This is a genomic window from Bradyrhizobium sp. 191 (genome assembly GCF_023100985.1).
GTDB classification, from domain to species: Bacteria; Pseudomonadota; Alphaproteobacteria; order Rhizobiales; family Xanthobacteraceae; genus Bradyrhizobium; species Bradyrhizobium diversitatis.
The window spans coordinates 5,849,513-5,964,855 of record NZ_CP064692.1 but is presented as its reverse complement, the minus strand read 5'-3'; the positions used below and the strand labels follow the sequence as shown (position 1 = coordinate 5,964,855).

At 60.2% G+C, this 115,343-nt stretch carries 99 protein-coding genes and 9 pseudogenes (1 of these 108 cut by a window edge); 51 read left to right on the top strand and 57 right to left on the bottom strand.

The window, feature by feature from the left end; translation table 11 throughout:
• The 7 genes from IVB23_RS27820 to IVB23_RS27790 form a co-directional block, all read right to left on the bottom strand.
• Nucleotides 1-638: the 5' portion of a LysR family transcriptional regulator gene (locus tag IVB23_RS27820; protein WP_247804977.1), read on the bottom strand. 256 nt of this gene lie to the left of the window's left edge; 638 of the gene's 894 nt are visible here — the first part of the coding sequence; it begins with the start codon at nt 636-638; its stop codon lies off the left edge, out of view.
• Between the two features lie 188 nt (nt 639-826).
• Nucleotides 827-1,627 (bottom strand): ABC transporter ATP-binding protein, encoded by an 801-nt coding sequence (locus IVB23_RS27815; protein WP_247800742.1) that lies wholly within the window; start codon nt 1,625-1,627, stop codon nt 827-829.
• A gap of 4 nt (nt 1,628-1,631) precedes the next feature.
• Nucleotides 1,632-2,480 carry an ABC transporter permease gene (locus IVB23_RS27810; protein WP_247800741.1) on the bottom strand — a complete coding sequence of 283 codons (849 nt, stop codon included), beginning with the start codon at nt 2,478-2,480 and terminating at the stop codon, nt 1,632-1,634.
• Complete coding sequence (locus tag IVB23_RS27805; protein ID WP_247800740.1) at nt 2,480-3,661, bottom strand: CmpA/NrtA family ABC transporter substrate-binding protein; 1,182 nt, start codon at nt 3,659-3,661, stop codon at nt 2,480-2,482. The genes IVB23_RS27810 and IVB23_RS27805 overlap by 1 nt, the downstream gene beginning before the upstream one ends.
• A gap of 270 nt (nt 3,662-3,931) precedes the next feature.
• Complete coding sequence (locus IVB23_RS27800) at nt 3,932-5,497, bottom strand: sodium/solute symporter (protein ID WP_247800739.1); 1,566 nt, start codon at nt 5,495-5,497, stop codon at nt 3,932-3,934.
• Between the two features lie 9 nt (nt 5,498-5,506).
• On the bottom strand, nt 5,507-5,800 hold the full coding sequence (locus IVB23_RS27795; RefSeq protein ID WP_247377020.1) for a DUF485 domain-containing protein: 294 nt from the start codon (nt 5,798-5,800) through the stop codon (nt 5,507-5,509).
• A gap of 530 nt (nt 5,801-6,330) precedes the next feature.
• Nucleotides 6,331-7,059, bottom strand: a complete 729-nt coding sequence (locus IVB23_RS27790) for a class I SAM-dependent methyltransferase (RefSeq protein WP_247800738.1) — start codon at nt 7,057-7,059, stop codon at nt 6,331-6,333.
• A 1,145-nt stretch (nt 7,060-8,204) separates the two neighbouring features.
• Between IVB23_RS27790 and IVB23_RS27785 the strand changes: the two genes are divergently transcribed.
• Genes IVB23_RS27785 through IVB23_RS27765 form a run of 5 tightly spaced genes read left to right on the top strand, consistent with a single transcriptional unit; the run spans nt 8,205 to nt 13,503 of the window.
• Nucleotides 8,205-9,641 carry a sugar ABC transporter substrate-binding protein gene (locus tag IVB23_RS27785; protein WP_247800737.1) on the top strand — a complete coding sequence of 479 codons (1,437 nt, stop codon included), beginning with the start codon at nt 8,205-8,207 and terminating at the stop codon, nt 9,639-9,641.
• Between the two features lie 59 nt (nt 9,642-9,700).
• Entirely contained in the window at nt 9,701-10,627 is a 927-nt protein-coding gene (locus IVB23_RS27780; RefSeq protein WP_247800736.1) for a sugar ABC transporter permease, read from the top strand.
• Nucleotides 10,624-11,463, top strand: coding sequence for a carbohydrate ABC transporter permease (locus tag IVB23_RS27775; protein WP_247800735.1), 840 nt, complete (start codon nt 10,624-10,626; stop codon nt 11,461-11,463). The genes IVB23_RS27780 and IVB23_RS27775 overlap by 4 nt, the downstream gene beginning before the upstream one ends.
• A 10-nt stretch (nt 11,464-11,473) precedes the next feature.
• Complete coding sequence (locus IVB23_RS27770) at nt 11,474-12,577, top strand: ABC transporter ATP-binding protein (RefSeq protein ID WP_247800734.1); 1,104 nt, start codon at nt 11,474-11,476, stop codon at nt 12,575-12,577.
• Nucleotides 12,578-12,591: 14 nt separating this feature from the next.
• Nucleotides 12,592-13,503: an SMP-30/gluconolactonase/LRE family protein gene (locus IVB23_RS27765; protein WP_346659117.1), complete on the top strand. Its 912-nt coding sequence runs from the start codon at nt 12,592-12,594 to the stop codon at nt 13,501-13,503.
• A 44-nt stretch (nt 13,504-13,547) separates the two neighbouring features.
• Here the strand turns inward: IVB23_RS27765 and IVB23_RS27760 are convergent, their stop codons facing one another.
• From IVB23_RS27760 to IVB23_RS27740, 5 genes are all read right to left on the bottom strand, one after another.
• Entirely contained in the window at nt 13,548-15,401 is a 1,854-nt protein-coding gene (locus IVB23_RS27760) for a TRAP transporter large permease subunit (RefSeq protein ID WP_247804976.1), read from the bottom strand.
• Between the two features lie 35 nt (nt 15,402-15,436).
• Nucleotides 15,437-16,462 carry a TRAP transporter substrate-binding protein gene (locus IVB23_RS27755; protein WP_247800732.1) on the bottom strand — a complete coding sequence of 342 codons (1,026 nt, stop codon included), beginning with the start codon at nt 16,460-16,462 and terminating at the stop codon, nt 15,437-15,439.
• Nucleotides 16,463-16,656: 194 nt separating this feature from the next.
• On the bottom strand, nt 16,657-17,667 hold the full coding sequence (locus tag IVB23_RS27750; RefSeq protein ID WP_247800731.1) for a transketolase family protein: 1,011 nt from the start codon (nt 17,665-17,667) through the stop codon (nt 16,657-16,659).
• Nucleotides 17,664-18,515 (bottom strand): transketolase, encoded by an 852-nt coding sequence (locus IVB23_RS27745; RefSeq protein WP_247800730.1) that lies wholly within the window; start codon nt 18,513-18,515, stop codon nt 17,664-17,666. Before IVB23_RS27745 ends, IVB23_RS27750 begins: the two co-directional genes overlap by 4 nt.
• A 23-nt stretch (nt 18,516-18,538) precedes the next feature.
• Nucleotides 18,539-19,288: a glucose 1-dehydrogenase gene (locus tag IVB23_RS27740; protein WP_247800729.1), complete on the bottom strand. Its 750-nt coding sequence runs from the start codon at nt 19,286-19,288 to the stop codon at nt 18,539-18,541.
• 111 nt (nt 19,289-19,399) lie between these two features.
• Between IVB23_RS27740 and IVB23_RS27735 the strand changes: the two genes are divergently transcribed.
• Entirely contained in the window at nt 19,400-20,296 is an 897-nt protein-coding gene (locus tag IVB23_RS27735; protein ID WP_247800728.1) for a LysR substrate-binding domain-containing protein, read from the top strand.
• Nucleotides 20,297-20,458: 162 nt separating this feature from the next.
• Here the strand turns inward: IVB23_RS27735 and IVB23_RS27730 are convergent, their stop codons facing one another.
• From IVB23_RS27730 to IVB23_RS27680, 11 genes are all read right to left on the bottom strand, one after another.
• Nucleotides 20,459-20,701, bottom strand: a complete 243-nt coding sequence (locus tag IVB23_RS27730) for a hypothetical protein (protein ID WP_247800727.1) — start codon at nt 20,699-20,701, stop codon at nt 20,459-20,461.
• 89 nt (nt 20,702-20,790) lie between these two features.
• Nucleotides 20,791-22,194 carry an aspartate aminotransferase family protein gene (locus IVB23_RS27725; RefSeq protein ID WP_247804975.1) on the bottom strand — a complete coding sequence of 468 codons (1,404 nt, stop codon included), beginning with the start codon at nt 22,192-22,194 and terminating at the stop codon, nt 20,791-20,793.
• A 10-nt stretch (nt 22,195-22,204) separates the two neighbouring features.
• Nucleotides 22,205-23,683 (bottom strand): NAD-dependent succinate-semialdehyde dehydrogenase, encoded by a 1,479-nt coding sequence (locus IVB23_RS27720; RefSeq protein WP_247800726.1) that lies wholly within the window; start codon nt 23,681-23,683, stop codon nt 22,205-22,207.
• A gap of 407 nt (nt 23,684-24,090) precedes the next feature.
• The gene (locus IVB23_RS27715) at nt 24,091-24,570 is read right to left on the bottom strand and encodes an Lrp/AsnC family transcriptional regulator (RefSeq protein WP_247800725.1); all 480 of its coding nucleotides are present in this window, start codon (nt 24,568-24,570) and stop codon (nt 24,091-24,093) included.
• Between the two features lie 207 nt (nt 24,571-24,777).
• Nucleotides 24,778-25,947, bottom strand: a complete 1,170-nt coding sequence (locus tag IVB23_RS27710) for a Xaa-Pro peptidase family protein (RefSeq protein WP_247800724.1) — start codon at nt 25,945-25,947, stop codon at nt 24,778-24,780.
• A 40-nt stretch (nt 25,948-25,987) separates the two neighbouring features.
• On the bottom strand, nt 25,988-27,178 hold the full coding sequence (locus IVB23_RS27705) for a M20 family metallopeptidase (RefSeq protein ID WP_247800723.1): 1,191 nt from the start codon (nt 27,176-27,178) through the stop codon (nt 25,988-25,990).
• A 255-nt stretch (nt 27,179-27,433) separates the two neighbouring features.
• On the bottom strand, nt 27,434-28,483 hold the full coding sequence (locus IVB23_RS27700) for an extracellular solute-binding protein (RefSeq protein WP_247800722.1): 1,050 nt from the start codon (nt 28,481-28,483) through the stop codon (nt 27,434-27,436).
• Nucleotides 28,484-28,544: 61 nt separating this feature from the next.
• Nucleotides 28,545-29,639, bottom strand: a complete 1,095-nt coding sequence (locus IVB23_RS27695) for an ABC transporter ATP-binding protein (protein ID WP_247800721.1) — start codon at nt 29,637-29,639, stop codon at nt 28,545-28,547.
• An 8-nt stretch (nt 29,640-29,647) separates the two neighbouring features.
• Nucleotides 29,648-30,448 carry an ABC transporter permease gene (locus tag IVB23_RS27690; RefSeq protein ID WP_247800720.1) on the bottom strand — a complete coding sequence of 267 codons (801 nt, stop codon included), beginning with the start codon at nt 30,446-30,448 and terminating at the stop codon, nt 29,648-29,650.
• A complete protein-coding gene (locus tag IVB23_RS27685; RefSeq protein WP_247800719.1) occupies nt 30,438-31,316 on the bottom strand; it encodes an ABC transporter permease in 879 nt (292 codons plus the stop codon). The genes IVB23_RS27690 and IVB23_RS27685 overlap by 11 nt, the downstream gene beginning before the upstream one ends.
• 452 nt (nt 31,317-31,768) lie before the next feature.
• Nucleotides 31,769-32,470 carry a hypothetical protein gene (locus IVB23_RS27680; RefSeq protein ID WP_247800718.1) on the bottom strand — a complete coding sequence of 234 codons (702 nt, stop codon included), beginning with the start codon at nt 32,468-32,470 and terminating at the stop codon, nt 31,769-31,771.
• Between the two features lie 362 nt (nt 32,471-32,832).
• Here IVB23_RS27680 and IVB23_RS27675 point away from each other — a divergent pair, with 362 nt between their 5' ends.
• From IVB23_RS27675 to IVB23_RS27665, 3 genes are all read left to right on the top strand, one after another.
• Complete coding sequence (locus IVB23_RS27675) at nt 32,833-34,518, top strand: MFS transporter (protein ID WP_247800717.1); 1,686 nt, start codon at nt 32,833-32,835, stop codon at nt 34,516-34,518.
• 416 nt (nt 34,519-34,934) lie between these two features.
• Nucleotides 34,935-36,209 (top strand): MFS transporter, encoded by a 1,275-nt coding sequence (locus IVB23_RS27670; protein ID WP_247800716.1) that lies wholly within the window; start codon nt 34,935-34,937, stop codon nt 36,207-36,209.
• Nucleotides 36,206-37,543: a PDDEXK nuclease domain-containing protein gene (locus IVB23_RS27665; RefSeq protein ID WP_247800715.1), complete on the top strand. Its 1,338-nt coding sequence runs from the start codon at nt 36,206-36,208 to the stop codon at nt 37,541-37,543. Before IVB23_RS27670 ends, IVB23_RS27665 begins: the two co-directional genes overlap by 4 nt.
• Nucleotides 37,544-37,605: 62 nt before the next feature.
• Here IVB23_RS27665 and IVB23_RS27660 read toward each other — a convergent pair whose 3' ends face one another.
• Genes IVB23_RS27660 through IVB23_RS27650 form a run of 3 tightly spaced genes read right to left on the bottom strand, consistent with a single transcriptional unit; the run spans nt 37,606 to nt 41,763 of the window.
• The gene (locus IVB23_RS27660; RefSeq protein ID WP_247800714.1) at nt 37,606-38,157 is read right to left on the bottom strand and encodes a hypothetical protein; all 552 of its coding nucleotides are present in this window, start codon (nt 38,155-38,157) and stop codon (nt 37,606-37,608) included.
• Between the two features lie 44 nt (nt 38,158-38,201).
• Complete coding sequence (locus IVB23_RS27655; protein ID WP_247800713.1) at nt 38,202-39,983, bottom strand: ATP-dependent helicase; 1,782 nt, start codon at nt 39,981-39,983, stop codon at nt 38,202-38,204.
• Entirely contained in the window at nt 39,976-41,763 is a 1,788-nt protein-coding gene (locus tag IVB23_RS27650) for an AAA family ATPase (protein ID WP_247800712.1), read from the bottom strand. The genes IVB23_RS27655 and IVB23_RS27650 overlap by 8 nt, the downstream gene beginning before the upstream one ends.
• Nucleotides 41,764-41,934: 171 nt before the next feature.
• On the opposite strand from IVB23_RS27650, the gene IVB23_RS27645 reads away from it, so the two are divergent.
• The 6 genes from IVB23_RS27645 to IVB23_RS27620 all read left to right on the top strand — a co-directional run bounded on the left by IVB23_RS27645 (nt 41,935) and on the right by IVB23_RS27620 (nt 49,988).
• Complete coding sequence (locus IVB23_RS27645) at nt 41,935-44,517, top strand: PD-(D/E)XK nuclease family protein (protein WP_247800711.1); 2,583 nt, start codon at nt 41,935-41,937, stop codon at nt 44,515-44,517.
• Nucleotides 44,514-45,926 carry a UvrD-helicase domain-containing protein gene (locus IVB23_RS27640; protein WP_247800710.1) on the top strand — a complete coding sequence of 471 codons (1,413 nt, stop codon included), beginning with the start codon at nt 44,514-44,516 and terminating at the stop codon, nt 45,924-45,926. Before IVB23_RS27645 ends, IVB23_RS27640 begins: the two co-directional genes overlap by 4 nt.
• Nucleotides 45,833-47,809 (top strand): 3'-5' exonuclease, encoded by a 1,977-nt coding sequence (locus IVB23_RS27635; protein WP_247800709.1) that lies wholly within the window; start codon nt 45,833-45,835, stop codon nt 47,807-47,809. The genes IVB23_RS27640 and IVB23_RS27635 overlap by 94 nt, the downstream gene beginning before the upstream one ends.
• A 426-nt stretch (nt 47,810-48,235) precedes the next feature.
• Nucleotides 48,236-48,604, top strand: coding sequence for a type II toxin-antitoxin system RelE/ParE family toxin (locus IVB23_RS27630; RefSeq protein WP_247800708.1), 369 nt, complete (start codon nt 48,236-48,238; stop codon nt 48,602-48,604).
• Nucleotide 48,605: 1 nt separating this feature from the next.
• Nucleotides 48,606-48,962, top strand: a complete 357-nt coding sequence (locus IVB23_RS27625; protein WP_247804974.1) for an XRE family transcriptional regulator — start codon at nt 48,606-48,608, stop codon at nt 48,960-48,962.
• 3 nt (nt 48,963-48,965) lie between these two features.
• Nucleotides 48,966-49,988 (top strand): hypothetical protein, encoded by a 1,023-nt coding sequence (locus IVB23_RS27620; RefSeq protein WP_247800707.1) that lies wholly within the window; start codon nt 48,966-48,968, stop codon nt 49,986-49,988.
• A 17-nt stretch (nt 49,989-50,005) separates the two neighbouring features.
• On the opposite strand, the gene IVB23_RS27615 is transcribed toward IVB23_RS27620, so the two are convergent.
• Entirely contained in the window at nt 50,006-50,446 is a 441-nt protein-coding gene (locus tag IVB23_RS27615; RefSeq protein ID WP_247800706.1) for a hypothetical protein, read from the bottom strand.
• A gap of 79 nt (nt 50,447-50,525) precedes the next feature.
• Here IVB23_RS27615 and IVB23_RS27610 point away from each other — a divergent pair, with 79 nt between their 5' ends.
• Nucleotides 50,526-50,852, top strand: coding sequence for a hypothetical protein (locus IVB23_RS27610; protein WP_247800705.1), 327 nt, complete (start codon nt 50,526-50,528; stop codon nt 50,850-50,852).
• Between the two features lie 111 nt (nt 50,853-50,963).
• A complete protein-coding gene (locus IVB23_RS27605; RefSeq protein ID WP_247800704.1) occupies nt 50,964-51,662 on the top strand; it encodes a hypothetical protein in 699 nt (232 codons plus the stop codon).
• A gap of 81 nt (nt 51,663-51,743) precedes the next feature.
• Here the strand turns inward: IVB23_RS27605 and IVB23_RS27600 are convergent.
• The 3 genes and pseudogenes from IVB23_RS27600 to IVB23_RS27590 form a co-directional block, all read right to left on the bottom strand.
• Nucleotides 51,744-51,860: pseudogene (locus IVB23_RS27600) on the bottom strand (SOS response-associated peptidase); the annotation flags it as partial.
• 28 nt (nt 51,861-51,888) lie between these two features.
• Nucleotides 51,889-53,042 (bottom strand): IS3 family transposase gene (locus IVB23_RS27595; RefSeq protein ID WP_247800703.1). Its coding sequence is split into 2 segments (ribosomal slippage): nt 51,889-52,793 and nt 52,793-53,042, totalling 1,155 coding nucleotides; the frame shifts between segments, so codons are not numbered across the junction.
• A 51-nt stretch (nt 53,043-53,093) separates the two neighbouring features.
• Nucleotides 53,094-53,279, bottom strand: a pseudogene (locus tag IVB23_RS27590) (SOS response-associated peptidase family protein); the annotation flags it as partial.
• A 517-nt stretch (nt 53,280-53,796) separates the two neighbouring features.
• Here IVB23_RS27590 and IVB23_RS27585 point away from each other — a divergent pair.
• Nucleotides 53,797-54,174 (top strand): hypothetical protein, encoded by a 378-nt coding sequence (locus tag IVB23_RS27585; RefSeq protein ID WP_247800702.1) that lies wholly within the window; start codon nt 53,797-53,799, stop codon nt 54,172-54,174.
• 593 nt (nt 54,175-54,767) lie between these two features.
• On the opposite strand, the gene folD is transcribed toward IVB23_RS27585, so the two are convergent.
• Genes folD through IVB23_RS27570 form a run of 3 tightly spaced genes read right to left on the bottom strand, consistent with a single transcriptional unit; the run spans nt 54,768 to nt 59,115 of the window.
• Nucleotides 54,768-55,658, bottom strand: coding sequence for a bifunctional methylenetetrahydrofolate dehydrogenase/methenyltetrahydrofolate cyclohydrolase FolD (gene folD / locus IVB23_RS27580; RefSeq protein ID WP_247800701.1), 891 nt, complete (start codon nt 55,656-55,658; stop codon nt 54,768-54,770).
• Nucleotides 55,659-55,683: 25 nt separating this feature from the next.
• Nucleotides 55,684-56,616, bottom strand: a complete 933-nt coding sequence (purU, locus tag IVB23_RS27575) for a formyltetrahydrofolate deformylase (protein WP_247800700.1) — start codon at nt 56,614-56,616, stop codon at nt 55,684-55,686.
• 12 nt (nt 56,617-56,628) lie between these two features.
• Nucleotides 56,629-59,115: an FAD-dependent oxidoreductase gene (locus IVB23_RS27570; protein WP_247800699.1), complete on the bottom strand. Its 2,487-nt coding sequence runs from the start codon at nt 59,113-59,115 to the stop codon at nt 56,629-56,631.
• A gap of 253 nt (nt 59,116-59,368) precedes the next feature.
• Between IVB23_RS27570 and IVB23_RS27565 the strand changes: the two genes are divergently transcribed.
• From IVB23_RS27565 to IVB23_RS27530, 8 genes and pseudogenes are all read left to right on the top strand, one after another.
• A complete protein-coding gene (locus IVB23_RS27565) occupies nt 59,369-59,989 on the top strand; it encodes an XRE family transcriptional regulator (protein ID WP_247800698.1) in 621 nt (206 codons plus the stop codon).
• 780 nt (nt 59,990-60,769) lie between these two features.
• Nucleotides 60,770-61,795, top strand: coding sequence for a CobW family GTP-binding protein (locus IVB23_RS27560; protein WP_247800697.1), 1,026 nt, complete (start codon nt 60,770-60,772; stop codon nt 61,793-61,795).
• Nucleotides 61,796-61,823: 28 nt separating this feature from the next.
• Nucleotides 61,824-63,479 carry an amidohydrolase gene (locus IVB23_RS27555; protein WP_247800696.1) on the top strand — a complete coding sequence of 552 codons (1,656 nt, stop codon included), beginning with the start codon at nt 61,824-61,826 and terminating at the stop codon, nt 63,477-63,479.
• A 1,079-nt stretch (nt 63,480-64,558) separates the two neighbouring features.
• A complete protein-coding gene (locus IVB23_RS27550; RefSeq protein ID WP_247800695.1) occupies nt 64,559-65,035 on the top strand; it encodes a GAF domain-containing protein in 477 nt (158 codons plus the stop codon).
• A pseudogene (locus IVB23_RS27545) lies at nt 65,032-66,024 on the top strand (bile acid:sodium symporter family protein). The gene IVB23_RS27550 and the pseudogene IVB23_RS27545 overlap by 4 nt, the downstream one beginning before the upstream one ends.
• Nucleotides 66,021-66,692 carry a gamma-glutamyltransferase gene (locus tag IVB23_RS27540; protein ID WP_247800694.1) on the top strand — a complete coding sequence of 224 codons (672 nt, stop codon included), beginning with the start codon at nt 66,021-66,023 and terminating at the stop codon, nt 66,690-66,692. Before IVB23_RS27545 ends, IVB23_RS27540 begins: the two are co-directional and overlap by 4 nt.
• The gene (locus tag IVB23_RS27535) at nt 66,602-66,871 is read left to right on the top strand and encodes a gamma-glutamyltransferase (protein WP_247800693.1); all 270 of its coding nucleotides are present in this window, start codon (nt 66,602-66,604) and stop codon (nt 66,869-66,871) included. Before IVB23_RS27540 ends, IVB23_RS27535 begins: the two co-directional genes overlap by 91 nt.
• An 18-nt stretch (nt 66,872-66,889) precedes the next feature.
• Nucleotides 66,890-67,765, top strand: a complete 876-nt coding sequence (locus IVB23_RS27530) for a gamma-glutamyltransferase (protein WP_247800692.1) — start codon at nt 66,890-66,892, stop codon at nt 67,763-67,765.
• A gap of 419 nt (nt 67,766-68,184) precedes the next feature.
• Here the strand turns inward: IVB23_RS27530 and pimD are convergent, their stop codons facing one another.
• From pimD to IVB23_RS27515, 3 genes and pseudogenes are all read right to left on the bottom strand, one after another.
• On the bottom strand, nt 68,185-69,327 hold the full coding sequence (gene pimD, locus IVB23_RS27525; RefSeq protein WP_247800691.1) for a pimeloyl-CoA dehydrogenase small subunit: 1,143 nt from the start codon (nt 69,325-69,327) through the stop codon (nt 68,185-68,187).
• A 190-nt stretch (nt 69,328-69,517) separates the two neighbouring features.
• The gene (pimC, locus tag IVB23_RS27520) at nt 69,518-70,708 is read right to left on the bottom strand and encodes a pimeloyl-CoA dehydrogenase large subunit (protein WP_247800690.1); all 1,191 of its coding nucleotides are present in this window, start codon (nt 70,706-70,708) and stop codon (nt 69,518-69,520) included.
• A gap of 164 nt (nt 70,709-70,872) precedes the next feature.
• Nucleotides 70,873-72,062 (bottom strand): annotated as a pseudogene (locus IVB23_RS27515) (acetyl-CoA C-acyltransferase).
• Nucleotides 72,063-72,094: 32 nt separating this feature from the next.
• Here IVB23_RS27515 and IVB23_RS27510 point away from each other — a divergent pair.
• Nucleotides 72,095-72,406, top strand: coding sequence for a hypothetical protein (locus IVB23_RS27510; RefSeq protein ID WP_247800689.1), 312 nt, complete (start codon nt 72,095-72,097; stop codon nt 72,404-72,406).
• A 20-nt stretch (nt 72,407-72,426) separates the two neighbouring features.
• On the opposite strand, the gene IVB23_RS27505 is transcribed toward IVB23_RS27510, so the two are convergent.
• The 9 genes and pseudogenes from IVB23_RS27505 to IVB23_RS27465 form a co-directional block, all read right to left on the bottom strand.
• Entirely contained in the window at nt 72,427-74,523 is a 2,097-nt protein-coding gene (locus IVB23_RS27505; protein WP_247800688.1) for a 3-hydroxyacyl-CoA dehydrogenase NAD-binding domain-containing protein, read from the bottom strand.
• 475 nt (nt 74,524-74,998) lie between these two features.
• Complete coding sequence (locus tag IVB23_RS27500; RefSeq protein ID WP_247800687.1) at nt 74,999-78,472, bottom strand: indolepyruvate ferredoxin oxidoreductase family protein; 3,474 nt, start codon at nt 78,470-78,472, stop codon at nt 74,999-75,001.
• A 74-nt stretch (nt 78,473-78,546) separates the two neighbouring features.
• A complete protein-coding gene (locus IVB23_RS27495) occupies nt 78,547-78,876 on the bottom strand; it encodes a winged helix-turn-helix transcriptional regulator (RefSeq protein WP_247804973.1) in 330 nt (109 codons plus the stop codon).
• 110 nt (nt 78,877-78,986) lie between these two features.
• A complete protein-coding gene (locus tag IVB23_RS27490) occupies nt 78,987-80,174 on the bottom strand; it encodes an aminotransferase class V-fold PLP-dependent enzyme (protein ID WP_247800686.1) in 1,188 nt (395 codons plus the stop codon).
• Nucleotides 80,175-80,191: 17 nt separating this feature from the next.
• Nucleotides 80,192-80,460 (bottom strand): annotated as a pseudogene (locus IVB23_RS27485) (3-methyl-2-oxobutanoate hydroxymethyltransferase); the annotation flags it as partial.
• 385 nt (nt 80,461-80,845) lie between these two features.
• Nucleotides 80,846-82,027 (bottom strand): PLP-dependent aspartate aminotransferase family protein, encoded by a 1,182-nt coding sequence (locus IVB23_RS27480; RefSeq protein WP_247800685.1) that lies wholly within the window; start codon nt 82,025-82,027, stop codon nt 80,846-80,848.
• Nucleotides 82,028-82,036: 9 nt separating this feature from the next.
• Nucleotides 82,037-82,760: pseudogene (locus IVB23_RS27475) on the bottom strand (amino acid ABC transporter ATP-binding protein).
• Nucleotides 82,757-83,404 carry an amino acid ABC transporter permease gene (locus IVB23_RS27470; protein ID WP_247800684.1) on the bottom strand — a complete coding sequence of 216 codons (648 nt, stop codon included), beginning with the start codon at nt 83,402-83,404 and terminating at the stop codon, nt 82,757-82,759. The pseudogene IVB23_RS27475 and the gene IVB23_RS27470 overlap by 4 nt, the downstream one beginning before the upstream one ends.
• Before the next feature lie 18 nt (nt 83,405-83,422).
• Complete coding sequence (locus IVB23_RS27465; RefSeq protein WP_247800683.1) at nt 83,423-84,175, bottom strand: transporter substrate-binding domain-containing protein; 753 nt, start codon at nt 84,173-84,175, stop codon at nt 83,423-83,425.
• A gap of 223 nt (nt 84,176-84,398) precedes the next feature.
• On the opposite strand from IVB23_RS27465, the gene IVB23_RS27460 reads away from it, so the two are divergent.
• From IVB23_RS27460 to IVB23_RS27450, 3 genes are all read left to right on the top strand, one after another.
• Entirely contained in the window at nt 84,399-85,541 is a 1,143-nt protein-coding gene (locus tag IVB23_RS27460) for a Xaa-Pro peptidase family protein (RefSeq protein ID WP_247800682.1), read from the top strand.
• A 3-nt stretch (nt 85,542-85,544) separates the two neighbouring features.
• Nucleotides 85,545-86,345, top strand: coding sequence for an IclR family transcriptional regulator (locus IVB23_RS27455; protein ID WP_247800681.1), 801 nt, complete (start codon nt 85,545-85,547; stop codon nt 86,343-86,345).
• Between the two features lie 256 nt (nt 86,346-86,601).
• Nucleotides 86,602-87,579 carry a LysR family transcriptional regulator gene (locus IVB23_RS27450; RefSeq protein WP_346659155.1) on the top strand — a complete coding sequence of 326 codons (978 nt, stop codon included), beginning with the start codon at nt 86,602-86,604 and terminating at the stop codon, nt 87,577-87,579.
• Here the strand turns inward: IVB23_RS27450 and IVB23_RS27445 are convergent.
• Nucleotides 87,543-87,797, bottom strand: coding sequence for a DUF2274 domain-containing protein (locus IVB23_RS27445; RefSeq protein ID WP_247800679.1), 255 nt, complete (start codon nt 87,795-87,797; stop codon nt 87,543-87,545). The two genes, IVB23_RS27450 and IVB23_RS27445, sit on opposite strands and share 37 nt — an antisense overlap.
• A pseudogene (locus tag IVB23_RS27440) lies at nt 87,794-88,843 on the bottom strand (TrbI/VirB10 family protein); the annotation flags it as partial. The gene IVB23_RS27445 and the pseudogene IVB23_RS27440, both read right to left, overlap by 4 nt.
• Before the next feature lie 289 nt (nt 88,844-89,132).
• Here IVB23_RS27440 and IVB23_RS27430 point away from each other — a divergent pair.
• Nucleotides 89,133-89,294: pseudogene (locus IVB23_RS27430) on the top strand (IS21 family transposase); the annotation flags it as partial.
• A gap of 4 nt (nt 89,295-89,298) precedes the next feature.
• On the opposite strand, the gene IVB23_RS27425 reads toward IVB23_RS27430, so the two are convergent.
• Complete coding sequence (locus IVB23_RS27425) at nt 89,299-89,640, bottom strand: hypothetical protein (RefSeq protein WP_247805034.1); 342 nt, start codon at nt 89,638-89,640, stop codon at nt 89,299-89,301.
• A gap of 655 nt (nt 89,641-90,295) precedes the next feature.
• Between IVB23_RS27425 and IVB23_RS27415 the strand changes: the two genes are divergently transcribed.
• The 9 genes from IVB23_RS27415 (at nt 90,296) to IVB23_RS27375 (ending at nt 100,885) form a co-directional block, all read left to right on the top strand.
• Nucleotides 90,296-90,961, top strand: a complete 666-nt coding sequence (locus IVB23_RS27415) for an outer membrane beta-barrel protein (protein WP_247800678.1) — start codon at nt 90,296-90,298, stop codon at nt 90,959-90,961.
• Nucleotides 90,962-91,011: 50 nt separating this feature from the next.
• A complete protein-coding gene (locus IVB23_RS27410; protein ID WP_247800677.1) occupies nt 91,012-91,911 on the top strand; it encodes a hypothetical protein in 900 nt (299 codons plus the stop codon).
• Nucleotides 91,912-92,721: 810 nt separating this feature from the next.
• Complete coding sequence (locus IVB23_RS27405) at nt 92,722-94,239, top strand: GMC family oxidoreductase (protein ID WP_247800676.1); 1,518 nt, start codon at nt 92,722-92,724, stop codon at nt 94,237-94,239.
• 645 nt (nt 94,240-94,884) lie between these two features.
• A complete protein-coding gene (locus IVB23_RS27400) occupies nt 94,885-95,568 on the top strand; it encodes an aminotransferase class III-fold pyridoxal phosphate-dependent enzyme (RefSeq protein WP_247800675.1) in 684 nt (227 codons plus the stop codon).
• A 29-nt stretch (nt 95,569-95,597) separates the two neighbouring features.
• Nucleotides 95,598-96,539, top strand: a complete 942-nt coding sequence (locus IVB23_RS27395; protein WP_247321901.1) for a sulfotransferase — start codon at nt 95,598-95,600, stop codon at nt 96,537-96,539.
• A 47-nt stretch (nt 96,540-96,586) separates the two neighbouring features.
• Nucleotides 96,587-97,783, top strand: coding sequence for an MFS transporter (locus IVB23_RS27390; RefSeq protein WP_247800674.1), 1,197 nt, complete (start codon nt 96,587-96,589; stop codon nt 97,781-97,783).
• Nucleotides 97,784-99,395: 1,612 nt separating this feature from the next.
• Entirely contained in the window at nt 99,396-99,563 is a 168-nt protein-coding gene (locus tag IVB23_RS27385) for a hypothetical protein (protein ID WP_247800673.1), read from the top strand.
• A 161-nt stretch (nt 99,564-99,724) separates the two neighbouring features.
• Nucleotides 99,725-99,907 (top strand): hypothetical protein, encoded by a 183-nt coding sequence (locus IVB23_RS27380; protein ID WP_247800672.1) that lies wholly within the window; start codon nt 99,725-99,727, stop codon nt 99,905-99,907.
• A 768-nt stretch (nt 99,908-100,675) separates the two neighbouring features.
• The gene (locus tag IVB23_RS27375) at nt 100,676-100,885 is read left to right on the top strand and encodes a hypothetical protein (protein WP_247321876.1); all 210 of its coding nucleotides are present in this window, start codon (nt 100,676-100,678) and stop codon (nt 100,883-100,885) included.
• Here IVB23_RS27375 and IVB23_RS27370 read toward each other — a convergent pair.
• The 3 genes from IVB23_RS27370 to IVB23_RS27360 form a co-directional block, all read right to left on the bottom strand.
• A complete protein-coding gene (locus IVB23_RS27370; protein WP_247800671.1) occupies nt 100,863-101,255 on the bottom strand; it encodes a hypothetical protein in 393 nt (130 codons plus the stop codon). The genes IVB23_RS27375 and IVB23_RS27370 overlap by 23 nt on opposite strands.
• A 380-nt stretch (nt 101,256-101,635) precedes the next feature.
• Entirely contained in the window at nt 101,636-101,851 is a 216-nt protein-coding gene (locus tag IVB23_RS27365; protein ID WP_247321875.1) for a hypothetical protein, read from the bottom strand.
• A gap of 299 nt (nt 101,852-102,150) precedes the next feature.
• The gene (locus IVB23_RS27360) at nt 102,151-102,543 is read right to left on the bottom strand and encodes a hypothetical protein (RefSeq protein ID WP_247800670.1); all 393 of its coding nucleotides are present in this window, start codon (nt 102,541-102,543) and stop codon (nt 102,151-102,153) included.
• On the opposite strand from IVB23_RS27360, the gene IVB23_RS27355 reads away from it, so the two are divergent.
• From IVB23_RS27355 to IVB23_RS27345, 3 genes are all read left to right on the top strand, one after another.
• Nucleotides 102,526-102,873 carry a sensor histidine kinase gene (locus IVB23_RS27355; RefSeq protein WP_247800669.1) on the top strand — a complete coding sequence of 116 codons (348 nt, stop codon included), beginning with the start codon at nt 102,526-102,528 and terminating at the stop codon, nt 102,871-102,873. The genes IVB23_RS27360 and IVB23_RS27355 overlap by 18 nt on opposite strands.
• Nucleotides 102,870-103,109, top strand: coding sequence for a hypothetical protein (locus tag IVB23_RS27350; protein ID WP_247321873.1), 240 nt, complete (start codon nt 102,870-102,872; stop codon nt 103,107-103,109). Before IVB23_RS27355 ends, IVB23_RS27350 begins: the two co-directional genes overlap by 4 nt.
• 316 nt (nt 103,110-103,425) lie before the next feature.
• A complete protein-coding gene (locus IVB23_RS27345) occupies nt 103,426-103,608 on the top strand; it encodes a hypothetical protein (RefSeq protein ID WP_247800668.1) in 183 nt (60 codons plus the stop codon).
• 261 nt (nt 103,609-103,869) lie between these two features.
• On the opposite strand, the pseudogene IVB23_RS27340 reads toward IVB23_RS27345, so the two are convergent.
• Nucleotides 103,870-104,277, bottom strand: a pseudogene (locus tag IVB23_RS27340) (hypothetical protein).
• A 378-nt stretch (nt 104,278-104,655) separates the two neighbouring features.
• On the opposite strand from IVB23_RS27340, the gene IVB23_RS27335 reads away from it, so the two are divergent.
• The 3 genes from IVB23_RS27335 (at nt 104,656) to IVB23_RS27325 (ending at nt 106,063) form a co-directional block, all read left to right on the top strand.
• A complete protein-coding gene (locus IVB23_RS27335) occupies nt 104,656-104,886 on the top strand; it encodes a hypothetical protein (RefSeq protein ID WP_247800667.1) in 231 nt (76 codons plus the stop codon).
• A gap of 83 nt (nt 104,887-104,969) precedes the next feature.
• Nucleotides 104,970-105,152, top strand: coding sequence for a hypothetical protein (locus IVB23_RS27330; RefSeq protein ID WP_247321871.1), 183 nt, complete (start codon nt 104,970-104,972; stop codon nt 105,150-105,152).
• A 398-nt stretch (nt 105,153-105,550) separates the two neighbouring features.
• Entirely contained in the window at nt 105,551-106,063 is a 513-nt protein-coding gene (locus IVB23_RS27325; RefSeq protein ID WP_247800666.1) for a septal ring lytic transglycosylase RlpA family protein, read from the top strand.
• Between the two features lie 341 nt (nt 106,064-106,404).
• Here the strand turns inward: IVB23_RS27325 and IVB23_RS27320 are convergent, their stop codons facing one another.
• Nucleotides 106,405-106,695, bottom strand: coding sequence for a hypothetical protein (locus tag IVB23_RS27320; RefSeq protein WP_247800665.1), 291 nt, complete (start codon nt 106,693-106,695; stop codon nt 106,405-106,407).
• Between the two features lie 1,698 nt (nt 106,696-108,393).
• On the opposite strand from IVB23_RS27320, the gene IVB23_RS27315 reads away from it, so the two are divergent.
• On the top strand, nt 108,394-108,699 hold the full coding sequence (locus tag IVB23_RS27315) for a hypothetical protein (protein WP_247321868.1): 306 nt from the start codon (nt 108,394-108,396) through the stop codon (nt 108,697-108,699).
• A 32-nt stretch (nt 108,700-108,731) separates the two neighbouring features.
• Here IVB23_RS27315 and IVB23_RS27310 read toward each other — a convergent pair whose 3' ends face one another.
• Complete coding sequence (locus IVB23_RS27310; RefSeq protein ID WP_060912597.1) at nt 108,732-108,938, bottom strand: cold-shock protein; 207 nt, start codon at nt 108,936-108,938, stop codon at nt 108,732-108,734.
• A gap of 253 nt (nt 108,939-109,191) precedes the next feature.
• Between IVB23_RS27310 and IVB23_RS27305 the strand changes: the two genes are divergently transcribed.
• Nucleotides 109,192-109,500, top strand: a complete 309-nt coding sequence (locus IVB23_RS27305; protein ID WP_247800664.1) for a hypothetical protein — start codon at nt 109,192-109,194, stop codon at nt 109,498-109,500.
• A gap of 99 nt (nt 109,501-109,599) precedes the next feature.
• Here IVB23_RS27305 and IVB23_RS27300 read toward each other — a convergent pair whose 3' ends face one another.
• The gene (locus tag IVB23_RS27300; RefSeq protein ID WP_247800663.1) at nt 109,600-110,262 is read right to left on the bottom strand and encodes a hypothetical protein; all 663 of its coding nucleotides are present in this window, start codon (nt 110,260-110,262) and stop codon (nt 109,600-109,602) included.
• A 1,012-nt stretch (nt 110,263-111,274) separates the two neighbouring features.
• Between IVB23_RS27300 and IVB23_RS27295 the strand changes: the two genes are divergently transcribed.
• The 3 genes from IVB23_RS27295 (at nt 111,275) to IVB23_RS27285 (ending at nt 113,118) form a co-directional block, all read left to right on the top strand.
• A complete protein-coding gene (locus tag IVB23_RS27295; RefSeq protein WP_247800662.1) occupies nt 111,275-112,471 on the top strand; it encodes a Fic/DOC family N-terminal domain-containing protein in 1,197 nt (398 codons plus the stop codon).
• 100 nt (nt 112,472-112,571) lie between these two features.
• Nucleotides 112,572-112,745, top strand: coding sequence for a hypothetical protein (locus IVB23_RS27290; RefSeq protein ID WP_247800661.1), 174 nt, complete (start codon nt 112,572-112,574; stop codon nt 112,743-112,745).
• 91 nt (nt 112,746-112,836) lie between these two features.
• Nucleotides 112,837-113,118, top strand: a complete 282-nt coding sequence (locus IVB23_RS27285; RefSeq protein WP_247800660.1) for a hypothetical protein — start codon at nt 112,837-112,839, stop codon at nt 113,116-113,118.
• A gap of 3 nt (nt 113,119-113,121) precedes the next feature.
• Here the strand turns inward: IVB23_RS27285 and IVB23_RS27280 are convergent, their stop codons facing one another.
• Both IVB23_RS27280 and ybgC read right to left on the bottom strand, forming a co-directional pair.
• Nucleotides 113,122-114,381 carry an IS256 family transposase gene (locus IVB23_RS27280; RefSeq protein WP_247800659.1) on the bottom strand — a complete coding sequence of 420 codons (1,260 nt, stop codon included), beginning with the start codon at nt 114,379-114,381 and terminating at the stop codon, nt 113,122-113,124.
• Between the two features lie 213 nt (nt 114,382-114,594).
• Entirely contained in the window at nt 114,595-115,038 is a 444-nt protein-coding gene (ybgC, locus tag IVB23_RS27275; protein ID WP_247800658.1) for a tol-pal system-associated acyl-CoA thioesterase, read from the bottom strand.
• Nucleotides 115,039-115,343 lie beyond the last annotated feature (305 nt).

Here is a 115,343-nt window from a genome sequence, read left to right as displayed (position 1 = left end):
CTCTCCGGCACCAGGACGTCATGCAGCCATTGCACCGGCTGGATAGCCACGAGATCGTCGACATAATCAATGAAATCGTGACGCTTCAATTCTTCCATGGTGTCCGGCGTCCCCCGTTCCACGATGTACCTGGACGATGCAAACAGCCCAAGCTTGAACTCGCCAGCTTTTTTGACCGAAAGTTTGGGGCCTACGAGGGGAACGAAGCTGATGCAGACATCCGCCTCGCGTTTGGTCAGATTGATCAGATGCCTTTCGGTGACAAGCTCCACGACAACGCCCGGGTGCTTCTCATTGAATTGGACCAACTTCTCTGCAAGGTAGAAGGCGGCAATACCCTCCATGCTCGTCAGCCGGACGCGACCAGTGGGCTCGGTTGGCGTGGCGCGGAAATCTTCCGATATCACCAGGGCAGCGCCCTCAATTTTCTCGGCCTCCTGGTAGAGCTTGTGCCCGTCCTCCGTCAGCACGAACCCGTTCGGCTTGCGGTCGAAAATCTTGATACCAAGATCCCGCTCAAGCTCTGAAATGCGCCGGCTGACCGTCGTGTGGTCGACCTTGAGGCGCCGCGCGGCCGGCATCAACCGCCCCTGCCGGGCGAGTTCAAGGAAGAATTTCAGGTCGTTCCAGTCGAACATTCGCTCCTGCGTGCCAATCCGGAAGAGGCCAACGACGAAAATCCGACGGTGGGTGACCGCCCCGCGCCCGATCAAACAATCTTCTACGGCGGCTTTCAAGACGCCTGAAACCGATTTCCATATTTTAGGGGTCCTGAGGCCGCGGGTCGCAACCTGCTTTTGCGGATCGAGGCGCAGGACCTCGGCCGCTACCGCTCTCCCATTCCCTGCGGCACGCAGTCTCGCGTGTAGAGATACTCGAGAATTTCCTTTCTGTACTGCAGGCTCCCGGCGTGGGTCGCCAGTTTGAGCCGGTCCCGCGGTCGCAAGGTGTCGATCTCCCAGATCCGGCCGATTCGCGCCGCCGGTCCGTTTGAGAGCGCGACAATGCGATCGCTCAGGAAGATCGCTTCGTCTATGTCGTGCGTGACCATTACAACGGTGGTCCGGGTCTTTTCCACGATGCGAACCAGTTCGTCCTGAAGGCTCGACTTGGTCAGCGCATCGAGCGCGCCGAACGGCTCGTCCAGCAGCAGCACCTTAGGCTCGACCGCAAAAGCGCGAGCGATGCCCACCCGCTGCTTCATTCCACCTGACACCTCGAATGGATATTTGTTGATGGCATGCTCCAGGTGAACAAGCTTCAGTGCCTGCTCCGAGCGATCCTTCAATTCGGATGCTGCGGCACCCTTGAAGGCCTGTTTGACCGCAAGGCGAACGTTTTCGAAGCAAGTCATCCAGGGCAATAGAGCATGGCTCTGAAAGACCATTGCGCGCTCCGGCCCCGGGCCCGCAATCGTCGTCCCGGCGCAGCGTATTGCACCCTTTGTAGGCGCCAGAAGGCCAGCAACAATGTTTAGCAACGTGCTTTTGCCGCAGCCTGAATGGCCGATCAAGCAGACAAACTCGCTGTTCTCGATAGCGAGCGAGATTCTATCCAGGGCCAGAAGCCCCTTGCCAGAACGGTCAACAAACGACATTGAGACATCGTTGATCTCAAGATCCGCCATCGTCCTATTCCCGGAAACTGAGGCTTTCGCCTATTCGCTTGAGCAAAATATCTAGCGCCAACCCAATGCCGCCGACCAGAACGATGGCGACGATCATGCTTGCGATCTGAAGGTTATTCCATTCGTTCCAGATGAAGTACCCGATGCCGCTCTGCGCGCCGACCATCTCGGCGGCCACAATGACGAACCAGGCAATACCGATCGAGATCCTCATTCCCGACAGGATCATGGGTACACTGGCGGGAAAGACGACGCGCGTGACATGCTCTAGTCGGGGTAGGCCGAATACGCGCGAGACGTTCAGCCATTCGGCCCGCACGGAAGCTGTCCCGGTTGCCGTGCTGATCAACATCGGCCAGACCGCACAGATGAAGATGATGAAGATCGTTGAGACGGTGCTGTCGCGGAACGTATAGAGCGCGAGCGGCATCCACGCGAGTGGCGATACCGGCCGCAGGATCTGAATGAAAGGATCCAACGCGCGATGGCAAGCAGGCCATAGACCGAGCACGAAGCCTAGGGGCACCGCGACGAGAAAGGCCAGCGTAAAGCCCAGTGCTACGCGGCCCATGGAATAGGCCAGATGCCATGCGATGCCGAGATTGTTGGGATTGTCGTGATCGAAGGCGTGTGTGATCAGATCCCGGCCGCGGAGCGCGACCGTCCACGGTGAGGGGATCGCACCCGCCTGCTGACCCGGCGCGCTCTGGCCGGCAAGGCGGGCATATTCGGCGTCGGTGGCGCTAACACCTCCCGATGAACCGGCGGTGAACCAGCCCCAGACGCTTACAAACACGATGAAGATCGCGACCGAGGATACCCAGGGCTGCTGCAGCCGGCGTGACACCTCCATCAGCCCCCCTTCCGGACCGAAGCCAGGTAGTCCTGCGGCTTATTGGAATCGAATTCGATCCCGAGAATCCTTTCGGTGCCGAAGCCGACCGCTGGCGGCGTCACGCCCTGCTCGCGCATGATCCGCGCGGCATCGGTCGCCAGCATCACCTTTTCGGCGAGCACCTTATAGTCGACGTCCTCCTTTAGCATGTTCCAGCGCCGGAGCTGGGTCATCAGCCAGACTGCCGCCGAATATTGCGGAAACGGCTGATAATCAACCCGCCGCGGATCTTTCCGGATGGTGCCAAGGCCGTCGGCATACGTGCCGCTCAAAACCTGTTCGAGGACAATTTCGGGAGCATTGAGATATTGCGGCTCCGACAACACCTTCGCCATGCCGACCCGGTTCTCCGGCTTCGAGACATGAAGACTGGACGCGATGATGGCGCGGTAGAACGCCATGAAGGTGTTGGGATTCTGCTGGATCCAGCTTTCAGCGGCGGTGACGGAGCAACAGGGATGTCCATCCCAGATATCCTTCGAGATCAGATGAATGAAGCCAGCGCCTTCGTAGACCGCGCGCTGACCGCCCGGCTCGCCGCCGAAAAAGCCATCGATGCTTCCGACGCGAAGGCTCGCCACGTATTCGGTCGGAGGTACGATGCGGTATTTGACATCTTGGTCCGGATCGAGCCCGGCGGCAGCCAAATAGTTGCGGAGCTGCAGGGTCTGGTGACTTTGCTCGAACGGGACCGCGAACGTGAAGCCCTTCCAGTTCTTGGGATCCCGATTGTCCTTGTGCTTGTTGGCCAGGACGAGAGAGTTGCCGTTCTGGTTCAAGATGGTCAGCACCTTGATCGACTGGACGTTACCGCCGAGGCCGGCCGTCATCGTCAGGGGGACCGGCATCACCTGCTGCGAGACGTCCAGCTCGCCGTTGAGCATCTTGTCGCGGATTAGCGCGATGCCAGCAATCTTCTGCAGGCTGACGTCCAGGCCTTCCTTGCTGTAGCTGCCGAGCTTTTCGCCGTAGATCAGCGGAACGGCGCAGGTGATCGGGAGGAAGCCAACAGCCAGTTTGGTTTTCTCGAGAGGCTTTCGCTCCTGAGCAATTGCCGTCAAGGTGTCGATTGGCAGGATGCTGGAGAGAGCGCCGATGATCGCCCCGGCGCCGACGGTGCGAAGCAGTTCCCGTCGCAAGATAGGCTGCGGGAAAAGGCCATGCAGAAGTGCCTGCTGGACGTTTTGGGACACGGCCTCTTCGACAGTCGGCTGCGCGGGAGCATGCGCTCCGCAACTGCATAGGTTGCCGATGAAGCGATGGTGATGTGAGGCGTCGCGCATGTCTGTCCCCCCTGGTCAAAATGTTCGGCTCAAAAATCGCAACATTGACGCTCGAATGGCCTACAGCGAAATTCTGCAGGAGCATCTGCAATCCCGCGCATGCCATTCGGAACTGCCAGCTCTGGCTCACTCCGCCGATTGCGGCATCGTCCTTGAGCGCCCGAACAGGATGCGATGCTGCATCTCGTCGAAGCGGCCATCGGCGTTCTTTTCCCGCGTCAGCAACGACACCGCGATCGCCACGGCGAACGACAGCGGCATGCTGATGATGGCCGGGTTACGCAGCGACACGAACCACCAGGCGCCGCTCACCTGCGCCAGCGGCTTGCCGAGCACGTCGACCTGGATCGTCGGAGACAGCGCAATGAGCACCAGCGAGCTCAGCGTGCCGATCATGATGCTAGCGACGGCCGCTGGCGTCGTGAAACGACGCCAGATGATGGCGAGGACCAGCGATGGAAAATTGGCGGCGCAGGCGATGGAGAAGGCGAGCCCGGCCATGAAGGCCACGTTCTGGCCTTCGAAGGTGATACCGAGCACGATCGCCAGCACCGAGATCGCAATCGTGGCGATCCGCGCCACTCTGAGCTGCTCAGCCTCCGACGCCGTACCGTGGCGAACGACGTTGGTCCAGATGTCATGGCACAACGTAGCCACGCCGGAGAGCGTCAGGCCTGCCACCACCGCCAGCATGGTGGCAAACGCAACCGCGCAGATGAAACCGAAGAAAGCGTCGCCGCCAACCGCGAGGGCGAGCAGAGGTGCAGCCATATTGCCCCCACCGCCGGCTTTCGTCACCGCCTCCGGGCCGACCAGCACCATGGCACCAAAGCCGATGATGAACACCATTAGGTGGAAGAAGCCGATCAGCCCGGTGGCATAAAGTATCGATAGTCGAGCGGCCTTGGAGTCCCGCACCGTGTATACCCGCATCAGTACGTGCGGCATCGCCGCGGTGCCGAACATCAGCCCGAGGCCGAGGGAGATCGCGTCCCATTGCCCCGAAACCACCCTCGAACCGGGCTGCAGCACTCTTGTGCCGTACTTATCTGCCGCTGCTGCGAACAGCTTGAGTGGGTTCATGTCGAAATGCATCAGGACCAGGACTGCCAGGATTACACCGCCGGCGAGCAGCAGCGCCGCCTTCACCACCTGCACCCAGGTGGTGGCGAGCATGCCGCCGAACAGCACATAGATGAGCATGGCAGCACCGACCAAAGCCACCGACCAAGTGTAGGGCAGGCCGAACAGCAACTTGATCAACGATCCGGTCGCGACCATCTGGGCGATGAGGTAGAACAGGATCACCGCCAGCGTACCGATCGCCGCGGCGAGCCGCACCGGCTTTTGGCTGAGCCGATAGGCGACCACGTCCGCGAACGTGAATTTGCCGACATTGCGCAGTGGCTCGACGATCAGAAAGAGGATGATCGGCCAACCCACCAGCCATCCAATCGAGTAGATCATGCCATCGAAGCCATTCGAGGTGACAATGCCGGCAATGCCGAGCAGCGCGGCCGCGCTGAGGAAGTCGCCGGCGAGCGCCCAGCCATTCTGCCAGGCAGTGATCTCGCCGCCCGCGGCAAAGAAGTGCTCCGTAGTACGGGTGCGCCGCGCCGCCCAGTAAGTGATCAGGAGCGTCAGGACCATAAATGCGAAGAAGAAGCCGATCGAGAGCGAGTTGTTGGCCATCGCGAGGTCCTAACGTTCGAGGTCACGAAGGCTGGGATCAAATACCCGGTTGGCCCACAGCACATAGATCAGGCAGAGCAGGAACGATGAAATGATGACGAGAGGGCCGAGCACGATGCAAAGCGAGAGTCCGGGCGCAAGCACAGTCCCCAAAAGCGGCTTGTCGAACGCGAACAATGCCATGAAGCCGAAATAGATCGTGATCATCGTCGCACAAAGCAGCAGCGCGATCCTGAGGCGCCTCCGCGCGAGCGTGACAGAACGAGGCGCGACGCCGGAATTGACGGAAGTCTGCGCGTCCATCCACCCCCCAGAAGGTCTTGATATCCACTACCAGGCAGCTTCCGCCGAGCCGTAAGCAAAGGGAACCACGAAATTTTGCAATGTGCCGTGCGGATTTGCAGCCTCCGGAGAGGATGCAGTCTCGCTGGCAGCGTAGTGCTTGGCCGACCATTCGACCGTTTCTAGGCGTGTCGCCGACGCCAGGGTACGGGCACCGCATTGGCGGCTCCCCGCCGCGGTCCAGGCCAATTATTGCAACTTCGGGTTCGAGAGGGGGCGAACGCCGGTCGCAGCTTGACAGTCGGAACTGAGCGAGACTCCATGCACGCAAGGTCCATGTTGTTCGGATGAGCGGCCTTGCTGGGAGCGGCTGACGGCGGAAAAGTGAACTGTCCACGTCAGACGGCCGCTACCAGCAAATGTCAGCGTCGGTGGTTGCGAGCCCCTGATCTACTGTGGCCCCCTTCGCATGTCCGCCCTGGCGCGCCATCTTATGATCGAGCGCTTGGTGCCGTCCGATGCGCCCGTACATCAGATAGAAAGCCGATATGCTACCGCTTTGCGGATATGAGAAGCATCATCGGCCTCTCGATTTCCTCCTCCAAAGCGGGGTTTTCTCTGATCTGATCCAGCGATGGCGCGAACTCTTCAACGGCTTTAATTTCAAACCCGGCTTGGATCAGTGCGTTCAGGGTCGTGCCAATGGTCCGATGATATTTGACCACTCCTTTTACAAACCAGTCGGTCTGGCGCTCGCCCTCAACAGAGTAACGGTTCACGGGCCAGGTCTTGCGACCGTCCTCATCTTCGGTCCATCGCGGATAGGTGGCCGCCATGAAAATCGGATGTTCGATGGTAAAGACGAAATCGGCTCCGGGGACGAGCGATCGATGAACCATGCGAGCGAGCCGTTCGAAGTCGCGAACGTAGTGGAATGTCAGGGCGCTATAAGCGAGATCGAACGTCGCTTCGGGCAACTCAAGTGTTTCGAGATCGGCCATTTGGTACGTGATCGCGTCCTCGCGCGTGAACTCTTGCGCACGGGAGATCATGTTCTCGGACAGGTCGATTCCGAGGACTGACGCGGCACCCTGTTCGCGCATCCAGCGGGAAGCCCAGCCGAAGCCGCAACCAAGGTCGACGATCCGTTTGCCGGCCAGGCTAGGAAGCAGAGCGCGTATCGCCGGCCATTCGGGCGCGCCGGACAGCCCCTGAACTTGTCTGGGAAGCTGACAATAGCCAGAAAAGAAGTCGGGATTGTCGTAGATATTTTGTGCCATGATGGACTCCATCGAAGATGATGGGACGAGGCACAGGTCATGCGAAAAGCCTCGTCCACGAAGGGCGCGAGGCTCGGTATCGTTCCGCTGTCGATATTAAAGCGGTCGACATCCCGGCATCCCGCCTATTGGGATGCCGGGGAACAGGGAGACAATATGAGTATCCTTCTCGACCATGCAGAAATGATATTATCCCGTGCTGTCGGCGTCAACGCCGCATTTGCCGTTGCTTCCATTGGCCTCAAATCGACTCGGAAATGGCGCCGCGCCTGCGACGGCTCTCCTAACGAGGTTTGCCGACCAGCGCCGGTGAGGTCGCGTTTTGCAACGTTAGCCCCCTGTCTCAATAATGGCGACAAATGCGAACGCCGTACGTCGGCTGTATCGTGATCGCTGGAAGCGGGCGGATCTTTCGGCGGCGATCTCGATCTGTGTGCACGAGCACTGCGCGCGAGCAATTGACGGGTCGACTGCGACGTATGATCGGCAGCTAATATCTTGTGATCGAGCGTTTCACCAGCATCGATACGCTGGTGATTGCCATTGGCGCGGCGCTGGACGGGCCTGCTCTACACCGCTGACATTGCAGTGGCGGTCGATGATGCCCGCGGTCTGCATTCGGCAACGGCGCTGAGCCCGACGGCCGATGGCGGCCAACACTTGGTTCGCATTACGCGTGCTTAGCATACGACGTGCGCAGGAGCTGTCCTGTTCAACCGCCACCTCGCAGATTGAGCTGGAACGGGTCGAGCAATCCGCACTTATCTTGCTCCTGAGAGCCGCAGGCTAGATAGGTGAATGTAGCTCACCCATGCTTGCAAAGTTCTCATTTGTCGAAGAGTTCTGCGACAACGCAGACTAGCCCCAAAATCAGAGCTTAATAGCGTTTTTGGGGGAGGATGCATGCTTCAAGGAAGCCAAATCGCGTTCATTCGGGAAGCCCAGTCTGGCTGATCCAGACCTGGCCGAAAGACGCTGAGTGGCAATTCTCGCCATAGATGACTCGATTTGCCCGCGACGTCGGATCTGCCCGTGCGTGCTCGCGCCGCGGGGCGATATCCGCACCTGCTGATCAGCCAAAAGTCACGTGAGAAGCGCTCCAAAGCCGCCTGGCGGTTTGCGGACGCCAGGAGGAGGAAGAAGGGATGAAGTTCAGGACGTTTCTCTGCGCGGCCGCTGCCCTGGCGCTCACTGGTGCCTCGGCGCCAGCCGCCGATAAGGATGCCGCCGACATCGCGGTCGAAGCCGCAAAGAAGTATGCGGGAACGACAATCAGCATCGTCTGGGAGGCCGGTCTTCAATCGCTCGACCCGCTGAACTATTCAGGCCCGAAATGGGAGAAGCTCACCGGGATCAAGGTCAAGGTGGTCGAAGTGCCCACCGACCAGATGTTCACCAAGATCATGCAGGATTTCAAATCGGGCGCCGGCGCCTATGACGCGCTGAACGTCATTCCGTCCTGGATGCCTGACCTTGCGCGCGCTGGCGCTCTCGAGGCTCTCGACAAGTATGTCGACAAATTCGGCTATCGCGACGAGTTGCAGGACATCGCGGCCGCGTACCGCGACAACCAGATGCAGTATGACGGGAAGATTTACGGCTTTCCCGACGACGGCGACGTAATGCTGCTCTACTACCGGAAAGACATCTTCGAGGATCCGAAGATGAAGGAAGAGTTCAAGGCCAAGTTCGGCTACGAACTCGCGCCGCCAAAGGACTGGAAGCAGTTCGACGAGATCGGCCAATTCATCACCGACAAGATGGCACCCAAGGTTTACGGCGCCGGCTTCTTCCGCACAGCGCCCTATCCGCAATACATGTTCCAGGAACGCTTCCGCATGGAAGGCGGCAAGTTCTTCAATGCGGACACCATGAAGGCGACGGTGAATAGCGACATCGGCCTCAAGGTGTTCAAGCAAATGCTGGCGGAAAACAAGTTCATGCCGCCAGGCGTAGAGCAGTGGAATTTCGTCGACAATCTCGCCGCGTTCCTCCAGGGCACCACTGCGATGACGATCTCCTGGCCGCCCTATGGACGATGGGCCGCTGGCTACGGTTCGGGCGAGGAAGCGTTGAAGTGGGTGCCCAAATCGCAGGTCGCCGGCAAGGTCGGCTACGCACTCACGCCTCTCGGCCGTCCGGAGCTCGGCGTCGGCTTCGACCTGTCGGTGTCGGCGACCAGCAAGAACAAGGAGGCCGCCTATCTCTTCGTTCAATGGCTGAACAGCAAGAAGACCAGCCTCGAGCGCGTCCAGCTCCCCTATACGCTGCGCGATCCGTTCCGGCTGTCGCACTACGCGAGCGAGAAATACCGTGCGCTCTGGCCCGACGCTCCCGCCTATCTCGATACGATCAAGACTTCCGGCGAGAAGGGCCTGCTCGATCTCTCCCTGCTGCAACAGGACAAGTACGACGAAGCAGTGACCAAGGCGATCTCGAGCCTCTGGGCGGGCGAAGATCCCAAGGCTATCCTCGATCGCCTGGCGCAACAATTCGACGCCATCACCGAGAAAGTCGGCATCGACAATCAAAGAGCGGTCTACAAGGTCTGGGCGGCAAAGCCCGGCGCTTATCCCCAATAGCTGCCTTGGACACAGCACGGGAGGCCTAGCCCTCCCGTGCTGTGCTGTTTCCTGGACTGATGATGACGCTTTCCGCAAGTCTCAAGGGTGCCGAACAACGTCGGCCTAGCCGCCTCGGGCGCGTGCTCGAGGACCGCCTGCCCTATCTCATCGTCGCACCGGCCATTCTGATCCTTCTCCTGGTCGGCTTGTTCCCCCTGATCTATTCGCTGATCGTGAGCTTTCAGCGTATCACGATGACCGAGAACGACACGTCCTTCGTTGGCCTCTTGAACTATGCGGAGCTGTTCAGGGATGCTCGCCTCTGGGCCTCGCTCGGCCACACTGCCATCATCACCGCGATTGCCCTGCCCCTCGAGCTGCTGATCGGCTTCCTGATGGCGCAGCTTTTCATCGATCGCATGCCCGGACGCCAGCTCTTCGTCGCGCTGCTGGTGCTTCCGACGGTGATCTCTCCGATCGTCGCGGGAGCAACCTGGCGGCTCATGTTCGACGTTCGCTTCGGTCCAATCGGTGAGATCCTGAGCTTCATTGCGGGCGAGCCGGTGCGGATCCTTTGGACGGTCAATCCTGCCTACGTCTATCCGGCGATCGTCGTCTGTGAAGTCTGGCAGTGGTCACCGTTCATGTTCCTGCTGCTGCTCGCAGCCTTGTCGAACGTCGACCAATCGCAGCTCGAAGCTGCGGAAATCGACGGCGCATCGTACCTTCGCGTGCTTCGCACCATCGTTCTGCCGGCGATCGCCCCCGTTGTCGCCGTGGCCTGTGTGATCCGGGGTCTGGACCTTGTCCGCATCTTCGACATCATCTGGGCTCTTACCGAAGGCGGCCCGGGCTCGATGACCGAGACCATCTCGCTCTACACCTATGTGCAGGGCTTCTCGCAATTCGAGACGAGCTATACGGCCGCGATCTCGTTCCTGGTGATTGCGCTGCTGACGCTCATCACCACCCTGGTCCTAAAGCGCATGGAGCTTGCGCGATGAGGGTCGCCAAGCTTCCGGCGAGAAAAGCCCGCATCCTGGCGCTCCGCTATCTCGGCGCCGGCGTCGTAACCCTGCTGTTTCTGTTTCCGGTCTACTGGCTGTTCATGATCTCGTTCAAGACGCCGGATGAGATCTATCATGTGCCGCCCTTGTGGATTCCGGGTCAGATCCAGTTCTCGAATTATTACGTGCTGTTCAAGGACGGCGACGTCCTTGCCATTCTGAACAGTCTGATCGTCGCCGGCGTCAGCTCCGGCGTTGCGATCGTTCTTGGGACGCTTTGCGCCTACAGCCTCGCCCGGTTCGGCACCGGCGGCGAGAACCTGGCAATGTGGATCATCTCCCAGCGCATGATCCCACCAATTGCGGTCGTCTTTCCAATCTTCCTGATCTACGTCTATTTTGGTCTCGTCGACGGCTATTTCGGGCTGATCCTGCTCTACACGGCGTTCAATCTTCCTTACGTCATCTGGATGATGCGCGGCTACATCGTCGACGTTCCACTGGAGCTCGAAGAAAGCGCGCTCGTGGACGGCCTGAATCGATGGGAAGTGATCTGGAAAGTCGTCTTTCCAATGGTTCGCCCGGGACTCATGGCGACGTCGGTCTTCACCTTCGTCTTCGCCTGGAATGACTTCCTCTTCGCGCTGGTGCTCACGCGTACCGAGGTCATCACCTTTCCCGTCATGCTGACGCACTACTTCGGGGGACAATCGAATTTCTGGGCAAAGATCGCGGCGATGTCCGTTCTGGGAACGTTGCCGATCTTCGTCGCGGTCTCGGTGATCCAGCGCTATCTCGTGCGCGGCATCTCCTTGGGCGCAGTCAAGGGTTAGGGGGCGCGGAGTGGCTGACGTCAAGCTGTCCGGGGTGCACAAGTACTACGGCAACGTGCACGCGGTTCGGGGTGTGGATCTCACCATCACCGACGGCGAATTCGCAGTGCTTGTAGGGCCGTCAGGTTGCGGCAAGAGCACGCTCTTACGAACAATAGCCGGTCTTGAAGACCCGGACGACGGAACGATCACCATCGGCGGCGCGGTGGTCAACGATCTGCGCCCGCGCGAGCGCAACATCGCGATGGTGTTTCAAAACTACGCGCTCTACCCCTATTTGACCGTCAACGAGAACATCGGGTTCGGTCTGCGCGCCCGCAAGACTCCAGAGATGGAGATCAGGAAGCGGGTCAGCGAAGCCGCCGAAATGCTCGGCATCGGCAATCTTCTGCAGCGCTATCCTCGGCAGCTCTCCGGCGGACAGCGTCAGCGCGTCGCCATCGGCCGGGCCATCGTCCGGAAGGCGGACCTCTTCCTCTTTGACGAACCTCTCTCGAATCTGGACGCTCAGTTGCGCGACGAGATGCGGACCGAGATCAAGCGTTTGCATCACGAGATCACGACCACGATGATCTACGTCACCCACGACCAGGTCGAGGCGATGACGCTCGCTGACCGCATCGTGCTGCTCCGTGACGGAAAGATCGAGCAGCAAGGCGCCCCGCTTGAACTGTTCGAGCAGCCCCGTACGGGTTTTGTGGCCGGCTTTCTCGGGTCTCCGTCGATCAACCTCATCCCGGCGACCCTCAAGACGAACGGCGGCGTTGCAGCAGTTGTGTTTCGGCCTGGTGATTCGCTGACACTTCCGCCCGCAAAGGCCACATTAGTCACCCACTGGGATGGACGGGAGGTTCTCGTCGGCATTCGTCCCCAGCACCTTACCCGGGCTAGCGGCGGACCTCTGCGCGCCGGAGTGGTCTCTTATTCAGCCGTCGCCGATCTCATTCAGCCGACCGGCACCCGCACTTTCACTACCATCAAGATCGGCGGAGTGGATGCGGTTGCCGAGCTGCAAGCTCATGACGTCAGCAGCCATGGCGAGCTGATCGACCTCGCCATCGACCTCAATCGTGTGGTGCTGATCGATCCGGCCAGCGGCCTGGTCATCGTATAACGAGAGCCAATGATATGGAAAAGGGGGAAGGAAAAATGGCGCCGAGCCACTTTGCCACCGGAATCGGAGCGCCCGAGGGCCCGGTGTGCCTGCCGGATGGATCAATGTATGTCACGGAGATGTCCGCGTCGACTCTTTGCATCACGCGGCTTGACTCTCGCGGCAACCGCAGGGTGATCCGGACAACGGGCGGTCGTCCGAACGGACTAACGACCGATGGTCACGGCCGGATCTGGATCGCGGAAGCCGGCCTGCGAGCGCTGATTTGCATCGACGAAAGCGGCACCGAGATCCGGCGCATGCAGGGCGAAGATACGGACCGCTTTCTGTTTCCGAACGATCTCTGCTTCGGTCCGAATGGACTGCTCTACATGACCGACTCCGGCATGGCCGCTGAGGATTTCATCAACGGCCAGGCCTTCGTCGACGACTATATGAATCTTGACTGGGACGGCCGTGTGTATGAGATCGATCCAGCGGCCATGAAGGTCCTCCGCGTGCTCGATCGCAAGATCCGGTTCACCAATGGCATTGCCTTCGGTCCCGACAATCAGCTCTATGCCAACGCGTCCTTCACCGGCGAGATCTACCGATACGACGTGCTCGGCGAAGCCTCGCCGACACGTGCGGTCTTCGGCAACGTCCTGCAGCCTGATTCCAATCCCGACTTCAAAGGGCCGGACGGTATGGCCTTCGGGACGGATGGCCGCCTCTATTGCACGGTCTACAACCAGAAGAACGTCACGGTGCTGGACCGACGGGGTGAAGTGGTCGACCGGCTGATCCTGGATGGGCCGCAGCCGACGAATTGTGCCTTCACGCTCGATGGCAAGAAGCTGCGTGTCACTGAAGTCGGCAAGGGCCAGGTCGAGGAGATCGATATGGCCTGTGAAGGCCTGCCGCTGTATCTGCCGAAATTCGCTTGACGAGGTGCCTCGCGGTTTTGTCCCGCGAGGCGTCCCGCCGAGGCTCAAAGGAAGCCGATCGACAGCCAGGGCACGGCCGCGACGATCAGTGTGCCGATCAAGAGCGCGATCATGTAGCCCACGATCGGCTTCATTCCCTCGTCCGGGTTGATGCGGCTGATCGCGCACGCCGCGTAGTAGCCGACGCCGAAGGGTGGCGCGAACAGCCCGATTCCCATCGCGAGAACGACCACCATCGCGTAGTGGACGTCGTGCACCCCCACCTGCCGCGCGATGGGGAACAGGAGCGGGCCGAACAAAACGATGGCCGGGATCCCTTCCAGCACGCTGCCCAGGATCACGAAGGTCACGATCGTCACCGCCAGGAAGACGGGGACGCCGCCGGGAAGGCTGGTCATGAACTTTGCAAGAGAGGCAGAAAATCCCGACTGGGTCAGCGCCCAGGCCATGCCCGTCGCCGCGCCGATGATGAGCAGGATCGCCCCCGACAGCGAGGCCGTCTCGACCAGCATCGGATAGATGCGGCGCCAGTCGAACTGCCGATAGATGAAGAGACCCGCACAGACCGAGTACAGGATGCCGATGGTCGAGACCTCGGTTGCCGTTGCGACGCCCTCGACGACGGCGGTCCGGATCACGAATGGCAGTGCGATGGCGGGAATCGCGATCACGAAAGCGCGGCCAATCTGCCGCCCCGTGGCTCGTTTGACGTGAGACAGATCCTCGCGCCGGTATCGCCACCAAACGACGGCGGCGAGCATGCCCGCGAGCACCACGCCGGGGAGCAACCCGCCGGTGAATAGCGCGGAGATCGAAACACCCGTCACCGAGCCGATCGTGATCAGAACAAGTGACGGCGGAATCGTCTCGGTTTGCGCCCCCGTCGCGGCCAGGAGCGCAACGAGATCGCCGGGCTTGGCTCCGCGCTGTCGCATTTCGGGAAACAGCACCGGAGCCACCGCAGCCATGTCCGCCGCCTTGGAGCCGGAAATGCCCGAGACCAGATACATTGCCCCGACGAGCACGTAGTGCAGTCCGCCGCGGACGTGACCGAGAAGGCTCGCCAGGAAGCTGACCATAGCGCGTGCCATGCCCGTCATCTCGATCAGAAGGCCAAGAAAGACGAAAAGAGGTACGGCAAGCAGGATCAGGTGGCTCATGCCCTCATCCATCCGTCCGATCATCACCACGTCGGGCGTGCTGGTTGTCAGGGCGAGATAGCCGACCGTGGCGAGGCCGAATGCGAACGCGATCGGCACGGCCGCAAAGACCATCGCGCCGACCACGAGAACGAAGAAGATCAGGAGATTCAGATTGCCGAGCGGCTTCAACACCGGCGCCAGCAGAACGAACGTCCCGATGACGCCTGCGACGATCGCCAGAGAGGCCAGCAAGCTGCGCAGGTTCGCGATGCGGATGAGCCGGAGGACGGCTGCGACTAGCATCAGCCCGATCCCGATCGGCAGCGCTGCCGCACGCCAGGTGTTGACGATCTCAAGCGCCGGAGTCGTGACGAAGGCCTCATCGGCCGCGAATTCATAGGCCGGCCAAGCGACGAGCACGAGAAATGCCAGCGACGCCGCGGCCGCTATGACATCCAGGAACGCGCGAACCTCCGCGCCGAGCACGCCGACGATGGCGGTCATCCGCATGTGCTCGCCGCGCTGGAACGCAATCACCGATCCGAGCATGGCGAGCCAGAGGAAGAGAATGCCGGCAAGTTCATCCGACCAGACGATCGGCGAGCGAAACACGTATCTGCCCACGATGCCCGCGGACAGGACCGCGATCTCCGCCAGGACAAGCAATGCCGCCGGGACTGCGACGACGTGACCGAGCACCGTATTCGCTTTCACTATCCAACTGCGCGAGCCTGCTTGAGACGCGCCGGCCGCCATACTGGCATCTGCGTGCGGCGTATGGCTCACGCTGGTCATGATAGCTGACCCGCGGCTTTTTCGAGCTGCGACCACGCCTCCTCACCGAACTTGCCCTTCCAGTCGGCATAGAAGCTGGTTTTGGACAAGGCCTGGCGGAAAGCGGCACGATCGACGTCGATGAACTTGAGGCCGTTGGCCGAGAGGTCGGTTCGCAATGACTGGCTGAGCTTTGCGATATCGGCTCGCTGATCGACGGCAGAGCGGTCGAGCTCGCGCGTCACGATCTCCTGCACGTCCTTCGGCAGGCGCTCGAAGGCGCGCTTGTTGCCCAGGATCCAGTAGCCGTCCCAGACGTGCCCGGTCAGGCTGCACGTGCTCTGCACTTCATAAAGACGCGCGGTGGCGATGATCGGCAGCGGATTCTCCTGGCCGTCGACGACCTTGGTCTGCAACGCGGAATAGACCTCGTTGAAGTTGATCGGGGTCGGACCGGCGCCGAGCGCCTTGAAGAGTGAGGTCAGCAGCGGCGCGGGCGGTACGCGGATCTGGAAATTCTTGAGATCATCCGGCGTTCGCACCTCGCGGCCGGACGAGGTCACCTGACGAAAACCGTTGTCCCAGGCCTTCGACACCGCCATGATCGGCGTCTTGGCAATCTGCGCCCGGATATAGGTGCCGAGGTCGCCGTCCATCGCCTTCCAGACGCTGTCGTAGCCGGCGAATGCGAAGCCGGTGTTCACGATGCCCGCGCTTGGCACCAGGGTGGCAAGAATCGAGGACGATTGATTGAAGAACTCGACGCCGCCGCTGCGAACCTGGGTCAAAAGCTCGGTGTCGGAGCCGAGCTGATTGGCCGGGAACAGCCTGATCTCCAGCCGGCCGCCGGTCGCTTCGCGAATACGGTCGATGGCCTCCTGGGCCCGGATATTCACCGGATGGGTTGGATCCTGTCCGGTCGCGAACTTGTAGACGAACTCGGCGGCGGACGCCGGGCGGGTCAGAATCCCGCAGAGAGGGACGGCCGTGGCCGCCATCAACAGCGAACGGCGGCTGATGCTTCCGGGCTTCGAGATAGTCATGTCTTCCTCCTGATCCTGCATTGACGTTGGTCCCGACTGCATCAATCTGCGCTGGCATGCAGCCTTCCGGGCTCTTCGTTCACCGGCTCTCGACCGCCGGCATTTGGGCAAGAACCATCGCTCGCCCCCCGCAACATGCGACGGGCGTAGCTCCTCACTCGGGCTTGGATGGGTTGACGCTTAGTGCCGGTGCGCTAAAGCCACTGCTTGATCTGCCGTGCGACCTCTGCGGTGGAAATCCCGTAGCGGTCGTGCAGTGTCGGAAGTGCGCCAGCGTCAAGAAATTCGTCCGGCAATGCGATCTGGCGGAAAGGCGGATGGACGCCTGAACGCATCAGAAGTGTGGCAACCGCCTCGCCGAGGCCGCCAATCGTTGTGTGGTTCTCGGCAACGACGACAAGGCGGCCCGACTTGCCAGCTTCACGCAAGATCGTCTCGGCGTCGAGCGGCTTGATGGTTGGAACATGCAGCACCGCAATATCGATATTGTCGTCCTTCAAGGTTTGCGCGGCCTCGAGCGCACGCATGGTCATGATGCCGGATGAGATGACCAGGACGTCCTTCGCGTCGCGGATCAGCTTGGCCTTGCCGAGCTCGAATTTGTAGTCGTACTCGTCCAGCACGACCGGCACCTGGCCGCGCAGCAGGCGGGTGTAGACCGGCCCCTGATGCGCCGCGATGGCAGGCACCAGCTGCTCGATTTCATGGGCATCGCAGGGATCGATGACCGTCATGTTTGGCATCGCGCGAAACAGCGCAAGATCCTCCGCGGCCTGATGGCTCGGGCCGTAGCCCGAGGTCAGGCCGGGCAATGCACAGACGATCTTCACGTTGCGGTTTTCCTCCGCGATCGTCTGGTGAATGAAGTCGTAAGCTCGCCGCGATGCGAACACGGCGTAAGTGGTGGCGAACGGCATGAAGCCTTCGGCGGCGAGGCCGGAGGCGGCGCCGAACAGAAGCTGCTCGGCCATGCCCATCTGGTAATAGCGGTCCGGAAATTCCTTCGCAAAGATGTGCAGGTCAGTGTACTTGCCGAGATCGGCCGTCATGCCGACCACATCGGGACGGCTGCGTGCGAGCTCGACGAGCGCGTGTCCAAAGGGCGCAGGTTTCGTTTTCTGCCCCTCCGTCGCGATCGATGCAATCATGGCGGAGGTGGTCAGGCGCGGCTTGCCCGGCTGCGGTGCTGATCTGACGGTCTTCATGCCTGCCTCCCGGCTTCCAGCGCGGCAAGCGCGAGCTGCCATTCGTGCGGCTCGACCCGGATGAAATGGCTCTTCTCGCGCTGCTCCAGGAATGGAACACCCTTCCCCATCAACGTGTCGGCGACGATCATCCTCGGCTTGGGCTCGGGATGGGATTTGGCCACGTCGAAGGCGGCAACCACGGCATCGAGATCGTTGCCGTCGACGCGCTGCACGAACCAGCCAAAGGCCTGAAGCTTGTCCACCAGCGGCTCGAATGCCATGACCTGCGTGGAAGGACCGTCCGCCTGCTGATTGTTGACATCGACGATACCGATCAGATTATCGAGCTTGAAGTGACCTGCCGACTGGATCGCCTCCCAAACGGAGCCTTCGTCGAGCTCGCCATCGGAGAACAAAGTGTACACCCGCGCCTCGGATTTTTTGCGCTTGAGTCCCAAACCCATGCCGACGGCGATGCTAAGCCCAAGTCCGAGCGAGCCGCCCGACATTTCCATTCCGGGTGTGTAGGAGGCCATGCCCGACATCGGCAGGCGGCTCTCGTCGCTGCCATAAGTTTCGAGCTCCTCCTCGGGAACAATCCCCGCCTCGATCAGCGCGGCGTAGAGCGCGATAGCGTAGTGCCCGTTCGAGAGAAGGAAGCGGTCGCGTCCTTCCCAGGACGGATCCTCCGGCCGGTAGCGCATTGCGTGGAAATAGGCCACCGCGAGAACGTCGGAGATGTCCAGCGCCTGGGCGATATAGCCTTGGCCCTGGACTTCACCCATGCGCAGCGCATTGCGGCGAATGTTGTAGGCGCGGTCCGCCAGCTTGGGGGTGTTCGCAAGCATGTTGGTCGGCGTTTCCATCGATCTGACCTTGTCTCGCTAACTCAGTGGATGAGCATGCCGCCATTGACGTCGATCACGGCACCGGTCACGTAGGCCGAGAGGTCCGACGCCAGGAAGGTGTAGATGCCGGCGACGTCGTCCGCCGAGCCGAGACGATTGAGCGGAATGCCTTCCAGGATTTTCGCTCTCATCTCATCGGTCAGCTTTCCTGCCGTGATGTCGGTGCCGATCAGGCCGGGCGTGACGCAATTCACGCGAATGCCATCCGGGCCAAACTCCCGTGCCATCGCCTTGGCGAGGCCAAGCACGCCGGCTTTCGCCGCGGAGTAGTGCGGGCCGCCAAAAATTCCACCGCCACGCTGGGCCGAGACCGACGACATGCAAGCAATCGATCCGGATTTCCGTGCGCGCATATGCGGGATCACGGCTTGGGAGAGGAACAGAACACCCTTCAGATTGACGTCCTGAATGCGATCCCAATCGGCCGCTGAAATCTCCAGGAACTTCACCGGCTGGGTGATGCCGGCATTGTTGACCAAAACATCAATGCCGCCAAAGGATTCGATCACGCGAGCGACCGCCTGCTCGCAGGACGATTTGTCAGCGACGTCGCACCCTAGCCCAATGTGGGAGTTTCCAAGCGATGCCGCAGCATCCGCCGCAGCGCTTGCGTCGATATCGAGAATAGCGACCCGAGCGCCCTCGCCGGCGAACCGCCGGGCGGTGGCAAGCCCGATCCCGCGCGGCGAGGCCGCGCCCGAAATGATGGCCGTCTTACCGCTGAGCAGCATCAGTTCCTCCCGCGAATTTGTTCTTTCTTGGCAAGGCTAGGAATGACCTGCAGAGGGCCAGAGGACAAACGCACAGTTGTCACGGATCGATGAATCTGGTTCACTTATGAGATGCTGTCGAATATCCCCATATCGGCAATTCGAGCCTTTGAAGCCGCCGCCCGCACCGGGTCGTTTCGCGATGCGGCGAATGAGCTTCATCTGACGCCAAGCGCCGTCAGTCACGCGATCCGCAAGCTGGAGGGTACGCTTCGCACAGTTCTGTTCGAGCGCAGTTCGCGGTCTGTGCGGCTCACGCCGGCCGGCGAGAACCTGATGCGTCACACGGGAGCGGCATTCGATCAGCTCCGCCGTGGCCTGGAGGAAGTCGCTGCGCGCGGGCCACAATTGGTGCGCGTCCATTCCGCGCCCAGCTTTGCCGCGCAATGGCTGGCGCCACGGCTTGCACAGTTTCTCGCCGCTTACCCGAAGCTCGAAGTTCGACTGGCTGCAAACACCGACTACGCACGCTTCAGCAACGATGATTTCGATATCGACATCGTCTACGGTCCGCCGCGCGCGGAAGGTGTCGAAATTATTCCTCTGCCGGAGGAGACGGTCACGCCGCTCTGCTCTCCCTCGCTCGCAAAATCGATACGAAAGGCTGCCGATCTCCTCGATCAGACGCTTATCCGTTCCGACGTGAAGCGGGTGCAGTGGCACCAATGGTTCACCGGGAATGGATTGGAAGCGCCTGCGCTTCACGGCATGAGATTCGACCGGAGCTTTCTTGCGATTGCGACCGCTGCGGAGGGATTGGGCGTGGCGCTGGAATCAACCCTCCTGGCCGAGCGCGAACTGGCGAGCGGACGATTGGTCGCTCCGCTGGCGGGACGCGCCAACGATATCCGCTACGTCGGACACCGCCTGATCTACCCGCGCGCCAGCAGACAAAGATCGGCAGTGCGAGCCTTTGCAGATTGGATCGTGGCACAACTCGGCGGAGAAGACGTCCGTTCCTCGCAATGAACTGCAAGTCTGGCACGGGCTTTGTTAAAGCAAACGAACAGCCAATCGATAGGCACAGCTGAAGCCGATGCCGCTAGGGAGATCGCTTCCAGCGCCAAGAGAGAGCCATTGGTCTGCTCTCAGCAACTCATAGCCACACGTCGGCGATGCCAGGGACTGTCTTCAGCCCGCCGGCCGGGGCAAGCCGAGCGAATCGCGCAAGGCGCGCAACACAAACACATTTTCCTCAACCTGGATTGCGAATTGTAATCCTGAACGGCCCGCAGTCAGGCGCGTGCGAATATCGCAAAGGTTTTCAGGACACGTTCGCGGGCGGCCGAATGCATTTGGGCTGGCCGCTTTCGCGAACAAAAAATAGGCGAGGTATGCCTCGAAGACGAATGAGTAACGGTGTTCAACAATCATTCGATCCCTGCACATGATCCGGAAAGATGCGAAGCGGATTTCCGGACCGTGCTTCAAGAGGACAACCAAACTTGGAGGAGATAACCAAGCTAGATCTTCTGTCCTTCATGGACCAGTTCATCCATGACCGATCGAACAGCCGATTCCGCAATAGATACCATCTCATCGACCTCGGCCCTGGTGATGACAAGCGGAGGAGCGAAACCGAGGATGTCACCATGCGGCATCGCCCGTGCGATCAGTCCGCGATCCCGTGCCGCCTTCGCAACCCGTGCGCCGACCTTGAGTGCGGGATCGAAGCGAGCTTTCTTGTCGCGATCGGCGACGAACTCGATGGCTCCCATGAGGCCGACGCCACGTACCTCTCCGACGATTGGCAGTTGCGCAAACTTGGCCTCCAACTGGGCCTGGAAGTGACGTCCAACCGTGTCGGCATTGGCAGGAAGATCCTCCTTCTCGACAATATCTAGCACGGCGTTGGCTGCAGCCGCGCCGATCGGGTGACCGGAATAGGTGTATCCATGAGAGAAGGCCCCCACCCGGTCGGCGGCCTCTTCCATGACCTGATAGACCTTCTCGCCAACGATCGCGCCAGATAGCGGAAAGTAGGCCGAGGTCAAGCCCTTTGCGATGGTAATCAGATCGGGTTCGATCCCGTAATGCTGCGAGCCGAACATTGAACCGGTACGGCCGAACCCGGTAATGACCTCATCGGCGATGAGAAGCACGTCATGCTTGCGCAGCACTGCCTGAATGGCTTCCCAGTAGCCTTCCGGGGGAGGCGTGATGCCTCCGGTGCCGAGGACGGGCTCGCCGATGAAGGCGCCGACGGTTTCAGCACCTTCCCGCTGAATGAGGTCGTCCAGCTCCGCGGCGCGGCGTCGCGAGAACTCAATCTCGGTTTCACCGGAATGTGCGCCCCAGAAGTGGTGTGGGACGCCGGTATGCAGGATCTGCGAAAACGGCAGGTCCATGTGATCGTGATAGAAGCTCATGCCGGTCATCGAACCGGAGATGACGCTGCAGCCGTGATAACCACGATCTCTCGAGATGATCTTCTTCTTTTTCGGCTTGCCCCTGAGATTGTTGTAGTACCAAACGAGCTTCGCCTGCGTCTCGTTGGCATCCGAGCCGGACATTCCATAGAATACCTTGCTCATCTTGCCCGGCGCCATCTTCACCAGGCGATCAGACAGAAGGGCAAGCTCATCCGTCGTATGCCCGGCGTAGGAATGATAGTAGGCAAGACGATAGGCCTGTCTGGAAATGGCTTCAGCGACCTCGGTTCGACCATAGCCGACGTTCACGCAATAGAGACCGGCAAAACCATCGATCAGTTCCTTGCCGGTGGCATCCTGGATACGAATTCCTCTGCCGGTCTCGACAATGGTAGGGTCACCGGCTCTACCTGTTGCGAACTCCTTCAGCTGCGTGAAAGGATGGAGAACCGAACGACGGTCCAGTTCGCTGATCTTCGCGACATCGATCATCACTATTTTTCCTTCAAGCGGCAACGCCGCCGATGCAGACATATTTGGGCTCCAGATACTCGGCCAAGCCGAGCTTGGAGCCTTCCCGGCCGAGCCCCGACTGTTTCCACCCCCCGAAAGGTATTGGCGCGCCCGTGAATTTCGGCGTGTTCACAGCAACCATTCCGTACTCAAGGCGGTCGGCCACGCGCATCGTCCGTGCGAGATCCTGTGTGTAGACGTAAGCTGCGAGCCCCATTTCTGTGTCGTTGGCCCGCGCAATGACTTCGGCCTCATCATCGAAGGGGAGGATCGCAGCCACTGGCCCGAAGGTCTCCTCGTTCGCGATTAACATGTCGTCCGTGACGTCAGCGAGCACTGTCGGTGTGACGAAGTTGCCTCCCAGCGGGCTGTCCTGTCCGCCCGCAATGAGCCGCGCGCCGGCGGACAGGGCTTGCGATATGTGCTGGCGGCATTTTTGTGCAACCGCGGGTCGCGTCATCGGACCAACATCGGTGCCGCTTGCTAATCCATGGCCGACTTTTAATTGTGCCGCCGCCTCTGCAAAGCGATCCACGAAACGGCCATAGATGCCGCGTTGAACGTAGATCCGGTTGGCGGCCAGGCAATCCTGGCCCGAAGTCGCAAATTTGGCGCCGATGCATCCAATCACCGACGCTTCAAAGACGGCGTCGTCGAATAATAGGAACGGCGCGTGACCGCCGAGCTCCATCGAGGTTTTCTTTACGGTTCGCGCAGATTGGCTGAGCAAGAGGCGCCCCACTTCCGTTGATCCGGTGAACGAGAAGGCCCGGATTTCGGTCCGCTCAAGCAGGTGCCTTGTGAGGGACGGCGCCTCTCCGGTTACGACCTGGAAGACGCCGGCAGGCAGGCCTACCTCTTCCGCCAGCTTTGCGAGCGCCAGAGCGGAGAGCGGCGTCTCTGGGGCGGGCTTCACGATCATGGTGCAGCCCGCGGCAAGCGCGGCCGCGGCCTTGCGCGCGATCATTGCAGAAGGGAAATTCCACGGCGTTATGGCCAATGCTACGCCAATTGGCTGCATCTGAACCGATAGTTTGCTGTTCGGCAGATGGCTGGGAATCGTATCGCCATAGGCGCGCTGCCCCTCAGCGGCGAACCAGTCGATGAAATTTGCACCATAAGCGATTTCGCCGCGCGCCTCCAAAAGCGGCTTGCCTTGCTCGCAGGTCATGATCACGGCAAGGTCTTCGGCATTCCGCCTGATCGCTTGTGCCCAGGCGCGCAAAATGGCGCCGCGCTCGCAGGGCAGACGATCGCGCCAAGTCAGGAACGCCCGTGCAGCAGCCCTGACCGCGAGATCGACTTCGCTGGGCCCACAGGCCATGACATTGCAGAGGAGTTCGCCGGTCGCGGGATCCTCCACCGGAAGAGCTTGGCTTGTTTCAACCCAGGCACCATTCAGAAACGCCCGCGTTTCGACCAGATCTGGTCGTACCAGTTCCTTCAGTGCCGCCGGCGCGAGGCCCTTCATAAATGGCTCTCCAAATTGAGCATCGGTGAGCCGCCACCATAAGGCTGGCCCTGCACAGGAAAGCGGCGAGTGCGGGTCGCTCGGGTATTTAATTCTGCAAATAGAAGCGTGTTCTCGCAGGAACGCCGCTCCGATCCTCAGCAAGCGCTGTTTTCCAATCACAGCTTCGGATCGCCCCCAAGCGCGTTGATCAGCAGTTCAGGACAAGCGGACAGGAGGTGGTCCGAGCTATCGGCCGGTTGGGAGCGAACGCCGCGTTCTGTGCAATCCTCACGACGGTGCCGGATCGGATTCGCCCAACGCCCGTTGAAACTCGAAGATGCGCAACGCAGATGTCTACTCGGTCATCTGGTAACTTGACATAGAGAGGACCGCCTACAGCTTCGCTCAGGAAGCTCGCCTTAGGCTCAGATCTCCGGCGCTTCGATCGGAATGGTGAAACCGACCTTCACGCGGTCCATGATGACCAGAGTCTTGAAGCCCTTGATGTCGGGATTCTCATAAAAAAAGCGACGGGTGAACTGCTCATAGCCTTCCATGTCGGTTGCCGTGACGATGATCACGAAATCCGCCTCGCCGGTGACGTAATAGCCGCTCATCACCTCCCTGTTGGCACGTAATGCCTGCTTGAAGCGATCGATGATATCTGCGCGCTCTCGCTCCAACGACACCAGCACCAACATGGAAACGGGACGACCGACGGCTTTCGGCGAGACAATCGATACGTCCGCTTCGATGATGCCACTGTCCCGTAGCTTCTTGAGCCGCCGTTGGACGGCCGTCGCCGACAATCCAACCCGCTCGCCTATTTCATCAGACGTCAACCGGTTGTTGCCCTGGACGAGCGTCATGATACGCGCATCCAGTCGATCGTAGCTAAAAGCCATTCGCTCAATTCCTGCGTCTGGCTCCAGAATAACGCAGCTTCGCTGCTACTGCCAAGGGATAGTGACAGATTCTCGGCGTCTCCGTTTGGGATCGAGCCTCTTGTGCGAACCGTAGTTACACAATTCGTTCGAACAAGCTTGCGCCTACAGGCGCGGGATTGCCGCGCCTGTAGAGGATCGGAGCTGCCTCCAGATAGGGTAACGAGATCAAATCTCGAACAGATCGCGCGGCAATTTCGTGAATGGTTCGCCGCCGGCGTCGGTCACGCGAAACGTCTCGCTGATGACATAGCCCACGTCCTCATCGACCCAGTTTCCGAGCATGAGATGGAACGTCATATTCGGCTTCAGGATAGTCGTATCGCCTTCCTTCAGGCTGGCCGTCGGCTCTGTCCAGTCGATCCCGACGGCATATCCGCACCGCGACTCCTTCTCGAACCCATGTTTTCTCAGCGTCGTATTGAATGCTGAGGCGATGTCGCTACAGGTCTTGCCGGTCTTGGCGGCAGCAAGTGCGGCTTCTAAGCCTGCAACCTCTCCTTCGTGCAGTCGTCGTATCTGGTCCGACGGCTTGCCGATCGACATCGTGCGCATCAGCGGAGAGGTATAGCCGTGCCGGACGCCGCTGAATTCGAGATTGATCTGGGAACCTTGCTGGAAGACGTCTTCAGTCCAGCGAATGTGGCACGTGGATGTGCGCGGCGTGGCGCATAGAAAGAAGCTCGCGAGATCGGTGCCCGGCTTTCCGTTCGCGCCGCGGACCAGCGTCGCAATGATTTCTGCGGATGCATCGGCTTCGCGCACGCCCGGGCGGATGACGTCCACGGCCTTGAGCATTCCCGCGTCGGAAATCGCTGCCGCTTCACGCATCATCGCGATTTCGAGATCCGATTTGACGCCTCGAATCCAGGTGACCAAATTGGTGCAATCGACGACCCCGGCCTGCGCCGCTCGAGACCTGAACTTTTCAACCGTCAAAGACGGCAAGAGCTTCGCTTCAAGGCCAAGCCCCCTACGGCCAAAACCCTTGTCCATGATAAAATCGATAATGGCGTCATATCCGTCACGATCGGGATTGGCGATGAGCGCTTCCGGGTAGCCGATCACGCGAGTGCGGTCGATGAACATCTGGTGGAGTGCCGCCGGTCCATCCATACGACGCGTAATGAACGTCGGCTCTTCGTCCTTCAAGGAAACGACCAGGCCTTGAGGGACATATCCCGACTTTGAGGTGTATCCCGAAAGGTAGGTGATATTGGCAGGGGCCGTGACTACCAGCACCTCGATTTCACGCCGCTCCATCTCCGACTTAACGGCAGTCAGTCTTCGCAGATATTCGGAACGGGGAAACGCCTGCGAGGCCTTTGGCATTGTCATGGTTTCAGCTCCTTGGGTGCGGTTAGGGTTTTTGTTCTGTTTATGAGTTCAACACTTCCAGACAGTACCGAACCGTCAATTCAGTGGTCGGACCGAGCAGGTCGTCCGAAGCTCCGAAAGTCGGTGTGTGCACGCCCGACTGATTGCCGGGGCCTTCACTGCCGAACCAGAAGTAGATCGAAGGCACGCAGGCAGAATAGAAGCCGAAATCATCGCTGCCGCCGCCAGCGGTCGGGGACTTCTTGTCGGAAAATCTGTCCTCGCCCGCCGTCTCCATAACGAGCCGCCGAAAGCGTTCAACCATGGCAGCATCGTTAACAACGGGCGGCTCGCCAAATCGATGAGAAAACTCCGCCTTTCCGCGATGCATGGCGGCGACGCCCTCAGCGATTTCTCGAACGCGCTGAACTAAGAGCGTTCTCCGCTCTAGGCTGCTCGTTCTGATCGTCCCGGTCATCGTGACGAAAGGGCAAATGATGTTCGTCGCTTCGCCACCGGCGATCGTTCCGATCGTAATGATCGCGCCATCATCGAACGGCATTTCCCGCGAAACGACCTTTTGGACCTCGTTGATGAACGCTCCTGCCATTGCGATTGCATCCACCCCGGCATGCGGCCTGGCGCCGTGAGCCATGGTCCCGATCAGCTTGAGCGCGAATTGATCCGCCGACTTGGTCACTGCACCTGCACGTGCGCCGTAGGTGCCGGCGGGCAGGTCGGTTTTTACGTGGAAACCGACGGCCGCGTCGAACCCGTCGAGCAGGCCCTCTTCCGCTACCGAGCGCCCCCCGAGCGGCTCAGCCTCCTCGGCCGGCTGGAAAATCACGCGAACCCTTCCGGAAAAATCTTCGCGCATCCGGTGGAATGCAAGCGCGGTCCCCATCGCGATCGATGCGTGCATATCGTGACCGCAGGCGTGCATCAAACCTGGCACTTGCGAGCGGTAGGACAGGTCGTCTCGCGCTTCCTGGATCGGCAACGCGTCGATGTCGCCGCGAACGGCGACGGAACGTCGCGCGCCGGAGGCCGCTCCCTCAATATCGACGTAAAGTCCGGTCTTGTGAAACGTCTTCGCGCCCGTAAGACCAAATCGTTCCAAGGTTTCACGGATGCGCTGCTGGGTCTTCCATTCGTTGTTGGAAAGCTCCGGCTCGCGATGCAAAGCGTGACGCATCTCGACGATCGTTTCCTGTTCAGGCCCGGAAAGCAGATTGTTCGCGATATTCTTCATTGCCATCTCGCCACGGTGTCGCGTTGAGCCTGATCCAACACTACCAGACCGACCTCGACGGAAAGCATCGACTGACCTGAATGCCGCGCAGCAATGCTGCAACATGTCGGTCGGACGCGCACAATCGCTGACAATCCTTCCGCAATGAGGCAAGTCGCTGTTGTCGCAAGTAGCGACCGCTGTTCGTCCGGGGAAGAGGAAGAGGCCCTAAAAGTCCACGCCGTATGTGAAGGGCCTCTCATGAGTCCGAAGCGATTAGCTCCTCAGCTCCTTCGTCATTCGCTCTCCGAGAGCCGGGCCCTGCTCCATGAACGCCTTCCAATCGATCGGCCGCTTCAATGCCGCTCGCTCGCGAGAGTTGATGAGGATGTCCCTCGCGAGATCGCCGAGCGCCACATCGGTGGTCGGTCCGTAGCGGAGGGCTTTCGGCACCGAAAGCATGCCCTCATCGGACAGCAGATGGTTGATGTAGGCGAGCGCAGCCTCTTTGTTGCGACATCCTCGGACGATGTTCGTGTAAGATGTGACCGCGTAGATGCCTTCTCGTGCGACAACCGTTTGCATCGGCGTGCCCGATTTCCTCGCCTCGTAGGCACGACCGTCCCAGAGCGTGCCCGCCTGCGCTTCGCCCTGCGTGAATGCCTGGAGCTGCGCGACGGAACTGGGAGGTGTCGCAATGATGTTGTCTTTCGCGGCTGCGATGACCTTAAACGCCGGCTCCATATTTGCCAGAGATCCCCCATTCCCTTCGGCAAGCGCGAGTAAGACAAGCCACCCCGTATAACCGGTGGCGGGCATGGTCGAAACCTTTCCCTTCAAGTCAGGACGAGCGAGATCCGTGAAAGAGGTCAGTGGCGGCTTGACCGTATCTGCGTTATAGACGGGAACAATGGACGCAACGCTGAACGGCGCACCATAGTCACCGAATTCGCGAAAACCTGGAAGGACGCGGGAGAGATTGGGCGCATCCGAGGCACCGAAGCTCTCCAATATGTCTCCCCGAATGCACTGAGGTATGAGCGGGCTATCTGCCATCAAGAGATCGATATGCGGATTGCTTTTGTTTGAAAGGAGCTTGGCGATGTCGGCAGCGGGGCTCGAGGGGATGTACTCCACCTTGAGGCCGGTGCTTGCTTCGAGGGGCTTCGCTACGCCTTCAATGAGGGCTTTGTCGTAGGTGCCTCCGTAGCCATTGATGCGAAGCGTTACGCCGGCAAATTTCTTCTGCTGGGCATGTACCGCGGGGGCCGCGATCGCCGTCAGAGCCGAAGCGGCACCTAGTGCAAGAAAGTCCCGTCTATTCATGAACTCCTCCTGTGCAATTTCTGTTTACGAAGACTTGGCGTCACTGGCGGGCGGAGCAGCCCTAAACGTCATTGGGCCGAGGCACGAAACGAAGGCCTGCGGGATCGATGACGATGTCGATCTGGTCCCCAGGTCTCGGCTTCTGGCCAACGGGAAACTGGGTATCCATGATCAAGCTGGACTTGCCCAGACGGAGACGTAGCCGGGTGAGCGCGCCGTGATAATCACTCGCTTCGATCGTCGCCTCGCGAACAGGCACTCCCGGCAATTCGTGCGGCTTCTTCACGTTCTCGGGCCTGATGACGGCGGTGACGTTTCCTGCCGTCCCGCAAGCCGGCAGGGTCAAGCCGTCGTCGGTCCTGAATTCGCTGTTTTCGACGATCCGTCCCTCCAGCAGGGAGCACCGTCCGATGAACTCGGCCACGAACCGCGTTGCCGGAGCATCGTAGATCTCCTCGGGACTGCCGACCTGCTCTACCGTACCGTTGTTCATGATGACGATGCGATCTGCAAGCGTGAGAGCCTCGTCCTGGTCGTGAGTCACGAATAGAGTCGTCATTTCAAGGCTGCGGATTAGGCTATGCAGGTCCTCACGAAGGCGTAGGCGAAGCTGCGCGTCGAGATTGGAGAAGGGCTCATCGAGAAGGAGCACTTTCGGTCGAAGGGCGAGCGCGCGGGCGAGCGCAACGCGCTGTTGCTGTCCTCCTGAAAGTTCGCGCGGATAACGTTCGGCAAGCTGCTGCAGTTCGACCCTTCGCAGTATGTCCTGAACGCGAATGTTGCGTTCCGACTTCTTCATCCCGATGTTGACCAGGCCGTACTCCACGTTCTTGATCACGGTCATGTGCGGAAACAGCGCGTAGTTCTGAAAGACGATGCCGACGTCACGCCTGAATGCGGGAACGTGTGTCACATCCTGCCCGTCGATCAGAATCTCGCCACCGGTTGGCGCGATGAATCCTGCCAACATGCGCAGCGTGGTTGTCTTGCCACATCCCGAGGGGCCGAGAAGACACACCAGCTCACCGCGGCCGATCTCGAGCGAGAAATCGGGCACGACCGTAATTGCACCGTAATCCTTCCTGAGGTTACGAAAGGAAACGATCGTTTCGCGCCGCAGACTGGACGCAAGTGCATCATGAACAAGAGTGTGCATGCTTCTCCCTAAATGACGGACTTCGGTCCTGAGATGCGGTCAGCGACTAAAATGGCTAGCAGCGTGAAGACGATGACGACCGACGATACCGCGGCAACCAGCGGGTCGACGGTTTGCTCGACGTAAGCCAACACCTGGACTGGAAGCGTGACATTGCCCCCCGCCCCTAAAAAGACCGAGAGGCTGACGTTTCCGAACGATGTGACGAATGCGAACACACCGGCGGAAATGATACCGGGGATAAGCAACGGGATCGTTATTGTTCTCAGAATCGTGGCGGGCGTGGCCCGCAGGCTCATTGCAGCCTGCTCCAGATTTCGGTCGAACAACACCATGCTGGCCGATAGCGTGCGCACGACATAAGGGAGCGTCACGACCACGTGGCCAATGAGCAGGCCAATGAAAGTCTGGCTCAAGCCGATCCAGACCTGTAACTGCATCAGTCCTAATCCCAGGACCACGGCTGGCATAAGTAGGGGAGAAAGAAGGAAACCGCGCACTAAACTCCGACCGGAAAACTTATGGCGCTCGATTGCGAACGCGGCCGCGAAGCCGATCAGGAGGGAGAAGACCGTCGCCAGCGCAGCCACTTTCAGGCTCAGGGTCAGCGAATCAATGAAAAGTGAGCTCTCCCAGAATGCGGAGTACCAGCGCAGCGAGAATCCTGTCGGCGGAAACCGCATTGCGTCGCCCGATGTGAAGGACGTCGCGACGACAATCACGGCAGGAAGTATCAGCGCAAGATAGACGAGTGCGCGAACCAGCCTCCCCACCCAAGCCAGTATCCTGTCCATGGTTTCACCGAACATGGAGACCTCGCGTGAGCGGACGAATGATGGCCGTGTTCAGGGCCGCCATGAGGCCAAAGCCCACCGCGAGCAAAATGAAGGCCATCGCGGCACCGAACGGCCAATTCGACGTGGTCAGAATTTGATCGTAGATGAATCCGCCGACCATCTGGGCCCGCGGCCCCCCCACCAGCCGAGGCGTCACGAATGCAGAAACAGCCATCACGAAAATCAGTGACAATCCCGCCAGGATACCCGGCGTCGAGAGAGGAATAATGACCTTCAAGAATGTCCGTGCGCGATTTGCGCGCAGGCTCGTCGATGCCTGCTCGAGGACGGGATCAATCTGCATGACGACATTCATGACAGAGATAATCATAAACGGCAGAAATTGCTGGATGAGGACGATCACGACAGCAGCGCGGTTGAACAGCAATTGCTGCGGGCTGGTCACGATCCCCAGCCACACGAGCACGTTGTTCACCAGACCTTGCCGGCCGAGCAGCACGAGCCACCCAAAGACAACCACGACCAGACTCAAGGTCAGCGGAACGATCACCATCAGCATGCGCAGGCGGCGCTCGGCTGGAGGGTGCCGCGCGAGGGAGTAACCAACTGGAAAACCGAGGACGAGGCAGCCGAGGCAAACGATCAGCGCGTAAGCCACAGTCTCCGCAAGCACCGACAAATACAGCGAGTTCCCAAAGAACTTCGCATACTGGGCCAGGGAATAGCCTTCGGCTCCAATGCTCGTGCCGCCAGGGTAGAAGCTTATCCGCAGGACGATCCCCGCTGGGATCACCAGAAAGACGAGAAGGGTCAGCAACGCCGGCGCCAGTAGCAACCGGTATTGTTTCCCACCTTCCGATGCAGATGTGGCTGAACTCATCCCAATCCTCGGAGAAGTTTTGGAAGCCCACGCCTGCCCCGACGAGCATTGCGACAGCGCATGCTTGTTGGGCGGCTCTCGTCCCACCCCCCCCTCACCATTCCCAGAAGCTAACCACAAGGGAAAGATGAAAATGCTTAAATTATGTGGCTGGTACGCATTATTCCTGCGTATATTCGGACCCAGCGCATGTTTTCTGCTCGAACTGTCAACCGTGCGACGGTCGCGTTGAGCGCAAAGCGGTCGCCAAGATCTGGACACTCGCCCGCCCAAGGATGGCTGCGGCGCTCAGATTGAACGCAAGCGCTTAGCTGCGTTTAGCTTTCGCAAAGCAAATGTCAGGCCACTGAGGCGACATCGTCGTCGTGGTATTAGAAGCTCTTATGGGTCCCCGATCGCAGTACAAGCCTTCGACTGCGCGAAAGCCCACCGTCGCGCCGGCGAGCGAGATCTCAACCGAGCGCCGCAGCGGTCGCCCGGCATAGGCTGACAATGTCGTAAACCGGTAGTCTGGTGAGACGACGGATAGCGGGCGCGACAATGGGAAAGCCTGCGCATTCGAGCAAGATCACAGCGATCTCCGGATTCGTCCTGCGAAGGCGCTCAACACACGCTGCAACATCCGCTTCGATGCTGGCGACGCTGGTCGGCGGCACCGGCCGCTTCAATTCATTGTGCCAGAACTCTCCGCCCTCGATCCCACCAACTATGATTCGGGCACGCTGAGTGGCGTCGTCGACGCCGAGCAGGTCTTCGCTGCAATGCGCTGAATCATAGGTCAGCACCGAGATTTTTCCGAACGCCGGGAGCTGGCGCAACAAGGCTGGGATTAAGAGCAAGCTTGACATGATCACTGGCACGTTCACCGCCGCTGCGATCGCTGTCTGGTGTCGGATCGAAAAGCCGCAGTTCGAGCTGATCGCGATCGCTCCTCGTTCAACGAGACGCTGAGCTGCCTTGACATACGGCAGCTCCAGCGAGGGATCGCCGCGGACGACATTCTCGACCCAAGCCCCAGGCACCGTTTCAAAAATGGCCGGGTGTTCGAACGTATTGGGATGGCGCAGCGATCCGGGGCTCGGGTTGGGCCGAGGGGCATCGGGTGACAGGTCACGCTCGAGTTCCAGAATGCCGAAAGAGCGAGAGCTTGCCATGCGAAACTCCGAATGCCGGTGAGAAAACAATCGCTCGCAAAAGCATAAGGCAAGTTCAAAGCCGGCTTTGGGCAAATAATTCGACGGCGGCGCGCAAATTCGGCTTTAGTTCAGTCAGAACAGCGTCTTTTCGACTCTGTCCAAGCCGCAGCCCTTGAGTGAGCGAGGATGCAACTCAAGTAATCGAAGTGGCAAGCATGCCTTACTGAGTGCCGGAAATCGGCCCTCTCGTGCGTTCTCGCGCAGAAATGCTGCACGCTCACGGCACCTTCGTCCATCTCCGCGGCGCAGTTTGAAGTAATGTGAGCCATCAGCGACACGGCGCCAAAATGCCGGCTGGCGACAGACATGACCTGGAAGCTATGAACAAGGTGGTACGTACTGAGGCGCAGGCGATTTCCTTAACTCCCTTTTCACCTCTTAAGAACGCAACCTTCCGTGCAATCTGGCTCGCGGGACTGGTATCCGGGTTAGGCTGGTTGATCCAGACAGTCGCCATGAGCTGGCTCATGGCCACGATCTCATCGTCCGATCTGATGGTCGCACTGGTGCAGGCGGCAACGACCCTGCCTCCATTTCTCCTTTCGATCTTCGCCGGCGCGATTGTCGACAATTTCGATCGCCGCAAAGTCATGTTGATCGCGCGATGCCTGATGACTGGAGCAGGCGCCGCACTGACCATTGTGGTTGCGCTGGGCTTTCTCAATCCCTGGGTGCTCCTCGGCTTCAGCTTCCTGGCAGGCTGCGGGATCGCCTTTAACGACCCTGCCTGGCAGGCCTCGGTTGGCGATATCGTCAAGAGGCACGATCTGGCTGCAGCCGTGACGCTGACTTCCGTCGGCTTCAATACGATCCGCAGTGTCGGGCCAGCACTCGGAGGCCTTATCCTCGCCGCCTTTGGTCCACTGATCGCTTTTGCTATGTATACGCTTTGCCTGTTGGTGCCATTGATCGTGGTATGGCGCTGCAAATGGCAGGTTCGCCCATCGCCGCTACCGCGGGAATCGTTGACCACTTCGGTTTCGGACGGCGTGCGTTTCGCCGCCATGTCAGCCGAAATAGTGGCGGCAATTGCACGAGGCGTTCTCTTTGGCTTCACGGGAATCGCCGTGCTCGCGCTTCTCCCTTTGATCGTTCGCGACCATTTGCAGGGTGGACCAGTTGTGTATGGCGCCTTGATGGCCGGCTTCGGAGGCGGCGCTCTTTTGGCCGGCCTTTTGTCTGGCTTCCTGCGACGAATCCTGTCTGCGGAAAAACTGCTGAAGGTGGCATGCTTCGCCTGTGCGATATGCTCAGCAGTGTTGGCATCAACCTCCTCTTCGTCGATGGCGGCAGTCGCTCTCGCTTTGGGCGGGGCAGGTTGGGTTATCGGCTGGTCCGGATTCAACATCAGCATTCAATGGGCAAGCCCGCGATGGATCGTCGGCCGCACGATCTCGATTTACTATGCCTTGACGTATGGTGGCTTGGCGGCGGGGAGCTGGTTGTGGGGCGCGACAGCTCAAAACTATTCCTTGACAACAGCCTTGGAGGCCTCGGCCGGTGCCACGTTACTTGTTGCCGTAATCGGGTTCTTTTTGCCGATCCAAGAGTGCGTCGAACCCGACAACGCTCCCTCAGAGGGCGTCCAAGCTCCCGCGCTCGATCTCGATCTCGATCTCGATCTCGATCTCGATCTCGATCTGCAGTCGCGCAGCGGACCGATCATGGTCAAGATCAAATACCAAATCTCGCCAGAAAATATCGGTGCTTTCTTGGACCTCATGCGCCAACGCAGACGTATACGAAGCCGTATAGGCGCGCGGCAATGGACGCTATTGCGCAACCTTCAAGACCCTTCACAGTGGACGGAAACATTTCGCACCGCAACTTGGGGAGATTATCTGCGTTTCAACCATCGCCTCACGGCTGCGGACAAGCAACTCTGTGATCGCCTCTCACAATTGCACAGGGGAGCACTTTCGCCATCACCGGACCTCTTGATCGAGCGACCGACGACCCAGGTTCAGAAGTCCATTCCCCTGCGGTCGGTCTTCCCTCAGCCATAATCTGGTGACAGTCGATAGGAAGCCGATCATCTCATGCGGACTCGGGTGTGAAGGAGCATCAGTTTCGCCTGAGCAAGCAAGGCGATCGCCGATGCATTATCTCGCTGATGGCGACTATAGTTGCCTATTGTTCTTTAGCATCGAGGCTTCGGATCACGGCTCGCCCCTGGCGGCATCTTGCCTGGTCCAGCACTTCGGCGAGCATGGTTTGCAGAGCCGGTTTATGATTTTCCGGTTTTCGGACCCAATCAAGATCGACCCGACGCTAACGCGATTGAGTTCTATGAGCGTGACGATTTTAGAGCCATGAACGAGTACTCCTCTCATGATGCTGACCAGAGGCGACGACGATCAGTCCCTATCCGAAGGTGCATGACGTTCTGGCTTAAGCACGTGCGGAAACCCACGGAACAATCATGACCTTGTCCTTCCTCAATGCGCAAGCGAAAGTCATCGTTGCTGCTCTAACGATCGGTGCCTTCGCCATCGGCCTGGACACGTTCGTGATCATCGGAGCGCTTGATGTGATCTCTCGTGACCTGGGCATCTCAACGGCCGCGGCGGGCTGGATCATCTCGATTTATGCATTTTGCTACGCCGTCTTCGCGCCGCTAAACGCCTGGATGTTCAAGGGCATGAGTCGCCGCAGTATCCAGATCCTCTCCATTGCGATTTTCACCATTGGCAACTTGGTCCGCGCGATCGCGCTTGATTACGTCATCATTATCGCAGGTCACGTCATCGCTGACGTGATCCAGAAGGGCCGAAGCATCAAAATCGCGACCGACACGCGCCCTGGCAAGGCTGCGGACAAACCCTCCTGGAAAGAAACCGAAAAGGGCCTGAACAAGATTGCGGACACGCTCGGGCGCAACCGCCTCGCCCGCGATATCGAGTCAGAGGAAATCATCGAACTGATCCGACCGATCTACGAACGCGGCGCCAAGTCGATGGCCGACCATGTGCGGTCGTACATGCACGCGGCCTTTAGCTGGGGCATGAAGTCAGACAACGACTATCGGCAGCAATCCGCTCGGCGCTTCCGCATCCCCTTCAATCCGGCGACCGGCATTCCGACCGAACCGAAGGTCAAGGGCACGCGCTGGCTCGATGAGGACGAGTTCGTCCAGCTCTATCGCTGGCTAGAGTGCCGCGATACGCCTGTCCATCCGCCGTATACCCGTGCGGTCCGAATCCTCATGCTGACCGGCCAGCGAGTCGAGGAGATCGCGAGCCTCCACATCGACCAATGGGACGCTAAGGAGAAGATCATCGACTGGTCCACGACCAAGAACGACCAGCCCCATGCCGTTCCGGTGCCGAATCTGGCCGCAGAGTTGATCTCATCCATCAACGTCAACGAATACGGCTGGTTCTTCCCTTCGGCCAAGGATCCGTCGAAGCCCGTCAGCCACGGCACGCTTTATTCGTTCATGTGGCGCCAGCGGGACCGCGGCGTGATCCCCTATGTGACGAACCGCGACCTGCGCCGGACCTTCAAGACTTTGACGGGCAAGGCCGGCATCCCGAAGGAAGTCCGCGACCGCCTGCAAAACCATGCCCTGCAGGACGTCAGCTCGAAGCACTACGACCGCTGGAACTACATGGCCGAGAAACGCGCCGGCATGATGAAATGGGACAAGTTCGTCCGTGCCATGCTTGCCAAGAAGCACGTGAAGATGGCCGCATGAGTTCTACACCATCCAAGCCCCATCGCCGCGTTAAGACTGGTAAGGCGACCGTCGAGATCGACCTGCAAAGCTACTCTGCCTTTGTCGGCGATCTGAAACAGAAAATCGCAGCGGCACGGCACCGGGCCGGCCTTTCGGTCAATCGGGAGCTCGTCCTCCTGTACTGGACCATCGGTCGGGACATTCTCGGCCGACAGGAGCGAGAGGGTTGGGGCGCCAAGGTCATCGATCGGTTGGCGGAGGATCTCGGCCGAGCCTTCCCAGAGATGACCGGACTCTCGGCCCGAAACCTGAAATATATGCGCGCCTTCGCCGAGGCCTGGCCCGACAGCGAATTTGTGCAACAGGTTGTTGCACTATTGCCCTGGGGCCATAACGTCCGCCTTCTTGACGCCGTCAAAGCGTCCGAGGAACGCACCTGGTACGCCCGGCAAGCGATCGAGCACGGCTGGAGCCGTAACGTCCTCGCCCACCAGATCGACAGCAATCTTTTCGCTCGTCAAGGCAGTGCGCTGACCAACTTCTCGCGAACCATTCCGGCCGAGCAATCCGAGCTCGCTCAGCAAATCCTCAAGGACCCCTATACGTTCGACTTCCTCTCGCTTGGCCCCGAAATGCTGGAGCGCGATCTCGAACGTGGTCTCATCGCGCATCTGCGCTCGCTCATCCTCGAACTCGGCAAGGGCTTCGCCTTCGTCGGCAGCCAATACCACCTCGAGGTCGGCGACCAAGACTACTATCTCGACCTCCTCTTCTATCACCTTCGCCTGCGTTGTTTCGTGGTGATCGAATTGAAGATCGAGGACTTCAAACCGGAATTTGCCGGGAAGATGAACTTCTACCTCTCGGCCGTGGACGATCAATTGCGCCACCCCGATGACAAGCCAACCATCGGCATCATCCTGTGTAAGGGGCGCAACGAGGTCATCGTGGAATATGCGCTCCGGGATTCCAGCAAGCCGATGGGCGTGGCTCAATATCAGCTCTCCCATGCGCTTCCGCCTCAGCTTGCAGGGGACCTTCCGACGGTGGAGGAGTTTGCACGCGAGTTCCCGCTGATGTCAGTGGTGAAGCTTCGCATTGAGATCGAACGAGCGCTCCGCGACCTCGCCGTGGCAAAGGGCGTCGCGGCGAACCGGCCGGTCGGCATCATGAATATGCTACGGGACCTACAATGGCACGGGATCGCACCGGCCAGCACCCAGGAACTGCTCAGGGCCCTGCGGGTCATGAACGAAGCCTCGCACGGGGTCGACGCAGACGCTGCAAAGCAGGCCGTTGACATCGGCACAGTCTTCTTGGCCGAGCTTAGGGAGATAGGAGCCGGTGACTGACATGCTGAGCGATCAGGTACCGAACGTAAGAGGCAAGCCCCCAACGCGCAGTGCGTAACTCTTTAGCGAACCTGTCGTACCGACCGCATGACGCTCTCTGCGGTGCTAAGGCTCAAGCCCATATCAAGGCATAGCTTGAAGAACTCTTCCGGCGCGTCGGAAACATCGAGGTGATGCTCCCTTGTCAAATCCCTAGCAAATTTCCCGATTGTCACGACATCGCTCGATGTCACCCATTCTGGATTACCGACCTTTGCCTCGAATTTCGCGATGACGTCATCGGGAAGTTCAGGACCGAACAAGAAATATCTCAGATACGGAATAAAATGAGGGTGCGTGTAAATCTCGGATCCCGTGCACCCGTTGCGCTCGAATAGCCCTTTTCGAGAAGCCTTGACCCGACCAAAATTGTACCGAGGATCACTCCAATAGTTCAGTCTTTGTAACGGCACCGCCTTGCGCTCGCTCAACGAACCCAAGCGCGCCAGAATGGGCTCTTTGTTGGCGTTGTAAGCCGCATGCCCGTCAGCATGATCGTGGTGCGAAACGCGAAGATCGATCCTTTGAAGAAGCTCGGCTTCGCTCTCGCTGAGATCAATATGATATTTCTTCACTTTTCCTCTCTTTTTTGGCGCGTGGCCCATCCTGTGAGGCGTTCCTAGTCCCGCTGGCTTCTCTGGTAGAGTTCGAGGACCCACGGCGAGTGGTGGTGCTCTTGATACACTAGGCTGAGGTGCTTCTTCGGCCGCGTCACACCGACGTAGAACAGCCGCCTTGCTTCGCGAAGCCCTGCGGGGGTGCGGCTGTCGCGTTCGCTCGGGATGTCGCTGGCGTTGACACCATACATGATGACGGCGTCGAACTCCCTGCCCTTGGCGCTATGTAGGGTGCTGAGATTTACGCGTCCCGCTCCTTCGACACGCCCCGCGAAGTGAGCGAGTGAAAGATCGAGATCTCGCGTCGGATCTGTGTTGGTGATCATTTCGTCGCAGATGTGCCATTCTACTTCCGAATTTCGGGCAACGTCGCGCCAAGGCGTGACGATTTCTCGATGAAAGCGCTCCAGCCACGCATGCGTTGTCTCCTGCCTCCCGATCGAGGCATTGAGGAATGTCATAAGCTGCGCGGACAAATCCTGATGCTCGCGTTCGCTGGCATGCCGCCCGAATACGAGCGCAATAGCCTGCGACAGAACCCGCGCATAAGGTGGATCAGCGTCTCTCCATCCCCCGGTCACCCAACGAGCACAATCCTCAATGAAGCGCGCGAGGCGCGAGTTTCTTCTGACGAGGGCGTTGGTGTCTGTTCGGACGAAGGGAATATTGGCTTCTTTCAGCGCATGCGCGACCTTGTCGCCGAGCCACGCCGCTCGATAGAGAACCGCGATTTGCCCGAGCTCAAACCCTTGTTCGATGAGCTTTGGGATGATCGTGACGGCAATGGCTTGGGCCTGCGAGTCATGACCATGCGGGACGTGCCAAAAGTTCAGGTCCCCTTCGGGGGCCCCGTCGACACCGCGGTAATCGCGCTCTTCGCCAAGCGCGCCCAAAGAAGCGCGAATGATTTTTCCGCCCGACCGATAATTGAAGCGCAGTCTGATGGTCCGCACACCGGCGCGCCGCGTCAGGCTTTCGAGCAGTTCAGGATTGGCACCGGCAAAGGCATAGATTGACTGGTCGGCATCGCCAACGGCGAAAAGCCGGATTCCCCCCTCAAAACACAAGAGCAGAACGAGTTCATGCAATGCGTGGCCGAGATCCTGATATTCGTCCACAAACAGCACTGGGAACCGTGCGTGGAGAGCCTCACGGATCCAGACATGTTCCCTGATCATGCGGTAGGCGAGAAGCGGCATATCGTCGAAATCAAGCAAGCCCTGTCGGCGCAGTTCCACCTCATAGGCCTCGATGAAAGCCGCCAGTTCGGGACTGCGCCCACGCCACTCGGGCCGCGAGCGATCAACATCGCGCTTGCGCTTCTCGGACGCGAACTCCCACCGCCGGTGGGGATCGTCGGTGCCGTTGATGGCGTTCCGGTACGCCACCTCCACGGCAGCTCTCGCTTCCAATCGCGTCGCGAGCCTGAAGTTAGGAGGAAGGCCCGTGGGCACGCAGCGGACATAAGGACCGATCACCTGGCTCAGCGCAAAGCCATGCACCGTCCCGATGAAGGCGCGCTCTCCAGGAGTGACGCCGAGGCGGGCAAGACGAGTTTCGAGTTCGATCGCACACTCGTTATTGTAGGTGATACAGGCGACGCCTCGCGGTTCGACCACGTCTTGCGCCAAAACCCGCGCCATAGCCGTCGTCAGGGTTTTGGACTTCCCACTTCCGGGCCCGGCCAGCACGATACAATGCCCGGTTTCAATGACAGCGGCCGACTGTTCCGGGTTCGCTTGGAGCTCAGCCAGGGCCTGACGAAGCGCGCGATCACTAGACATGCGCAACCAGTCCAACGACCGTGTTGATTGCGCCTTCGATATAAGTAGGTGGCTTGAGACCAACGGCTTTCTTCGAAAGGCGCGCGCCGAGCCTGCCCTTGCCAGTATCTGCGATCATTGCAAGCAATTGTGCGGCATCGACTGCCGTACCAGCTCGCCAAGCAGCGATGCGCCGACTGCGCACGGAGCCGAAGTCCTGCTCACTCAGGATATCGAGCAGCGGGTTCAGCAATGTCGGCGTGTTCGCAATAGAGACCTCGAAGGTCTGTTCGTTGAGAAAAATGCTGGATTTTGTAGCGCCCGCGCTGAACGCGGCATGGTCCATTGCTTCCCACGGCGCCAGTTGCGCGGTCGTCAGGAGAGGCTGGCCACGAACCGCAAGCATGTCCTGCCAGAGATCGAGGGTCCGCTTCTTTCCCAGAGGAGGCTTCGTTCCATCGAGAGGGTCCCAGTCGGTGATCACACTGTAAGGAAGCTTCAGTGCTTCAGCGAGCTTCACGTAGGGGCGGAAGTTGACCCCGCCGACGTTGCAGACCGAGATCCCGAGCTCGTCCAACGAATGGCCGAGTGATGAGGCGAAGATGGGCAAGAGCGCCTCCTCTGCGTCGCCTTCGATAAAAATGACGCCTCGGGCGAACAGCAACTCGGCGCGTGTCGCATTGAGGTAGGTTTCAAGATCGTCGATCTCGTCCGAAGTTACCGGCAGGTTCGCCAGCGAGAACGCCTGGGTCGAGCCCGCCTGCCTCTTCAACTGCACGATTGATCGCAACGGGGTGACGGCGGCCAAAGTCGGCGAATGGCTGGTGACGATCATGGCCTGCGAGGCGTCGACACTGCCCAGGAGCTTCTTGAAGACAGATCGCTGGAGTTGCGGGTGAAGATGCGCCTCGGGCTCCTCGATGCACAGGAGCGAGAAGTTTCGTTCGTTCTTCTTGCGGCGCCATGAAAATTCCGCGAGCTTCAGAGCGAGCAACGCCACGTTGGCCGATCCCAGACTGGCATCCCCAATGCCACGCTTTCCGTTGTCGATGAACATCGCAATCGCCCTAAACAGGCGCAGCGGGTCGGTTGGCGCAAATCTCAGGCGAGCATCGATGTCATGCGCTTTTCCGGAAAGATGGAGGATGCCCGACCGCAACTCGTCTTCCAGCGTATTGATCGTCGGAAACGTTTCGAGCGTCTTGGTCGCCTTGTCGAGCTCGGCAGCTACGGCGTCGATGTCCGTGCGGCTGATCCCGGAAACGGCATCCTCGAGCAGAGGGCGCAATGGCGAACTACGCCAGTTCCCCAACTGCCCTTCAGCATCTCGCAAAGCGTCCAGCAATTCGATCGCGATGCGGCGTCGGACCCTACTGGGAAGCGAGCGGGTTTCGTCGCCGCCTCCGAAAACGAAGAACTCACAATCGGCACTGGATTGTGGAGCACCGGTAACCTCGGGCTTCTTGCGGAAGACGTAGCTGAGTTGCGCGATCGTTGGATCATGTGACGCGCGGAAATCAGTCAGAATCGCGGTTAGGGCCATATCCGTCGCGAAATCTGAAAGCTCCAGATGTACCTCGATCGGCGCACTGAAATCAGCCGGCCCTCCATCCCAGAAGTCGGTCAGCTTCAGCTGCCTGGCCGAGTCAGGGAGGGTCGGATCGAGTATGAGCTGGATTGCAAACAGCAGATTGCTTTTTCCGACTCTATTCTGCCCAAGCAACACGACATTGCCAGCTAGCGGAATATCGATAGATTGAAAGTTTCTGAAGTTTCTTATGCTCAACTTGCTTAGACGCATTACACCCCCCAGGATTATATGTCTTTATTAGCCCAACATTTCGGTAGACCGCGAGTCTGAGCAACAAGCGAGACTCGACCGACAATAGCGTAACGTAGGCAAATGATCACTCGCTCCGCCCACATCGTCGACGGTTTGCTCGCTTTACGCAGTGCTCGCGCTACAGCAGCCATGAGCGGTGCCATCGGCCGCGAAATCCTGACGCTCCCCCTTCTCGCCGGTCGCCTTGCCGGCGGGTTTACAACGCCCGCGGGAACCGATGTTCTTTACCCGGCGATTCAGGCAGCACTTGCTGCTGGCGGTTTTCGAGATATTGCCGGCATTGCGGGCTTGCCAGGCATGCCACGGGCGGTCCTTCAATCGCTCGATTCCGTCTGGCGCTCGGACTTGGATTTAGCCTCACTCGCCCACGAAGCCGTGCGGTTCCACGACCTTGCTCTGATTGAGGCGCGAATCCGCGAGAGCCTACCAGCTATCCATCTGCTGCCCCGCGACCTTCGCGACGCCGCCGTCAAACGCGCTGATTACACCCGCACCCTTGTGGGCACCGTCACACTTGCCGGCATCGTCGAGGTTGATCCGGTTTGGCGTCCCCTTCTCAATGCAATCACACGCGTGACCGACCTATCCTGGGATATGCCGGACGGTGTTGAGCAGCCTTGGTTCGGTGGCGCGATCCGCAAGAGCGCATCCCCTGGACCTACACATATTTCCGCCGAAGCGAGCGCAGATCCGAAATCAGAGGTCGTAGAAGCGCTGAGATGGGCTAGGCAACTGCTATCGACGGGCCAGGTCAAGGCACAGGACATCGCAATCGCCGCGACCTCGACGCAAGATTGGGACGATCACTTTCTTGCCTACGCGAGAAGTGCGGCACTGCCGGTCCATTTTTCTCATGGCGTGCCGGCGTTGAGCACAGCGGACGGTCAGACCTGCGCTGCCCTCGCGGATATTCTAAGCAATGGTCTCAGCCAGGACCGCGTCTGGCGGCTGCTCCGGCGCCTTCCGTCGCGGCCGTTCGCCAGCTCACTTCCCGAAGATTGGTTCGCCGGCATTCCGAGAGGGGCAGCGCTACGGACACTTGATCAATGGCGCGAAGCGCTCACCGCGGCCAAGCCACGGCGGGCCACGGCCGAGCTTGTCGAGCAAACTCTTCTGCCGATCCTCGATCTCCTCGCCCGGGGACCAGAGGCTGGAAGCGAAGCCGGCACGCGGCTGTTGAGCGGCGCCGCCCTGACGATGTGGGACGAGGCACTGCGAAGCGCCCCGCCGCATGCAATTGCGCTGTCACTCCAATCATTGCGGGTCGCGGATCAACGCGAACCTGCCAATAGCGTTGTCTGGTGTCCGGCATCGCAGTTGGTGTCGTGTCCGCGACCGTTCACACGTCTGCTTGGCTTCACCAGCCGATCCTGGCCACGATCGGACCATGACGATCCCCTCATCCCGAATCATCTGCTCGAGCGCCGCAAGCTGCATCCGGTCAGCACCGCCCAGCGAGACCGCCTTCATTTCGAGATCATAAGGGCACAAACACGCGAGCAACTGGTCTTGTCGCGCGCTCAGCGAAACGCCAGAGGCAGCCAGCTATCGCCAAGCACCTTATGGCCCGGAGACACGGTCGTTCACAAACGCGACCGCGTGCCAGAATCCGCCTTCAGCGAAGCCGACCGGTTGTTGGCGCGCGCCCGCGACGCCGGACAGCTCGCTCATGTGCGGCAGGCTCAACTCTGCTGGCGAAACTGGCAGTGGCGTGCGGATCTCACCGCACATGACGGATTGTCGGACGCCAATCACCCAGCGATCGAGGCCGCCCTTGTGCGGGTCCAGTCGACGACCTCATTGCAGCGCTTGCTGCGTGACCCACTCGGATTCGTTTGGCGATATGCATTGGGCTGGCGCTCGGCTCGCCAAGAGCCCGAACCGTTGAAACTCGATCCGACGTCGTTTGGAGAACTGGTACACGAGTTGATCAGCGGTGCGATCTCAGCGCTTGAGCCCGCGCCGGGATTTGCGCGCGCAAGCGCCAACGAAATCGAGGCAGCAATCGAAGGCGCTTCAGCGGCCGTCCTTACCTCATGGCCATTGCAACGATCCGTCCCGCCGCCGATCCTTTGGCTTCACACGGTGAAGGAAGCGGCGCGCAGGACGGCGAAAGGCCTTGCCTCCGACGATCTGGTACGATCCGACACGCGAAGCTGGACCGAGGTTCCATTCGGCCAGATTGATTTGGTATCGGGACAAGTGCCGTGGAACGCAAGGTCGGCCGTTCCGATCGAGCCGACCGGCTTGATCTTCGGTGGCCGGATGGACCGATTAGATATTCGGGCGACTGGCGACGCCGCGAGGATCACAGATTACAAGAGCATCAAGCCGCCTCCGAAAGCTCAACGCATCATTCTTGGACAAGGGCGCGAGCTGCAACGGGTGCTCTACGCAATTGCCGTGCGGGCCCTACTGCCTGAGGTGAGAACAGTGGTCGCACGTCTGGTCTATTTGGCGGATGACCCGGCAACGTTCGAGCTCAAGGGAGACGAACTCGACGACGCAATCATGCACGCAACCGGCTACCTGTCGGCGGCAACGACAATCTTGCGCAGCGGACGGCTTGCGCCATGCTGGGAGAAAGACGCCTTCTATGACGACATGCGTCTTGCGCTCCCAGCGGATCGCGAAAGCTATCTTCGTCGCAAGGCCTCGGAGTTCCGCGCAGCCAACCAGCAGCTCTACAAGCTCTGGAGCGCCGCGACATGACGCTCGTCGATCAGGACAACCGTTGCCGGGCAATGACAGACTTCTCGTCGATCCTGCTGGTGGAAGCGGCTGCGGGAACCGGGAAGACGTCGCTCATGGCCGGGCGCGTGGCGATGATGCTCGCCGCAGGGCACCGCCCCGAAGAGATCGCCGCAATCACCTTTACGGAGTTGGCGGCAAGCCAACTTGCCGCGCGAATTCGAGAAACCGTCGACCTCCTGCTGACGGGCGTGGTTCCGGCGTTCCTAAAGGCGGTCATTCCGCAGGGGCTGTCGGACCAGCAACGCAACGCGCTCATTGCCGCATCCGCGCAACTCGACGAGTTGACTGCGACCACCATCCACGGGCTTTGTCAGGCAATCATTCGCAGCCATGGCGTCCAGGCAGGCCTTGATCCTGGCGCTCGCGTCGCCGACGCGATCGTCGCCGACAATTTGTTCATGGCAGAATTATCAGCGTGGTTCTCACGCCGGCTCGCAACTGACGCCTCAGAGGACGATCCGATCGTTGTCTTAGCAGAGCAAATTCCGCTTCAGGTGGTCGACCTCGTCCGTGAACTTGCATTCCTGAGGCGCAAGCACCCCGAAGCTGAGCCGATCGCTCCGCCCCGAGATCTGCGACCCGACATCGACTTCGTCCAGGCTGTCGACGACTTCGAGCGATGGAGAGCAAGCATCGGGGACGAGGCATGGGCACGAGAAATCGCACAGGAACTCGGGAGGCTGGCGCTACGCTACCAAGGCTGCTTCGCCGGCGATCCGGATTTTCGCTCGTTGTGGCAACTCTGCGATCGGGGATCGGGCCGGTTGTTTGGACGGAAGGGATTGCAGCTCAAGACGTATGACGAGGCCGCCCGCGGTTTTGGCGCTCATAAGAATGATGTTGGCGACGACTCAGGACGGGCGCTGTTCGAAGCGGTCAACGACACGTGGAACCAGCTCATTGGGCACATCGCGAGCACTCTCGTCTGTTCGCTATCAAGCTCGCTTGACCAACTTCTGGAGAGCTATCGCGCTCGCAAACGCGCGGCGGCGATTTTGGATTTCGACGATCTGATAGTTCACGTTCAGTCGCTTGTGCGCTCACACGAAGACGTTCGACAGGCGGTTGGCCGGCGCTATCGGTATATTCTGGTCGACGAGTTCCAGGACACGGACCGCATTCAAAGTGAGATTCTGTTCTCGATTGCTGCAGTCGCCGAACGCCCAACGCATTGGGAGACCGCGCGGCTGCGCGCTGGAGCGCTTTTCCTCGTCGGCGATCCGAAGCAGGCGATCTATCGCTTTCGCGGTGCCGATATCGAAGCTTACGAACTTTGCAGCAGGCTGATCCAAGGCCAGGATGGCGGAGCAGTTATCGAGAGGTCACGGCGAATTTCCGATCGCTTAGCCCGATCATCCATCACGTAAATGCATGCTTCGAGCCGGTTTTTGCGAAGCCTTCTCAGCCTCGATATGTCGCTCTTGCCCCAACACTGTCCGACGTGTCGCAGCCCCTGCCGAGCGTGGCACGTTCCACGATCGAAATCGCTACCGCCGAGCGTATTTACGCGGAGATGTTTCGGGAGGCCGAAGCGGAAAGGGTCGCCGATATCTGCGCAGCATTGGTCGGAAACCTGCCGATTCTGCGGGCCGACAACACCCACACGCCCTTGAAGGCCGGCGACATCGCGCTTCTATCACCCGGTCATACTGAACTCTGGCGTTATGAACGAGCCCTCGAACAGCGAGGCCTCGCGGTTTCATCGCAAGCCGGCCAGACCTTGATGCGACGGCAGGAAACGCAGGATGTCCTGGCACTCGTGAGGCTGCTGGCAGATTCCTCGGACACGTTCGCCTTCGGCGCATTCATGCGTGGTCCGCTGGTTGGGCTCAGCGAGCAGGAACTGCTCGACATTACCGCCGCCCTCTCTGCGGATGGGACGGGTCCAACCTTCTTCACGGTGCTCACAGACCCCGACTTGGTGCAGCATCCGTTGGCAAAGGACGTCCTCATGCTGCTGCAGAGCCTGCGGCGCAAAGCGGCCGTTGTCACCCCAAGCCTGCTCCTCGCTGAGGCCATCGAGCGCCTGAACGCCCGCGTCATCATCGCGGCGCGTCATGGCAACCGGAACGCGCGAGCCCTCGCCAACCTGGATGCGCTGATCGAAAAAGCTAGCAGCTACGGAGTTGCCGGCCTGCGCGCATTCGTCCGCGATCTCCAATCTGACTGGGAGCGCAAGGCCAGAGCACCGGAGGGACGCATCGACGCCGCGGAGCATGCGGTCGAGATTGTCACAATAGACAGTGCAAAAGGGTTGGAATGGCCAGTGGTCATTCCGATCAATTCGACGACCGAGCTCTATCGGCCGGAACAGTTCGTTCATAGGCAATCGGACAACAGCCTGCATTGGATGATCGGTGGAGTCGCGCCCCCGGAGCTGGCAGCCGCACGCGCGGCGGAAAGCCTCGAAGACGCCAATCAGCGCGAGCGAATTTGGTACGTAGCGAGCACACGGGCGCGAAACATTTTGATCCTTCCCCACATCCCCCAAGCGTCAAAGGATTCGTGGTTCAGCTCCGTCGATCTTCGTCAACTTGAGGTCCCAGAACTCGATCTTTCCTCCTTCACTCCGGTAGCGGGCCGTTCTGGCGCCTCGCAGCCGAATGAGCAATCCGCTGAAATTTTTGCGACGGAACAGCGCTTCGTCGAGGACAGCTCGCCGCCTCTTGTCTGGCGCAAACCGAGCGAACATGACGGTGATCGTCTTGGCGGTTCTCTTGATGGCGTGATCACCTTGGAGAGCCAGGCGGAGCGTTTCGAAATTGCAGGCGCTGGCGCTCGCCGCGGCGTGATCCTGCATAAGCTTATGGAGGAACTCCTGACGGGCGAGCTCGCGGATGAACTGGCGGCGAGCGTCGCGCGCGCCCGCTTCCTGCTCGATCAGCTAACGCCTAGCGCAGAGGATGATCGAACGCGGCCAGATCCCAACGAAATGGCGGCGGCTGCGCTTCGTGCGTTTGCTTTGCCCGAAATTTCTAAACTGCGGCCTCATCTCGTACCTGAGATTCCGGTCTGGGCGATTGATGGGCACGTTCTTGTCGCGGGGCGCGCCGATGCTTTGGCCATCAGCGACCAGGGGGTCGACGCCGCAATTGACTGGAAATCGGATGTCAAACCGACACTCGCCGTTCGCAAGGCACACGCGCAACAGCTGCTCGACTATCTGTCGGCGACCCATGCCAATCGGGGCGCGGTTGTCTACCTCACCAGCGGAGAGATTGTCTGGGTCGGAAATGAAACCGACAAGTAACTGATGCCGCAGCCCACGGTCGCCGAGCACGAACGCCTCGGCCGGCGCGCAGCGTAGACGTTGGAGGTCGCATGACCGACAAAGTACCTAAGTGGTGCGGCTTTGCGCCCTCAAAGCCCAGAGGTGCTCCAGCGTGCACCATGGTGATCCCTCGTGCCAAGCGGGACTGAACGGCGAGCCAGGCCGCTCCTAATCCCTATTCCATGCCCTCACGGCATGATGCCCGCAATGCAGGAGCTTTCCTGCTTTGGGGGAGTCCTACCGCCCACTCGGTGGTGGCCGGTCTTCCTAAAGTTCGGGAAATGGGTGCGCTACGCCGTCAATGACGTCGACGCCTTGGCGGAAGTTGCCGCAGCGTGACGACGGCCTCGCCGGAGCCGCGGCGCATCCTTCCCGTTGACCGGACATAGCTTAGAAGCTATATAGATGACTTGGGACGTCGTATTTCACGATGCCTTTGAGGCGGAGTTTCTTGCCTTTGAGCCGTCCAAGCAGGACTCCTTGCTGGCCGTCGCCAAGCTGCTTGCCGACTACGGCCCGCAGCTCGGCCGGCCATATGCAGATACGCTCAAAGGCTCGAAGCACACCAACATGAAGGAGCTTTGTTTCGAGGCGTCGAATGGCGGGTGGCGCGCCGCTTTCGCGTTCGACCCCGAGAGGAAGGCGATCGTGCTTGTAGCCGGAGACAAATCTGGAGGCGGTCAGAAACGCTTCTACAAGCGGCTTCTCGCAAAAGCGGATTCACGGTTTTCCGCACATCTGGAGAGCCTGAATGCCGGAAGGAAGGGAAGATAGAATGGGCCGTAGCCTAAACCAGATTATCGCCGACTTGCCCCCCGAACGGCAGAAGGGGATCGAAGCTCGCTATCAGGAGGTAAAGCAGGAGGTCGAAGGTCTGCGTGAGCTCCGCCAGCTTGCAGGGAAGGCCCAGGCCGACATCGCCACGGCGCTTAACATCAAACAGCCCTCGGTGTCCAAGATCGAGAAACAAGCCGATATGTATCTCTCTACGTTGCGCAGCTATGTCGAGGCAGTCGGCGGAAAATTGGAACTTGTCGTCAAGCTGCCGAGCCGCCGCGCACTCCGTCTACAACATCTCGGCGATGTCGGGGCTTCGCCGGACGATGCTCCTCGGACCAGGCGCAAGGCCTGAAACATGAGCGGCACGGCAACCAGTATTAAGTCCAAGCTGACGGTGATCGAGACTGTGTACCCTCCGATCTCCAATCAGGAGGCGGTTTGGATGCAGAGCGACCCCGCGGTCGAAGCGCTTCTGCGGCAGAGCGACTTCTACATGATCGCGGCACGTGCTGAGGCGCGGTATCAGGACATTGTTATCGACCCGGACACCCACGAGATCACGTTCACGTTCGTCGTCGGCGATAGCTTCGCTGATGATGTGAAGCTGCGCCTCAAAGACTTGCCGGGCGTGTCCGCTGCCCAAATCGACTCTTATCTGGTTGAGGCGGGCGAAAAAATGATACGGGTCTGGGATGGTCCGATTGGCGAAGAGGGATCTAACCTTCTCGAATGGTTCACGACCGAGAAGCTTCTTTGGGACCGCTCCAGAGGCAGAGCTGGAATTGAGGGCTTCGAACGCTATCGCGAAGCGGCGACGTATGACCTTCTTTATGTCGGCATCGCCAAGGTGGGCGACAGCTTCGATCGTCTGATCCGCCACGGCCACAAAGCTCGCATGGAGATACTCTCCAACGAACCACAACGATATCCCGGGGCACGCGTCACCGACGAAATCTACCTGTTCATGTTCAATGTACAGCCTTTGATCATGACGACGTTCGAGCTGGACCACGACTTTGAGGGCGAAGATTTCAGCGGCGCCTACGATCAGAAACGGATCGTCGCCGACGCCGAGAAGGCGTTCGTCAGCCTTCTGAAACCGCAATACAACATCGTGAAGTTCGCCAATTATCCGAAGGGTGCAGACGGGCTCTACGGCTCGGACTATGTCCGATACGGCTATGTCATTGGCGAAAACGTAGCGTTCAACACCGCGCATGGTCGCATGAGAGGAGGACGAAACGCTCTCGCCGGGTTCATCTCCAATGACGCCGACTGCATCTTCATCGAGGGCGACGCCGTGACGCTTTACGTCTCCGGGGTCGATTATCCGGCCGAAAGCCCGGCGAACGTCGCGGGCGCCTCAAAAGGAAATTGAGCGCTGACCGCGAAGCGCTAATTGCACGACAAGGTTCGCCAATATTGACGTTCGACAACCGCTGGCGATTTGATAGCCCTGGCCCAATTGAAGGCGATGTTGAGGCGGGATTCCTCGATCTCATCAATCGCATCAGCGGCCAGGGTCAGCGCAAAGCGATCCTCGAGCATTTCAAAGCGCGGTTTGCTGCCGCTGCGAACGTCCAATACTATCCCAGCTTCAACGAGCGCTTCGCCGTTGAGGACCTTACTACGGCGATGGGCAAAGCGGCAACGAACGCACCACTGTTCATCGAAGCCTTCTTGTGGCTCTTGGAGACGATCTCCACGGCGTTCCGCGGCGCCGATATCCACGATGGCAGCATCCAGGGACGGTACTTCAACAAGATCATTGGTGAACTGCGGCAACGCGGGCGCGGGCATCAGGATCAAATCCTTCAATGGATGATGATCCTGCACGGCTACCTTCCACAACACTCTCACCGACGACGAGCAGAAAGATCCAAAGTTCCGCTATCGCGTCGCGTTCGTTCCAAAGGTGAGCGGGAAAGCAACGAAATCAGACCTGGCAGTCGAATTTATCAAGCCCGGATCGCCTGAAGCAGAGGCGGTCGAACGCGTTCTTCTCAAGGAAGTCGAGCGTCCGAAATACTTGCCCAGCCACATAGCCGAAAAAGCGAAGGCGGCTGGATTTCCGACCTTCAATATGCACGACCACACGAAGCTCTCGGAGCAGCTAGACGCAAGAAATCCGGCGAAGGGATACGGAGTCAGCGTTGCAAAGGCTTGGTACTGGTACGAGAACTGGCTCGAAAAGGTGCTTGAAAAGCTAAACGAAGGCTGGGTGCGCCAGCCAAAGGTCTAGCATGTAGATAAGCTCATCGATGAAGGCGGAACGCGCTCCGCCCCTGGTTATTGTGGACAATACGAGCGGCCCAGATGGGCTTCGATCGTGCAGAGCTAAAAGGATAGCGACGTGGAAGAACCAGAAGAGACGCAGGAATACGTCGTGTTCCCCGAGGAGGCTATCAAATATCTACCCGAAGAATGGCAGCAACACCTCTATGCGCTCAAAGAAGAGGGACAAGGCGTTCTGGAGGCAGCAGATGACAATCTAAGGATCTTAAATCGCATCGTCCATGCGTTCCCGACTATGGCCAGCCTTCGCTACATCCAGCATCGGCTTGCCTCCACCAGGTTCGAAGCGACGATGGAGTGGGCGCTTGAGAACGACATGCTGACCCTGGCGTTCGTAACGACATATGCTCGTCTCATCGACGGTGGCATCGGCAGCGGCGTTTCGCGCAGCGCGCTACCCGTCGAGCTTCGCCCCGTGCATGACAGGATCATTGAACTTCGCAATAAACGCTATGCTCACAACGTCGGCCACGACTCAATAACCGGAAATCTAGAGATCGGTTTCGAAGGTGGGAAGTTCGACATCAGCGTCAATTTCAACATGGGCTTCCATGTAGGGGGCGCCCTCGAATGGGAGCCTCTCGTTGTATTTCTTGACGGCCTAATGTTCCGTCGGCTTCACGTGCAACTTGAGAAGTTGAAGGAGAAAACGGGGCGCGAATGGACGTTCCCTAGTGGTCCACCTCCCAAATGGGTCTCGTCTGGCTCAGATAGTTCTACTCTTGGCGAAGATGGCGGCGTTGAACCCGCTCTTTAAGGCCACCGGTCTATCGCGACGCCCTCGCCGACTGCTAGTCTTTCTCAGTGCTGGTCCGGCGGCCCCAGCCCTAGCACCCGCTCAGCCAACCTGTTCAACGAGCAATGAGCCGGCCGGCAGCGGCCGGATGAGCGACTGCGCCGGCACGGAGGGATCAAGCCAATCGGCCCAGGCGCCACGTTCAAGGATGACAATCTGAGCTGCTGCCGGTTTGATGGACACCGGGTTAAGCTAATCCTACCTTGCGCTCGAACTCAACCGGGCTGAGATAGCCGATGGTCGAGTGCCTGCGGGTGGTGTTGTAGAATCTTTCGATGTAGTCGAACACATCGGCTCGTGCCTCGTCTCTGGTCCTGTAGGTTTTGCTTTCCGTACGCTCGGTCTTGAGCGAGGAGAAGAAGCTTTCCATCGCCGCGTTGTCCCAGACGTTGCCGGATCGGCTCATGCTGCAAACGATGCCGTGGTCGGCCATCAGGCGCTGGAACTGCTCGCTTGTGTACTGGCTGCCCTGGTCGGAGTGATGCAACAGCGCATCCGGCTTGCCGCGTCGCCAGACGGCCATCAACAATGCGTCCGTCACGAGCTGTGCGGTCATGGCGGCACTCATCGACCAGCCCACCACCCGGCGCGAGAACAGGTCGATCACCGCCGCCACATAGAGCCAGCCTTCGGCCGTCCAGAGATAGGTGAAGTCGGCGATCCATTTCTGGTTCGGACGCTCGGCGGCGAACTGCCGGTCAAGGAGGTTCGCCGGTACGGTCTCAAGCTGTCGATCGCCGCTGTCCTTCGGCAAGCGTCGACGTCGCGGCCGCGCCCGCAAGCCTTGCAGCCGCATCAGCCGCTCAATCCGGTGCAGGCCACAATCCGCCCCTTCGGCGAGCAGGTCGCGCCACACCCGGCGTGCGCCATAGGTGCGGTCGCTGGCGGCGAAGCTGGCCTTGACCTTGCCGCCGAGCTCCTCGTCGCTGCGGGATCTGGCGCTGGGAGAGCGGTTGAGCCAGGCATGGAAGCCCGACCGCGATACTCCGAGCGCATCGCATAGCCATGCCACCGGCCAGATCGTCCGGTGCTTCGCGATGAAGACGAACTTCATGTCGCTTCCTTCGCGAAGAAGGCTGCGGCCTTTTTTAGGATGTCGCGCTCGGCCTTCAGCTTGGCGACCTCACGGCGCAGCCGCTCGATCTCCTGCTGCTCCGGCTTCATCTGGCCGTGACCGGGAAAGGCCTGCACCGGATCGGAGCCGAACTCTTTCACCCATTTGCGCAGAACGTTCTCATGGACATCCAGGTCGCGCCCGGCCTGCGCCACCGACACCCCACGCTCCCTAACCAGCTTGACCGCCTCGATCTTGAACTCGCGACTGAACTTCCGTCTCTTCATCGCCCACCTCCGGCTTCATGAAACACCTAATCTCGGTGTCCATCAAACCAGCAGCAGCTCAATCTGCCGATCGTGATATGGCGCGATGTCGGGTCCGGGCTCCATAGTCAGCATGGTGAAGGCTTCGCCGACGTCTTTGGTCTCGCGCCAGATGCCCGCGATGCAGAATATCGGTTCGTCCCGCTGGGTGAACAGCCACTTATCCTTCCGCTTCTTTCCCTTCTCGGCGGGATCGGTGCGGCGGCGCTTCTCATCAAGGATGAGGCAATCCTCAATGTGACAAGCGCCCAAGACAACCACGGTCGCATCATTCAATGGGCGGTCGATCTTGGCTTCGAACGGCTTTGCCAAAGCGGCCAATGGCCCTTCGACTTCCGTTGGCGATGGTTCGAGCGACCGACTGGACGTTGTCTGGAAATCCTTCCTTCACATTCAGTTGTGACAATTAGCCAGGTTGCAGACGCTGCCAAGCAGCCGCGCGACGTAGCCTTTCGGGCTAACAAGCGCGTTAACGGTCAGGCTTGGTTGACGGGCCTGCCGAAGCGGTTGCTCCCGGAACAACTGTGACGGACATGACGCGTTCTTACCGCTGAGTCAGAAGTGGCGAATTCGCTTTGTGGGTTGGTTCGGGCATCTAGCGCAAGGCTCCAAATCTGGGCGGCATCATCGTTCGCGCGATCGAATATCCGCGCCAGCGAGCGATAGATCCTGCGACAAAGGCGACCTCGAGCAGGCCTTCGTTGCGGCGCTCAAGATGAGCGATATCGACGTCGCAGTCGCTGAGCCCTATTTTCAGGACGCCATTGCGGCTTGGCCCGATGCCCTTCGGGCGAAGATCGTGCAGGTGCTCTGGAACAAGTACTCCAAGCTGCTCGACATTCGCATCAAGCACGAACGGGACGATTTTCTGCTGGGGGACGCGGTCGACATCCGCGACGCGTTTAAGCACCCCGCAGCGAACAAGAAAAACCCTGAGATCCTTTCGGAGGCCGGGTTTTGGGTGCCTTGCTTTCGCAAGAATCGTTGGTTGCGGGGAGGCGCAACACCCGATCCCTGCGGAATGGGGCCGCCAACCCGGAATCGCCGGGTTTGGTGGTTGCGGGGGCTCGCAAGCACCGATTCTTGCAATTGATTGAGTGCCAGGTTCCTAGGTTAGCGGCCTGACACCAAGCTTCCTGGGACCGGCCTCCAGAACGGAATATCTTCTAACTTGTTGATTTTCTTTGCTGTCACGCGCATTTCTGCTCAGAGGCGGGCGCACGTCCATAGCCAGCGACACAATTGATGAGATCACCTGTTCGACAATTCACGGCTTCTGCCAGCGCCTGATCGAGCCTTATCCGGTGGAAAGCGGATACGGGCGCGATCGGACCTCGACTGATGGTCCTTCTCGGGCACGATGATCGGCCGCCGATGACTTTCATCGTGTTGTTTCTTTACGTACTCGAAGCCAAGCTGACGTCTGGCTTGGGATGCGTCGAAGCCGTGGCGCCGCGCCAACCGTAGACGCACGCGAACGCGGCCATGCCGATCAAAGGCAACCGCGTCGTCCTCCTAAAACGTCAAATGAAAATCGGATGCGAGCCAAAAATCCTCCGCTGCCACATAGATGATCTTTACAGAACTCGCCGTCGGCCATTGCCGTAGGTCCAGCGATCCCGGTCTCGCGCGCGTCCCGCGCGCAATTAAACCAAAGTCGGCGCCCGGCGAAGGGCGCTGCGGCGGTTAGTCCGCGCCGTTGGCAAGCGGCGAAGAAACACCCCGGCGACGGCAGGCGGCCTCGATCGTATTTCTGAGCAGGCACGCGATGGTCATCGGACCCACTCCGCCCGGGACTGGTGTCAGTGCGCCGGCGACGGTGTGCGCGCCCTCGAAATCCACATCCCCAACCAATTGCTGATTGCCGTCGCGTTCGATGCGATTGATGCCGACGTCGATGACGATTGCACCAGGCTTGATCCAATCACCACGAACAAACCTTGCCCGTCCGACCGCGGCAACCAGGATGTCCGCACGACGACAGACCGAAGGCAGATCCTCGGTCTTGGAGTGCGCTATAGTAACCGTACAGTTTTCCCGTAACAGGAGTTGTGCCAGCGGCTTCCCGACTATGTTTGAACGGCCGACGATGACTGCAGAAAGCCCGGTAAGATCCGTACGGACGCTCTTGATCAAAAGCATACAGCCGAGTGGCGTGCAGGCGACCAAAGCGGACGCGCCGAGCGACAGGTTGCCCACATTAATGGGATGGAAACCGTCAACGTCCTTTGCCGGATCAATGGCGGCAGTCACTTTCTGGGCATCAATGTGAGAGGGTAGCGGTAGTTGAACGAGAATGCCGTCAACGTCTTCGGCGGCGTTCAGGCGCAGGATCAGCGCCAGAATATCACTTTCGCTGGTTGAGGCGGGTAACCTGTGATGGAACGAGCGCAATCCCGCTTCGACCGACCTGCGCACCTTGTTGCGAACGTAAACCGAGCTCGCAGGATCGTCGCCAACAAGCACAACCGCAAGGCCAGGCGTCGCCCCCCGCTCCACGAGATCTAGAACGGCACCGCGCAACACGGCGTGAAGCTGCCTGGCCGCGGCGACACCGTCGATCACCACTGCGCTCATTTCGTGTTTGACCGCATCAAAATGTTCATCGAAATACCACCGTGCGATCGCCGTTCAACAGGACCCGATTCTCCGCGTGGAACTTGACGGCTCGCGTCAATACCGCCGCCTCGACATCCCGTCCGACCGCCGAGAGTTGCTCGGGCGTGAGGGAGTGATCAACGCGTAAGACGTCTTGCTCGATGATCGGCCCCTCATCCAGGTCCGCCGTGACATAGTGGGCCGTCGCGCCGATCAGCTTGACGCCCCTTGCCTGGGCTTGATGATACGGCCGCGCTCCCTTGAAGCTTGGCAAGAACGAGTGATGGATATTGATGACCCGGCCGGACATCTTCTGGCAGAGCCCATCCGACAAGACCTGCATGTATCGGGCCAAGACAATCAAATCGATGCGTTCCTGCTCGACCAGCTCCATCAGTTTTGCCTCTTGCGCCAGCTTTGTCTCGGCGGTGATCGGCAGATGATGGAAAGGAATGTCGTAGGACGCAGCGAGACGGCAAAAATCCTTATGATTCGAAACGATCAAGGGAATCTCGACATAGAGCATTCCGGTAGAATATTTAAACAGAAGATCGTTTAGGCAGTGCCCCGCCCGCGAGACCATAATCATGAGCCGTGGCTTCGACCCGAAATCATGCAGTTGCCACGTCATGTCAAACAACTTTCCGACATCGGCAAACTCCGACTGTAAGCGTGAGGTTGCGATGTTATCAAGCGCGTCGAACGAGATGCGCATGAAAAGTTTGCCGACGCTGCGATCCGAAAATTGGGCGCTGTCTCGGATGTTGCATCCATGGGTGGCGAGGAAGCCGGAGACGGCGTGAACAATGCCGGTCCGGTCCGGACAGGAAAATGTCAGGACGAAGTCGGGACGATCGACTCTTTCCTTCGACGAGCCAAAGACAGACGAACTCCGTGCATCGGGGCTTTTGGCGGATGCGGTGTTGATTTCAGACATGACACTTACCGATCAGGAAGCCGCCGCAGACACGGTGACAGCACCTTCGACGTCCTTCACCCGATTGTTCGCCGGATCATAGAACGCGCGCAGCGAAGCACGTGCGGGCACACGCACGCCCGCGACCTCGATCTCCAATTTGCCGCTCTGCAAATAGGCCGCATCCACTCCTCCGCCGTCGGGGTTCTCGACATAGCCCAGACCAAGAGAGGCTCCGATGCTGTGACCGTACATGCCGGATGTGACGCGCCCTACGAGCCGACCGTCGTGCCAAATCGGTTCATTGTGGTAGAGCAGTTGCGCGGGATCCTCGAGCGCTATGTGAACCATCTTGCGTTTGGGTCCCACCTCCTTTTGACGCAGCAAGGCATCGCGCCCGATGAATCCGTGCGGCTTCGACCAAGCGACCGCGAAGCCGAGCCCGGCCTCCAGCGGGGTATCTTCGTCGGTGATGTCGTGGCCCCAGTGCCGGTAACCCTTCTCCATTCGCAATGAATTCATCGCATGGTAGCCGGCTAGGCGCATGTCGAATGAAGCACCCTCTTCGACGAGAACGTCGAATACGCCCTGGACGAACTCGGTCGGAACGTACAATTCCCATCCCAGTTCGCCGACATAGGTAATGCGGCTTGCCCGCACCTTGGCATAACCAAGGTCGATGACCTTCGAGGCCGCAAATGGAAACGCACCGTTCGACAGATCGGCATTCGTCAGCTTGCTCAACAAACTCCTGGACTTCGGACCCATCACGCCGAGGACGGAGTAGGCCGAACTGACGTCGACGGCCACCGCCCGGACACCTTCCGGAATGTTGCGCTTCAACCAGGCGAAGTCCCTGACCTGGGTGGCGACCGCGGTTACGATGAGAAAGCGCTTTTCGCCTTCGCGGGTGATCGTCAGATCCGCCTCAATGCCACCACGCTTGTTGAGCCACTGAGTATACACGATGCGCCCGACCGGAACCGAGACGTTGTTCGCACAAATTTGATTGAGAACGTGCTCAGCGTCCTCGCCCTCGAACACGAATTTGGCGAAGGACGATTGGTCGAACAGCCCGACGCTCTCGCGCACCGCGCGATGCTCCGCCGCGGAATAGTCGAACCAGTTTTGCCGCCCGAAACTGTATTCATACTTGGCCTCGTGCCCCTTTGGCGCATACCAATTGGGTCGTTCGAAGCCCGCGACCTCGCCGAAGCAGGCCCCCCGCGAGAGCAAGCGATCGTGTAGTGCCGAACGTCGGACGCCTCTCGCCGTCTCCGCCTGCCGGAACGGCCAGTGCATCGCGTACAGCAAGCCAAGCGACTCGACCGTTCGATCCCGTAGATAGCGACGATTGGATTGGAAAGGCATGATGCGCCGTATATCGACGTCCCACAGGTCCATCGGCGGATGACCATCGACAATCCAATCGGCAAGCACCTTGCCTGCTCCACCAGCAGAACGAATACCAATGGAATTGAAGCCTGCCGCCACGAACAGATTTCGCACCTCCGGCGTCTCGCCCAGCATATAACGATCATCCGGGGTGAAACTCTCCGGTCCATTGAAGAACAACTGGATTCCCGTCTTCGCCAGCAACGGAACGCGACGGATCGCGCCCTCAAGCAGCGGCTCGATGTGCTCGAAATCATCCGGCAACGTATCGAACTCAAAACTCTCGGGAATCCCCTCCATACCCCAGGGCTTTGCAACCGGTTCGAACCAGCCGACCAGCAACTTGCCGGCATCTTCCTTGAAATACGTGCAGGCATCCGGGTCCCGCAGCACGGGAAGATGCTTTTTTATATCGGGCAGCGGCTCGGTGACGACATAGAAGTGTTCGGCTGCGTGAAGCGGCACGGTCGTTCCCACGCTTGCAGCGAGGTCCCGCGCCCACATGCCCGCGCAATTGACCACAAATTCGGCAGCGATTTCGCTGTCCTTGGTGCGAACACCGAGCGCATGGCCGTTTTCGATCATGATCTCGGTTACAGCAGTGCCCTCAAATATCTTCGCCCCGCGAATCTTGGCACCCCTCGCCAGCGCATGCGTCGTGTCCACTGGATTAGTCTGGCCATCTTTGGGAAGATGGACCGCACCCACAAGATCCTCGGTCGTCATCAACGGCCAAAGATCGCCCGCCTCCTTCGCAGTCAGGACGTTTACTTCCAGCCCGAAACAACGAGCCATTGAGGCTCCGCGCTTCAACTCTTCGAAGCGCTCCTGATGACCGGCAATCGCCAACGATCCGATCTGACGGTAGCCAGTGTTTTGACCAGTCTCTCTTTCGAGTTGGTCATACAGTTCGGTCGTGTATTGGGCCAACCGCGTCAGGTTGTGGGTTGCTCCGAGTTGACCAACTAGGCCGGCGGCGTGCCATGTCGTTCCGGAGGTAAGCTGCTTGCGTTCAAGCAAAACGACATCCGTCCAACCACGAAGAGTGAGATGGTAGGCGAGGCTGCAACCCATGATACCGCCACCGACAATGACGACTTGAGCCGACTTTGGAAGATCCGTCACACCTAAAGCTCCAAACGACCGATTGTGAAAATATCTCACATTTTTTCACGGATGTGAATGGTGTTTTTCACGCTTAAAGGTATTTTTTTCCGAAGTTGTGGCTCCTATAAAGAATCGGGCAGTTGGGACGCTCATGTTGCAGGCCCTACAATGATTAAGCCATTCGGCGGTTTGACTGGTGGAAGTGGCTTGCTGGGTTGCAGACGGCTGGTCGTGACAGCAAAGCCGCCCGCGTTGAAGGACGAGAGAGTCGATGGCGATTAGACCGATACGCGCAGCTGATGAATGGGCGGCCTCTGAAGCGAAAGGCGGCATGGATCTGGAGGCTGCCGTCGGCGGGCAGATCCGCGAGCTGCGCAAGATCAAGAAGCTGACGCTGACCCAGCTAGCTCAAGCCGCCGACATTTCGGTCGGCTATTTGAGCCAGGTCGAACGAAACCAATCGAAGCTGCCGATCGGGGTACTAAAAAAGCTGAGCGACGTTCTCGGCGTGCATATGAATTGGTTTTTCAACGGGAACATGCAGGCCACGCCCGGCGAACGGGACATCGTCGTTCGCAAGGCGCACCGCCGCCGATTGACCTTCACCGGCATCGGGATCGCCGAGGAGCTTCTCTCTCCCAACCTCGCGGGGCCGCTAGAACTGCTTTTGAGTACGATTGAACCGGGGGCCGATAGCGGGGAATACAGCCATGACGGCAACGAGGCGGGGATTCTGATCGCGGGGCAACTGGACCTTTGGGTCGACGGGAAACTGTTTCAGCTTGAGGAAGGAGACAGCTTCTCCTTCAGCAGCACTTCGCAACATCGCTGCGCAAATCCTGGAACGGTACCCGCTAAAGTCGTATGGGTGATTACGCCCCCGCACTACTAGATTCACCGTCCACAAGTGAGGACATCCGAGAATCGATCGAGCCGTAATCCGATAAAACCCATACAGACGTGATCTCGAAGGAGCACGGGGACCAATCGTTGCCACCTCCGCCGGCGGCGCGAACAATCGGGCAAGAAAAACGGCGTACCGGCGGCTCGTCACCACTTAATCACGTGGCTTCCTTGGGATTGATGATCGTGCAACCCCCGTGCATTCATTCCCGAGCGACCGGCTCTGGCTACAGCGAGTCGGGCCGGTCCCGTAAGAGAAATGGACACGCTCAAACGGGCTGGCGATCTCACCATGAAGCGGCGCATGTTGGCGAAGCATCGCCCTCACCGGAGCAGCGAGCCTGTCCCCACCGGGCCCGTTTCCGTAATCGCGACGGCGGTCCTCCCCTTGGCAGGATTGATCCCACAAAATGAAGTGGACACTCGGTCGTCTTACAAACGGTCTGTTCCCCCGAAATTGTTTGGGCGCATTCCGCCTGAATGCATGAATGCCCCGGTGATATTTCAACCGGTTGGGCTGGTGATGGCGCTGAACTGCCATTGCTATTCCTGCAAGTGGCGTCGTCCTTTCCGGCCCGAAGCACAGTCACAGACATGAAATTCCTATACAAACATTCACATTGACAGAATTATCACGATAATTTATTCAGATCGTCGTTTCGTCGTTGCGAATTTCAGTGGTGCTCCACCACGCGCACTTCGTTCAGGAACGGTGTGATGGGCGACGGACGAGCGTAACCGTTGCCGCAGGCACCGAGGATATGCCGCGATGCTGCATTTCGCCCGGGAGCAACAATTACCGGTTACGATCGTGTCCGGCTTTCTGGGTGCCGGTAAGACGACTCTTCTGAACAACATCCTGCAGGAGACTCGGCAGAAGCTGGCTGTTCTCGTCAACGATTTTGCCGCGCTCAACATCGATGTGAAGCTCGTTGCATCGCAGAGCGACACCATCATTTCTCTTACAAACGGATGTGTGTGCTGCAGCATCAAAGATGATCTCTTAAGTTCAATTCTGTCTATCGCGTCTTCAGAGCCGAGGTTCGACGGAGTTTTGCTCGAGACGAGTGGCGTATCGAATCCGATGGCTATCGCCGATGCATTTATGCAGCCGGCGGTGTCTCGCCGACTAAAGGTCGATCGTACGATTTGCGTTGTCGATGCCGAGAACTTTCCGGACCTCAACTTCGAAAACACTGAGCTGGCGATCGATCAGGCTGCGGTCGCGGACTATGTGTTACTCAACAAGACCGACCTGGTAACGCCGGCAGTCGCCGACGAAGTCGTCGCGACGCTCCGTGGCGCGTTGCCTATAATAAGAATTATAAGAACGCGCAATGCCGTCCTTCCGGCGTTCATGTTGCTCTCCGATAGCGACGTTGAGGCGCTCCACCGGCCTCGTTCGAGTCGGAAGACAACATTTCGGTGTGACCAGACTGAAAGCCCATGCCGCGATCGATCGTGTGCCGCCTGCAGCGGCACTTACACGACTCGTGATCACTCCGGCACGTTTGAGAGCTGGTCCTGGTCAGGCAATGTCGGCAACCAGGCCAACTTCGCTGCGATCGTAAAGGCTCTTCCTGCGTCAATCCTGCGCGCGAAGGGCATCGTTCGATTTTCGGATTTGACCGATCAGAGCGGCGTTTTTCAGCTGATCGGCAAGCGCTCGACGATCGATCTACGCCTTTCATCCTCGGGCGACCAGAGAAGCGAACTCGTATTCATAGGAATGCGCGGCGAACTGCCAACCGGCAGACTCACGGAAATGTTTGAACGGCAAACCAACGGCGCTTGACGCTCGGAAGCAGGGAGGAGAAGCACAGATGGGTGCAGACACGATTTTTCACGGCGGGCCGATCGTCACGATGGATCGCGACCAGATGCAAGTTGAAGCGGTGGCGATATCCAAGGGGAAAATACTCGCCGTTGGATCTTGGGAAGCCGTAAGTAGCTACCGTGGTTCCGAAACCACCATGGTCGATCTCGACGGGCGCACGATGTTACCTGGTTTCGTCGAAGCACATGGCCATCCTCTGCTTAGCGCTCTGTGTTGGGGCGACCCGGTGGTCGATATTCGATCGGTACACACGCCTACCTACGAGGCGGCTCTCGCCAAGATAAGAAGGAGAGTTAGCAAGGCAAAGGAGGGTGAATTCCTCTGGTTCCTGGGCCTTGACGCCCAGCTCCACGTGGGCGCCAAAGAGCCTAGCAAAGCAGAGCTCGACGAACTCTCACCGACGATTCCGATCGCCGTGCAGGTGTCAAACATGCACGGAATATTTCTCAATACGGCGGCCCTTAAGGCGCTTAAAATCACTCGAGCGACTCCCGTCGTTCCTGGCGGGCATGTTCGTTGCGACGAGAATGGTGAACCATGGAAATTTGAGGAGCGCTCGCGCGATTACATCGTCGAGAGTTTCTATGCGATCTGTGGCGAGCAGCGGGGTATCGACTCGTTACGGGATTGGCTGTGGAAGTTCTCAAAGTCTGGATATACAACCAGCTCGGAAATGGGACTGACGCCAATGACGAGTGTCTTCTACAAGAAGACTCTGGAGCGCGAGCAAATGCCCATTCGGGTCTTTTGCTATCAGAGGGCTGTTCCCGAAGGAATCGAGACGATTCCCTTTGAGGGAGGAAACGATCGGTTTGCGATGGCCGGTATTAAGATGTGGGGTGATGGGTCCGTCCTCATGGGGAACGTGTGGTTGACGAAGCCATACCTCAACAACGAAATCACCCTTACGAGCATGGGTCTTCCGCGCGATAGCGTCGGTCATATGAACTACAAGCCCGAAGAGCTGAAGCGAATAATAAAGGCTTACGCGGCCCGGGGGCATCAAATGTCGGTCCATACGCATGGCGATCGCACGATCGACTCGGTTCTGGATGCGTACGAGGTGGCACTCAATGAGTTTCCCGAAGCAAAGCGTCCATTTCGGCTCGAACATTGCGGAACGTTGCGCGAAGATCAAATTGACCGCTGCAACAAGCTCGGCGTCGTCTGCAGCTTCTTCTTGCCTTACCTGTATTACTGGGGCGAAGCACTCCGCGACGCGCTCCTTGGACCGGAAGCGGCCGCAAAGTTTGTGCCAGCCGGGAGCGCCGTCCGAAAGGGGATGCGGAGTTCGCTCCACTGCGATCCGCCAATGACTTGGCCGCACGCGCTCCTTTGCCTACATCTAGCGACCACTCGTCGAAGCCGCGCCGGAAACGTCATTGGTCGGGATCAGATCATGGACATCGACTCGGCCCTCCGCTCCGTGACAATCGACGCCGCCTTCCACCTCAGAAAGCACAACGAGATCGGGAGCATTGAGGTCGGCAAATATGCAGATTTTGCGCTCCTCGATAGGAACCCACGCACCGTCGATCCCGAGCACGTGCTCGATCTCAAGGTCCTCGGCACGTATGTCGAGGGAGAACGAATTTGGGAGTGCTCGGCCGATGAAGCGGCGACCGGGCGCGAGGCGGCATAGCGCGGGCGACCAAATCCTCAAGAATGCGCATCCGCTCCTCGGGACTCTGTGGGCGCCATTGGTCGGTCATCTCGTCGGTAACTTCGAGTCCTGAACCGGCGCCATCTAAGTGCCTCGTGTCATGGAGCTGAGCTTGCACGCCAACGCCGCGACGACGCCGAAGACGCGAGCCTACATCCAGCGCAGTAAGAGGTCGGTCGCTAAACTGGCGGCCGAGCTCGGCGTCAGCGAGACCACGATCCGGCGTTGGCGGGGCCGCAGCACCGTGGCCGACCGGCCGCATACGCCAAAGACCCTGCGGACCAGCCTGACGGCGATCGAAGAGCGGCTGGTTTGTGAACTGCAGCTATTCTGCGGCGATAGGTTGATCTGCACCGATCTTCGTTGTGGTTCAGCCCCAACGCGCAAGAGCTCCGTCGGTGTTTCCAATATTTTCTACCGGATGAGGCTGCCCATCAGGCGGCAATCGCGTCCGTGCTCCGCCGAATCTGAAGATTTCCACTGCAGAGTTCGCCGCGACGGCATCGTCAGATCGGCTCTTCCGCCGATTTCTATCTCCAGCATTCGCGCACGCGCCGCCCTGCGCCCATCAAGGCTACGGTCCAACGCAATCGGTCGCGTCAAGGCACCTTCGCGGTCGAGATCGCACCCCGCCGATCGTCGATCAGCGCCCCAGCTCGTTCCCTGCCCAGGTGTGGCAACCCCCGCTGTCGATCAATTCCAGCGCCAGGCGTGGCGGCCCGGCTGCAATCAAGCGCTGATGGATGAACTTCGCCCAAAAGCCCTGCGCCCCGAATGTATTTTTGCCTTGCCCGCGGAGGGCTTGCTGGGCGCGGCGCGGCCGAGCGGAGGTCGGCCCCTTGTGGCGTCCGGGCTGCTATGCCCGAGCGAGGTGTGGAGAGCGGGCCAACGAGGGATTTCCGGCAGGGCTGGACGTCGTGGAGCGGGATCGTCAGGAATTCGGGAATGGGAAATTGAGGCATGGCGCAGAAGTTCGTGATCGCGATGATGATGCACGAGACGAACATGGTCTCGCCGCTGCCCACGCCAATGGAGGCCCTTTTGCGCGTGGTGCTCCTGTGATCGGCGGCGACGACCTGGCGCGGGTCACCGAGGCGGCGAGGACTGGCCCGAAAGCGGCGATTCTGCCGGTCATCGACGAGATCGCCCAACGCCTACTGGGCCATCGGCTGCTGACCGTGATGCGTCTGCACGCCGCGACCGTGGAGCTCGAGCGCCTCTACAGCAGCCACGCCGAGGCCTATCCCGCCGGAGGCAGGAAGTCGAAGCGCGGCCTGCCCTGGACCGAGCATGTGCTGGTGCGGGGCGTGGTGTTCATCGGAAGCCACCCGCACGACCTTGAATGGGCTTTCGATGACCATGCGAAACTGGCGGGTCTCGGGCTGGGCTCGGTGATCAATACGCCGATCCTGTTCGACGGACGCTGCCTGGGCGCCCTGAACCTTCTGCACGAGCCCGGCCGCTATCATCCCGGCGACGAGGCGGTCACCAAGCCGCTGGCCTATCTCCTGACCCCACTGCTGCTCGCCGCATGACCACGCTCGTCACCACCCTCCGCCGTCTGCGGCGCGACTCGTTCACCACCGGCATTCTGGCGGCTCCCCTGTTGGGGCTCCCGGTCCCCGGTCGCGGCGAGACCGCACACATGCTCGGCAAGGCCTCGAAAATCGGCATCGGGCTGCTGTTCTTCCTGCACGGGGCGAAGCTGTCCCGTGTCGCGGTACTGGCGGGCGCGTCCCATTGGCGGCTGCACCTGGCGGTGCTGGCCTCGACCTTCGTACTCTTCCCCCTGCTGGGATTGGCCATCGGGAGCCTGCCCGCACCCGTTCTCAGCCCCAGCCTGGCGGCCGGTTTTCTGTTCCTGACCCTGCTCCCGTCGACTCTGCAGTGGTCGATCGCCTTCACCGCCATCGGCAGCGGCAATGTGTCGGCGGCAGTTTGCAGCGCCTCGCTTTCCAACGTCTTCGGCCTGTTCATGACGCCGCTCCTAGTCGGTCTGTACATGAGCCCCCACGGCGCCGGTCTCTCCTGGAGTTCGGTGCGGATCATCCAGTTCGAACTGCTGGCTCCGTTCATCGCCGGGCACGCCCTGCAGCCGCTCATCGGCGGCTGGGTTGGCTGCCGTCGTCAACTGCTCAGCCTTGTTGATCGCGGATCGATCCTGCTGGTGGTCTACGGCGCGTTCGGCGGCGGTCGACGGCCTTTGGGCGCGGGTTTCCATGGGCGACCTGATGGTGGTCGGGATCCTCAGTGGCATGCTGCTCGCCGTTATGCTGGTCGCCACGATCTGGGGCGCGCGCCGCCTCGGCTTTTCTCGGGAGGACGAGATCGCCATCGCCTTCTGCGGTTCCAAGAGAGCCTGGCGCCCGGCGTGCCGATCGCAGGCGCGCTCTTTCCAGCGGCGGTCGGCGGGGTAATCCTGCCGTTCGTGGTCTTCCACCAGATCCAGCTCGCCGTCTGCGCCGTGCTGGCTCAGCGCTACGCGGCTCGCGCGGCGACAATCCCAGGCGAGGTCGCGCCATGAGTATCGATTCCCTGTCGGGGCTGGGCACGGCCCACGGCCTGGCCTCGTTGCGTCCGACCATCGCCGGGACGAACCATGTCGTCTCCGCGGGCCACTATCTCGCGGCGCAGTCCGCGCTGCAGATCCTCGAAAGCGGTGGCAACGCGATCGACGCTGGCGTGGCCGCAGGCCTGGTGTTGGGCGTCGTGCAGAGCGAACTCGTTAACGTCGCCGGCGTCGCGCCGATCATTCTCTACCTGGCCGAACGCGACGAGGTAATCACCATCAGCGGCCTGGGCTGCTGGCCTCGCGCCCTCGATCCGGATATTTTCATGCGCGAGCACGGCGGCGCGATCCCGGAGGGCGTCCTGCGGACTGTCGTTCCAGCCGCGCCGGACGCCTGGATCACGGCCCTGGCTCGCTACGGCACCATGAGCTTCTCGGAGGTGGCGCAAAGCGCCATCGGTTTCGCACGTGATGGCTTCGTCATGTATCCGCTGATGGCGGACCTGCTGCACACCTACGCCGAGGGCTATGCGAGATGGCCCAGCTCCGCGGCGATCTATCTGCCGGGGGACGTCCGCCCGAGGTCGGTGATGTGTTCGTCCAGTCCGATCTTGGCCGCACTCTGCAATACATGGCCGATTGCGAGGCGGCGGCGCGGGGCCGGAGCCGTGTCGAGGGCCTGAAGGCCGCTCGGGACGCCTTCTATCGCGGCGACATCGCGCGAACGATCGTGGCTTTCCACGAGCAGAATGGCGGCTTGCTGTCGATGGAGGACCTGGCGAACTTCCAGGTCGGCATAGAGCCGCCGGTCAGTGCCAGCTTCCGCGGATCGACGATGTACGCCTGCGGCCCCTGGTGCTAGGGCCCGGCGCTGCTGCAGATGCTGACGATGCTGGCGGGCGTCGACCTGGCTGGCCTAGGCCACAACAGCAGCGCCTACGTTCACACCCTGGTCGAGACCATTAAGCTCGCCTTCGCCGACCGGCATCGCTACTTCGGCGACCCGCGCTTCACCGATGTTCCTTTGGGCTCGCTGCTCGACCCGGCGTATGCCGCCGCCCGGCGGGAGCTAATCGACCCGCGCCGGGCCTGGCCCGACATGCCACCGGCTGGCGACCTGGGCGGCGGTGCGAGGATCGACGGCGCGGTCCTCGCGGCGCCCAAGCTCGCCGCGCTCGACACCTCCTACCTCGCGGTTATCGACCGTCAGGGCAACGTGTTCTCCGCGACCCCCAGCGACGTTTCCTACGACACACCGGTGGTCACCGGAACTGGGCTGTGCCCTTCCTCCAGGGGCAGCCAGTCGTGGGCCGACCCCCAGCATCCTTCAGGCGTCGCGCCCGGCAAGCGGCCGCGCCTGACACCCGCGCCGTTCCTTGCCCGAGCGGCGGATGGCGCCTTTACCGCTATGGGGACCCCGGGCGGCGATGTGCAACTCCAGGCCCTGCTCCAGGTCTGGCTGAACCTGGAAGTCTTCGGAATGCCGCCGCAAGCCGCGGTCGAGGCGGCTCGGTTCGCGAGCTACAGCTTCCCAGACTCGTTCGAACCGCACGCTGCGCATCCGGGCCGCCTCAACATTGAAGAACGCCTTGGCCCGCAACAGATTTCCGATCTCCGGATGTTAGGTCACGACGTTGCGGTCTGGCCGGACTGGGCGTGGCGCGCGGGTGCGGTATGCGTCGCCCGCCAACGGCCTAAGGGAACCCTCGAAGCCGCTGCGGATCCACGTCGCCCGGCCTATGCGCTTGGCCGATAGGAAGGTCACGGATGCATCGCTATTCCCTCGGATCGGTTCTCGCTGAAGCCTTGAATGCGCACTGGGGCTGGTCGCGCCATTGGGGGGCGCGGGAGCCAAAGGTCGCCGACTGTCCGCAGATCTTCGCGGAGGTCAGAAAAGCCGGCGGCGAGCCCATCAATCTCGTGAACCTGAGCTTTGGCGAGCGAACGAAGCTGCCACATGGCAAGGCGGCGCCCCATGCCTTCAAGAACAATGAACCCGCCACGATCGAGGTCCGTGGCACGAAACGCGCCTATGCCGCAGGCATCGCCAGGACACATTCCCCATGTGAGCAATCCAGACTGTCTCCGCGGAAAAGATACTGGATTGCTTCGCTTCGCTCACGATGTACCGCGAGAACCCGGGCTCATCGCTTCGCGATGCCATGAGTACGGTGGCTAAATCAAGCCACCCGCGTCGGCCACGCGGGGCTGGTGATAATCGGAATCGCCAAACGTGTTCTCGATCATGGTCAGGCGCTTGAAGTAGTGGCCGATCTTCGCCTCCATGGTCATGCCGATGCCGCCGTGGAGCTGAATCGCCTGCTGTCCGACGAACTTCAGCGACTTGCCGATCTGCACCTTGGCCGCGGCAACGGCGTTGCTGCGCTCCTTGGCGTCCTCGAAATCAGCAGCCATGGTCGCGAACATCGACATCGATCGCGCCTGCTCGGTGGCGACGAACATGTCGGAGGCGCGGTGCTGCAGCGACTGGAACGAGCCGATCGCGACACCGAACTGCTTGCGCGTCTTGATGTACTCGACTGTTGTCTTCAGCGACTCGTCCATCAGGCCGACGGCTTCGGCGCAGAGTGCAATGCGGGCCTCATCCACGACGCGCTCGATCAGCGCAAACGAATCGTCGGGATTGCCGAGCACCGCATCCGCGCCGACCTCGACGCCGGTGAAGGTGATGTCGGCGGCGTGCAGGCCGTCCTGGGTCGGGTACGACTTCTTGGCGACGCCCTTGGCGTCGGCCGGCACCAGGAACACACCGATGCCGCTCTTGTCGCGGCGCTCGCCCCTAGTGCGCGCGGTCACGATGAGGGTGTCCGCATTCTCGCCATTGAGCACGACGAACTTCTCGCCGTCGATGACGTAAGCCTCGCCCTTCTTCTTCGCCGTCGTGATGACGTCGAACAGATCGTAGCGCGAGTTCTTCTCGAGCTGGGCGAACGCCAGCGTCTTGCTGCCGTCGATGATGCCGGGCACGTGCGCCGCCTTCTGCGCATCGCTGCCGGCGTGGCGCAGGAAGCCGCCGCCGATCACCACGGTTGCCAGATAGGGCTCCAGCACCAGCGCCTTGCCGAGCGCTTCCATCACGATCATGGTCTCGACACCGCCGCCGCCGAAGCCACCATCGGCCTCCGCGAACGGCAGTCCCAGCAGGCCCTGCTCGGCGAGCTTGCTCCAGACGGCTTTGCTCCAGCCGCCCTTCTCCTTCATGTACTTCTTGCGGCTCTCGAAATCGTAGGAATCGGTCAAAAGGCCGTCGATGCTGTCCTTGAGAAGCCGCTGCTCCTCGTTCAAATCAAAATCCATGTTACTCTCCAAATCGGCGGGAATTGCCCTGCCGTCGCCTCACCCTCAGACGTCAGCCCCGCGAAGGCGGGGATCCAGTAAACGCAGCCGCCTGCCGTGCTCACGACCGCCGCGGCGTGCTGGGTCCCCGCCCCCGCTGCGCAATTGCGTACAAGGGGTTACGACACCGTTTATTACGCTGCTTCGCGGGTCAAAGTCCCAGCACCGCCTTGGCAATGATGTTGCGCTGGATCTCGTCGGAGCCGCCGTAGATCGAGACCTTGCGGTTGTTGAAGTAGCTCGGCGCGATCTGGGCGGTCCACTCCATGGCTTCATTCGAGTCATCATGGCCGTGCACATCGTAGGGCGCGGCGAACGGCCCGATGACCTCCATCAAGAGCTCGGTGGTGGTCTGCTGGATCTGGGAGCCCTTGATCTTCAGCACGGACGACGCCGGGTTGGGCTTGCCCTTGCCGTGCTTGCCTTCGTCGGCGACGACGCGGAGCTGGGTGAGCTCGAGCGCCTTCAGCTCGATTTCGCAGGCCGCCAGCTTCTCGCGGAACGCGGCATCCTGGATGATCGGCTTGCCGCCGGACTCGATCTTTGAGGCTAAGTCGCGGATGCGGCGCAGCCGCTCCTTGGAGAGGCCGACGCGAGCCAAGCCGGTCCGCTCATGGCCGAGCAGGAATTTTGCGTAATCCCAGCCCTTGTTCTCCTCGCCGATCAGGTTTTCGTAAGGAACTTCCACGTCGTCGAAGAACACTTCGTTGACCTCGGTGCCGCCATCAATGGTTTGGATCGGACGTACCGTGACCCCCTTCGACTTCATGCTGCAGACGATGAAGGAGATGCCCATCTGCTTCTTCGCGGCAGGATCGGTGCGGCAGAGGCAGAAGATCATGTCGGCATGCTGAGCGAGCGTGGTCCAGGTCTTCTGGCCGTTGATGATCCACTTGTCGCCCTTGCGCTCGGCCTTAGTCTTGAGCGAGGCGAGATCGGAGCCGGAGCCGGGCTCGGAGAAGCCCTGGCACCACCAGTCATCGACATCGGCGATGCGGGGCAGGTACTTCTTCTTCTGCTCCTCGTTGCCGAAGGTGTAGATGACAGGGCCGACCATGCCGACGCCAAAGGCGAGCGGCGGCTGCGCCGGATAGGACTGCAGCTCCTCGGTGAAGATGTAGTGCTGCACGCTTGTCCAGCCGGTGCCGCCATATTGCTTGGGCCAGTGGCTGACGCCCCAACCTTTCTTGTTGAGGATACGCCACCAATTCACCATCTCGTCCTTGGAGAGGTGGCGGCCCTCGACCAGCTTGCGCCTTGTATCCGGCGGCACGTTGTCGCGGAAGAACGTCCGGACTTCCTCGCGAAACGCCTGCTCTTCCTTCGTGAATGCGAGATCCATCGGATCCTCCTGTGAGATTCCTTGGCGTCCCGAATGCCGGGACCCATAACCGCCGGCCTTCGTTGTTACGAAAGCCACTCCCGTCCTTGCCCCTCACTCCGGCTGCGGAGTCTGGATCCCGGCCGCGCGTGCGCAATTGCGCAACTAGGCCGTGACGATGTGAATTACCGCAAGACCTCGAACAAACCCGCCGCGCCCATGCCGCCACCGACGCACATGGTGACGACCGCGTATTTGGCTTTGCGGCGACGGCCCTCGATCAAGGCGTGCCCGGACAGGCGCGCGCCGGACATGCCGTAGGGATAGCCGATCGAGATCGCGCCGCCGTCGACGTTGATTTTGTCGGGATCGATGCCGAGCTTGTCGCGGCAATACAGCACCTGCACAGCGAAGGCTTCATTCAGCTCCCAGAGATCGATGTCCTCGACCTTGAGGCCGTGGCGCTTGAGCAGGCGCGCCACGGCGAAGGCCGGGCCGATGCCCATCTCGTCCGGCTCGCAGCCGGTGGTGACGAAACCGCAGAAGATGCCGAGCGGCTTCAAGCCGCGCTTGGCCGCTTCCTTGTCGCTCATGATTACGGAAGCGCTAGCGCCGTCTGAAAGCTGGCTAGCATTGCCGGCGGTGGTGGTGAATCCTTCGCCCCGCACAGGCTTGAGCCTGGCGAGTCCTTCGGCGGTGGTCTCGGGACGCGGGCCTTCGTCCTGCGACAGCATCACATCCTTGTAGGAGACTTGGCCGGTGGCCTTATCGGTCACCGCCATCTGCGTCGTGATTGGCGCGAGCTCCTCCTTGAAGTTGCCACCCTGCTGCGCAGCTGCGGTGCGGCGCTGGCTTTCCAGCGAATATTCGTCCTGCCTTTCGCGCGAGATACCGTAGCGCTTGGCCACCACCTCGGCCGTGTCGATCATGGGCATGTAGACGTAGCCCTTCATTTGTAGCAGCGCCGGATCTCGCGCGTGGAACGAATTCATCTTGTCATTCTGCACGAGGCTGATCGACTCGCCGCCGCCGCCGCCGATCGCGGTTCCGACACCGTCGAAGATTACCGAGCGCGCGGCGAGCGCAATTGCTTGAAGCCCTGAGCCGCACTGCCGGTCGATCGTGGTGCCGGCAACGGTCACGGGCAGATCGGCGCGCAGCAGCGCCTTGCGCGCGATGTTGCTGCCACTTGATCCCTGCTGAAGGCCGCCCCCATCACGACGTCCTCGACCTCCTTGGGATCAATCTTGGCGCAGGCAACGGCCTCGCCGATGGCGTGGCCGAGCAGGGTTGCGCCCTCGGTGGCGTTGAGCGCGCCGCGATAGGCCTTGCCGATCGGCGTGCGGGCGGTGGAAACGATGACGGCGTCGACCAAGAACGACCTCCTGATGCGAGTTGGAGTGGATTGTGACGATTTCTGCTGACGGCCCGCCCTCGGCCATTTGCCGCGAGTTCGGTTGGCTGATCGGCTGGTCGGGAAAATCCATGGCGTGCGAGTGCCATAATCAGCGGCAGCTTCCGAAAAGAGGTCGGGCAGCGCCCCCGGACAATGGTGTCGTCGCACCGCACGCCTTCGGGATAAAACTGTTTGGCGAGATGGCTCATTTTCTGCAAGTAGATCAGGTGTCATTCCGGCCGGGACAAAGTATCGAGCCGGAAGCCGTCGAGCTTCACGGCGAAATGGATTCCGCGCCTGGCCCTTCGGGCCATCCGGAATGACGAGCAGAGAGGCGCGGCCATCACGCCGCTTTCGATTCGGCCGCGAGCGAGGCGAAGGTCTTGCCTTCGGCCGCGAGCTTCTTCAGTAGCGGCGCGGGCTCGAGGCTCGGATCGTTGGTCTCCTTGGCATAGAAAGAGAGACGATCGGCGATGTGCTTGAGGCCAACGCTGTCGGCCCAGAACATCGGGCCGCCGCGGTAGATCGGCCAGCCATAGCCGTAGAGCCAGACCACGTCGATATCGGACGGGCGCGCCGCGATGCCCTCTCCCAAAATCTTCGCGCCCTCGTTGATCATCGGATACATCATGCGTTCGAGGATCTCCTCGTCGCTGACGACGCGCTTCTTGCGGCCCAAACGGAGCAGCGTCTCGTCGATCAGCTTCTCGACCTCCGGATCCGGCAGCGCCGAACGCGAGCCGGCTTCGTATTTGTAATAGCCCTTGCCGGTCTTCTGGCCGAAGCGGCCGGCTTCGCAGAGCGCGTCTGCGATCTCCGACTTGATGCCGCGGTCCTTGCGCGAGCGCCAGCCGATGTCGAGGCCGGCGAGGTCGCCCATCGCGAACGGCCCCATCGGCATGCCGAACTTCGTCACGACGGCATCGACCTGCTGCGGAAGCGCGCCTTCGAACAGCAGTTTCTCGGACTGCTTGCCGCGCTGGGCCAGCATGCGGTTGCCGACAAAGCCGTCGCAGACGCCGACCACGGCCGGCACCTTTGCGATCTTGCGCGCGATCGAGACCGCCGTCACAAGGGCATCCGGCGCGGTCTTGTCGGCGCGCACGATCTCGCACAGCTTCATGACGTTGGCGGGCGAGAAGAAGTGCATGCCGAGCACGTCCTGCGGACGCTTGGTCGATTTCGCGATCTCGTCGATCTTCAGGTACGAGGTGTTGGAGGCGAGCACGGCGCCCGGCTTCACGTACTGGTCGAGCTTGCCGAACACTTCCTTCTTCACCGCCATGGTCTCGAACACGGCTTCGATGACGAGGTCGGCATCGCCGACGTTCTCGATGCCGACGACGCCGTTGATCAGCGCCATGCGCTTGGCGGGCGCATCCGCCGGGATTCCGCCGCGCGCCGCGGTCGCTTCCCAGTTCTTCTGCATGATGCCCATGCCGCGCTTGAGCTGCTCCTCGCCGGTCTCGATCAGGGTGACGGGAACGCCGGCATTGGCAAAGGACATCGCGATGCCGCCGCCCATGGTGCCGGCGCCGAGGATGGCGACACGGTTCACGGGCCGCGGCTTGGTGCCTTCGGGAACGCCGGCGATCTTGCTGGCCTCGCGCTCGGCGAAGAAGGCATAACGCTGCGCCTTGGACTGGTCGCTGGCGACGAGCTTCAGGAAGCCCTCGCGCTCCTTCTTCAGACCTTCGTCGAACGGCAGGTCGATGGCGTAGCCGACGGCGTCGGCCGCCGCGAACGGCGCTTCCAGGCCCCGCGACTTCTTGGTCATGGCGGCGACCGCATTGGTGAAGATCGAGCGGTCGGCCTTTGCCGCCGCAATCTTTGAATCGTCGTCACGCAGGCGGCGCAGCGGACGCCTCTCGGCCAGCAGCTTTCGCACGAAGGCTTCGCCGCCCGACGCCGGCCCCTCGATGATCTCCTCGATCAGGCCGTTCTTCAGTGCCTCAGCCGCGCCGATCGGATCGCCACCGACGATCATCTTGACCGCAAGCTCCGGCCCGACCGCGCGCGGCAGACGCTGGGTGCCGCCGGCGCCCGGCAGCAGGCCGAGCTTCACCTCGGGCAGGCCGAGCTTGGCTTCCTTCACCGCAACGCGGAAATGGCAGGCGAGCGCGACCTCGAGCCCGCCGCCGAGGGCGGTGCCGTGGATCGCGGCCACGACCGGCTTCGGCGAGTTCTCGATCTCGGAAAGCACGTCGTTGAGAGCAGGCTGCTTCGGCGGCTTGCCGAATTCGGTGATGTCGGCCCCCGCAATGAAGGTGCGGCCGGCGCAGGTCAGCACGATGCCCTTGATCGCGGGATCGGCGACCGCGGCCTTGATGCACTCCAGAATGCCGCCGCGAACCGCGGCGCTCAACGCATTGACCGGAGGGCTGTCGACCGTGACGATCCCGACTTCGTCATGATGCTCAAGCTTGACCACTTCGCTCACGCTGGGCTCCTGGGTGAAACATAAAATCGCTGCCGCTGCCTGGCATTTCGTTCGGACGTAAGCTGCTCTTCGATTGAGCAGGGCGCGTCCATCCAAACGCGAAGAGTAAGCCAGACGCAGCCAGCTCGGTTACATCCGAGTTCCCACTCGGGTCGTGAGATTATTTCAAATTTTTTCACAATTGTGAAGATGTTTTTCACGCCGATGGCCTTTTTCCGGCTCCGGGCGCGCCTGAATTGCGAGACGTGCAGAAGCTTTGTTCAAGGATGGTTTGCCGCGGTAGCCCTTGATCTTAACGCGACCCGCTCATCGATATTTCTTGTGTGGTCCGAATTGTCGTCCTTTGTGAGCACTCTTGCCGAAGATAACTCATCTAACGGTGCTCCGAAGACTGCGCCAAACAATCTGAAGGGCCTCGGCGCCACGCTTCCAGCTTACCCGCGGGCCGTGGAAAGTTGCCGCCGCCCGCTCCCGCCTATTCGGCGGCCTGCGCCAGCTGCTGGCCAATCGCGCGCCCTAGCCGCGCACATTCGGCGCGGTAGCGGGCGACGTTGCCTTCTTTGATGTGACCATAGCCGCGCACGAGGTCGGCGGCTTTCGCCAGTGCCACCAGCCGCGGCAGGTCTAGTGGCTCCTTGCCGTCAAGGTGACGCCGGATCATCGCCGAATACTCGACCGGCAATGCGCGCTCCATCTTGCGCTCCGCAGTATAGCCGAAGATGTCGAACGCGGTGCCGCGCAGGCCCTTCAGCCCCGCCAGCAGGCCGAACGCCTTGAAGATCCACGGGCCGAATTCGCGCTTCTGCAAACGTCCTGTAAGGGGATCGCGCTGCGCCAGCAGTGGGGGGGCCAGCAAAACCTTCAAGCCGGAATTGCCCTCGAACTGTTCCTTCAGCGCCTTGCTAAACTCACCGTCGGAATAGAGCCGCGCGACCTCGTATTCGTCCTTGTAGGCCATCAGCTTGAACAGGCCCTTGGCAAACGCCTCCGTCAGCTCCTGCGAGCCCGGTGCTGACGCAGTTTCGGCAGCACGGACACACGCGACGTCCTCGAGATAACGCTTGGCGTAAGCCTCGTCCTGATAATCGGTGAGGATTTTGGCGCGCAGCGCGATCGCCTCATCGAGCGTCTTCTGCGCCGGCGCAGCGCCGGCGCTCTTGAAACCTGCGGCGCTGACCACGCGTTGCAGGTCGTGCGCGGCGAGCCGGCCCCAGGAGAATGCAGTCTTGTTCATCTGGATGGCGGCGCCGTTGAGCTCGATCGCCTTCAAGATCGCTTCGTGCGAGAGCGGGATCGCACCGCGCTGGAACGCGAAGCCGAGCATGAAGGCGTTCGTGGCGATGCTGTCGCCCATCAGCGCGGTGGCGAGACCGGTAGCATCGAGGATGTCGAGATCGGCCGGCGTCACCGCGCCCTTGAGCGCATCGCGCATCGAGCTGGCCTCGAAATCGATATCGGGATCGATCACGAAGCTCGCCGTCGGCAGCAGATCGGCGTTGACGACGGCGCGGGTGACGCCGCGCTCGGCGCGGCTCAGCGCCGGCGCGCTGGTCGCGACAACGAGGTCGCAGCCGAGGATCAGATTGGCATTGCCCGGCGCGATGCGGACCGTGGTCAGCATGTCGGACGCGGGGGCGAGCCGGACGTGGCTCATCACTGCGCCGTTCTTCTGCGACAGGCCGGTGAAGTCGAGCGTCGAGCAGGCGAGCCCCTCGACATGCGCGGCCATGCCAAGCAGCGCGCCGATGGTGATGACGCCGGTGCCACCGATGCCGGTGATGAGAATATTGTAGGGGTCAGTTAGCGCGGCCGCAGGCGGCGTCGGCAGGCCGGCGAACAGCGCCTCGGGATCGGAGGCGGTCCGTTCGGCCTTCCGCAGCTTGGGATCCTGCACCATCACGAAGCTCGGACAAAAGCCGTCTATGCAGGAGAAATCCTTGTTGCAGTTCGATTGATCGATGCGGCGCTTGCGGCCGAGCTCGGTCTCCAGCGGCTGCACGGAGACGCAGTTCGACTCCACCGAGCAGTCGCCGCAGCCTTCGCAGACGCGCTCATTGATGAAGACGCGCTTCGCCGGATCGGGAAACAGCCCGCGCTTGCGGCGGCGGCGCTTCTCGGCGGCGCAGGTCTGGTCGTAGATCAGGACGGTGAGGCCCTCGATCTCGCGCAAGATGCGCTGCACGACGTCGAGCTCGCGGCGATGGTGGATGGTGGCGCCGGACGGGAAATAATTTGCCGGATATTTGTCCGGATCGTCGGAGACGATCGCTAGCCGTTTCGTGCCTTCGGCCGCCACCTGATGCGCGATCTGGGACACCGTAAATCCGCCCTCGGCCGGCTGCCCGCCGGTCATCGCCACCGCGTCGTTGTAGAGGATCTTGTAGGTGATGTTGACCCCGGCCGCAGCGGCGGCCCGCAATGCCAAAAGGCCAGAATGCGTGTAGGTGCCGTCGCCGAGATTCTGGAACACATGCTGTTCGCTGGTGAACGGCGCCTGCCCGATCCAGCTCACGCCCTCCGCGCCCATATGCGACATGGTCTGGGTGTTGCGGTTTGGCACCGACAGCGCCATGCCGTGACAGCCGATGCCGGCCATGGCGCGGCTGCCCTCGGGGATCTTGGTCGACGAGTTGTGCGGACAGCCCGAGCAGAAATACGGCGTGCGCTGTAGCTTCGCGGTTCCCCTGCCTTCGGCCGGACGATCGAACGCCTGGAGCTTTGCGAGGCGCTGCTCCAGCAGCGGACTACGATGCCCGAGCTTGCGCAGTCGCGCGACGACCGCCGCGGCGACCATAGTCGGCGTCAGCTCGCCCTCGCTCGGCAGCAACGGCGCGCCGCTCTCGTCACGCTTGCCGACAACGGAGGGACGCCTGGATACGTCCACGTTGTAGAGAATGCGGACGAGTTGATCCTCGACGAAGCCGCGCTTCTCCTCGACGACAAGTACGTCCTGCAGCCCTTCGGCGAAGTTGCGCGCGCCGCGCGCTTCGAGCGGCCAGGTCAGCGCCACCTTGTAGATGCGCAGTCCGAGCGCCTGCGCATCGCCATCTGTGATGCCGAGATCGGCAAGCGCCTGGCGCAGATCGAGGTAGGCCTTTCCGGTCGCCATGATGCCAAGCCGCGCCGGCTTCGAATCCAGCACGATGCGGTCGAACCGGTTGGCGCGGGCGAAGGCCGCGACGGCCTCCATCTTGGGCCCGTGCAGCCTGCGCTCGGCCTCGAGCGGCGGATTGGGCCAGCGTATCGACAGCCCGCCGGGCGGCATCTCGAAATCGTCGGGCATGATGATCTTGATGCGATCGGGATCGCTGACGATAGAGGCCGAACTTTCCACGGTCTCGGAAATCGCCTTGAAGCCGACCCAGCAGCCGGAATAGCGCGACAGCGCAAAGCCGAGCATACCGAGGTCGAGATAATCCTGCAGCGTTGCCGGATTGACCACCGGCATCAGCGCCGCCGCAAATACCTGTTCGCTCTGATGCGCCAGCGTCGAGGACTGGCAACCATGATCGTCACCGGCCAGCGCAATCACGCCGCCGTTCGGCGAGGTGCCGGCTGAGTTGGCATGCTTGAGCGCATCCATCGAGCGATCGACGCCGGGCCCCTTGCCATACCAGATGCCGAACACGCCATCGACCTTGGCGCCCGGAAACATCCCGACCTGCTGGCTGCCCCAAACGGCAGTCGCCGCCAGATCCTCGTTGAGGCCCGGCGCGAATTCGATGTCGTGCTGCTTGAGGAAAGATTTCGCGCGCCACAGCGCGTGATCGTACATGCCGAGCGGCGAGCCGCGATAGCCGGAGATGAAGCCCGCGGTGTTGAGCCCCTGCGCGCGATCACGTTCGCGCTGCAGCATCGGCAACCGGACCAGCGCCTGCGTACCCGAGAGGAAGATTCGTTTCGCGTCCAACAGATACTTGTCGTCCAGTCCAACTTCCATCAACGCCATCAGTCTCAGGCTCCCCGCCGGTTAAGTCGTGCCGGTCCGAACCGGTCTCATTAAAGCGCGAGCACCATCGCGCGCTAGCTCGCATTCGCGCTCAAGCCCGGCAAGCAGGGCTTCGAAGAGCTGTGCCTGCAGTTCGTTGGCTTCACCAATGATGGCAGTGCGAGCGATATCCGACTGGTCGCCGTAGTACGAGCAGCCCACGTCAAAACGCAAGAGATCAGGCGCCGGGAGCGGCCGATCGGTAACCGGTTCAGATCAAGTGTCGCTTGATAGCCCGTGATGTATCCGTCGTCTTCGAGCGCGCGCTGCCGGCGCGCGATCGCGGTGCTGGATAGTCCCATTCGACTTGAGAGTTCGGTCTGACTGATCCGCGCGTTGGTACTAAGTTCGGCAAGGATCGTCATATCGATTTTGTCGGTATCCACGCACGCTCCATGGTGGGGTTTCTAGAGCGAAGAACAATGTGTCCGCCGCGCCCATTTTAGGATGATCGGATGCTGTTCAAACGAGTGCCTCAACCGCTCACGGCCTCGCCAAGATAGGCGATCGCCGCCTCCGTCCCGCCTTTGCCGTACGGAACTTGCAGCGCAGTGAGGCCGACTTCGATAGTGCCGAGCGTGCCCAAGATCATCGGCGCGTTGACATGGCCCATATGGGCGATGCGGAAGGCCCGGCCCTGCAGGTTGCCGATGCCGATGCCGAGCACAAGGCCGCATTTGTCGTTGCAGTAGTGCTGTAGCCTGACAGGGTCATGGCCACTGCCCATTAGCACGGTCGTAACTACGTTGGAGCGCTCGGGCGGCTCGCTAATGTTGAAACCAAGCACGTGCTCCGCGCTCCACACCGTCACCGCACGCCGCACTGCTTCGGCGAGCAGTTGATGGCGTCGGAACGCGTTCTCTAAGCCTTCCTCGAACAGCATGTCGATGGCCTGCCGCAGGGCGAACAACAGGTGCACCGGCGCAGTGCCGGCATAGCGGCGGTAATGCTCGATGCCATCGCGTTCTGTCCAATCCCAATAGGGCGTACGCATGTTCGCGACCTTATGCACCGCCCGTGCGCGATCGTTGACGGCGACGAAGCTGAGCCCTGGTGGAGTCATTAGGCCCTTCTGCGAGCCGGACATCGCGACATCGATACCCCATTTGTCCATTTCGAACGGCATGCAGCCGAGGGAAGCGACGGTATCGACCATAAAGAGAGCGGGATGCCCAGCCGCGCGGATCGCCTTAGCGATTGCCTCGACGTCATTGACCACGCCGGAAGCAGTATCTACCTGTACGACAAGTACGGCCTTGATGGTGTGGCTCTTATCGGCGCTCAAACGAGCCTCGACGTCGCCGGCGCGCACCGCGCGGCACCAATCACCTTTGAGCACCTCGACCTCGGCGCCCATGGCGCGCGCCGCCTTCCCCCAGTTCATCGCAAAGCTGCCGCTCTCCAAAACCAACACCTTGTCGCCGCGCGACAGCACATTTGAGAGCACCGCTTCCCAGGCGCCATGGCCGTTGGCTATATAGATGTAAGACTGGCCTTTGGTCGCGAATAGCTTTGACAGATCTCGTAATAGGCCGTCGGTCAATTCGACCATTTGCCCCGAATAGATATCCAGTGCGGGGCGGTGCATGGCTCGCAGCACCTCGTCGGGTATAGTAGTGGGACCGGGAATAGCCAGGAACTCTCGGCCGGCGCGGACAGTCATGGGGATTCCTTTGCGAGCGCCACGAGCAAGGCAGGTGGCTTTGTACGCGTAACGGCCTCGAGGTGATGGTTCATCATCGCCACACTGACAGGCAACGTATTCTCAACGCCAGGCAGACGTTGCCGACGCTATCGCCGACAAGCATGACATCCACCACAGGATCGGCGATACGGGCCGTAACGGCGTCATACGCGCTCGTCATTACGATATGACGCCCTTCCTCTTTCCAGAGCTGCAGTACTGGAATTGTGACGCGTTCAAGGGACGCCAATGAAATGTGACTCATCTTAGATCCTGATTGCCGAACGACGGCGTTCTTGGAATTCGCGTTTCCTTGGACACCGCGGGAGGCCTTCCTAGTGAGTCATCTTTCCAGAGTCAGAATGAGCGGATTCAGGCAGGCCTGTTTTGCCTCAAGTCGATCAGCAGATCCTTGGTGTCGACCTGCGCAGCGCGGCTCCAGCGATACTACGGTCACATCTGCCTTCCCTTGCATTGTCGAAGGTCGATGCTCGGGCGCATCGGCGCGCGGACAAGCGCATGCGATGCCAAGCTCACCCTGCCGTTCCAACAACACGCATCCTTTCCCGTGCGCGGCTTTCTTCTACGGAGTCAACACCGAGCTTCGAAATGCCCTTTGCGAGCGACCCTTAGGGTGGTTGTGTGTGGCGTTATTGCCTTTGCAAGGTGTTCAGCAGCCCCTCAAGATCTGCCCACAGGTGATCAATGTTTTCCAAGCCGATGCTAATCCGCAGATAGGTTGTTGAGGCGCTTGAAGGCATAACATCGCGATCATTAGCGATGACCATTGGGGCTACAAGGCTCCGCGTCCCGCCCCAGGACGCTCCGATGGCGAATGTCTTCAGACCATCCAAAGCGCGATCGACGGTCTCTGAAGAAACGCCGTCCACTTGGAGACTAAAAACACCGGAACTACCCTTGAAATCACGTTGCCAGATGCTGTGATTGGGGAAACGAGGAAGGCAAGGGTGAAGCACCGGGTAACTCCAACTCTGAGTCAATCGGTGAGCGAATTCCTCTGAGAGTTCGCCAACGTGCCGCAATCGGAGGCTCATCGTCTGCATGCCGCGCAGCGCGAGAGAACATTCGTCGGGCGAAACGCCAACACCGAGTGAACTCAATGTGAGTCGTGTCCGCTGGTAGAGGTCCATATTACGAAAAATAACCACGCCTAGCAAAATGTCGGAATGGCCACCAACATATTTCGTCAATGCTTCTGCAACTATATCAACGCCCAGGTCCAGCGGCTTACACAGAAGTCCGGTCGCCCAGGTGTTGTCACATCCAAGGAGCGCGCCCTTTGCCTTGCACAAGCGGGAAATGGCAGGGATGTCGCAGATCTCCATGGTAGTCGATCCGGGTGACTCGATCCATACGAGCCGCGTGCGTCCGGGCCGAAGTCGCGCCTCGAGGTCTGTGAGCTGAGTAGGATCGAAGAACTCTGTCTCTACACCTAGATCGCCGAGGATCTTGCGCGTGAAGTGCTTTGCGGGCGGATAGACGTTATCCGTTACAAGCAGATGATCGCCGTTTTTGACCACACTTAACATGGCGGCAGAAATTGCAGCCTGACCAGACGGCACAATGATTGCCCGCTCGGCATTGTGAACGGCGGACAGCTGCCGTTCCAGAGTCCGCGTGGTCGGCGTCCCGGAGAGGCCATAGGTGTAACCATCTGGCGCACGAGCAGCCCGGCTGCGATAAGAGGCTGCGTCCGGAAATACAACTGTCGATCCGCGATAGACGGGAACGGCAAGGCTTGCGAAGCCTTCAAGCGGTGTTTCCGGCGGAATGACGCAAAGCGTCTCATCTAAATGGGTGTTCTTGCGCATCTTGCGGGCTCATAGGATTTTTGAGAGGAATTCTTGCGTCCGCTTTTCGCGGGGAGCTCCGAAGATCTGGTCGGGCGGACCAATTTCATGAATCATTCCGGCGTGCATAAAGGCGACTCGATCGGCAATCTCGCGTGCAAAACCCATTTCATGAGTGGCGATCACCATCGTCATGCCATCGCGAGCCAACTTGCGGATAACGTCCAGAACTTCGCGGACCATTTCCGGATCCAGCGCGGAGGTGGGCTCGTCGAACAACATAGCTTGTGGCTTCATGGCAAGCGCCCGCGCAATGGCCACGCGCTGCTTCTGGCCGCCGGACAGCATGCGGGGCATTGCGTCAGCGCGATCAGCAAGTCCCACAAGAGCCATGAGGCTCCGAGCCTGTATTTCAGCCTCTGTTTTGTTGATGCGCTTCAGGCGGATCGGCCCAAGTGAGATATTGTCCAGCGCGGATAGGTGATTAAACAAATTGAAGTGCTGGAACACCATCCCGATGCGTTGCCGCAGCTTGTTAATGTCGGTGTCTGGCGCCATCAGGGGCGTATCTCCGATCAAAATCTCGCCGCTGTTTGCCTTCTCAAGTCCATTGAGGCAGCGCAACAAAGTCGACTTGCCAGATCCTGATGAACCTAGCAGGCATACGACCTCCCCTGTATTCACAGGTGAGATCGATTCCCTTCAGAACCTCAAGCGAACCAAACGATTTGTGAACATCGCGCGCCGAGATCATCGGGGGATCCTCAGCTCAAGCCATGCCGCAAAACGTTCCGCGATGAGATAGATGATCAGGTAGATCGTGCCGACCATCGCGAGTACACGAATTGTGTCGTAGTTTTGGGAATAAATGGTCTCTCCAGCCATGGTGAGCTCCACGATGCCGATGACCGATAGCAGGGATGTGTCCTTCAGCGTAATGCTGAACTGGTTGGCGACGTTGGGCAGCATTACCCAGAACGCTTGCGGCCAAACGATGAGCCGCATTGCCTCCCAATGACCGAAGCCGATGGAACGGCCCGCCTCCATTTGTCCGCGGTCCACCGACTGAACGCCCGAACGGATGATTTCGGCCATGAACGCGCCTGTGAAGAGGATGATCGCAATCGTGCCTGCAACGACGGCGGGCATGCGAACGCCCGTCAAGGCCGGGAGGGCGAAGTAAACGAGCAGGACCTGCACAAGAAGAGGCAGGCCCCGCACGAGCGTGCCATAAATGGCCGCACATGCTTGCAGCATTCGGGAGGACGAAATCTTCATCATCGCCAGGATGAAGCCGATCACAGTGCCGCCGATCATTGAGACGAACGTCACGATGAGGGTGAGAGCCGTGCCATGCAGAAGTGAAGGAAGATATGCCGTCCAAGACTGATCAGACATGTGCGTGCGCCTGTCCGTTTAATCAAGCTGATATTTCTGTTTGATCTTGGCCAGTTCGGCATTGTCCTTCATCTTCGCGATGCCAGCATTGATGACGGCGGTGAGATTGCTTCCTTTCGGGAAAGCGAAGGCGATGCCGGTCGGATCAATAACGTCGCCAACAACCTTGATCTTCGCCTTGTTGCCTCGTGAGCGGAGCTGGTAGGCCACGAGCCCTGAATCGTATATCATGGCATCAACGTCTCCGGTTTTCATGGCGAGCAGTATCTTCGAGGGGTCTTGAAGTACGCGAACAGTGACACCCCATTCTGCGGCATGTTTATTGGCTACGCCGAGGGCTGCAGAACCCTGTTCTGCCGCGATCGTCTTTCCTTTCAGGCCGGCAACATCGGTGATCTTACTGTCCTCTGGCGCGACGAGAACCGCGCCTTGCGTGTAATAGGGATCGGAGAAGTCGACCACCTTCTTCCGCTCTTCCGTAACGAAAATTCCGCTGACGGCCATTTCAATCTGACCAGCCTGCAAGGCCGGAATAAGGGCTGGAAACTTCATCGGTTGATAATTGAGCTTGAGATTTTCCGTCTCAGCCACGCGACGAAGAATGTCGTTGCTGAGCCCGGTATACTCACCGTCCTCCAAAATCGACATCGGCGGCGCGTTTGTTACGACACCGATCGCGATGTCTCGCGGCTTGTCTTCCGCAACAGCTGCCGCCTGCATACCGACCAGCAATGCAACAACGCCTGCCACCAGCAAGCTTCGCTTGTCCATGACCCTCTCCTCCCTATGTTCCTTTAACAGGAACGATATAATTAAAGACGGAACGCGATATGAATGTCAAGCATGAAATTCCTGCAGGAATGCTCTACTTTTGGAGCAAATCTACGCTGGCGTCATTGACAACTAAGAAGCTACGCTCCAATTATCGGTTCACGCATCCATTTATAGGAACACGTCAGTATGTTCGTAACTGCCGCTGACCAAGCGAAACTCGGTGCGCAATGCCGGGATCGCTTTTTTTGCCATCAATACAGATCTGGACTTGCTGGTGACGGATGATCCCGTCCATATCGGCTACCTGTCGGGGTACCGCTCCATTCTTCAGGACAGTGGCGCTTACCCGCAGGCCTTAGTTGTGACGCGGGAAAATATCGCACTGATTACTGGCGCAAGTGATGGTGCAGCTGCTTTGGAAGTCCTGAACGACCCTCGATCGATCTGGCGTTACGGAACGTTCTTCGTGTTCAGCTCTGGTGACATGCCGTCCTATGAGGGAATGCCCGCGGCCACGAAGAGTCCCGCAGAGGCTGTGTCAGCGGCGATAGCGACGATGACGCGCAATGCTAAGAATGTCGGTTGCGATCTTCATCGGCCGGAACTACGCGCGGCGGTTGAGAGCGTCGTCCCGCAAGATCGCCTGCTACCCGCAACCGAGGCGTTTCGGCGCGCTCGCGCTGTCAAGCTCCCCGGCGAATTGGACCTGCTGCGCTATGTCTCCCGTCTTACCGACAATGCTATCGAGGGAGTAGCGGATCTGATACGTCCCGGCGTCAACGAATTGGAAGTTGCCGCGGAGATCACTCGTGTAATCGCCGCTGGTGGTGGCATATGCCGTTTCGTGGTCGTGACCTCAGGGGAACGCTCCTCTCGTGTCGACGCGTACGCCCGAAGCCGGATCATGCAGGACGGTGACCTTGTCCGGCTGGATATCGGCGCGACTGTTAACGGTTACTACTCTGATATGGCGCGGACCTATGCAGTCGGCGATCCTGGTCCCCTTGCCAGAGATCGCTACAGTGCACTTTTGAGTGGCGAGCAAATCGAACTAGGGTTGGTGCGTCCCGGCATCACTGCCGGTGCCATCTTCGAGGCGGCAATGGAGGAAGTGAGATCTGGGGCCTTGCCCAATTATCAGCGTAACCACTGCGGTCACGGGATCGGATTGCGGTCGCATGAATTCCCGTTGATCGGACCAAGTAATGAGACGGTCCTAGAACCTGGTATGGTGCTCTGCGTCGAAACCCCCTATTATGAAATCGGCTGGGGTGGGATGATGGTTGAAGACACCGTGATTGTGACCGATACAGGCTGTGAGCTGCTAACTGAGTCGTCTCGGGAACTCTGCCGGCCCCATTGAAACATGATCATTGAACCAGATCGGACATCATCGGGCACGGGCGACAACCGTATGTCTAAGAGCCAATCTCTCGAACGTGGCCTGGAGATTCTGGAAGCTGTAAACCACGCTGAAAGACCAATCGGAACGCGAGAACTGGCTCGCCTTCTAGAACTCAGCCCTGCCATCGTTCAGAGACTGGTCAACACATTAGCGGAGCGCCACTATCTACAGCGTGACCCTGATACGAAGCGCTACACCATTGGCTATCAGACACTGATCTTCGGTGCATCGCTGATGCGCCGGGACAATCTATTGGTCGAAGCGCGCAAAGAACTCGAGGAAGTCACAAGAAAGCTGCGTGTGGATTCCTATATGGCCACGCTGCAAGGGCGGCAAGCAATATACCTGATGTGCCTGGCCGGCGACGCTCCCGTTTCCGTCCGCGCCGAAGCTGGAGACGTACTTTCCCTGCATTCCACCGCAATCGGAAGGTGCATTCTCTCCTCGTTTCCCGATGAAAAGGTCCTGGAAATTCTGGGACCGGGCCCCCTGCGCCCGATCACCAAGAAGACGATTACAGACCCCCACCTCCTTCTTAATGAAATACACCTGACAAGGGAGCGTGGCTTTGCAGTAGTTCAGAACGAGAATATCGAGGGCATCATTTCGGTTGGTGCATTGATCGAACAGCCAGCGGCCGGGCCGCGCACTGCGATTAGCCTTTCGTTTTCTCCATATTTTTCCAAAGACATTGATATTGAAGAAGCTACAGCGGTCATTACAGCCGCAGCAAGGCGAATAAGCAGAATTGCAGTTTCGTAAGGTGTTGATCTAAAGGCCGGTACGTCTCGGCATAATAGCTTGCGAGTGAGATCCCCATCTTGCGAAGGATTGCATCAGGATGGTCGTGCCCGCTCATTGGTCTGCATCCGGAGTCCTTTACTGCGCGCAAGTGAAGCGGCGAAGCTGAGCATGGGTAGACGCTATGTTGGGAGCCACCAGCTGAAAGTCGTCAAGCGAACTGCGAAAGCATTTGAAAGCTGTCATCGCAGCAGGTCATTCCGAGCGCAGGCGGCGGGTGCCTCCGAAGAGGAGATCATCCCTACCCTATCACTGCGCTCGCCATAGAGTTTCAATCGTGCCCGTGGAATTTCGAGATCTACGCTGGGCAATCGCTGCGTCCCAGCACCGAAGCCTCCGCCAAGCGGCAGAGACGCTCAGGATCAAGCAGTCAACGCTCAGTCGCTGCCTGCGAAGTCTCGAACACACGTTGGGCAGTACGCTCTTCGAGCGCACGAACGGTGGCACACGACCTACCATCGAAGGCCAGGAATTCCTCGATGCCGCCCGGCGCATCGTGGGTGATACGGAAGCTCTAGCGGCTCGCCTCAAGACCCGCTCGCGTGGCGAGAGCGGTGAATTGACCATCGGCATCCAAACCTCTCTCTCAGCCGGGAATCTACGAGCCACCCTCCTCGAGCACCGGCACCGCTTCCCCGATGTCGAAACGCAGCTGGTCGATGGATTGAGCGACCATCTAACCTTGAACCTCGCCAGTTCCGCCATTGATGTCGCCTTCGTGGCCGAGCCCAATCCACGGTGGAGTGACAGGTCATTGTTGCTCTGGAGCGAACGTATCGTCGCCGCTCTCCCCACGAACCATCCGCTGGCACGCCATGACGTGGTTCACTGGGGCGAACTGAGGCGCGAACCGCTTTTGGTGTCACAGCGCGGCCCGGGACCGGAATTGCACAAGCTGCTCATCAGCAAGATGGGAGCTGCTGATTCATGCCCGGTACTTCGCCACGATGTGGGGCTCGACCGGCTTTTCACCTTGGTCGGCGCGGGCTGGGGAATTTTGCTCATCCTGGAAAGTGCGACTGGCATGAGCTACGCGGGTGTAACGTTCCGAGAGGTACAAGATGCAGAGGGGCCCACGCGGGTGAGCTTTCGCGCCTACTGGCGGCAGGACAACAGCAATCCATCGCTCCGCCCGCTTCTCGACCTGCTTCGCGAGCGCTATCCGGATCTCTCGGCTGATCCAGGTGCGGGCTGAGCCGCATTTCGTCGGGCTTTAGCAAAGGCACGGTCGGTTGACATGAAGCGCTCGATCATCGGCGCGATCAGTTTGGCGGGCTCGATTGGAGTCGGGCCACCGTTCCGCGTCAGAATCTCGGCATAGCTTTTGAGATCTCTGAAAACCGCCGCCGGAAGCTCGACGGTGAGCTTAACCGGCTTATCGTTCTCGAGCGGCCTGAGCTTGAGCTTCGTCACAGTTTTCCTCGCTTGCCGTAGGGCGCCAGCACCAGGTCGCGCGTGACCATCACGCGGACCGGGAAACCTGGCCGAATGGTCAGCGTCGGCTGGATGTTGAGCTGGCGTTGCACGATCTGCTGGCCGGTCTGGCTGATACTGTTGGATGCGCCGCTGCGGATCGCTTGAACGAGGTTGTTTTCATTCCGGCTCGTGCCCGCCTCCGCTCCGACGCTGAGCAGGGTGGAGAGGACGGCGGCCTTGAACAGCATGCCCCAGTGATTGTCGACCTCATCCTCGAGCCCGGCATAACCACCAGTGTCGGCACCAGGCTGGCGCTCCAGCACGATCGAGTTGCCGTCCGGCATGATGATGCGAGTCCAGACCAGTAGGATTCGGCTCTGGCCGAACGCGACGGAGCTGTCGTATTGGCCGATCAGCTTCGCACCCTGGGGGATTAGAAGATATTTTCCGGAAGGGCTGTCCCAGACCGCCTCCGTGATCTGAGCAGTGACTTGGCCAGGCAGGTCGGAACGAATGCCCGTGATGAGCGCGGCCGGGATTACGGTGCCGGCCTGCACGACGTAAGGGGAGGCCTTGGCCTCGAGCCGGTCCGGACTGACCGTGCGCTTGTCCGTTGCAGCAGTGAGAAAGGCCATCTTGCGCTCCTGCATGTTCTGGCCAGATCCGGCATCGACGGGTGGTGTCGCCGCCGGCGCCGTAGCGGTCCCGGCGGGAGCATTTGGGATGAGCTGGCCGACGCTCTGCGGTTGCTGAGCAGTTTGGGCGAAGAGGCGGCTGACCCGCGCCGCCTCGATTTCCTGGCCCTTGCGCTGCGTCTCCGGGTCTGACGTCGCTGCCATGGTGTTTGGCGCAGCGCCTGCGTTAAGGATCGGCTTGCCGAGATCGCCAGGCAGCGGCGGGCCGAGCGGCGGCGCTTGACGGGGCAGACCGCTATAATCCTTCGGCAACCCAGCCAAGCCCTCGGCCGAAGGCCGGTTCTGCGTGCTGAACAACTCCTGGCCGGCTTGCTGCTTGTTGCGGGTCTGCAGCGCGTATCCTATGGCGACCGAGCCTACTCCACAGCCCTACGGCATGCCCATCAGCTTACGATCCGGATGCACCACAATGCAGTCACTTAAGAACTGCGATCAACTGAGCCACAAGCTTTTCGCGATCTGCGGCACGCAGCTTATCAAGATTGATTTGCTTCCATCGGACTGCGGGAAGCTCTGCCGCTCCATCAACGCCCAGCAGAGCCCAATCTGGCTTGCGCCGCTTCGGCCGACAACTCTACGGCTTAGGGATGACCTCGTCGTTAACGAGGAAGCCCAATGCCTACCCGAGAGATTGTCGATGCGCCGGATCAAGGAAGTCCTTCAGTTGAAGCATGTTCAAGGCGCACCGGAGCGGGCCTTCGCACGGAGCGTCGGCGTCAGCAACGGCGCCGTGTACGGCTATCTGAGCCGCGCCCGCTCTGCTGGGTCAAGTTGGCCGCTTCCGGAGGGGATGACCGATCCTGCTACTCGACCGTCTCGACGACACGCAGCTTCTCTTCCCAAACCCGCTCAAGCGAGCGCGCCACAAGACGGTTCTCGGGCTCTACGGCGTCATACTGACGCCGAGCGCGCTCGGCCTCATAGCGGGCGCGCTCCACCCGAAGCGCCTGGCGCCCGAGCTGACGGCTCTTCTGCTCCAGTTGGCCCGCCGCCGCGAGTGCGATCTCAATCTGATCCGGCACCAGGGCATCGAGGACCACCGGCTCAACCAGCGGGTCAACCGCCAAAGGTCCGGACTTCCTGGCAAAGTGCACTGCCTTGCTGATCCCGATCTGAACGGCAGCAATAGACCGGATAATCGCCATTCGGACCCGTGTAGCGCATGCTCATGCGCCGTCCGCAACGGCCGCAGATCGCAATTCGTTGTAACAGGGCTGCCCCTTGCGCGGAACGCCAGAGTGTCCCGCCTCATAGCGGCAGACGTTATCTGCCAGTCGCCCCTGGTCGGCCATGAACTCCTCCCAGCTGACATAGCCTGCTGCTGTGATCACGCGGCCCAGATAGCGTTTGCGATCGGTGTTTATATGTCCAGCAATTCAGCTGCGATTTGATCTATCTCAGCTGAACTTTCTTGGACTGCTATTTCACCGCGCGGGTGCAAGAAGATTGAAGCAATCACCGCCTTTTGCAAGAGCGTTGGCTGGAACGGTCGATCGGCGGTGCCGCGTACAGCATGCGTTGTGTTTCACCAAAGACGCACGGCTTGTTTCGATCACAACGGGTCTTGTCGGAAAGATGACATCGCGACCAAAAAACCCGGCAATGTGCATAGCGCGCGCTGGCCCGGATCCTGCACACCACACGCGGCGTAGAAGCGATAACACAACGCACGCCTCGAGCTGCGTTGAAGATCGTCGTTTGTTGAGAGGTGATATGGGATCTGGAGTTCTTTTTTGGGGCGCAGCAGCATTTGCACTCGTCGCATCTGGCGCCGCCCATTCAGCGGATCTCCATCCGGCCATGAAAGTGGCTCTGTGGAGCTGGACTGGAGGATATATCGGCGTGCACGGCGGCGGCGGCCATGGCCGCACTTCCTTCAGTGACCCCTACGGTCCATCAATTTATGGCGACATAGTCAACAACACGCCTGTGTTTCTGGCCGGAGGACAGATCGGCTACAATTGGCAGACGAATGGCTGGGTGTTCGGCGCCGAGTTAGACGCGAGCCATGCTGTCTCCGATGGCACGAACAGCTGCCTTGCCTTCTCAGGCAATGTCGTGATTGCTACCTGCAAGGCAGGTCCAAACGTCTTTGTCTCAGGGACCGCTCGTGTCGGCTACGCGTTTGGCCCGCAGGGCCGCACGCTGGGCTACGTCAAGGCAGGGGTGGCCTGGCAAAACAATCGCGGCGAGATCGCCAACAACGACGAATTCTGGGATGAAAGCTTTGCCGGCTTTCCGCGGCACGTCACGCAATTCGATTACGGCCGTTTCGGTTGGACCGTCGGAGCCGGCATTGAGCAAGCGCTCACGCCTGCTTGGTCCTTGAAATTCGAGTACGATTACATGAGCTTTGATGGGACACGTCTGGCGACACCCCCGACCATGCAGGGTCCGCCATTTGCGATCATCCCCCCAGCACAAGCAGCCTTTCTAGCAGCTATCACGTCGGAAAAATCGGCCTGAATTACCATCTCTGGGGCGATCCCAGCGGTCCAGCGCGGTCAGATGCGGCGTTGTACTCGGATAAAGCGACTGCCAAAGCGAAGCCCGTTGCATATACGGATGATTGGTCGATTGAAGGCGGCTCACGGGCTTGGCTCAGCCGGGGAACATTCCAGTGGGACTTCACCCTCCCACCCCCGATGCCTGGAGAGAGCGCTATTCCTAGCTCAAGGCTCACCTATCAGGGATTAGATGGCGTTTCCGGCGAACTCTTTGCCCGCCTTGATAACCCCTGGGGGATCTTCCTGAAGGGCAATATTGGTGTCGGACGCTTCAAACACAACAACGAAGATTCGAGCATCTACGGCCGCGCGTATAGCAATATGTTATCAAGCCAGGCAAATGGGAGGTTGACGTATTACACGGCCGATGTTGGTTACGATTTTCTCCGCGACGGCACCTACAAATTGGGCGCTTTTCTCGGATGGACTTACTACGGCCAGAAGTCCGATACGGTAGGATGCCTACAGATCGCCTCCCCCACCCTTGCGTGCCTGGCGCCGGGCGATCGGAGGCTCATTGGCAGTCAAGACACTGACTGGAATGCACCTCGCGTCGGTCTCAGCGCCGAGGCCATGCTGCTCGAACGCTGGCGTTTAGGCGCCGACGTTGCCTATTTGCCGTGGACCGATTTCAATGGTCGCGATCATCATCTTCTTGATCCTAAAACTAGAGTCTACTATCAGCGCGGAAACGGCGGTGCGGGCGTTCAGATCGAAACTATGTTATCCTACTTCCTCACCAATAATTTCAGCATCGGCGTTGGTGCGCGGTATTGGGCAATGTGGACCAAAAACGATAGCGACGTCACCAACTGCAGAGGCTGTATACCCGATCAGACCCATGCTCTTGCGAAGTACAGCATGGAGCGATGGGGAACGTTCTTCCAGGCCTCCTACAAGTTGAACTAAAGAGATGCGCCAGGCTCCTGCGGAAGTTAGGGGCTATGCACCCCGTTGGTGAGGGGTACGGATCCAGCTTGCTAGAGGCTGGCAGAGGCCAAGAATAAAGTCCCAATCTCCGGGCCAATCAACGCTGAAAGGTTGCGTCGTTTTATGAAGATGAAGGCAATGCCCAAAAACGAAAATGAAAGGTCTAGATGCCCGCACCGGAAGGCGTATGGGCAGACCGCTAAAATATCTTGATAGGCTGCATCATCAGCGCAGCCTTTATTGGTCTCGCGTGCCTCTCCAGGGTTTGAACCTCACCAGCCTTGTATGGCTTGACATCTGTGCCCCTCTGAATCGGGGTTTGTTTGCTATACCCTTAATTTCGTCTTGCCCTCGAGAGCTATTGTCGCTCACTGGCGAACACATCTCTCGTTCGAACTCAAAAAGGCGGAGCTTTCGTTTCGGCAGTGCAAGAAGGGCCCGTATGATCATGGCGTGCGCTCAACGCCAAGGTAGCCTTCCGCCGATGGGGATATGTCAGCGCGGCTCGTTGCCGCCCGCTTCATCGCCAAGTGCTCTTTGAGGATACCGGCTTGTCTTTCAAAATTCATCGCTCGCCACCTCCGCGGATACTGAACGTATTCAGGCAACAGACCGCTCAAAGCACTTGATCCTTACGGAGCGTCATATTGTAAGAATTTCAAAGTGGGTCGCGACGGTCTGACCGGCCGTACGTTCGATGCGGGCAGTAACAGTTTACGCAGCCGTCCTGCCCATTGATAGACATTTCGCCATGAGTCTTGGCCGATGTCTCTTGCGACAGGTGGGACAATGATGTCCAAGTCCGTTGACGTATGTGTAGTTGGCAGTGGCGCCAGTGGCTCAATCGTCGCCCACGAGATCGCCCGAAAAGGATTCCGGGTGCTCGTCCTCGAAGCAGGCCGGACGCTTCCCGCCGGTGCCTCACTGGCAACGGTTCGAAACGGCGTCGATGATGCCGCCCTGGCGCGCTCTCCTACCGGTACATTGAGGCCGTTGGGTCGACCCTGGACAGTCTCGGCGCTCGGCGGTGGGTTGACATTGTACGCAGGCATCGCATTCCGCTATCGCACCGTCGATTTCGACGCGAGAGCGCATGTCGCCGCGGACGCGCTCGATCCGGTCTGGCCTGTCGATTACGATATACTACGTCCCTACTACGAGGAGCTCGAACAGCGGATCGGGATAGCTAGACTAGCTGGTGCCGATCCGCTCGAGCCCCCCAGCGATCCCGCCGTGCTGCCGCCGCACAGATATAGCTTGCAGGGCGAACTGATCGCGACTGCGGGCGGACGTCTCGGCCGGCTGCCATTTCCCACCCCGCTGGCAATCAATTCTATCCCGTACCGCGGCCACGCGGCTTGTGACCGCTGCGGCCCCTGTAACGAACACCTCTGTCCAAGCGGCGCGCGGGCCGATGCGCGGTCCTCGTTCACTGACGTCTCCCTGCCGCCGGGCGCGCTGTCGATCGCCCCTGGCAGCAAAGCTGTACATATCGCGCTTGGTAGCCTTGGCCGCGCGGACTCCGTGGAATGGCTGGACGTGGTCACTCGGCACCGCGCCCGGGTCCGCGCCCGCTGCGTGGTGCTCGCTGGCAATGCGATTCAATCTGCCGCCTTGTTGCTACGCTCAGCGCAGCGAGCGGCGCCTAACGGCATCGGCAACGCCAGTGGCATGCTCGGGCGCGGCATCTGCTTCAAGGTCAGCGGCTACGTGTCTGGCACCGTCACGATCGACCGCGTGCCTTCGCATCCGCCCGGCGGGCCGTTCTCAACCGTTGCAATGACCGATCATTACCTCGACGCCGAGGCACCCTCCGGGCTAGGCGGACTTATTTACGAAGCTAGTCCGGCACAGCGGGAGGTCCGTGGCCGAAACGTCACGCTGAGAGTGCATTTCCTGGCGGCCGACCAACCTATGCGCAGCAACGCGGTTCGACTAGCTAACAGTTACGATCAGCTAGGCTTGTCCAACATCATTCTCGAATACCGGACTCATCCACTGGACAAACGGCGATTAGGTTATTTGTCCCGGCGCGCGTCGGACCTGCTTGGTGCGGCGGACGTGAAAAAGATCGCTTACGAGGAGTCCATGTATCAGTTCGGTAGCGGTCATCTGCATGGTGGCTGTCGAGCGGGGAATGATCCAAGGGAGTCCGTGGTCGACCGCTGGGGTCGCGTGCACGACATCGACAATCTCTACGTCGCGGACGGCGGGTTCTTCCCGTATCCCGGAGGGGTCAACCCGACCTTCACCATTCAGGCGAATGCGCTGCGGATCGCGCGCAGAATCATCACGCAACTGGCCTGATCGGCTGAGACCGGAGAATTCTTATGTTCAGCACGCCCCATGCCACGTTGGCGGTGACGGATACGCACAAATCGGCACTGCGCCGTGCCTTACGGGTTACCGCGTCAGAGAAATGGGATCTCAATCGGCGTTTTCCCCTCGTGATGAGCCGTGCCTCCGGCGCGCATGTCTGGGATGTCGACGGAAGACGATACGTGGATCTCACCTCCTGTAGTGGAGCTGCACCGCTCGGAGCCGGATATGAACCGGTCGTCGATCATGTCGTCTCAGAGCTGCGCCGCACCGGCGGCATCCTGCCCGGGCCATTGTCCGTGCACCGGATCGAGCTGGCCGAACGGCTCGCGGAGATATTCCCACGAGCGCAACGCTCGTTGTTTTTCCGCACCGGCTCCTGCGCTACGACCGCCGCAATCCGCCTAGCTCGCGTGCACATGGGTACGAATCTGGTGCTTACCAGCGGGTATCACGGTTGGCACGACTGGCACTTGCAGGACCGTCCCGCGATGGGGCTACCCGACCGGGACCGGGGCAGTGTCGACTTCCGCTACGATCTCGACCTATTCGAGAAACTTTCCGGTGAGCAGCGCGTCGCCGCGGTAATCATCACCCGAGGTCAACTTCTTCCCACCCGAATATCACCGGGAATTGCAAAATCTCGTCCACCGGCGCGGCGCCCTGCTTATCCTGGACGAGGTTATGACAGGATTCCGCTACGGCCTCGGCGGCTATCACACCGCGGTCGGGCTTGCACCCGACCTGATCACACTTAGCAAGGGACTGGCCAACGGCATGGCACTTTCGGCGGTCGCAGGGCGAGCGGAGGTGCTCAACGCCGCCGAGAAGACCTACCTGGGCAACACCTATCAACGCGAGATCACCCCATTTGCGGCAGCGCTGAGCACCCTGGACGCCCTGCGCAACGGCGCCGCGCTCGCCCGGATGCGACAGGTTGGCATGCGAATTATCAACGGTCTCAACGGGGTCTTCGCTAGCCAACAGGTGCGGGCTCGCGCGTTCGCATGGCCCACGATGTTCGACGTCGTGTTTGCCAACGCCGATCTTGGTTTCGCGTTCTTCCAGGAGATGTGGTCGCGCGGCTTCCTTATGCAGTACGGTGGCCGTTTCATGCCGTCTGCCGCGCTGTCCGATGCAGACGTGCAGGCCGCGATTGAAGCCGCCGGGCAGGCGTTGCCGGCGGCTCTGGTCCGACTAGAGAGTACTGGCCGCGATACGGACCTGATGGCCGCGGCGGTGCGGTTTGCCGGTGATCACTTCCTCGCAACCGCGGATTCGGTCCGGCGTTGGTTCACCGAGCCGAGCCATCCATGAACACGAGAAGTCGAATAGGGGACACCGCCATGCCCGAGGCCGCCGCGTTCTCCACCTCGCCGGTTCTGCTCGGGGGCGATAACCGGTCCGGCACGACCTTGCTGAGCGTCGTGCTGGATTCGCATCGCGATCTGGTCGTTGGGCCGGAGATCGATTTCCTAGAACCGCCGAACCTCGGCCCGCATGTCCTGGACGCGACCGACTTGCTCGCTGCTAATGACCCACGGGTCACCGGCATTGTCAAAAGCGCAATCGACCCGTTCTGGTATGACGGCGCGCACTTCGTAGTGCAATGCCTGCGGTTCGGCTTGAACTTCGACGACGTGCGTAGACTCGTCACGAACGTGATGAAGGAGTTAGCGAGCGACATCGTTTCGTTCACCGACAGATGCAGTCTGATCAACGAGATTGGTGAGTTCCGCAGAGCGCAAACCGGAGCCAAGCGATGGGGCCTGAAGCTGCAACGCAAGATCGCCCAAATCGACGTCTTCGCTGGTCTGTGGCCAGATGCGCATTTCGTGCACATCGTACGCGATGGTCGCGACCTAGCGGCCTCGCATTTGAGAACCGTACCGGAGTGGGGTTACCGGACCGTAGCTGAAGCCGCGCACGGCTGGCGCGAGATTGTATCTCAGCCGCATCGCCTCGCGCCGCCAGAGCGCTATCTTGAGGTTCGCTATGAAGATCTGGTGACGAGTCCCCGCTCCAGCCTTATGCGAGTTCTGAATCACTTGCACCTGCCCTGGGACGGGGCCGTGCTGCGACACGCCGAATGTGAGCACGCATTGTTCGAACGGCCCTACGGCCACCCGGCGGCCGAGTCCACGGGCAAGCCTTTGCACGCCGGTCGCCTTGGTCGCCACACGCAGGATTTGACGCCCGCGCAGATCGCGGAGTTCGAGGGCATCGCCGGCAGTGAATTGGCCCGATTGGGCTATTTGTCGGCCTCGAGCCTGGTCATCGACGCGTGAATCCCGCTGAGATCTCCACAACAGCTCGTGGATTGCCACGCAGCTATTTGGCACTGCTCGCCGGGCGTACGGTGTCGGAATTGGGTTCCGAAGTGACCGTGCTGGCGCTACCGCTGACGGCAATCACTCTGCTGGAGGCCGGCCCGGCACAGACCGGGCTACTGCTTGCCTACGGCCGGGCGCCGAACCTGATGATCGGCCTGTTCGCCGGGGTGCTCGTGGACCGCCTCCCACACCGACGCATCCTGCTGACCGCCAATTTGGTGATGGCGGTAACGCTCGCAACGATTCCGATTCTCGCCAGCCTTGGGCAACTCGGAATGTTCCTGCTATATATGGCGACCACGCTTGTCGGGACGGCCGCAGTTATCGCCGACTTGGCCTATTTGGCATGTGTGCCGACGGTCGTGGATCGGGCTCGACTCGTCAGGGCGCAGAGTTCCTGGCAGCTCAGCAGATCTGGCGTTGTGGCAGTCGGTCCATTCCTCGCAGGCTGGCTAGTCAGCGCGTTCTCCGCGCCGTTCGCAATTCTCGCCGACTCGGCCTCTTTCGTGCTCGCGACCGCGTTGCTGCTACTGGTGCCAATGCGGGCGGCTGAGCCACCGCCCGCTGGATCAGGTTCGGTACTCGGTCAGATCACGGAAGGACTGACGACGGTGTTTGGCAACCCAATTCTGCGTGCTGTCACGTTGGCCACCGGCAGCTTCATCTTCTGCTACAACGCTTACTCCGCTGTCTTTCTGCTCTATTTGACGAAGCATCTAGCTTTGGACGGCTGGACGACAGGGGTAGTACTCAGCATCGGCGCCCTCGGTGGTGTGGTGGGTGCGCTCACCGCATCGTGGGCCGGCCGCACGATAGGCCTTGGGCCTGTGTTGATGGTCGCCCTGGCGCTCAGCGCCGCAGGCATGACTCTGACAGCGCTTCTCACGCAGCCGCGATGGGCGGCAATCGTGTGCGTGGCGCTTTCGCAGTTCGTGCTGTGGTTCGGTCAGGAGATCTACAACGTACACCAGGTCCTCGTTCGATACGCGCTAGCTCCGGACCGGGTGCAGGGTCGTGTCAACGCGAGCATCCGAAGCGTAGTGTGGGGGCTTGCACCACTAGGTGCACTGCTTGGCGGTGTGGTCGGCGCCGGGCCTGGCCTGTGCACTACGCTATTGGCCAGCAGCGTGCTGGGCGCGGCCTCCGTGCTGTGGATCTGGCGATCGCCCCTACGTCATAAGCACAGCTTGCATCTCTGATCGCTACGGATTGGCAGACAGGGCTGTGTATGAAGATCCCCGAGCTCGGCGATCGCGAGCTACGGCGGCCTGACGTTGTGGCGGATCAACGTAAACTTCGTCGCGGACGGTCTTCCTTCTTTGTGGCGCTCTGGCGGCCACGCCTTGGCACTATGATGCCGTTGAGGTGAGGCCGTTCACACCATCAAGGATGAGGAGATCGACCCTGGCGAGGCTTTTCATGCGCGCGGCGATGCGACCGTCACCCTTAACCAGGGACAGCTCATCGATCAGGGGCGGCAGCCGAGTGTGACGATTTTGGCTAGAGTTTTTCGCACCAATTCCCGGCTGTGGAGGCCTCGTGTAGATCCTTCTTCATGTTGGCCACCGAGACTTGCAAGTATGTGGGCCAGGTCCAAGCGAATTGCCTAGTGAGAATCGGAAACTCTATCGCGCAGGCGGCGACTTAACTCACGGAAGCGAATCATAAGCTGCCGCCGGTTCGACCACCCGATCAGGGCTCTTGTTTCAACAAGAGCTCTTTAGTTCTTTCACTACAACGGGCTGATTGGGGCGAAATGTATTTTCCCGGAGCAAAGTGGAGTGTCTTTTGAGCGCCATTTGGTCTCGCTGATCATCAGGTTGCGCTGTGTCGACCGCTGCGCGATAGGCATCTCATGCCAGTCTCAAGGTTGCAAGAAAGCGGCTCAGTGCTGCCTGCGGCGCAGAACTGCTCTTGGATATATCGTTACGAAACGCAATACCGTTCCATCACTCGGAGAGCGGCTATCTCGGAGCGAGGCGCGCGTCGGGCAGGACGGCTTTCTCGGGCCCAGCAGGTTGCGCGCAGCCGCGGACGACGTGCACGGGAAGCAATGACTCGCGAGGCGGACAAGCCCTCTCTGGTGGGAACGGAGTGAAATTGACCCGTGAGGGCGCGCCCTCTTTGCCGTCGAGCACCTGAAACCCCCTCGCCGTCGGCCCTCACGGTACGCTCCTTGCGCTCTCCAAGCGACGCGAGCGTCGATCCAGCGGCTGCGCGAGGATTCAGCGCCGATCGCCTCTGTCGCCCGGACTTTCGAGTCGAGAATTTCGTCCGAACGCGCCATAAATCATGGTGGAGAGTGCTACACCGTAGTGTCCACCGCAAAAAGCCATCGGTTCACGAAACCTCTGATTTTGAAGGATTTTTCGTCGCTGAAAATCGGTGGCGGAGAGAGTGGGACTCCCTCCCCCGATCCCGCGAATACACTAAAACCGCCTAAAAACAAGGATGCAAAAAACCGGTCGGGTTTTGTGACCACCGCTGTGTACCACCGGATCGGCCCGGCAGGCCATCAACCTCAGGCGATTTGGAGGCGTCAGGGGGGCAGGCGTGCTTCCCTCCTCTCGTCGATTCTCGCCCGGACGCTGACCTGTGCGGGGCGGCGCCGCGTTCGGCGAATTCGGCGGTGGGTCTCATAGCGACGGCTGACCCGTCCGGGCGCCGGGCGGCCCCAGGTCGTCCCATACCAAGGATTCGGCAGCGACGCCTGGAACGGCGACCGGGTACGGGGCGATCGACCTCAATGGTGTGGACGAGCCGGATCGAAAAGAGGCTGCGGACCATCTCGGTTCTCCGCCGGAGGAGCGCATGATCGTCGTCAGCGTCGCCGGGATCGACGGCGATGCCGCCCCGGGCCTGGGAGAGCGTTTCCGAAATTCCACAGGATTGGATCGAGATCGGAGACGTCGGCGATCTGCCGGCGGGTGCGTCGCGGGCGACGACCTCAGCGTGACGGGCAAGCGATTCCAGCTGTGAGCTCGCCGTCCCGGCGGGCCGCCGCGCCCTCCGGAGAGGGACGACCCGACGTCGTCATCCTATGACCACATGCACGCGTCACGATGCCGCCCTGGGTTCCAGAAGGCTCAAAGGCAACGATGCAGAGAAGGTACTTCTTTCATATCCGGGACGGCGGCTTCGTGTCGGTGGACGACGAGGGAATGGAATTCGCGACGCCGCGCGAAGCGGACGCCTACGGCGCGCGCGTCGCCGTCGAGATCGGCACCGATGACCGGGATTACGACGACACCGAACTGTCGGTGGTCGATGCGCGCGGCAACGAAATCGCCCGCCATCAGATTCACCGGCAGTTGCGGCATTGATGGCTCATGACGATCTGGACATGAAGGCCTGAAGTTGGGCATGGCTGCCCTTTGGCGAGCGCTTCGGCAATGCCTCGGGCTCCTGGTCGCGGGAGGCAAGTCGGTGAATGGGCCTAGCGCTAGGTCCCCCGCGGCTGCCGGACCCCGATCGAGACGTTCCGTGCCGCCCCGGCGTAGCACTTGTCGCAAAGCGACCTCATTTGAGGGAAACGGAAAGATTAAGCGCCGGAGCTACCGCCGCACAATGCATCCTGGATCGCGGCCTGGAGCGCAGCCCCGCCTTGGGGGCTTTTGGGGGCTTGGGGGCGGAACCACGCCGGCCAGGCATTTTCGGGGCCCGAAGCACCAACGAGACCGCGCCGGTGTCGTTCCTCACCGGGCGGAATCTCCCGGATTTCCGAATGCAGAAGCCGACGGCGTCGCAGCCGCCCGCATCTCGCGCCAGCGTCCGACAACTACTTCGTCGGGGGGCGCAGCGGACTGTCTGCCCACTTGCGGGCCGTCGGGTTGCACAGCGGGTCGGGTACAAACGTAGCGCGACCGCCGCTCGTCGATCTTGTCGGGCACGGCAACCATCGGCTTGCCGCAGACCGGACACGCCTTCCTGATCGAAAAAAGCACCGCCATCGGATCTCCCCCGCACCGCAACTCTAATTCCAGCGACCGCGCCGACTCAAGCGGATGCCGAAACTTTTTCCGGCGGCACCGCGTCTTGACTCCCCGGGTAAGGACGTACTCAACTCTGGGCAGTGATCGTGGGAGTGCGTCATGGAGCAGGAGTTCTATCGGGGTCTCGCGCACCGGGTTCGAGCCCTTGCCGAGACTGCCGACCCGTTCACTCGGCGTCGTCTGCTGGACCTCGCCAAGCGGTACGACGCAAAGGGCGAGCCCTTGCGGTCCGGAGGGGCCGAACGCCCGCTGCCGGTGCCACGCATCACGCCGCCGGCGTCGGTCTTCACCGGGCCCGGCGAGGCCTGACAGCCCGATTAGGACTTACGCGGGCCATCCAAAGGCCCTCTCTCCCAGCTCGCCGTATCTCAGGTGCGAGCGCAACGCCCTGCGCAAGCGAAAGGCGGCAGACCGCTGTCGAAGGCGTTCGATGAAAGAGCCAAGAGATCCGCGCGGAAAGGTCAACCTTTAAGGTCGAACTGGCTGCGCAGGCCGCGATCGCCGCGATCATGTCGGTGCGACCCGCATCTTGCGGTCCGTGCGTCATGATCGTGACCTTCCAGGTATCCTCGTGCGGCACGACCGAGATGGCGAGATCCGTCGGCAACTCGCTGATATCCTCCATTTCCAGCCTGATCGCGGCCTCGAGTTCTTCCCGGGTTTTTGCCGGCTTCTTCAAGCGTCGGCCGTTTTCTGGCTGGCTAAGCGTGATGGGCCTATGCGCGAGCGCATGTTTGGGGCGATCATCGTCATCGACAACAACTCCTTTCTAGGCAGCCCAAGGCCGCCCTCGTTTCCTTCGCTTTCTGATAACCCCTCTCGCCGCTGCATGCTCCAGCGCCGCCGGCGAAATCGGGAGCTGACAAAGGATGCATCTGTTCGATTCCTCATTATGGAGCGCAATTGAATTGTGAACTGCTAAGCGCCACCGCGCAGACTGCAGCAGCCGCCTCGGACCCGCACGGGGCGAGCGCCGACAGGTCCAGCCGCGCAGACCGCCTCGTCTGAGAGACCGCAACCTCCCGCCGTTGCACGAACATCGCGCGCGGGCCCGGCGGGTCAGCCGTCGAGTAGGGTGCCGATGAGCTGCAGCAGCGCCTGGTGTTCCGGGCCACTGGCCCCATTGCGCAGGAATTTGCCGATCTCCGTATAGGACGACCGGCCGCCAGAGCTGACGTTCGGCCGGTGCTTCACGGCCGGCATCTGCGACGCCGGGGCGCGCGCCAAGAGCCAGACATCGCCATTGCTGCTTTCGTAGATCACGCGTTCGGACATGTCGATTAATCGATCCGGCGGCATTCCGTTCCCGATTGCAGATGGGGCGCGCGTGCCCTAGCATCCGCAGCAAAAGCGCCTCCCCCGCGGACCGCTGGGTGAATTGCCGGCCATGGAAACGAGGTGCCGAAGCCGCGCAAGGAAGTCGAGGAAAGGGCCGACGATGTCGTCCGAGCAACCTGATCCGGAGCTGTCCGAGACCGCCCAGCAGATCAACGATCAGTTCGACTCGGCAGAACTCTCGAAGGGCCATCGAGACGGAAGAATTCAAGTAGTTCCTCGATTACATCCCCATTGCCCTAGTCGTCTCGAAATTCTTTCGCGGCGATCAGCGCATCTGCTACGCGAACAAAGCATTCGAAACTCTCCTGGACCGGGACACGGATTGCGCGGGCAAGGGCTGGTCGATCCTGGCCGGATTCAAGGACGAAAACGATTCGAAGGTCACGCTGGACCTGGCAATGCTGCGAAGCGGAGAAGAGTTTCTCGGCACCTTTCGTGCGGAGCATCCAAAACCGCTTGTCGTCGAGGCCTTGTCCGGTCTCATTCAGAACGAGGACGGGAGCGAAAATTATCGCATAGCCGCGCTGATCGACATAACCGACCGGGAGCGCGAGGAGTATGCGCGCCGGATTCGCGACAAGGACACCCTGCTGCGGGAGCTGCAGCATCGCGTGAAGAACAATCTGCAACTGATCGTCGCGCTCATACGGCTCGAAGCGCGCAACGAAAGGCGGGGCGAAAAGGTCAACCTGCAGACGCTTGCCGGCCGCATCGAATCCTTGCACCTCCTTTACCAGGCGCTTTCCAGCGACGGCGCGGGAGACGAAGTCGATCTCGGCCACTATTTGAGCCAGATCGCGGCCGCCGTGATGAACACCTGCGCCGTCGAGGGAATTCGGCTCGATCAGAACACGGACTACGCGCCGGTCTCGGTCAACACCGCGCTGTCTGTGGGACTTGTCGCGAACGAGCTTCTGACCAACTCCTTCAAACATGCCGTCGCCGCGACCGCGGCGTGATCACGGTCGAATGCGTGCGCCACAGCGAGGACCGGTATCGTGTCGTCATCGCCGACGACGGCGTCGGTCTGCCCGAAGGCGGCGTCTGGCCGGTTCCGGGAAAGATCGGCGCGCTTATCGTCCAGACTCTGAGAGAAAGCGGAAAAACGGACCTCGACGTCCAAACCGCGCCAGGCCGGGGCGTTCGGGTGACGATGAACGTCGATCGAAAGGCGGCCGCGCGAAGTCGTCCTTGAGGAAGACTGTGCATCCGCGACAGCGGTTCGTACCTCACGCGCAACCAATCATCGCGTTTTGCTTTTGATGGACGCCGGCGGGGCGGGGGCAAATCAGAACTCCATCCGAGAGCATGACGATCGAGATCCGTCTCGGACTGGCGGTCATCAGCCTCTCCGCTCTGTCGGATCGAACCTCGTCGTCGCGTGACGCACAGCCAGAGCAGCTTGAGAACGGCTAGTCCGTCGTTGGGCCCTGATCGCCTCCCGAACTCGCCGCTGGTGCCGTTACCGCCTGATCTGCGGTCTCGGGCGCCGGCTGCACAGACGAGTTCGTTTGGACCGCCTGCTCCTGGGACGACGGGTTCGCTTCGCCGACCGCGGACGACCGACCCTCCGCCGCTTCAACGGCATCCAATTCGCGTCGCAGCTCGGCCGCCGTCTTCTCGAATCTTTCCCGATCGGCGTCGGTATTCATCGCCGGCGCGAAACGCTGCGCGCGGGCGATCTGCTCGAGTAGGAACTGCTTGCTCCGAGCCATGGCGTCATCTGGGTCGATACCCTGTCCCGTCGACCAATGCGCGAAGCGCGATTTCGTTGCCGTGGCAAAGGCTCGATTGCTTGCCCGTGGGGACAGCCGTTCCGGATCCGCCGATGGGTGACTTGGGCGATGCCACTGTGATCCGGAGGTCGGCGGTTTCGGACGCTGACGGACAAATCCGCGCGCTCTCCTCGCCGCAATGAGCTACGGCTTCGTCCAGGAGCGTTCTGAACGGGGCCGCTAGGCAGAGTAGGAAGCCTTCGCCCGCGCCCGTTCACGGGCCTCGCGGGCACGTTCGCGACGTTCGCGACGCTGCCTCGCCCGCTCGGCCGGCTGCGGCAGCGACGGCAGCGGCGCGTCTACGGCTGATACCGCCTCTATCGCCTGGTCGGCGACCGGGCGCGCCTCCATGAACTCCAGCACCGTCCGCCCCTTGACGGTGATCTTCCAGCCGCCATTTTCGCGCGCGACCAGGCCTTGCGAAAAGATGTCCAGGTCCGGCACGCGCGCGGCCAGCCGCTTGGTGCGATCGGCCTAGTCCCGACCGCCGGTCGCCAGGATCGCCATGTCGCGCTTGAGGTCGTCCATCACGGCAAATCCGTCCGGGTAGCTCACCAGGATCTTCAGCACCGTGACCTGAAAATTCACCCCCGCCTCCTCTCCGGTCAGCGCCACATGGTCGGCGCTTGCACGAGAGCTTGACGTCCGACCTGCTTGAGACCTTCGGGAGATATCAGTAACAGACGATGTCCGTTTCGCTTGTGAAGTAGTTCACAGATTGCAGCAGAAAAGCCAACTAGTTTTAAGGACAGCGCTGCGCGCACTGTCCCTTTGGGTGTTCTTTGCATCCCTCATCTAAGTCCCGTCAGAATAGATGGCCGGGATGTAATGCCCCGGTCAGGGGAATGGCGACGTCCCGGAGCGGGGATACTCCGCTCCGGCGACGTTTTGGAATGTTGCCTCGGGGCCACCTCACCCCGTGAAGCAAAAAAGGAATGAATTAGCATTCGTCAAAGGAAGACGACGATGATTGACGACCAGTTGGCGCGTGCACATCGCAACAATATTCAACGCTATCGCCACTTATTGCAAACAAGCTTGACCGAGTTTGAGCGCCAGTTTGTCGAAAGGCGCTTGAGCGAAGAGCAATCGAAGCTGGAGACGCTGGTCAGCTCGTGCTCAAGCAAAGTGCACCGCGACCAATCAGATAGCCTGGATACCTGCGACAGCTTCGGCATTCCGTGCCGAGACGGCTAGCCGGAGCACCACGGGACACTGCCCAACCACTTGCGCTCGCTCTCTGGTTGCGGTTGGATCATGGTTTTAGGACTGTTGATCCAATGGCCGTCCATTTGATTGTGGCGAAGATTCTCAGAGACGAGCTTGCTTTGCGGGGCATTCGATCCTTAACCGCGGAAGAGGCGATTGCTACTCGCATCTTTGAGCGGATCACTGAGCTCGAGCTGGAGCTTGCCGTGCGGGATTTCAACATCCCCACGAGCGGCGACGACGGACCAACGTGACGAGCCGGTCGTTACGTCCGTTTGCGATCCACTGCGAGCGAGGCTGGATAACGTACGCAGCGTCTTACGCGGCCTCTCGCCCCACTCAATTGTCGCGGTCCGTTTCAATGTCCTCCTAGTCTCTATAGTCAGGCGAAGACATTCACGCTACTGATTGAATCGCCTGCACGCACACGCGGTGTTGACGCTCGCTTCGCCAGAGAGCTCTAGAACTGCTCGCCGATTAACGTGATGCGTTGCAGCGGGCTATCTGCTTGCTGCACTGCGTCTACGTTCCGAACACATTCCAGAAACATCGGTATGAAATCACCTCTCAGCATATGAATCCCAGATGTGCCGGAACGCGCCTTATGAGTTTGCATTGTTTCTCTGTTTTGTGATTTGTAGCGAGGTCGATCATGCGTCCGCTTTCTGGAATGATTGTGATTGCAATGGTCTCCGCTTGGTCGGGGCTTCACGCGACCCCTGCTGTTGGGCAAACATTTAATGAGAGATGGTCTATCATTCCAAAGGCTCACGCGGAGCCCGCTCCTGAAGGACTCGACCAGATAAAGAAGGATGAGCCGCAAGCGGAACCTCCGGACGGACAAGAGGCCTTGAAAGATCGTTCAGGCGGTCAATCTTTCAATCGAGCCATTTCCGGAAAAGCCTCGTACTATTCGTATGCCAAAGGGAAGACAGCGAGCGGTTCATCGTTTGATCGGAATCTACTAACCGCGGCGCACCGCCGTCTGCCGTTCGGCACGAGAGTCCGCGTCATTGATCTTGAGACGAGTAAGTCGGTGGTGGTTCGAATCACCGATCGCGGACCATGGGTCCGTGGCCGCGTCCTCGACCTCTCGCTCGCCGCCGCGCGCAGCTTGGGGATTACGGATCGTGGCGTGGCTAAGGTTCGTGCTGAGGTGTTGTAGCGGACGTCCATGGCCCTGCGAAAACACGCAACCGCCGTCCGCACGCCCTTGCGTCAATGGTCCGGCTTTTGGCCTGAAACGAATCTGCCGTGCCTCTAAAGAACCCTGACGCTATCGCGGCCCTCGTATCGGCCATCAGGCTCGTCTACGGAGACGAAGTCGCGCGAACCATGCTCCTGGAGGGCATGAGCCTTGCCACGCTGCTGGACACGATGTTCTCCGCGCCGATAGCACATCGCGATGCCGTTCGATACGTCGCGACTGCCTTAGATGACTTCGCCGTTACACCAGAACTTGGCCCGGTCTGGCACCTTCGCTACCTGTATGATGACGAGCCCGGCTCATTTCGCGTCGTCGATATGGAGATAGCCACGCCGGCCGGTACGCTGTCCAGCAACGACCTTTGGCTTCGGCTGCCCGTCTAACAAGCTCGCAACCTCTGCAATGTGGCCCGTGCTGTCGACGATTAGCGAGCGCCCCGTGCGGTCCTTGACGGCCTTGTAGGTCTTGATCTTACCGGCCAGTAGTTCCTTGATCTGCGAGGAGCTCGCGGCGCGTAGCTTAGCGATAATGTCGTCCGACGTCAGGTTGCCGGAGAATTTCCCGGACAAGGACGACGTCGTCAGCGCCATCTTCCCCCGAGCAAATCTTCCAGGCTATCGGGAGACTCCGCAAGGAGGCCAGAGACGAGATTGACCGGCTTATTCGGTTTCTGGACGCGACCGAAAACCATATGCAACTGGAGCCCGACGACGAAGGCGACGACAGCGAGCTTGACGATCCGGCAGAGGATGATCCAGCTTCTCGCCGTAACCATGCGCCCTCAGGCTGGCGAGCTACGCGCTGAGGGCGAGCATGTGCCTCGCAATGCTCGGCAAGCGTCTGGATCGGCTTTGAGCCTGTAGCCGAATGAATACGCCGCCGGGATCGAAATACATTGTCCCGGCGGCGATCAGTCCAGCCCCGAGAGGGAACTAACAAAATCCCGGATACTCATCTTGCTTGCACGGACCGTGCCAAGTTTATTTTGGTGTTCCGGATGATCGATACCCTTTGTTCCCCGGCGGCCCCTTCTTCGGGAACAATTGGCAATCGAGCTCATTGAGGGATGGCTCCGGCGCCGTTCCCCAAGTAGCGGACGGCCTCAGCCTGCCTTGCCCACGGCTGAGGTCGTTTCCCTGCACCATCGGGAGCCCGATAAGAATTGCGGCAGACTGTCCAAGAGGATATCGAAGGCCAGCGCGCGCTCATCAAGAAGCTCCGCAGGAAGATGAACTAAAGGCCGCCTCCCATGGCGGCCTATTTCGTTGTGTGCCGAGCATGTTCGACAGCTTGGAGGTGAAAGTCTTCTGCCCAGCCTGATGGCGGCGAAGGGTTAGCGAAGCGCAAGGGCGTTGCCGCGAGGCAGGGTCTGAAGGAAGCGTGGAGCAAAGCCGCGAACCGATGGACAAGAACCGGATAAAAGAGGCCCGCCCGGCCGGACGAGCGAGCAACGGATCGCGAAGTCCACGGTCATCAACGGCCGGGGTGGTAAATCCGGCGGGTGCGCGGTGAAGGCGGTCGAACTTACCTCGGGAGATCTGTGGCGTTGTCCGGTCCTGCCGGACTGAACCCGCCGTGAGGCGTGTTGAGCGCGGTGCAGAAGTCAGCAGAGGGCATAGTAGGCGGAACGAGTTTCGCTGAAGGCCTGAACGCTGGAAGTGACGAGTAGATGAAGCGACATAGCATCGGCATGCGGCTGAATTCCGGGCATCCGGCCTCCGTTTGGAGAAAGGGTGAAACTCGGACTGGCGCTGATCGGAGGAGTCGAAGCCGAGGCCACGGTTGCTGATATCCAAACTACAGCGGCAATAGAACAACTCTTGCCGCTTAATCCAGCGAACCGCCGGATACGGACCCGTATGTCCGGTGGTGTGGGAGGGGCGGAGCCGCGAGGCTCCCCCCTATCCCGATTATGCGCGCGCGCTCAACGACATCGTGCTGATGGTGCGCTCAGACTCTTGGGAGGCCGGAACGTCAATCCACAGCCTCCGGCCTACGGCGCCGCTCCGTGACACCGGTCCGTATTTGCCCTACTTCGCTATTTCTCGGAGTGAGAGCGCACTGTCTGCAATAGGTTGAATGCCAGGGATTGGGTCGTGCCGGCGCCGTGGGTGACCTCATGCTTTGAGCACGATCTTAAATCGGCGTCATACACAACTGATGCCGCCTTCGGGCGGCCTCTTTGTTTAACATCGACTGCGAATGAATCGACTTTTTGCTAGCTTTTCCTTCACGACGGCTTCAAACTTCGGCTCATTAAGAACTCAGCTCTTTCGGGGGACATTGCAATGGCAAAACCTGCCGTTTCCCGTGATGCCTTTCGTGGGTTGTTCGCCTTCTATGCTGCGAAGGCTCATCACGACCACAAACACGAGGGCGAACATTGCCTTTTGAAGCTGTTCGGATCTGCGGAAGACATTCCTGAAAGCCTATTGCAGCAATGGTCGGACAAAGTTGACCTGCTCGGCTTCGAAACCGTTGGTCGCATAATGGAGCCGCGCGCCCATCAAATCACGGATGGCAACGCGCGTTACGACCATGCCAGCGACTTTCTCCACGCGCTCTTGAGAGACCTCGGGCAAAAAGTGCAGTGATCAAAACCGCCGATCTAATGTTGCGGCAGTCGTCAAACGCGCAGATTTTCTGCGCTGCTCTTGCCGCGCTTCCGATCAAGTTGAACTTCATAAGAGACCTTTTGGCCCTCAGCCAAGCCCGATAAGCCGGCGCGCTCCACCGCGCTAATATGCACGAAAACATCCTGGCCGCCGTCATCGGGCTGGATGAAGCCGAATCCTTTGGTCGCGTTAAACCACTTCACAATGCCTGTCGCCACGTCCGCCTCCCGGTTAACAATGACAGCAGCCTAGGTCGACCGCCTTGGGCCTGACAAGCAAAAAAACCCCAGCGCGCGAACGCCGGGGGTGTTTCCGAAGCAATCAGCTGGCCTAAGCAATGAGCGAACGATTACCTGCGACAGCTTCGGCATTCCATGCCGAGAGGGCTAGCCGGAGCACCGCGGGAAACCGCCTAACCACTTGCGCTCACCCTCCGGTTGCGGTTGGATTCGTTTTAGGACTATTGATCCAATGGCCATCCAATTAATTGTGGCGAAGGTTCTCAGAGACGAGCTTGCTTTGCGGGGCATTCGATCCTTAACCGCGGAAGAGTCGGAGGCGATTGCTGCTCGCATCTTTGAGCGGATCACTGAGCTCGAGCTGGAGCTTGCCGCCCGGGATTTCAACATCCCAACGAGCGGCGGCGACGGCCCACCGGACGCCTTCGAGATCATACGAATGGCCTCAGCACCTCAGCACCTCGCGCCCGCCTCCTCTGGCGCCGGTCTTGCTGCAGTTCGCCCAAAGGCAGGCCCCACAGTGGGGTCTGTTTCAGATTGAGGCGATCACATGCAGCCCACGTTTCGTTTCGATGCGACCGCGTCCTCCGGGCGTCGATCTCTATGTTGGAGAGTCGAGTTCTATCGGATACTTGCGATCTCAGGAGCAAGGACCGCGGGCTTTTAGCTGTGGGGCTGATGTAAACAGCGGCGAGAGTGCGTCGTTGCTGTTCTTGGTTGACCTTGGAATTCCGTCCGAATCATCCGACGCTGTCTCGCGCTTGACCGCGAAGATCACGGTTCGCCCGGTTTCGAGAACCGACCGGATAACTTTTTCAAGTTCGGCAGACTGCAGGATGGTCGTGCCAACCCAGGAGTTGGTGACGAGCGAGATGAATTCAGCGTTGGAGAGCCGTCGTCCGACATTGTCGAACCCAATAACGTTGCCGCCCTTCGGCCCCTTGAACCGTCCGTTCGTATGCAAGCTCTTCCAAAGGTCAAGCGGAAGATAGATTCCCTTGAACAAGCCCTCGTCGTTCGGATTGAACACGACGCGCGGACAGAATTTCAGGAAGAACGGATTGTTGCAAAGGCGGTAGCCCTCGGGCGCGCGGTCGGCGCCGCACTTGGCGAGTTCGGCCAGCAACACGTCCATGCGCTGGATTTCTTGCGTGAATTGATCGCCGTCCCGCCAGCGGAATTCGGGGCCGTCCTTGGCCTGTTCCATCGCCTTGTATTGCACCAGCACGAAGGCGCCGTAGGTCTCGTTGTAGCAGATAAGGTCGGCGCCGGTCTGTTCTTCCAGGGGCGTCCGGTTCGCCATGATCAGTCGGATTCACAAAGATCATGGCCGCGACCTTGGAAGCATCGCGGATGGCGTTGAATCCGGGCAAGGATGTGAAATCCTTGATGATCATCACGTCTTCGCGGACGCGTGCGCCCGGCAAGCCTTCGAGGAACGAAGCCGGTCTTCCAGGCGTCGGCGACCAAGAGAGCATTTCAGCCCGCGGCACCCCTGCGATCGCAAGTGCAAGTCCCAGGGATTCCTTTTGCACGGCAAGATTCTTCTCTTTCTTTCCATCTCAGACCCGGGATGGCCCGGGCGCGGTTCTCCGAAAACCGCGCCAGCCTTGCGGCCAGGTTGGGATCGCGCGCCGTCAACGCGTCCACCGCGGCCGCGAATGTCTTTGGCGGCAGCAATCCGCCGGTGCCGACGAAGGGGGGCCCTGAATCTTGCGGGAACGAGGCCGACAAGTTCTTCAAATGGAAGGGGCCGTTCCAATCTCTGCAACTCGGTCATGTTGAGCCGGGCCAACCCGGTCCCCGCCGACATGCCCTTTCGGCCGTCGGCGATGTGCGTGATCGCGCCCGTCGCGAAAGCACGCCAGCACGACCAACGTGTTGCTACCGTAGGAAAAGCTCGGCAGGGTTCGGCGACGTACCGCGTGGCGTCGTGCCGATTTTCTTCGGCGTAGCTCAGAATAATGTCACGCCGGCCCTCCGGAACATGGAGGACGTAAGCGGTTGCGGCAGGCATGAGAGTGGTCCTTCAGCCGGAAATTCGACGGGTGGAGGGGAGCCCGCCACAATTGGGTGGGCTGCAGCCCAGATCCGCATTTGGCTCTGCGTTTAATGAGCAGAAATAAGAACACTTGTCCCAAGGCGAGACGCTGGCTATGCGGCCGGGCGACATTTCAAATGCGTTCCCCAATGCCAGAAAGGCAAAAATAGCCGAATTTCTTTGCATTCAGACCGGAATCCTGAATCTTTATTGAAGTTTTTAGAAATAACATTGAATATGGTCAGGCATAGAGCTTTCTTACCCAAGGTTTTCCGTGAATCGCGACCATCTCAGCCATGCCATCCGGGAGCGACTGAAACGACTACCGTCGCCGTTCGACTCGCATTACGGGGTCGTTCCACTGCCGCCGCCCGAGGAGGGGATTGCGGTGGGTCCGGTCCTCGCACGGCTTAAGGGGGCGGACGCGGCCCTTGTCCGAATTGAGACACTCGCGGCGGAACTCAAGGACCCCTATTTCATCAGCCGCATATTGCCCCGGCGCGAGGCTGTAAGCAGTTCGTCGATCGAAGGGACGAACAGCACACTCGACGAACTGCTGTCAGTTGAGGAAAGCGAAGATTCCCCGCAGGGCGAAGCCGTCGCGCAAGTGCGCGACTACGCACTCGCGCTCGATAATTTTCTGCCCCGCGCGCGCAAAGAAAAGCTGAAATTGTTCACGACCGCTCTGACTCAGGATTTGCATCGTGCCGTTATGCGTGGCGATGCTGACTATAATGACAAGCCCGGAGATTTCCGAGAGCGGGTGGTGTGGATCGGCGGCAGAGGCGACATCGCGTATTCGACCTATAATCCAACGCCACCTGCCGATATCGCGGCCTGCCTCGAAGACACCGTGAAATACATGCGCTGCGAGGGGATGCAGGCGATGTACCAGAGCTTCATCGTGCGAATGTCAGTGGCGCATGCGCATTTCGAGGCGGTCCATCCATTCCGCGACGGCAACGGCCGCGTTGGGCGTCTGCTGTTACCGCTGATGATGGCGGCAGAGGGAATGATGCCGCTTTATCTCTCGCCCTACATCGAGTCCCACAAGACGGCTTATTACGACTCCCTCAAGGCAGCGCAGCAACGGCTGGAATGGCACGAAGCCGTGGGGTTCATGGCAGATGCAGTGGTCGGCACGACCGATGAGCTACTCAAGACGCGCGAGGCCTTGGCCACACTTGGCGCTATGTGGCGCGAACGTCGGAAATTCCGGCAGGGCTCTGCCAGCCTTCGCGCGCTCGATGTATTACCCCATTATCCAGTTCTAACCGTGAAGCGCCTGGCTAAGCTTCTCGACATCACTGTGCAGGCAGCTTCCCAAGCAGTGGAGCAGCTTATCGAGCGCAAGATTCTCGTGGAGCGGACTGGCTATGCCCGCAACCGCGTATTCACTGCGCCTGATGCGCTGTCGATTATCAACCGCCCGTTCGGCGAAGACCCGATTCTTCCCGGCCCACCTTCATGACGATTATCAGTCCATGATCTGATGGTTCGTTTATACCAGACAGTGTAGCACAAACGTTCGCATGGTATTGTCTACATACCATTGCTGAGCCAGGGCGAATATGAGCGATTTCTCGAATTTCCGCGCCGTCTATAACGAGCTGACCGACGCTGTAACAAGCCCAAAATACCAATTCTTCAAAGACCATTTGGAGAATTTCCACCGCAACATCGACGAAACGCCAAGAGCGCACCGCGTCGTTTCCGACCGATTCTGCAAACAGCAGCAGAGCTGACTGACCCTAAATCGCCTCGGAATTCCCATCTTTGTCTTTTCCAGGAGGGCAATTCAGCAGCGCCTTCATGACCTAAATGAAGCGCTCGACCATGATCAGTGCGACAAAGCTGCCGCTCGTACTTAACAAGCCAGGTAGCGACCGACTGGGAGCGATGTGGGAGACAATTTTCCTCTATGCTTCTAGCAAAATAGGAAAGCTCACGTCTGAGCAGGCGCTCGCAACCGGCAAGAAGCCGGATATCAGGTTTAGCTTTCTGGGTGAAGCTGCAGTGGGGTTGATCGCCGACATTACTGCTGTTTCGGGTGACGGCCTCGACAAGGGGATGTCCCGATCGCTGTTGAACTACGTCGGGCCGACGTTGCCGGAATGAATGTTACGCGGCCCTCGTGACGTGGGCAACGGGGTTGGTCGTCATGCGATTGTGGCGAGCTTGAAGGGCCGCACGCAGAACCGACAATTGCTTATGCGCCTTCAATCGTCGGAAGCCCATGCCGGCCGCGACCCATCGCAAGGCCATACCGGCATCCCGCCAGCGTTTGACGTTGCGCGTGACGCGGCGAATGGTACCCATCATGTTCTCGGCGATGTTGGTACAGGCGAGCGATCGACGAAGCTCCTTCGGCAGCTTCAACCGGACGACAGTCAGGATTTCGTCGAGGCCTTCGAGGATGCTCGCCGCTACGCCGGGCCATTGCTGGTCGAGTCGACGCGCGAGATTGCGGATCAATTTTTCAGCCTTGTCGGCGTCATCGAGCTCCCAGGCCTGGCGCAGCACCCGACGGGTGGCCGCATGATGCTCTTTCGGCAGGCGTTCCATGATGTTGCGCGCCTTGTGGATCTGGCAGCGCTGGATCGCAGCGGCCGAACCGAAGGTGCGGCGGATCGCCTTCGACAACGCTTTCGCGCCGTCGACGATGAACAGTCTTGGCACCGTCGGGGCGAGCCCGCGCGAGACCAGGTTGTCCAGCAGGGCCTGAACCGTTGCGGCATTCTCGGTCGCCCCTTCCACCAGCGCCAGCGGATGCTTGTTGCCTTCGCCGTCAACCCCGATCGCGGCGACCAGCACGAGATCGTCGCCGAGATGCAGCCCATCGATTTGGACCACCAGAAGGTCGAGCGCGGACAGGTCGGCAGCCATGAAGTCGGCCAGCCGCGCCGCCGACAGCGCTACGAACCTCCGCGAGGCCGCCGAATTCGAAACTCCCGATCCGGGCGGTGCCGGCACGTCACCCTCGGGCAGCCGGACAGCGCGGCCGAACCGGCGCGTCGACACATTGATCAGCATCAGATTCATCGCCCAGCGACCGAGCCAGTCCTCCTGCGCCGCCGTTTCCCAGCTCGGGATCGTGACCTCGCGGCCGTCCACGCCCCGGATCCGCGGGCGCTCGACCTCGATCTTGCCGCCGTGGAAACCGATCCGTCCCCGCGTTCGGCCCCAACGGTGCGCCCGCCGCGCCGCATCGCGACCGTGGCGCGGCCCGCAGGCCGCCGTCACATCCGCCTCCATCATCGTGCCGAGCGCCTCGATCCCTGCCGCAAGGCAGAACCGATCGAAGCTCGCTCGCACTTCCGCAAACGCTTCGTCCACAGCCCCAGTCGCCGGCGAACCAGCCGGTGTGATATCTCTCTTCATGGCGTTGCTCTCCTTTGTGGAATCAGCACCCCGAGCCTACCGGCTCAAGGTGGGCAACGCCGACCTCTTCAGAAATTCAACAGAACCCGGGACATCCCCCTCGACAAGGATAAAGCGCCATACTGAACACTGGTTTGCCTATGTCGCAACAGAAGCTTAATGACTTGATTTCATTGGGCGCTGGAAGGCAAAAGCTTGAATGGGGCGGCAGATTTATCTAAGCCCTTCCATAGCGAGCCGCAGCGACTTCGGGATGCGCTGCGCCTTTCCGGCTGAAATAAACGCTACGCGTACACGCGCCGTGACTAGGAGATCGTCTCCACGCCTGCATTCCTGCAGCAAGGCAATCGACGCTCCCCTCACCTCTTGCGGGACTGTGACGACGTCAAGCAGGTCATCCAAGACCGCCGGTTTTAGAAAATCGATCGTCATGGAGCGGACAACGAAGGCAAAGCCGGGCGCATCGTTCTTGACTTCTTTGAGTAGTGCTTGCTGAGTGGTTCCGAGCAGGCGCAAGTAGTTCGTTCTACCGCGTTCCATGAAGCGCAAAAAATTTGCGTGATAAACAATCTGACCGGAGTCGGTATCTTCGAAATAGACGCGGACCTGCATATGATGGCCGCCGTCGCGAATTTCGCCATCGAGAGAAGCTGTCACAGTGCGGTTCCCTTACTGCCCTTCTGGGACGAATTGTCTTGCACAGAGGCGCGTTCCACAGCAAGTGCCAATGGGCTTGGTGCGTGCAGGTGGAGGCTCCCGGCGCACGACCGGTCGGAGACCGGTTGCTGTTGCGAGAAGCCGGAACCCCTATCCAGATTTCGGGCAAGTCCCGCACGCGCGGATGGTTTGCAGAGCTCTTATCGCTGCTCAGCAAGCGCCGAGGACCGAGGTCGCCCCACCGGCAAGCGCCTTGATCTCCGCGTACATCTGCGCTTCGCAGGCCAAAGTTGGGATTGCCCGGC

Bases quoted from the DNA above. Each gene is read 5' to 3' on its own strand.
- IVB23_RS27735 (WP_247800728.1), top strand. From the start codon at position 19,400: ATGCTGTCGAATATCCCCATATCGGCAATTCGAGCCTTTGAAGCCGCC.
- IVB23_RS27640 (WP_247800710.1), top strand. From the start codon at position 44,514: ATGACGCTCGTCGATCAGGACAACCGTTGCCGGGCAATGACAGACTTC.
- IVB23_RS27455 (WP_247800681.1), top strand. From the start codon at position 85,545: ATGATCATTGAACCAGATCGGACATCATCGGGCACGGGCGACAACCGT.
- IVB23_RS27630 (WP_247800708.1), top strand. From the start codon at position 48,236: ATGACTTGGGACGTCGTATTTCACGATGCCTTTGAGGCGGAGTTTCTT.
- IVB23_RS27650 (WP_247800712.1), bottom strand. From the start codon at position 41,763: ATGCGTCTAAGCAAGTTGAGCATAAGAAACTTCAGAAACTTTCAATCT.
- IVB23_RS27305 (WP_247800664.1), top strand. From the start codon at position 109,192: ATGGCCATCCAATTAATTGTGGCGAAGGTTCTCAGAGACGAGCTTGCT.
- IVB23_RS27750 (WP_247800731.1), bottom strand. From the start codon at position 17,667: ATGAAGACCGTCAGATCAGCACCGCAGCCGGGCAAGCCGCGCCTGACC.
- IVB23_RS27565 (WP_247800698.1), top strand. From the start codon at position 59,369: ATGGCGATTAGACCGATACGCGCAGCTGATGAATGGGCGGCCTCTGAA.
- IVB23_RS27480 (WP_247800685.1), bottom strand. From the start codon at position 82,027: ATGCGCAAGAACACCCATTTAGATGAGACGCTTTGCGTCATTCCGCCG.
- IVB23_RS27700 (WP_247800722.1), bottom strand. From the start codon at position 28,483: ATGAATAGACGGGACTTTCTTGCACTAGGTGCCGCTTCGGCTCTGACG.
- IVB23_RS27665 (WP_247800715.1), top strand. From the start codon at position 36,206: ATGAGTTCTACACCATCCAAGCCCCATCGCCGCGTTAAGACTGGTAAG.
- IVB23_RS27395 (WP_247321901.1), top strand. From the start codon at position 95,598: ATGCCCGAGGCCGCCGCGTTCTCCACCTCGCCGGTTCTGCTCGGGGGC.
- IVB23_RS27300 (WP_247800663.1), bottom strand. From the start codon at position 110,262: ATGGCGAACCGGACGCCCCTGGAAGAACAGACCGGCGCCGACCTTATC.
- IVB23_RS27425 (WP_247805034.1), bottom strand. From the start codon at position 89,640: ATGGCGATTATCCGGTCTATTGCTGCCGTTCAGATCGGGATCAGCAAG.
- IVB23_RS27720 (WP_247800726.1), bottom strand. From the start codon at position 23,683: ATGAAGGGCCTCGCGCCGGCGGCACTGAAGGAACTGGTACGACCAGAT.
- pimD (WP_247800691.1), bottom strand. From the start codon at position 69,327: ATGGATTTTGATTTGAACGAGGAGCAGCGGCTTCTCAAGGACAGCATC.
- IVB23_RS27555 (WP_247800696.1), top strand. From the start codon at position 61,824: ATGGGTGCAGACACGATTTTTCACGGCGGGCCGATCGTCACGATGGAT.
- IVB23_RS27815 (WP_247800742.1), bottom strand. From the start codon at position 1,627: ATGGCGGATCTTGAGATCAACGATGTCTCAATGTCGTTTGTTGACCGT.
- IVB23_RS27470 (WP_247800684.1), bottom strand. From the start codon at position 83,404: ATGTCTGATCAGTCTTGGACGGCATATCTTCCTTCACTTCTGCATGGC.
- IVB23_RS27795 (WP_247377020.1), bottom strand. From the start codon at position 5,800: ATGGACGCGCAGACTTCCGTCAATTCCGGCGTCGCGCCTCGTTCTGTC.
- IVB23_RS27695 (WP_247800721.1), bottom strand. From the start codon at position 29,639: ATGCACACTCTTGTTCATGATGCACTTGCGTCCAGTCTGCGGCGCGAA.
- IVB23_RS27690 (WP_247800720.1), bottom strand. From the start codon at position 30,448: ATGTTCGGTGAAACCATGGACAGGATACTGGCTTGGGTGGGGAGGCTG.
- IVB23_RS27675 (WP_247800717.1), top strand. From the start codon at position 32,833: ATGAACAAGGTGGTACGTACTGAGGCGCAGGCGATTTCCTTAACTCCC.
- IVB23_RS27585 (WP_247800702.1), top strand. From the start codon at position 53,797: ATGAGCGATATCGACGTCGCAGTCGCTGAGCCCTATTTTCAGGACGCC.
- IVB23_RS27745 (WP_247800730.1), bottom strand. From the start codon at position 18,515: ATGGAAACGCCGACCAACATGCTTGCGAACACCCCCAAGCTGGCGGAC.
- IVB23_RS27785 (WP_247800737.1), top strand. From the start codon at position 8,205: ATGAAGTTCAGGACGTTTCTCTGCGCGGCCGCTGCCCTGGCGCTCACT.
- IVB23_RS27315 (WP_247321868.1), top strand. From the start codon at position 108,394: ATGGCAAAACCTGCCGTTTCCCGTGATGCCTTTCGTGGGTTGTTCGCC.
- IVB23_RS27490 (WP_247800686.1), bottom strand. From the start codon at position 80,174: ATGACTGTCCGCGCCGGCCGAGAGTTCCTGGCTATTCCCGGTCCCACT.
- IVB23_RS27705 (WP_247800723.1), bottom strand. From the start codon at position 27,178: ATGAAGAATATCGCGAACAATCTGCTTTCCGGGCCTGAACAGGAAACG.
- pimC (WP_247800690.1), bottom strand. From the start codon at position 70,708: ATGGATCTCGCATTCACGAAGGAAGAGCAGGCGTTTCGCGAGGAAGTC.
- IVB23_RS27800 (WP_247800739.1), bottom strand. From the start codon at position 5,497: ATGGCCAACAACTCGCTCTCGATCGGCTTCTTCTTCGCATTTATGGTC.
- IVB23_RS27415 (WP_247800678.1), top strand. From the start codon at position 90,296: ATGAAAGTGGCTCTGTGGAGCTGGACTGGAGGATATATCGGCGTGCAC.
- IVB23_RS27760 (WP_247804976.1), bottom strand. From the start codon at position 15,401: ATGGCGGCCGGCGCGTCTCAAGCAGGCTCGCGCAGTTGGATAGTGAAA.
- IVB23_RS27645 (WP_247800711.1), top strand. From the start codon at position 41,935: ATGAGCGGTGCCATCGGCCGCGAAATCCTGACGCTCCCCCTTCTCGCC.
- IVB23_RS27495 (WP_247804973.1), bottom strand. From the start codon at position 78,876: ATGACGATCCTTGCCGAACTTAGTACCAACGCGCGGATCAGTCAGACC.
- IVB23_RS27405 (WP_247800676.1), top strand. From the start codon at position 92,722: ATGATGTCCAAGTCCGTTGACGTATGTGTAGTTGGCAGTGGCGCCAGT.
- IVB23_RS27740 (WP_247800729.1), bottom strand. From the start codon at position 19,288: ATGCTGCTCAGCGGTAAGACGGCCATCATTTCGGGCGCGGCCTCGCCG.
- IVB23_RS27375 (WP_247321876.1), top strand. From the start codon at position 100,676: ATGGAGCAGGAGTTCTATCGGGGTCTCGCGCACCGGGTTCGAGCCCTT.
- IVB23_RS27670 (WP_247800716.1), top strand. From the start codon at position 34,935: ATGACCTTGTCCTTCCTCAATGCGCAAGCGAAAGTCATCGTTGCTGCT.
- IVB23_RS27280 (WP_247800659.1), bottom strand. From the start codon at position 114,381: ATGAAGAGAGATATCACACCGGCTGGTTCGCCGGCGACTGGGGCTGTG.
- IVB23_RS27530 (WP_247800692.1), top strand. From the start codon at position 66,890: ATGCTGACGATGCTGGCGGGCGTCGACCTGGCTGGCCTAGGCCACAAC.
- IVB23_RS27335 (WP_247800667.1), top strand. From the start codon at position 104,656: ATGATTGACGACCAGTTGGCGCGTGCACATCGCAACAATATTCAACGC.
- IVB23_RS27540 (WP_247800694.1), top strand. From the start codon at position 66,021: ATGAGTATCGATTCCCTGTCGGGGCTGGGCACGGCCCACGGCCTGGCC.
- IVB23_RS27680 (WP_247800718.1), bottom strand. From the start codon at position 32,470: ATGGCAAGCTCTCGCTCTTTCGGCATTCTGGAACTCGAGCGTGACCTG.
- IVB23_RS27775 (WP_247800735.1), top strand. From the start codon at position 10,624: ATGAGGGTCGCCAAGCTTCCGGCGAGAAAAGCCCGCATCCTGGCGCTC.
- IVB23_RS27710 (WP_247800724.1), bottom strand. From the start codon at position 25,947: ATGACAATGCCAAAGGCCTCGCAGGCGTTTCCCCGTTCCGAATATCTG.
- IVB23_RS27285 (WP_247800660.1), top strand. From the start codon at position 112,837: ATGATCAGTGCGACAAAGCTGCCGCTCGTACTTAACAAGCCAGGTAGC.
- IVB23_RS27765 (WP_346659117.1), top strand. From the start codon at position 12,592: ATGGAAAAGGGGGAAGGAAAAATGGCGCCGAGCCACTTTGCCACCGGA.
- IVB23_RS27810 (WP_247800741.1), bottom strand. From the start codon at position 2,480: ATGGAGGTGTCACGCCGGCTGCAGCAGCCCTGGGTATCCTCGGTCGCG.
- IVB23_RS27730 (WP_247800727.1), bottom strand. From the start codon at position 20,701: ATGATTGTTGAACACCGTTACTCATTCGTCTTCGAGGCATACCTCGCC.
- IVB23_RS27365 (WP_247321875.1), bottom strand. From the start codon at position 101,851: ATGTCCGAACGCGTGATCTACGAAAGCAGCAATGGCGATGTCTGGCTC.
- IVB23_RS27625 (WP_247804974.1), top strand. From the start codon at position 48,606: ATGGGCCGTAGCCTAAACCAGATTATCGCCGACTTGCCCCCCGAACGG.
- IVB23_RS27620 (WP_247800707.1), top strand. From the start codon at position 48,966: ATGAGCGGCACGGCAACCAGTATTAAGTCCAAGCTGACGGTGATCGAG.
- IVB23_RS27780 (WP_247800736.1), top strand. From the start codon at position 9,701: ATGATGACGCTTTCCGCAAGTCTCAAGGGTGCCGAACAACGTCGGCCT.
- IVB23_RS27325 (WP_247800666.1), top strand. From the start codon at position 105,551: ATGCGTCCGCTTTCTGGAATGATTGTGATTGCAATGGTCTCCGCTTGG.
- IVB23_RS27465 (WP_247800683.1), bottom strand. From the start codon at position 84,175: ATGGACAAGCGAAGCTTGCTGGTGGCAGGCGTTGTTGCATTGCTGGTC.
- IVB23_RS27500 (WP_247800687.1), bottom strand. From the start codon at position 78,472: ATGGCGTTGATGGAAGTTGGACTGGACGACAAGTATCTGTTGGACGCG.
- IVB23_RS27330 (WP_247321871.1), top strand. From the start codon at position 104,970: ATGGCCGTCCATTTGATTGTGGCGAAGATTCTCAGAGACGAGCTTGCT.
- IVB23_RS27685 (WP_247800719.1), bottom strand. From the start codon at position 31,316: ATGAGTTCAGCCACATCTGCATCGGAAGGTGGGAAACAATACCGGTTG.
- IVB23_RS27385 (WP_247800673.1), top strand. From the start codon at position 99,396: ATGATCGTCGTCAGCGTCGCCGGGATCGACGGCGATGCCGCCCCGGGC.
- IVB23_RS27320 (WP_247800665.1), bottom strand. From the start codon at position 106,695: ATGGCGCTGACGACGTCGTCCTTGTCCGGGAAATTCTCCGGCAACCTG.
- folD (WP_247800701.1), bottom strand. From the start codon at position 55,658: ATGAGCGCAGTGGTGATCGACGGTGTCGCCGCGGCCAGGCAGCTTCAC.
- IVB23_RS27755 (WP_247800732.1), bottom strand. From the start codon at position 16,462: ATGACTATCTCGAAGCCCGGAAGCATCAGCCGCCGTTCGCTGTTGATG.
- purU (WP_247800700.1), bottom strand. From the start codon at position 56,616: ATGTCTGAAATCAACACCGCATCCGCCAAAAGCCCCGATGCACGGAGT.
- IVB23_RS27655 (WP_247800713.1), bottom strand. From the start codon at position 39,983: ATGTCTAGTGATCGCGCGCTTCGTCAGGCCCTGGCTGAGCTCCAAGCG.
- IVB23_RS27290 (WP_247800661.1), top strand. From the start codon at position 112,572: ATGAGCGATTTCTCGAATTTCCGCGCCGTCTATAACGAGCTGACCGAC.
- IVB23_RS27790 (WP_247800738.1), bottom strand. From the start codon at position 7,059: ATGGCACAAAATATCTACGACAATCCCGACTTCTTTTCTGGCTATTGT.
- IVB23_RS27715 (WP_247800725.1), bottom strand. From the start codon at position 24,570: ATGGCTTTTAGCTACGATCGACTGGATGCGCGTATCATGACGCTCGTC.
- IVB23_RS27560 (WP_247800697.1), top strand. From the start codon at position 60,770: ATGCTGCATTTCGCCCGGGAGCAACAATTACCGGTTACGATCGTGTCC.